The sequence below is a fragment of the Bacteroides sp. AM10-21B genome, assembly GCF_003472565.1.
Taxonomy (GTDB): Bacteria; Bacteroidota; Bacteroidia; order Bacteroidales; family Bacteroidaceae; genus Bacteroides; species Bacteroides propionicigenes.
In genome coordinates this window covers 57,672-173,014 of the sequence record NZ_QRME01000006.1, presented here as the reverse complement: position 1 = coordinate 173,014, position 115,343 = coordinate 57,672, and the positions used below count along the sequence as shown (strand labels likewise).

The window sequence follows — 115,343 nt, the reverse complement described above, 5'->3', positions numbered from 1 at the left end:
ACCATAGAAATATACAGCATCCAACGCATTCGTTGTTAATCGGGGCAACAGTGCCGTTGCTATCTCATTGCTGATTTCCTCTTCCGACTGAAAGAAAGGGTTAGTCCCTTTCGTGAATATCTGCTGGATGAGTTGTCCATTCTCTACAACACACCAATCGGTTTTTGTAGAGCCACTGTCTGCTATTAGAATCATATTTTTAGTTGTTTAGAGTTATTCGATTATAGTTTGATATAAATCTTTCGTTTGTAAAGTTGATAGCCGATGCACCAGTTGATACCGACGAATAACAGCGCATAAGCCAGTGAACCGCCGGTTTCACCAAATACCGGCATCAATAGTATCTTGTATAAGAATCCGTGTATGCTGATGCTGCCTTCTCCCCATGGAAAGCTGATGCTGCCGAAGAGGATGCCAAGCACGCCGCCCAATACATACATGAATAAAGGATTGACACCGAATGACTCAAAGAACAGGCTCCATTTTTTATACCCTTTCACGTCGATAATCCAAATGAGGAGTGCCAAGAAGCTGGAAGCCAGTCCGCAGGTAGTGAGTACAAAGGTAGGCGACCATATCTTCTTGTTGATGGGGCATCCATAACTCAGCAGGAAGCCTGCAAATGTAAGGATAGTGCCCGCTAAAAACAGTTTGATAAGGTGTGAGTTGAGCATATTTTCACGGTCTTCGTTGGCTTTGCCGCCTTCAAGCATCATACGGCCTACGCAGAACCCCAACAACACATGGGCTATGGCAGGAATGGTACTTAACAGACCTTCCGGATCGATACCGTTATCCTTATACATATGTGCGGGGGTGAGGATGGTGCGGTCTACAACGGAAAGGATATTTGTGTCGTTATAGGCAAAGCCATTGCCGCATACCAGCAGGATGAAGTAGCCTGCCAGCAAGGCGGCAATAAGGTAAGGGATGTTCCGATGCTTTATGGTCAGAGCTATGATAGCAGTAGCGCCATAACAGAGTGCCAGACGTTGCATGACACCCAAAATACGGATGTGGTCGAATGTCCATACGGATTCCCATAGTTGTGCGCCGAAGCTGATGCCTTCGGTGGGGGAGGTCCAGTAATAACAGAACTTCGAGAACCAGCCGATGGCCATACCTATGAGGAAGATGAGTATGGTGCGTTTTAGAATCTTCATGCCAGCGGTACGGCTGAATTCAAAGTTATACTTCTTCAAAGAAATGTATGTGGAAATTCCCATGATGAACATGAAGAACGGGAAGACGAGGTCGGTAGGGGTAAGACCGTTCCATTCTGCATGGCGCAAGGGTGCATAAATGTGTGCCCATGTGCCCGGGTTATTGACCATAATCATTCCTGCGATAGTGACACCCCGAAGTATATCGAGGGCAAGAATACGCTTGTTTGTTTTTACCGGATTGCTCATAATTTTATGTGTGTTAAGTTAGTTTTGGGTGATAGGTTCGGTACATTGGTCTACGAGGTAGGCTATGGACACGTATGGAATGCCGGAGTTGGTTGTCAGCCCTATTTCGCAGGTACGGCTGTTGGAATAGCCGATGCTGATGCCGGCCGCTTCTATCTGCGGACGGAGCTTGCGCAGGGCATACGCATTCAGCTCGGGGTATGTAAAGCCCCGGTCGCCGGCAAATCCGCAGCAACCGACTTCCTCCGGCACAATGACCTTTGTGGAACAGAGACGCGCCAGAGCGATAATCGTGTCAGCCAGTCCCATTTTGCGCATGGAACAAGTGATGTGGACTGCTACGGGACGGTCGATAGGCGTGAACACCAGTCTGCCGCGTAAGAACGTATAGATAAATTCTGCCGGTTCATAAAGTTTCATTTTATGAATCTTCTCACGCATCCGGTGCAGGCATGGGCTTTGGTCGCATAGAATAGGGTATTTGCCTTGTTCGCTGGCTTCCCAAAGGGCAGTTTCCAGTTCGGCTGTTTTACGGTCGGCAATGTCAAGCATACCTTTGCTTTCCCAGATTGTACCGCAACAGAGTTTTTCCATATTCTTAGGGAAGATGACCTCATAACCGCCTTTTTGCACTAGCCCAATCATTTTGCTAACCAATGCCTGCTCTACGGGAGATTTCTTGGGTAAACCCATGGTTTGGTTGATACAACTGGGGAAGTAAACAACTTTGGCCGGTTGACCGGAAGTGAGACGTTGAGAGCCGGCTGCATCGAAATGATAGGGCTTTGGCATGGCAGGAGTCCACTGGGGAATACCGAGGACGTTGTGCATACCTTTGGTAATACTGCCCATGACTTTTGTTCCTAATACGGAGTGACCGAAGTTAGCCAATCCCAATACAGGACGCAGGGTACTCTTGATACCGGCAAAGTGATTGGCGGCAAAATTGCCGGCCTTATATCCTAAGCTGCCTTGCGGCATTTCTTCTTGGCGAATAATATGTGTCAAGTCGCCTGTGTTGATTCCCATGGGGCAGGACATGGAGCAAAGCCCGTCACCGGCACAGGTTCGGTTGCCGGGATAGCGGTATTGCTTTTCCAGTAGGGAGAGACGTTCGGGGGCTTCACCATTCTGCCGAAGACGTGCAATCTCTCTTTGCAACACAATGCGTTGCCGTGAAGAAAGGGTGAAACCGCAGGAAAGACAGTTTACTTCGCAGAATCCGCATTCAATGCAACGGTTTACTTTGGCAGCCGGGCTCTCCGCATCCAAAGGTATCAGCGGAAGCGGCTTGAAGTTTTTGATGTGGCATTTCGGGTCGTTATTGAAGATAACTCCGGGATTTAATAGACCTTTCGGGTCGAACAGCTTTTTAACGGCTTTCATTACCTCGTAGGCGGAGTCTCCCCATTCATAACGGACAAAAGGAGCCATATTGCGCCCTGTGCCATGCTCAGCCTTTAGAGAACCGTCGTATTTGTCTACAACCAGTGTCTTGACATCATTCATCAAATCTTCGTAACGTTTCACTTCGGCGTCACTGCCGAAGGATTGGTTGAGGATGAAATGGTAGTTCCCCTCCAGTGCGTGCCCGTATATGCAGGCGTCTTCGTAGCCGTGGCGGGCTATGAGTTGCTGCAATTCGGCGGTTGCCTCGGGTAAATCTTCGATATGGAAGGCTACGTCTTCGATGAGGCACGTTGTTCCCGGTTTCCGCGTTCCGCCTACGGAAGGGAAGATGCCGGATCGGATAGCCCAGTATTGTGAGTATTCTTCCGGTTTGTCGGTGAAGCGGACGGGCGTATAAGTTCGGAAATCAGCGAGACAGCATTCTATGTTGCTGATATTCTGTCTCAGTTCTTCTGCGCTGCGGGCTTTGGTTTCAGTCAGCACGGCGGTCAGTCCGGTTTCGTCTCCCGGTTCTACGCCGGGCAGGAGAGATGAACATACTTCTCCCCTATATTTCAGGAATATAGGGTCGCTGACTGAAGCTAAAGACTTCCAATCCAGAAGTTCCGCTCCCTTTACAATCCACTCGCCGTTGTTGTCGGTGAGTTTCTTCATGGCTACTACGGCACGGCAAGCGTCTTTTATGGTTTTGAAGTAGAGCATGGCGCTTGCCTTGCAAGGATAGTCGTACTCAGTCTGCATGGTTACTTGGGAAAGGAATGCCAATGTTCCTTCCGAACCAACCATGAGGTGGGTTATTATATCGAACGGATCGTCAAAGCGGACGAAGGGAAGCAAATTAAGACCTGTTACATTCTTAATGGAATATTTGTAACGGATGCGTTCCGCCAGCTTTTCGTTGGCACGCACTTCATCGCGAAGGGTGCAAATACGGCGTATAAAATCGCGGTGTGTCACTTCGAATGCGGCACGGCTGACACAGTCTCCGGTGTCAAGCAGTGTTCCGTCCGGCAGGATGATACGGGCGGAGAGAAGCACCTTGTCACTGTTGGCGTGCGTGCCGCAGTTCATGCCGGAAGCATTGTTCATGACAATACCGCCTACCATGGCGCTTTTTACGGAAGCCGGGTCCGGAGCGAATTTTCGTCCGAAAGGAGCTAACAGTTCATTTACCCGTTGCCCGATAATGCCGGGTTGCAGGGTGATTTCCTTGTGGTCGGGAGATATGCTGTATTTCTCCCAATGCTTGCCGGCTACGATAAGTATGGAGTCACTAATGGCTTGTCCGGACAGGCTTGTTCCTGCCGCTCGGAAAGTAACGGGCAGGCTGTAATAATCAGCCAGTTTCAGCAACCGGGAGATTTCCTCTTCTCCCTCCGAACGGATTACGATTTGCGGGATGAGGCGGTAGAATCCTGCGTCAGTTCCCCAAGCCAGCCGGCGGAGTTCGTCGGTATAAATCCTTTCCTGCGGGATGAATTGTCTCGCTTCCTGCAGGAAAGCCATATAGCTACTCTTTTTCATGTCACTTATACAAATAATATTGTTTCGATAGTTTACGGAAATTCTCGACATCCTTATACCAATAGTCCCGGACATCTTCCCAACGGTTCCGCTTACTGAAACGCTCACGTATCTGCTTCGAACCGCTTACTTTATCGAACATGGAGAAACGGCCTTTGTCTGCATGGTCGAATACGGCGCGGTCGGGATAGAGTGCGGCAACTTCTTGCATAACGAGGAATTGTATTTCACTGAGCGGGGCTTTGCCGAAGTCCATGATATGCACTTGTACGCCTTGCAGCAGTTCTCCTTTGCCTACGGAGTAGAAAGGTTTCAGGTACATCGGTCGGAAAATGACACCCGGTACGTTCAGGTTATTCAAGTTCTTGGCAAGCTTGTCAGCCTCTACCCATGGAGCGGCAAACATCTGGAACGGAATCGTGTAACCTACTCCGATGGACATATAGCCCAGCTCGCCTAAAATACCGCTGACGGGATAGAAAAATGCGGAATGCGGATGCGGAATGTGCGGGGAAGAAGGCACCCATTGCAATCCGGTCTGTGTATAGTCCATTTTGCGTTTCCAGCCTTTCATCTTTACAACCTGCAGTTTGCATTGCTTGCCCTCTTTCAGCATCTTCTCTCCATTCAACATTAAAGCCAGCTCACCGCAAGTGAGTCCGTAAAGGTACGGAATTTTAAATTGGCTGACAAAAGAAACGCAGTCATCTTCCGTCAGATTACCTTCAATCTTCAGTCCGCCTACGGGATTGGGGCGGTCCAGTACGATAAGCTCTTTTCCGTTTTCGGCAGCGGCTTCCATGGCAAGTCCCATGGTGCTGATATATGTGAACGAACGACAGCCGATGTCTTGGATATCATATACCAGTACATCGATGTCTTTCAGCATTTCCGGTGTTGCTTTGCGTGTACTTCCGTACAGGGAGTAAACGGGCAGTCCGGTGGAGGCATCTTTCATATCCGTTACGTGGTCGCCGGCATGCACGTCACCGCGTACGCCATGCTCCGGACCATAAAGGGCCACGAGGTTTACGTTCGGTGCTTCGTGCAGAATATCAATCGTGGATTTCATATGGTTGTCTACTCCGGTAGGATTGGTGATTAATCCTACACGTTTACCTTCCAGGCATTTGAAGTTTTGTTCTTTCAGTACTTCAATACCGGTCTTTATTCTTATTTTTTGTGCCTGTACCATGCTTCCGCAAAGGATACAAATCAGGCAGATTGTCATTATCTTCTTCATAGCTGATTATTAATTATTAGTCACTAATTACTTTTTTCCATATTCCGGGTCTATCTTTCTGTCTGCAAAGACGGTAACTATCACAGTGGCGATACAACACACGATTACCATCCAGAAGAAGTTGGTGTATCCGATAGATTCCTGAATGTAACCCGCAAACATACCCGGAATCATCATACTCAATGCCATGAATGCGGTACAAATAGCGTAGTGGGATGTTTTGAACTCTCCTTCGGAGAAGTACATCATATAGAGCATATAAGCTGTGAAACCGAATCCGTAACCGAATTGTTCGATGGCAATGGCAGTGGATATGGCAAACCGGTTTTCGGGTTGGCAAATGGCAAGATAGACGAAGGTCAGGCAAGGTAGTGTCATACATGCCGCCATCCACCAGATGGATTTCTTTAACCCTATGCGTGATGCGAATACCCCGCCGAGGATACCGCCCAACGTGAGGAATATTACTCCGATAGTACCATATACGATGCCTACTTCTGCTGTGGATAGTCCTAAGCCTCCTGCTTCTTTGTTGGCAACAAGAAACGGCATACACATTTTGATGAGGAATGCCTCAGGCAGACGGTAGAGTAGCATGAATACAATGGCAAGCAATACGCCGGGCTTGGTGAAATAGGTAGCGAATGTGCGTCCGAATTCCTTGAAAATAGCTTTTGCGCTGGCTGTTCCCGGTGCCAGGACAGACTTGTCGGAAGTCGGCTTGGGTATTGCAAAAAGATGGTAGAGGCTTACCGCGCTGAACATGACGGCTGTAACCAGCATCGTGATGGTCCATGATAGCGGAATATTGTCGTATTTCAGTTCGATAGCACCGGCAATAGCTACGAGCACTCCTTGACCGAAAATAGATGCAAGACGGTAGAAAGTGCTTCGGATACCGACAAACTCTGCTTGTTCGCCCGATTTTAGCGCCAACATATAGAAACCGTCCGCTGCAATGTCGTGTGTGGCGGAAGCGAATGCCGTGATTATAAATAATACCAGCGTGAGGGTGAACATACTGATGGGTGTGGTTCCGGCTGCCATGGTTGCTTCATCCGGACGCGGTATACTCAGCGTCAGTAAGATAAAGGCTATCGACATCAGAATCTGCATGGAAACAACCCACCATCTTTTGGTTTTGATGATATCGACAAACGGACTCCAGAAGGGTTTGATGGTCCAGGGCAAGTACAGCAAACTGGTAAATAACGCCATGTCTCCATTGGGAACGCCCATCTTGGCAAACATCAGTACGGAGATATTGTTCACGATAAAGTAGGGGATACCTTGTGCAAAATACAAGGTAGGAACCCATGCCCAAGGTGATATTTTCTTGATATTGTTCATTCTATTAATTGTTTTCTGTTATTAGATTAGTCATATAGTTTATCAATGCTCGCACCTATATAGTAGTGCAACAGTATAGCATCATATTCGTATCCCTGTTCGCCCATTACGGCAGCGCCTATCTGGCAAAGCCCTACGCCATGTCCCCAGCCGGCTCCGGTGAGGATAAAACGTCCGGGTACACCTTCTTCCGACACCTCTGTACGGTCCACGACAAAGGCGGAACTGTAAAGGTGTGAGGGAGAGAGTGTCCGACGAATTTCCAACTCTTTTCCGATAGTCAGTGTTTTCTTTGTACCGACAATCTTCAGTTTCCACAGACGTCCGGAAGTGCCGCGAGCAATAGGAATAAGGTCTATAATCTGTCCGTAGTCTATGCCGGAGCGTTTCAAGATGAGGGCAGAGAGTTCGTCTTGGGTGTATTCTACTTTCCAACGGTAGAAATCTGTAGTTTCCTGATCGTAACTGTTGAGTACCTGCGATAGGATTTTCTTATCCGTGGTATTACAAAACGCCTCGGGAGAAGTACGTATCCATCGCTCAGCCTCGGCTTCTTGCGTCAAGTCGGGTAATTTTTCACTATCAACTCTATAGTCGCGTTGTTTGGCAAGATAAGGGTATTTAATATCTTCCCAGCAATATTGAAATTCTTCGAAAGCGCCGCCACAGCATTTGGAGAAACGGGCGTCGCAGATTTTGCCTTCCGAGGTAAGTACCTGTCCGCGAGTGGCGGCTATCGCCTGTCTGACTATATCGGTAGAGGCGCGGGTTATTCCTTGATAGCGTTGGCAATGGTCGTCTGCACATACGTCGAAATGAGTATGGTCTTCACGGTCGTACCAACGGATGAGTTCTTCGTCTGTTTGGGTAAAAGCGGAATAGTCGGTTTGCGCTTCTGCTACTTCTTTGTTTTTCTGTATCTGTGCCAGTAGCCAGCTACGCGAAATGACTGCATGGGCTTTCAGCAGTTCCAAAGAAGCCGTTGCGCTCATTTCACTGGAAATGACACTGGTCAGATAGTCTTCGACATGGATGACATTGATACCCGTCAGTTTGCCGTTTTCCACAATAATCTTTAAGGAGCCCTGAAAGCGTTGGTCTTCTTTCCGTTCCCAATGAAAGTTTATTCCGATAGTTACATCCAGCAATTCGAATGCCGCAGCAGATTCCTGCAGGGGTTCAAATAGTAACTCGTCATATTGACGACCGTTCCAAAGGATTTTTCCTTCGTCATAGGTGACAACTTGCTTGCCGCTGACTTCCTTGCCGGATGTGCGGTAAGGAGCTAACAGGACAAACTCTATCTGCGACTCGAATAATATACCAACTTCTACTTTGGGCTCTTTCATATTCATCTGTTTAAGGAATAACGGATATTATATTTGTTCTTTGATACGTTGCCGTACTTTCTGGAAATCTGTAGGTGAAAGACACACCTCACTTAATATTTGCGCAATGTCCTCTACCGTTATTTTGATAAAGTCTTTTTCAACAGGCGTAATGAATACGCCGCCTAAATCAACGGATGCGGGACTGCTAAGCAAATTGGCATCACCCTCTGCTGTGTAACAAGCTGGGCGATGCTTGGCGCGGGGAAAGATGAAAACAATCCATTTATCGGCTTCGTACATTGCGAGAACGTTCATCATCGGTTCATCTTCATCGGGCTGTATATCCAGGGAATGATAGATGATGTCGAACAGTTTGAGTGCTGTTCTCCGGTCGGCAGACTCAATGACAAGGGTAGTGCGCGGGGAGTCGTTCAAATACCAAAGGGTAGCCTGACCGTAATCCCCTACTTTGCCCGCTATTTGTTCGCGCCAGTCTTGCTCGATGGGCATAAAGCCTTTGTTTCCGGCTTGGAAATGTGCATGATCGGGAGCGGATGCGCCGCATTTAGGTCCGTTATAAAAGATTGTATAATCGGTCAGATGCTGTGCCAGGTCCAGCATATCTCCGAAACGGGGAGCTATGCGTTGGTTGACGTGGGCGGTTTCCGGTACCGTCAGGTGACGGGGAAATATAGGAAACGGATTGACCAATATATTATAATGCCCTTCAAAGGGAATGCCTTTTTGTTCTGCCGGCAGGTTGGCAGGGCAGAGAAAACATCTACGCTCTTTTATGGATTTGGCATCTACCTTGGCTCCGGAAGATACAATACGTGCCGGATTGAACTGCACCTTATAAGGAATACCGTTCACATTCAGCTCTTTCACCTGCACTCCGGAAAGGGCGGCGTAGTTGTTACGCGCCATTTCCCAAGAAGCAAGTTGTTCGGTCAGAAGATTGTGTATTGTCTGGTTCATATATTATTTCTTGTTTTTCTTGTTCATTGCCACGCGTGCCTGCAATTCCCAAGTGCGGATGCGGTCTTTGTATAAGTTGTGTCCGTTCATTTTAACGATGTCTAATGAAGCGTCTGAATTATCATCCCAGCGGCGGCAGTTGTAGACAACATCATAAACACGGCCTATCTGGTATTGGCGTGAGAAATTCAATCCCAAGGCATAGTCTTCGCCGTAGCTTGTGTTAGGTACTTTCACCTCACGCAGTACCGGAGTATAGAATGCACGCGGTGCACCCAAACCATTGATGCGGAGAGCATTGTTCCGTCCGTTATCCGGCGTCCATTCTTTGTGGTCGATGATACCCGGGGCAATCATATTCATATTGAAATCTGTCATCATGTAAGTACCTACTACCATAGCGCAATTCTGCTCATAGAAAGCACGTACCATTGTAGTCAGTGTGTTTTCATTGGCATATACATCGTCACTGTCCAGTTGTACGGCAAATTTGCCGCATTTGGGGTGATGTACACCCATATTCCAGCAGCCGCCAATACCAAGGTCGTTGCGTTCAGGGATAATATGGATGAGGCGTTCGTCATTCTTAAATTCATTAATAGCCTCAGTTGTACCGTCTGTGGAATGATTGTCAATGATGATAAGGTTGAACTTGAAGTCTGTTTTCTGGTTTAAAACGGATTGAATGGCATCGCGAATAGTGCGTATGCGGTTACGTACGGGGATGATAACAGATGCTTCGTACTCAAAGTTTCCGGCAGAAAACTCAATCTGTTTGAATTCCGGTTTCAGATAGCCGCCGATTTCTTTCAGATGCTCTGTACACGCTTCTTCCATTTCAATCTGACGGTTACGGTTCTTCGGGTCAACATAATCAAAAATCTTTTCACCGCTCTTACGCGTATCATTTTCTACTTCACTGTACAGATATTCATTGATATGTACAAGGTCGGCTCTTTGGCTCAACTTCAAGCGTAAGTCGTAGAGGCCGGCAAAGTTGTAATTGGATGTAAGACGGTCGGCGGCTTCTTTCAGTTTGGAAGTTTTGAAAAGGAGCACTGAACCAAAGTTGAAATCATCTCTCAACGAACCGAATTGATAGTCTATGACGGGTGCATTCGTTTGCTTGCCGTTAGCTATCTGGTAATGGTCGGCATAGACCATTCCTGCATCTGAATCTTCTGCAATGTGCATCATGCGTTCCAATGCGAACATACCCAGCTCAAGAGTAGTCTCTTTGGTATAAAGTAATGTATATTCCGCATTGGCTCTTTGAGCTATGGTTTTCATGGTAGTACAGCTGTAGGGCATATCTACCAATAGGACTTCACAACCGGGTAGCGTTTCAAGGGTAGCGTCGGTCGTTACTAAATGGATGTTTCCAACGAGGCCTGCAGCCTGTAATCCTTGTACTGTTTTTTCAGCTTGTTCTTTTCCTGCGTAAGGAATAAAGCAATCAATCTTCTTCATATCTATAAGGTGTTATTTTTTATTTTTTTATTTTCAGCAGTCCGGTTTCTCCACTGGTAGCGGTAAATAGTATCCGGTCATTACTAAGCGGAACCACAGTATTTATAAGTGAATTTCCGATTTTGTGTTTCCATAATACTTTCCCTGTTTTGGCTTCCAATGCGAAGATAAGCCCTTCTTTAGTGCTTCCAAATACGACGCCTTCTTTTTCTACCTGCATGGAGGGTGCGTGTTCGTAGCCGAAGCCGACGTTGGATGCCCATAATTCGCACGGTTGGTTGCCCTTGGCGGAATAACAGACGATACTGTCGTTCATCGTCTTGCTGTAAATACGTTCTCCGTCTTCAGACAAGCCTATCGTTTCCCGTACCATAGACTGGAAAGTGCGCCACACGGTATTACCTGTTTTTAGGTCAATAGCTGTCATGGCACGTTGCGGATCGGTAATGAATACCTTTCCGTCTGTGGCTACCGGCCATACGGCTGCCGGAGAAAAGTGCATACGGGTCAGTCCGCCTGTCCATTTCCATAACTCCTTGCCGTCTGCCTTGTCCAAGGCATATAAGGTGTTGTCCCATGCACCGAAAATCACTTTATTTTCTGTTACCAGAGGCTTAGTCTCAATATAGCCCTTTACGCTTGTAAAGTTCCACTTTACGTCTCCCGTATAGATGTTTATGGCACGGAATGTATGGTCGCTGGCACCGATATAGGCAACTCCATTGTCTATGGTTACTGCCCCTAATACGGGTTCGGCGGCTTTTACTGTCCACAGCAAGTTACCGTTTTGGGCGTTCAGACCATATATTTTACAGTCTGCGGAGCCAAAGACCACAATTCCCTCACTTACGGCAGGCGTTCCGACTATCCTTTTCCCGGATTGGAAGCTCCATAACTTTTTACCGTTTTTAAGAGCGTAGGCTGTCAGATAGCCCATGTCGTCACCAACGAATACTTTATCTTTCTCCACAGCCGGCGAGCAGTAAATACCTGCTCCGGTTTGTACCGTCCATTGTTCTTTTACCTGTGAATACTCCTTGTTTACGGAAAAATCCGGATATTTCTCGGCTTTTCCGTTATGGTCATAGTACGAATCTGTCAGAGAGAAAGCAGCCCATTGTTTTTGGCGCTCTCCGATACGTTGGGTATAGACGAGGATGGAATCTTTGGTTATCTCATAAATGCCATAGCCGGGCTTTTTATCCTTGTCGCGCAGGTTACTGCGCATCAGGATTCCCGGAATGCCGTCATAGCGTAAGTTATGATTACGGTGATAGTGTCCACCGATGAATAGGCGTATATTATACGGGCGTACGGCATCCGTTACTTCGTACCAGTTGTCTACATCCCCTTCTATCATCGGATAGTGGGTGACAAGTATCACGGGCTTATTCAGTTGGAGATTACCGGCATTGTATTGGTCCATTCTCTTTTTCATCCACCGGATGTCTTGAGGTACAACATGACCATAGGCCATACGCATCAGCGGACCGGAGTTGAAGCCTAAGAACAAAAAACCTTTATGCTCGAAATCAAATCGTTCGCCACCGAATATTTCTCCGAAAGCAGTGCAGCCGGAATCGCTCCATTTGGTCTCGTGGTTACCCAGTGCTACGTAATATTTCACTTTCAGCAGGTCAAGGCATGATTTTACTTTTTCCATGGTTGCACGGTCACCTTCTTCAGTGAGGTCACCTGTTACCAATACGAAATCAATACTGTCGGTTGCATTGATTTGTGCTACAGAGCGCAACAGATCTTCCGTCGGATTGGGATTGTTCGGACTCAGATGGAGGTCCGTCAATTGCGCGAAACGGAATGTCCCATGTTGTGCCTGTACCATAAATGGTAACAGGCAAACAAACAGGGCGCTGATGAATAATCTTCGATTCATAAATGATGATTGGTGTTATAAGTTCTTTTTATTTCTTGGCTTTATTGTCGAAGAATGTCAGAATAGCGTTCATCAGACATTCTCTTTCTTCTGCTGTACGCAGTGACTCGAAGGGGAATCCTAAGACGCAAGTCTTATAGTCTCCTTCATAGGCTACTCCGGCGCTTAGGTTATTCTCGGAATAGCGCATTACCGTATAAGCTTCTTTGGTAGCCGGTTCAATGGCGTCAGGAGATTCCACAATGTAAGAATCTGAGCTCAGCTCATTGTTATATGTGTAGTTTCCTGAGAGAACCGGGAAGGGGGAAGCTACACACTTCACTTTGCCCATTGTGGCTGCTTGCCCCACACGCCATTTGTATTTCAGTACTTCCATAGCAAATTTCTTGTCTTCTTCTTTGGCAGGAATAAGACGGTTGTCCCACAGGTCTGTTCCTACGTAGGAACCTGATACGAAGATATTGCCGCCTTGGTTACAATAAGCTGTAATACATTCCTGCATTGGTTGGCTGAATGTTTTGAACTCCAAAGGATTTACTCCGCCCCTGCCCATTTTGGTCTGGCACTCTTTGCCAAGGATAAGGTCGGTATATTTATAATCGTTCAGGGTGATTTGTTTGTTTTCAACTGCTTCGTCACTGCTGGAGACAAAGGAATAGCCGGCTTTTAATATGGCGGCTCCATGCAGAGCTGGATAATCGAATGTGTTTCCGGCGATAACCTGTGTTTCATAATTGCCGTAACTGTCACCGAAGCCGGATGCGTCATCGTCCATCCACGGAATAGAGCGACGGTACTCTTTCATCTTTCCTATATAACTGATGTCCTGTATGTAGGGTACTCCATGATCCAATTCATCTAAAAAACCGGCAAGCAATGTATCTGCCGGTGCGGCAGCTACAAAATCTGCCGGTGCACTGATGCGATCAAATCCGTTGACTATTAATACAATGCCTTTGCTATTGAAGGCTTGTCCGGCTGAAAGTATCTCGGAGGGGAAACTTTCTCCGCCTTTGTTGAGGGCAGTCACTTTATAGCTGCATACGATGCCGGCAGGAAGAGTGGCCCGATAACTGTTTTTGTCTACCACTACACCGTTATCAAAGTCTCCGTCACCGATACGGGTATAGACGACATATCTTTCGGCAACGGCTGTAGGCTCTAAAGAGTCGGCTACCGGTTGCCAAGTCAGTTCAATCTCATTTTCGCCAATCATGCGCAGACTCATATGGTCCACCGGTAAAGGTTGTACTATATAATCCATCTTATATTGCGAACAAAGGAATTGTAGCATTCCCTTATAGATGGCACGGCTCACCGTAAAACGGAAACGCGGGTCGAGTCCATAGCGCATATCAGCAAAATTCTGGTGGGAAAGCAGTTCAAGCAGCATTGTCGGAACTCGCGGAACACGTGCTTCGTAGTAGGATTGATTCCATTTGCCGCGGCGTGTCCATTGAGGCTCGTAAAGTGTGCGGATGTCACGTACGATATTGGACTGAATCAAGTCTGTCAAATCATGTGAGAGATAGCGTGATGCACCGTTGGCAAATACGCCGTTATAGGCATCAGTCTGATAGATGCCGAGTGTTCCGATAATGGAGTCATTCAGCGTAGTACCGGCGTCGGAGTGGAAAGCGAATGCCATATCCACCGGAATATTCAGACCTTTCTCTGCGGGATTGACGGCAGAACCGCCGGCAAGGTAATTCACCCATATGCCACGGCTCTTATAATCATCAGTGTAATCATTTTTACCATTACTGTCGGAATACACGCTGTCCGGGATACCCGCCCATTGCATCCAGTAACGGGCTGCTTCGCAGAAGCGGGGATACCCGCTCTTCTGGTATTCGGCAACATAGGAGGGCTGATGTGTTGCCGGAGCGCTTCCTGTTCCGTTTGATGAATTGACGGCTTTATCGGAACTTTTCAAATTATCTGTTGCGCCTTCTTCGGAGATACGTCGGGCAATGTTTCCCATGCCGCCGCCAATCTTTACGGCATCGGCGGTTACGATTTGTCCGGCTTTGACAGAGCGGTTGCTCAGGGTTACTTTACAGGCATTATTCTTTCCGGCATCGAAACCGAACGTTCCTAAGTAAATCCAAGTGCCACCACCCATTTGCTGGTTCACTTTGAATTGAGATACCCCGCCTTTATGATAAATGGTGTAAAGTGCGTCATTGCTGCTGTTTGAAACAGTCTGATAAGAGACATAAACAGCATAATGTCCGCTTTGGGGAATTTCGGGAATCCATTCGGCAACACTTTCTTTTCCCTTCTTAATGGTCTCTATGGCGCGGAATGTTCCCTCTTTAAAAGGATTCTCAAAATCCGTATATTGAGGGCGAAGATGTGCAAAGCCTTCACCATTGCCTTGTATCCATCTCTTGTCGGCACTGTTTTCTGCATATGTAGAGCGTGTGTCGAGGCAACCGTCATTGTCGATAATGATTTCGGAGGTCTGGCAGTCACGTTCACGTGAAATCAAGACATTAGCTCCTGCGTTTTCCAGCATCGGAACGAGGTAGGGTAGTACATAACTCTGTGTGTACAGGTCTTCTACGGTCTGGAAGATGCGTGCGCGTTGCCATTCCCAACGGTTGAGTTTTGATTCATAGTAGTAACCGTGGCTTTGCCATAAAGCAATGTGACGGTTTTGCAATCCGTTGGTTGGAGTATAGGGTCTGGATACTTTGGTTACTAAAGGGTGCTGCACTTGTTGGCTGAAAGTCAACGCCTTCTTGTCTTTTTTCAGGCGCAATATTTGCGGTATGAGTTCTTCAATACTGTGTTTGTTGGTGCGCAGCTGTAATTTGTATTTCGAGAATTCGGCAGGCAGTAAAGCACTGATTCCTTGATAAATTTCCGCTACATTATTCTCCCGGAAAGGAATATAAGAGCAGTTCATGTTGGCAAAAAGTTTCAGAGTATTTTCCTCTATGGCTACAGAGTCAATAGTGATGCGTCCTACGGATATTTCCTTCCGTGCGGTATTGTCCAGAAACTGTCCTATCTCTTGACGGGTTTCTGCCGGAAGCTCTTGCGCGCCGCCTATCTGGGGGATGAGGGCGGCGGCGAGCATACTAAATAAAAAGTGAAGTCTTACACTCATGATGATGTATTAAGTTAAATGTTCTTTTTGTCTTTCCTTATCAATATGCAGAGTCCGATGAATGTGAACAGTGCGTTGAATATGAGTAGTTCATAACTGAACTGGTAACCATTGAACCATGCTTCCGAATTCTTTTGCAGGATAAAACAAAAAAATGGAGAGGCGACAGCTACGAATGGTATATACTTGTCGCGTACCTGTTGCTTCATGAAAATGCCAAAAGCAAACAAGCCCAAGATAGGACCATACGTGTAACTTGCCAAAATATATACGGCATCAATTACACTGGTATTATTCAGCAGATTGAATACATAAATGGTTATGCCCATTATTATAGCCATTCCTATATGTACCCGTTTCCGGACTTTTACAACTTCTTCTTCTGTTTTTCCTTTCGTACCGAGAATGTCTACGGTGAAAGAAGTGGTGAGGGCCGTCAGTGCAGAACCGGCTGCCGAATAAGCGGAAGAAATGAGACCGATAATAAACAGGATGCTAACAATGGCAGGAAAATAATTCCCTGTGGCGATTACGGGGAAGAGTTCATCACTCTTATTCACCTGTATGCCTTGACTGTCGGCGAATATGTAAAGTAATACACCCAGCATCAGAAATAGCAGAATAACAAAGAATTGTGAAATGATACTGGTAATCATATTCTTCTGTGAATCTTTGAAGTTTTTGCAGCTAAGGTTTCTTTGCATCATATCTTGGTCCAGTCCTGTCATGGCTATCATGGTAAATGCTCCGGCAAAGAACTGCTTGAAGAAGTATTGTTTACTGTTGACATCGTCGAAGAAGAATATACGGGACATATCACTGTCGGCTATCGTGCCAATCATACCGGTGAAGGATAGATGAAGGTCGGATGCTATGTAGTATATGCACAATACAACCGATACCACGAGACAGAATGTCTTTAAGGAATCTGTCCAGATAAGTGATTTAACTCCACCGCGAAAAGTGTACAGCCACACTAATACTACAGTGATGGCTACATTTAGGATAAACGGAAGCCCGAATGGCTCGAACACCAGTAATTGCAATGTTAGGCAAACAAGGAATAAACGTACGGCTGCCCCAAGTATTTTAGAGATAAAAAAGAACCATGCTCCCGTGCGATATGAAGACATCCCGAAACGGTCTTCCAAGTATTCGTAGATAGAAATTAAATTCATCCGGTAGAATAGGGGTGTCAGAATAAACGCAATAATTAGCTGTCCGGCGACAAATCCCAACACCATCTGTAAATAGCCGAAACTGCTTGCGCCAACCATACCGGGCACAGATACATATGTTACTCCCGATATGCTGGAACCAATCATTGCAAAGGCTACCACATACCAAGATGATTTGCGGTTGCCTACAAAGAACCCTGCATTGTCGGCTTTTCTGCCCGCAATATAGGATACTGTAAAAAGTATCGCAAAATAGGCGGCAATAGTAATGATAACGGATAGTGGGCTCATTGTGGTGATTGGATGTTAGTATTTACAAACTGATTCGTAGTTGTTTTTTATAAATGATTATTCTTTATAAAGGAGATAGGGCTTTCGTTGCTTTTTGAACTTTTCCACATCACCTTTCCAACGGCTTTTAATTTCTTCAGCGCTTTTTCCGTCCACTATCATTTTACGGACATAGTCCGTACCTATCAACAGCTCGAAGAACGGACGGAAAAAGTGATTGCCCATATTCAGGTTCTTGTAAGCATCAATGACATAACTCAAATCTACTCCGCGCTTCCATATTTCTTCGTCACTCATATTGCTGAGGTTTACGCCGTGGCATAATTTGTTCAGTTGAGGTGGATTCTTGGCTCCGGGGGTGCTTTTAGGTGTAAAGCTATAGCTGTAGCCCCTCATATTGGGATGACCGTACACTTGAAAGGGAAGTGCAGTGCCTCTGCCCAAGCTGACGGGAGTAGCTTCAAAATAGCAAGTTGCCGGATATAGATAGATGGATTTCATGTTCGGTAAGTTGGGAGACGGCGGAATCGGCAACGTGTATTTCGTTTGGTGCGTGTAGTTCTTGCAAGGTATAACGGTGAGGTCGCATACGCGAGAAGCCGGTAACCACCGTTCGCCGTTTACCATTAATGCCAGTTCGCCCAGCGTCATGCCATGCACAATCGGGATGGGTAGCCAGCCTACTCCGGATTTATATTTCATATCCAGTATGGGTCCGTCCACATAATGTCCGTTGGGGTTAGGGCGATCCAGCAGCAACACCTTGCGGTTATATTCGGCGCAAGCGTCCATTAAGCGGCACATTGTTATATAATAGGTATAGAACCGCAAGCCTACATCTTGTATGTCAATCACCAGTATGTCGAACTTTTTCATAGATGCCTTACTCGGCTTTTTGTCTTTTCCGTCGTAAAGGGAAAGAATAGGGACGCCTGTTTTCTTATCGACTGAGCTGGATACGTGCTCGCCTGCATCTGCATCTCCGCGAAAACCGTGTTCTGGTGAAAATATAGCTGCTACATTGAATTTATTTTCCAGCAGGATGTCCAATAAGTGTTTGTCCCCCACCATTCCTGTATGATTGGAAAAGATTGCAATCCGTTTACCTTTCAGGATTGGAAAATACTCAGAGGTCTGTTCATCGCCTAAAATTATGCGCTCCTTCTGTGCTTGGCACAGCAATGAGCTACATAACAGAATGGTCAATAGTAGCAGTTTCTTCATAATAGTATTATTAAGGAAAGTTCGTATGGACAAAGATACTTTTTATTTTAATATCAAAAACAATTATTTGCGAATATTTAGCATTATAATTATTAATTTGCAATTAAGGAAGTGGTTTAAAAGAATAAAGGTGACAGTTGCAGTCACCTTATATGTTTTTTAAATTTGTCATATAGTTCGTACATATAAAAATAAATTATTCAGTAGGCAGATACGCTTTGTGGCTTATAAGAAGATAAACTTTTTGATGATTTATTCTCGGAATATTAAAAATAACTATATATTTGTATTCAATTCTAAAACTAACTACCTATGAAACTGATTGCGGAGAGTGGTTCTACAAGAACTGAATGGGCCCTGGTTGAGGACAATCACTTGATACAGCGTGTTTTCACCGAGGGGTTGAATCCTTTCTTTCAAACGAGGAGAGAGATTAGTCGGAGTGTGCGCTTAGGTTTACCCGAGATTTTTTTCAAAAGGAAATTAGAGCAAGTATATTATTATGGAGCAGGATGTACCTCTTATGAAAAGAAAAATATATTAGGAGCGTCATTAGTAGCACAATTTAAGACGCCTATCCAAGTGGAGAGCGATCTTCTCGCGGCGGCACGAGGCTTGTTTAAATGTGAGGCGGGTATTGCCTGCATTTTAGGAACAGGCTCTAACTCATGTTTTTATGATGGGAAAATAGTAGTTAAGAATGTAAGGGCAGGTGGTTATATCTTGGGAGATGAAGGCAGTGGAGCCGTACTGGGAAAAATGTTTCTGTCTGATGTCTTAAAGGGATTGACGCCTAAGGATGTGATGACCGATTTTTTTGAAAAGTTTCGTATCAGTCCTAATGAAGTCATGGAGTCGGTGTATAATCGTCCTTTCCCAAACCGTTTCCTCTCTACGATTTCTTATTTCTTGGCCGACTATACCAATGATGATTATGTATTCAATTTGATAACCGGTAATTTAAGGGCTTTCTTTACCCGAAACGTATGTCAGTATGACTATAAGAATTATCCTATTAGATTTGTCGGTTCATTGGCCAATAGTTATGCAGCCATATTAAGGGAAGTGGCCGGTGAATTCGGAATAGGATTGGACGTTATTGAAGAAACTCCTATGAATGGACTGATAGAATTCCATTCTTTAAGTATTGAAGAACCTTAAACTCATATATATAATAAGGTATATATAGTCTGTCTTTGCAAATTTAAAAGTATAAGGTTAAAAAAGTGCAAAGAAATGTTCTTGATATTGAATAATAATATATCTTTGTTACGTGTGAAGTACACAGAATACTTTATCACCTTTGTTAATAACGCGTTTTATCTCTTAAAACAACCAATAAAGTTAATAATTTAACTGAAAATCAATATATAACAAGTTCCTGATGGACTTGGATTGAATTGAAAAAAATAAAGAGATAATATAATAGTTATGAACCTTTAAATTAAAAACGCCTATGGAGTAATCAAGAGCCTATGAGAAGAATAGTTACCCTATTCCTAACCTATTTTCCCTTATCTATTTTGAAAAACATTTTAATTAACAACAAAATCATCAATCATTTATGAATGAAGATCGCATAAAACGAGGATTGGCTAATGGCAAATACCTCACCGCAGTGGCTATCAGTGCCCTGTTTTTAAGTAGCGGTAATGTGATGGCTACTCAAACTGTCTCAAACAGTTCGTTGGAAGTAACAGAACAGATGCAAACTCAGACGGTAACAGGTCTGGTTGTAGATGCTAAAGGCGAAGCCGTCATTGGTGCCAGTGTAGTGGAAAAAGGCACTACGAACGGTATTGTAACTGATCTTGACGGTAAATTTACTTTGAATGTAACCCAGGGAGCAACCTTGCAAATCTCTTTTGTAGGTTATCAGACTCAGGAAGTAAAAGCGAGCAAGAGCATGAGAATCACGCTTAAGGAAGATACTGAGCTTTTGGATGAGGTTGTAGTTGTGGGTTATGGTGTACAGAAGAAAGCCAATCTGACCGGTGCCGTATCTACTGTAGATGTATCCAAGACATTAGAGGCTCGCCCGCAATCGGATGTGACTAAAGCTCTGCAAGGCGTTGTTCCGGGCTTGTCTATCATCAACACAAGCGGTAAACTGAACAGTGAACCCTCCATAACAATCCGTGGTACAGGTACTTTAAGCAACAGTGCCAAAAGTGCTCCGCTTATTGTAGTGGACGGTGTGCCGATGGAAGATATTTCTTTCCTTAATACGCAGGATATTGAAAATATTTCTGTATTGAAGGATGCGGCTTCCACTTCTATTTACGGAACGCGTGCCGCTTTCGGTGTGGTATTGATAACTACCAAAGCAGCTAAGAAAGTGGATAAAGTAAGCGTTAATTATACCAATAATTTTGCATGGGATACCCCCAGCATTTTGCCTAACTATCCGGATGTAGCCACTCAGGCGAGAGCATTGCGTTCTGCCAACTTGCGCGCCGGACTTGACAACGAGTTGTTCGGTATGTACATGAACGATGAATTCATTTCCAAAGCTGAAAGCTGGAAAGAACGTCATGGCGGCAAGAAAGCAGGCTACCGTGAAATGGTTCCCGGTGATGACTTTGATTTGCTTGCCAACGGTAAAGGATTATACTATGCGGATTGGGATGTAGTGGGTATCATGTTCCGCAACTGGAAACCTTCACAAAGCCATAATATTTCGGTACAGGGAACCAGCGGCAAGACAAATTACTTCTTGTCATTCGGTTACAATCACGAAGAGGGCGTCATGACATTTAACCCGGACGACCTGAAGAAATATAACGCCAACATCAACCTTACAACAGACATTACCGATTGGTTGCAACTGGGAGGTCGTTTCAGTTATAGTGACAAGACTTACACCGAACCCAATACCATGCGTGACACTTATACTTATATGTGGCGCTGGGGTAGCTTCTTCGGCCCTTACGGTACTTACAACGGCATGGATATGCGAAATGATATCGCTTATCGCAAACAAGCCGGTGATGACCGCACTAAAGATTCATATACCCGCTTGGGAGCTTTCTTGAAAGCAACTATCGTTAAGGGATTGACTTTGAATGCCGATTATACATTCAATCTGCAAAACACCAATGAAAAGAGTGTAGGTTTGCCCGTAGTAGGTTATAACTCTTGGGGTGGCGATATTACCAACCCGTCTACATTCGTAACCAATAAGAGTACTTATGTATTCCAAGGTTCAGGACGTGACCATTCTTATGCATTGAACGTATATGCCAACTATGCACTGACTGTTGCCAAGAAGCATAATTTCAACGTTATGTTGGGTGCTAATGCCGAAGAAGGAGAATATGAATATCATTCTTCACAGCGTAAGGAGTTATTGGACGGAAACGTGCCGGAATTTAACCTTGCAGTCGGTGACCAAACCGTTAGCGGAAAGCATTCGGAATGGGGAACTGCAGGCTGGTTCGGACGTATCAACTATGACTATAACGGCATTTGGTTGCTGGAATTAAACGGACGTTATGACGGCTCTTCCAAATTCCCCAATGGAGACCGTTGGGCATTCTTCCCCTCAGGTTCGGTAGGTTATCGCTTTAGCGAAGAAAAATACTTTGAACCTCTTAAACGGATTGTAAATAATGCCAAACTGCGCGGCTCTTACGGTGAAATCGGTAATCAGGCTATCGGAGACAATATGTTTATTTCCACACTGAGCAAGTATACCGATGCTAAGACTCATTGGTTGGATGGTAGTGGCACTAAACTGGTTACCTATGGTATGCCGACTCTTGTATCTCCTACCTTAAAATGGGAACGTATTCAGACATTGGACTTGGGTATCGACCTCGGTTTTTTGAATAATGAATTCAATGTTACATTCGATTGGTATCAACGTACAACCCGTGATATGTTGGCTCCGGGACAAACCATGCCGGAAGTATTGGGAGCAAGCGCTCCTAAAATCAACGCAGGAACATTGAGAACACGCGGTTGGGAATTAAGCTTGGATTGGCATCATACTTTCAATGAAGTAAGAGTGTACGCTAATGCCAATATCGGTGACTTTAAGACCGTTATAACCAAATGGGATAATGACAATCCGTTGTTAAGTGAAAATTATAGTGGCAAGGTCTATGGTGATATCTGGGGCTTTGAGACAGACAGGTTGTTTACGGCGGACGACTTCAATGCTGATGGTTCTTATAAAGCCGGTATCGCTTCACAGAAAGGTTTGGAACAGGACGGTTTTGTTTATGGTCCGGGTGACATCAAGTTCAAGAATCTGGATGGCAACGACGTAATTGACGGTGGTGACGGTACGGCCAATAACCATGGTGACTTGAAAGTAATCGGTAATACCACTCCGCGTTATCAATATAGCTTCCGTCTCGGTGGTGAATGGAAAGGTTTCGACATCGATATGTTCTTCCAAGGTGTAGGCAAGCGCGATGTATGGACACAATCCGCTTTTGTAATGCCGATGATGCGTGGCGCAGATGCAATCTATGACAATCAGACGAATTACTGGACGGAAGAGAATCCTAATGCTAACGCAGAATTCCCTCGTTTGTGGCCGGGTAATGCAGGTAAAGGAACCATTTCCGTATTGGAGAAAGGTAACCATAACTTCTACCCTCAATCCAAATACTTGGTCAACATGGCTTACCTGCGTTTTAAGAATCTGACAGTAGGTTATACCCTGCCTAGAAATCTCACTCGTAAAGCCTTTATAGAGAAAGCACGCGTTTACTTTAGCGCTAATAATATCTGTGAACTTATCAATAAAAGCAAAGCTCCGGTTGACCCCGAAATTGATAGCGCTCAGGGTTATAAGTCTGCTGATGACAATGACTATGGAAACGGAACTTGGGGACGTATTGACCCGATGTACCGCACCGTATCATTCGGTCTGCAGGTAACTTTCTAAACACTTTATGTTGAACTTTAGAATAGTAACAATTATGAAGAAAATTAATATATTACTCTTAACATCGCTAATAGCTTTCAGCGGTTGTGACAGCATATTAGATAAGGCTCCATTAGATTCGTTTACAGACGATAATTTCTGGACCAATGAAAGTAACGTGTCAGGTTATGCAAATGCTTTCTATGAAGAATTTACCGGTTACGGGAACGGTGGTGGCGCCGGATTGTTTTACTATAAAACCCTGTCGGACGACCAAGCGGGAAATAGTTTTGCGGATTGGCCTAATTTGAACGTACCTGCCACTGACTCTAACTGGAAGAGTTGTTGGGAAGAAATCCGTCGTGCTTGCATTATGATGGAAAAGATACCTGCAATTACCAGCATGGATGAAGCTACCCAAAATCATTGGATTGGCGTAGCGCGCATGATGAGGGCTTGGGAGTATTATCACCTTGTACGTATGTTCGGTGACGTTCCTTGGATAGACAAATCGTTGAATATCAATGATGGGGACGTACTGTATTCTAAAAGAGAAAACCGTGACATTGTTATGGACAAAGTGTTGGAAGATATTAACTTTGCCTGCACTAACATGATTGCCGGTAAGGGTAGCAAGATTACTTTCTCTGTAGATATGGCGAATGCCATCAAAGCTGAAATATGTTTATATGAAGGAACTTTCCGTAAATATCGTAAGGTGGAAGATAAACAAGCCGCTCCCGATTTGGAAGGTGCTAAGAGATACTTGGCAGAAGCAAAAGCAGCTTGTAAGGTAATTATGGGTAAGGAATATGAGCTGAACGCATCTTATCAGGGAAATTATAACTCAACAGACTTGAGCTCTAACCCTGAAATGATTCTGTACAAAGCTTATAAGCAAAGTTTGCTCACCCATTCTCTGGTTGACTATACTTGTTCTTCTACTCAGATTAGCGGTATGACTAAAGATGCGTTTGAGGCCTATTTGTTCAGAGAAGACGGTAAGCCCTTGTCACTGACATCCGCCAATACAAGTGATTTGCCTACGGAAGTGATGGAAAAGAAAATTATAGATAAAGGTAAAGACACAGAAAAGGAAGTCACTGTCTATCGTTATTCTATCAAGGATATTTTAAAGTTGAGAGACGCGCGTTTGGAACAAACTATTGACACTTGTGTATTCTACAACGGACGTGGATTTACCCGTTTCAATGTGGGTATGGAAATGACTTCATCTACCGGATACGGTGTATCTAAATATGATAATGCAGCCATCCCTGTAAACTTTAGAAATCAGACCAGTTCCAACTACACTCATTGTCCTTTATTCTGGCTGTCTGTTATCTATTTGCAATACGCTGAAGCATCTGCAGAACTATCCGAACTTGGTGGAGAAGCTATAACACAGGCTGATTTGGATATTTCCATCAATCTGTTGAGAGATCGCGCCAAACTGCCTAAGCTGAATAAAGACGTTGATTACAAAGACCCGAAAAATACGATAGGAGTTAGTAATCTCATTTGGGAAATTCGTCGTGAACGTCGTTGCGAACTTATGTTCGACAATTGGACTCGTTATTGGGATTTGATCCGTTGGCATCAATTGGATAAATTGGATTCAACTAAGAATCCTGATATTTTGCTTGGTGCAAACCTGTCTGCCGATAAAGAAATCGCCAAGAATGAAAAGGTGACACTTGTAGGCAACTATATGGATGGCTCAAAAGATAAGACTCGTACGTTTGATGTTAAATATTACCTCTATCCGATTCCATCCGGTCAGATAGACTTGAATCCGAACTTGGCACCTAATAATCCGGGTTGGTAAGGGTTATTCAATGAATAGTCTATTATAAAAAAGTAAAGGATGTGTCCGCAGGACACATCCTTTACTTTTTTAAACTTCTTTTTCCTTAATCAGGTATTCTGCAATTTGGACGGCGTTCAATGCGGCGCCTTTTTTTATTTGGTCTCCTACAATCCAAAATGTCAGTCCGTTCTCGTTGCTGAGGTCTTTACGGATACGTCCTACGTATACAGGGTCTTTTCCGGCAAGGAACAACGGCATCGGGTATTCTTTTTCTGCCGGGTTGTCCATTAATACCAGTCCGTCACCCTTAGCAAACGCTTCGCGCGCTTCCTCGATGGAGACTGGACGTTCTGTTTCTACCCAGATACTTTCCGAGTGGGAACGAAGAGCGGGTACACGAACGCAAGTTGCGCTGACTTTAATGTCGGAATGCATAATCTTGCGTGTTTCGTTGTACATCTTCATCTCTTCTTTGGTATATCCGTTTTCTGTGAACACATCAATCTGAGGAATCAGGTTGAATGCCAACTGATAGGCAAACTTTTCAACAGTGACAGGTTCACCCGCCAAAACTTGGCGGTATTGCTCGTACAATTCATCCATGGCGGCAGCACCTGCACCACTGGCAGCTTGGTACGTAGATACGTGTACGGTCTTTATATGAGAAAGCTGTTCGATGGCTTTCAGCGCCACTACCATTTGGATAGTAGTGCAGTTAGGATTGGCGATAACACCACGCGGACGGTCTTTGGCGTCAGCGGCATTTACCTCGGGTACAACCAAAGGCACATCAGCGTCCATACGGAAAGCGCTGGAGTTGTCAATCATCACCGCACCGTACTTGGTAATGGTTTCGGCGAACTCTTTAGAGGTGCCTGCGCCTGCGGAAGTGAAAGCGATATCAACCCCTTTAAAGTCATCGTTGTGTTGCAAGAGTTTAACCTCGATCTGTTTACCGCGGAAGGTGTATTTAGTGCCGGCACTGCGTTTAGAACCGAACAACACCAACTCATCCAACGGGAAATTCCTTTCATCGAGCACTCGCAGGAACTCTTGTCCCACGGCTCCGCTTGCTCCAACAATAGCTACTTTCATTTTTCTTTTGTTTTAATATAGTTTATAAAATAGTTCTAATCTATCTATAAATGATAGAATTGGGTGCAAATTTATAACAAATTGCTGTATGACACCGCATAAAGTGAAAACTTTTTCGTTATTTTGCAGTTAAAACCTAAAACTCGCTGCGTATGGACTGGTTCAATCTCAGTTTAACACTTCCTATAACAGACCCTACATGGATATTCCTCCTTGTACTTCTTATTATATTGTTTGCGCCTATATTGCTGAATAAATTGCGTATACCTCATATTATCGGTATGATTTTGGCAGGCTTGGTGATTGGAGAACATGGCTTCAATATTTTGGTGCGCGACAGCAGTTTTGAATTGTTCGGTAAGGTCGGGCTCTATTATATCATGTTTCTGGCAGGTCTGGAAATGAATATGGGTGACTTCAAGAAGAATCGCGGAAAGGCTGTGATGCTGGGATTGCTGGCTTTTGTCATTCCGATAGGCATCGGTCTGGTCACCAATATGATGTTGCTGAAGTACAGTCTCGTGACGTCCATATTGTTGGCAAGTATGTATGCTTCGCACACGCTGGTGGCTTATCCGATTGTGATTCGTTACGGTGTATCCCGTCATCGCAGTGTAAGTATTGCTGTGGGAGGGACGGCGGTAACGGATACGCTTACGTTGTTGGTACTGGCAGTGGTGGGCGGTCTGTTCAAGGGAGAGTCCGGCGGGTTGTTCTGGCTGTGGCTGGTGATTAAGGTTGTCTTTCTCGGAGCTCTGATTATGTATTCGTTCCCGCGTATCGGACGTTGGTTTTTCCGCCGCTATGATGATAATGTGATGCAGTTTATTTTTGTGCTTGCCATGGTTTTTCTGGGAGCGGGCCTGATGGAGTTCGTGGGCATGGAAGGCATCTTGGGAGCGTTCTTGGCAGGGTTGGTGCTGAACCGTCTCATACCGCATGTGTCACCGTTGATGAATCATCTGGAGTTTGTGGGCAACGCTCTGTTTATACCTTATTTCCTGATAGGGGTGGGTATGCTGATTGATATTCATGTCATCTTCGGACAGGGAGACGCCTTGAAGGTGGCTACTGTTATGATTGTTGTGGCATTGGTGGGCAAGTGGATTGCTTCCTGGCTGACGCAGAAAATCTATAAAATGGCTCCCATAGAACGTGAGTTGATGTTCGGCTTGAGCAATGCACAGGCTGCGGCTACGCTGGCGGCGGTATTGGTGGGTTATAATATCATCTTGCCGAACGGTGAGCGTTTGCTGAATGAGGATGTGTTGAACGGTACGGTATTGCTGATTCTCGTTACGTGTGTGGTGAGCTCTTTTATTACGGAAAGGGCCGCGCGTAAGATTGCTATGTGCGAAGCACATCTGGAAGAAGAACGTACGGTTGAGGCGGAAAGGATTCTTATTCCGGTGGCGAATCCTGATACGATTGAATATCTGATGAACCTATCCTTGCTAATACGTGATACCAAACAGAAAGATAATCTGTTGGCATTGAACGTAATCAATGACAACAATACTTCCGAGGGCTTGGAACTCCGCGGCAAGAGGTATTTGGAGAAGGCGGCCATGATTACGGCTTCCGCCGATGTGCCGTTGCGCCAGATTACCCGGTATGACTTGAATATTGCTGCGGGCATTATCCATACAGCGAAAGAATACGAGGTGACTGATGTGATTATCGGCTTGCACCGTAAGGTCAATATTGTGGACTCTTTCTTCGGTATGCTTGCCGAGAACTTGCTGAAAGGTTTGCACCGTGAAGTTATGATTGCTAAGTTCCTGATTCCGATTAATACGATACGACGGATTATCATAGCCGTCCCCCCTAAGGCGGAATACGAAGCCGGATTCCAGAAATGGGTGGAGCATTTTTGCCGGATGGGCGGCACGTTGGGCTGCCGGGTACATTTCTTTGCAAATGAGGAAACGACTGTACAGTTGCAGGCATTGGTAAAGAAGAAGCATGGGCAGACCTTGACGGATTTTTCTCGTCTGGATGATTGGGGAGATTTGCTGATATTGACCGGGCAGGTGAATTATGACCACCTGTTGGTAGTGATAAGCGCGCGTAGAGGCTCTATCTCTTACGATAGTTCTTTCGAGAAACTTCCGGCGCAGCTGGGCAAATATTTCTCTAATAATAGTTTGATTGTACTTTATCCCGACCAATTGGGCGAACCTCAGGATGCTGTTTCTTTCTCTAATCCGCGTAATGAGGCGCAACACTATGAGAAAGTAGGGAAGTGGGTTTATAAATGGTTTAAGGAGGATTGAGAGGATAAGTGATTAGTGGTTAATAATTAGCGGTTAGCGATGATGGAGGATTGGAGACAGAGAACCCGGCTTTTGTTGGGCGAGGAGAAAATGGAACGGTTGCGGCAAGCGCACGTGTTGGTGGTCGGTCTTGGAGGAGTAGGCGCTTATGCGGCCGAAATGATATGCCGTGCCGGTGTGGGGCGAATGACGATTGTAGATGCGGACACGGTGCAGCCTACCAATATAAATCGTCAGCTTCCTGCTTTACACTCCACTATGGGAAGGGAGAAAGCCGAAGTTTTGGCGGCACGTTTTAAAGATATCAACCCGGAGGTACAACTGACAGTATTGCCTGTATTCCTGAAAGACGATAATATATCCGAACTGCTTGATGCTGCCTGCTATGACTTTGTGGTAGACGCTATTGATACGCTTGCTCCTAAATGTTATTTGATAGCGGAAACACTGAAGCGGCATATCAAGATTGTGTCGAGCATGGGGGCGGGAGCCAAGAGTGATATTACGCAGATACGTTTTGCCGATATATGGGATACCTATCACTGCGGATTGAGTAAGGCGGTGAGAAAACGCTTGCAAAAATTGGGGATTAAACGTAAACTTCCGGTCGTTTTCAGTACCGAGCAAGCCGACCCAAAGGCGGTGCTGTTGACGGAAGATGAACAGAACAAGAAATCCACTTGCGGAACTGTAAGCTATATGCCGGCAGTGTTTGGATGTTACCTTGCGGAATACGTCATTAAAAGATTGTAACAAGACTATCAAATAGTCAATAGTCAAATAGTAACTAAAACGATGATACGATTAGAAGGAATAACGAAGAGCTTTGGCAATTTGCAGGTATTGCGGGGTATCGATTTGGAAATAGAAAAAGGGGAAATTGTAAGTATTGTCGGTCCCAGTGGTGCGGGAAAGACTACTTTGTTGCAGATTATGGGGACACTGGATATGCCCGATAACGGTTCGGTGGCGATTGACGGTACGTTGGTGAATCTGTTGAATGAAAAAGAACTCTCCGCTTTCCGTAACAGGCATATAGGTTTTGTTTTTCAGTTTCATCAATTACTGCCGGAATTCACTGCTTTGGAGAATGTGATGATACCGGCTTTTATCGCCGGGGTGGGGCAGCAAGAGGCCAGAATTGCAGCTATTGAGATGTTGAATTTTATGGGGTTGGCGGAACGGGCTTCGCACAAGCCTAATGAGTTGTCCGGTGGCGAGAAGCAAAGGGTTGCTGTTGCACGTGCGCTCATTAATCATCCTGCAGTGGTGCTGGCGGATGAACCATCCGGAAGTTTGGACACCCATAACAAAGAAGAACTACATCAGTTGTTCTTTGATTTACGTAACCGCTTGGGACAAACGTTTGTCATTGTAACGCACGATGAAGGATTGGCACAAATTACAGACCGCACTATTCATCTGAAAGATGGGGCGGTATGTAAGGATTAGATTTTGTTCCTATTCAAAACAAACATAGTGGCTCAACTGCTCCAGATCACTCTCGGTGAATTCTTCGTAGAGGACAAATGGCTTGAGATTATGTAGTGTACCTTTCTTTTTGCGGTATTCTACAATGGCTTTTGCTTGGTAAAAGTTTATGTAAGGATGGTGGCGGAGACGTTCTATACCGACGCGGTTCAGGTTGATGCGACTGATTTCAGAGGGCGCAACAATGAACCATGTTTGCAATTGGCGATAGTCCAAATGAATATCCTGCAATTGCTCTATTTGGTAAAAACCGCCCAAACGTTGTCGGTAACCCACTATTAATCGTGCTATGCCGCTGCCTATGCCGGGAATCTTCTTCAACTCGGTGGTATCTGCATGGTTTAAGTTGAGCACTGTGCCTGCCGGATATTTATAAAGACTGTCTTTCTTTGTTTGCGGGAGAGTAAGTAGAGCGGTTGCCTTTCTTATAGTGTCTTCTGCCGTAAAATAGATGTAAGGGGAGAGTGTCCGGTATTGTTCTTCTGTCAATCCGTATACCTTTTTGAAATCTTCTGTTTTGCGGAACTTTCCCCCTTTGCTCCGATAGCGTAAGATGTTCCTTGCTATCCATGCAGGAAGGCCTAAGCGGCAGAAGGTAATGGAATCCGCACGGTTAGGGTCAAAGGGAGCTAATATGACTGTTTCCCTTTTATATCTTCCAGGCTTATTGAAGCGGGCATTCGCCTTTTTTTCTTGTTCCCGTATAGAACTGATAAAGCTATCGTATTCTTTCAGGGCGGCAGCCTGTTCCCGAATTTCTTCATCAGAAAGTTGCCGGTTGTTTTGCAGGAAAGAATAAATATGCCCGGAGAGAAAGATTAGGATAATTCCAATGATAAGAACAAGGATGCCACGTCTTTCTCCCCGGGAGAAGTATAAGAAGTCTTTAAACGGGTTTTTCATGATGGTTTATTTGAGGAAACCCAATTCATTGATGAAAATAAGCCCGATACCTATTGGAGCGATGAATTTTAGAATGAAGATTAATAATTTGTATATATGTATGTTTAAAGTTCCGTTATTGCTGACTTCTTCCCAGACAATCTTTTTGTCTAGATACCAACCGGTAAAGATGGAGATAAAGAAGCCACCCAGCGGTAACATGATTTTGGCGGTTACAAAGTCGAATAAATCGAATAGGTTAAGACCAAAGATTGTGTAATTCTTTCCTACGCCTAACGACAACGAACATAATATCCCCAGTATGATACAACCGGCCGTGACCAATCTCGCCGCCTTACCGCGTGTGAATTTGAATTCTTCATGCAGGTAGGCCGTTACAACTTCGTGTAAAGAAATGGTTGAAGTCAATGCCGCAAGTGCCAGTAAGATATAGAACATGAGTGACAGGGCGATTGCCAACCAAGGTATGCCGCCGAATGCTTGTTGAAACACATTGGGCAGTGTGATGAACAGCAAACTCGGTCCTGCATCCGGCTGGATACCTACCGAAAATGCGGCGGGGAAGATGATGACTCCTGCAAGAATGGCAACTAATGTATCGATAGCGGCTACGTTGAGCGCCGTCTTAGGCAGGTTGGTGTCATTCCTGAAATAAGAAGCGTATGTGCAGAGACACCCCATGCCAAGACTTAGTGAAAAGAATGCCTGCCCCATTGCTCCTAAGAACACGTTGCCATCCACCTTGCTGAAGTCCGGTTTTAACAGGAATTCGATACCTGCGCCTGCACCGGGCAGTGATATGGAACAAATGGCAAGTACTATCAGCAGAATGAATAGCATAGGCATCATTATTTTTGCTGATTTCTCGATACCCTTTTCCACTCCTTTTACGATGATGAAGTGGGTGGCCAACAAGAATAAAATCAACCATAGAATAGGACGCCACGGATTACTGACAAAACCATTGAAGGAAGCGATGAACTCTGCGGCTGATTTGCCGGCAAAGCTGTTGGTGGCGGCTTCTCCTATGAACTCCAAAGTCCATCCCGCCACTACCGAGTAGTAACCCAAGATAAGGAATCCGGCTAATACGCCCATTCGTCCCACCCAGCGCCATTGGGTTCCCGGAGCCAGTTTGTGATATGCTCCGGCTGTGTTGGCGCGCGAACGGCGTCCGATAAGAAATTCCGCCATCATGATAGGGATTCCTAAGATAAGAACACAAACCAAATATATCAGTATGAAGGCTGCACCGCCATGGTTGCCTGTCTCGAAAGGAAACCTCCAGATATTACCCAAACCAACTGCGGAACCGGCTGAGGCAAGTATCACTCCCAGCTTGCTTCCAAAGTTCGCTCTTTCATTTCTTGTCATAAAACGTGGATTTTTCTTACAATTCGTTATTAATAGCTCTTAAAACGTGCAAATATAGAAAATGTTCCCTACTTTTGTGCACAGATTGTTCATTATTTGAGATATGCTATATTATATTAAGAAATATCCGGTATCACTTGCGGTGATACTTACCGTAATTTACTTGTCGTTTTTTAAGCCGCCTGCCACTGAACTGGGCACTATCCCTTATCTTGACAAGGTTGTGCATATCTGTATGTATTTCGGTATGTCGGGTATGCTGTGGCTGGAATTCTTGCGGGCGCATCGCAGAGACCATACCCCTATATGGCACGCGTGGGTGGGAGCATTTGTTTGTCCGGTGTTGTTTAGCGGGGCAGTGGAGTTGTTGCAGGAGTATTGCACTACCTACCGTGGCGGTGATTGGCTGGACTTTGCAGCCAATACCACGGGAGCTGTTCTGTCATCATTGATAGCTTATTTTGTATTGAAGCCGGGGATGATGCGTAAATCTGTGGATTAGAGATAGTCTGTTACGGTGTTCAGTTTGATTCCGTTTGAACCTTTTATTAAGATTGTTTTTCCGCAGGGCTTATTCTTCCGGAGTTCGGCTATTAATGCCGGAGCGTCGGGGTAGGTGGGATAGGTGTGACGGGTTTCGGCAAACAGTTCACCTACCAGCGCTACATCCTTAAAGCCGCATTCTTCCAGATAGTCTACTATCTTTTGGTGTTCCTCGGGGCTGTCTTTCCCCAACTCGCGCATATCTCCCAATATCAGCATTTTTTGTGAGGCTTGCATATTGTGAAAGTTGCTGATGGATGCCAGCATACTTGTCGGGTTGGCATTGTAAGCGTCAATAATCAGTGTGTTGTCCGTTGTCTTTTTCAGCTGCGAACGGTTGTTGTGAGGCTCATATTCATTCAGGGCTTTGTCTATTTTCTCCGGTTCTACTCCGAAGAAACGCCCGATAGTGATGGCTGCCAAGGCATTGGGGAAGTTATATTCGCCAATCAGTTGGGTATGCACTTCATGACGCTCTCCTTCTTTCCCGGCTTTCCATTCAAAAGCAAGATAAGGGGAGTTTCCGGTGACGTGTCCATTGACATATAAATTGTCCGCTTCTCCATAGGTTATCGGATTCAGCCCCCAGGCTATTTCTGTGAGGTGAGGATTGTCCTGATGAAGAAAGATTGTGGAGTTGCTTTGCCGGCGCAGATAGTCGTACAGTTCACCTTTAGTCCGGACAACGCCTTCAAAAGAACCGAATCCTTCTAAATGGGCTTTTCCTACATTGGTGATGATTCCATAATCTGGTTCGGCTATTTCTACCAGTTCCTTGATGTCTCCGGGATGGCTGGCTCCCATTTCCACCACGCCAAGCTCGTGTTCGGCTTTCAGGCGGAGAAGGGTGAGCGGCACACCGATTGGATTGTTCAGGTTTCCCAGTGTGTACAGTATGTTGTACTTTTGCGACAAGACGGCAGATATAAGTTCCTTGGTCGTAGTCTTGCCGTTGGTTCCGGTGATGCCGATGATGCGTGTGCCCAGTTGGCGGCGATGATAGTTGGCAAGTTGCTGCAGGGTATGCAGGCAGTTGTCCACTAATATATAATGTATATCTCCGGCGGGGGCATAGGCGGCTTCGTCCACAACCGCGTAGGCGCTTCCTGCTTCCAGCGCTTTGGAGGCAAAGGCATTGCCGTTGAATGTATCGCCTTTCAGGGCGATAAACAATGAGCCTTTCGGGCAGCTGCGGCTGTCGGTGGTGACGCCGGTGCAGCTAAGGAATATTTGATAAAGAGTGGTTATATCCATGATTTTCTATTCTTTGGTTTTCAATGGTAAGGTTAGCAAGAACCGGCAGCCGTTCGTGTAGTTCGGGTCGAGCGTAAGGTTGCCACCCATCTTTTCTGCGCAAATGCGTCCGATGGACAGTCCCAGTCCGGTGCCTTGCGCAAAGGTATCTATCTTAGTGAAACGTTCGAATACAAACTCTTGTTTGTCCGCGGGGATGCCTATCCCGGTATCTGTCACACTGAAGATGATATGTTGCTGTTCCTTGTCCGTGTGCCAACCAAGAGTAATATTACCGTCTGACGTGAATTTCGAGGCATTCTTCAGCAGGTGAGAGAGTATTTGGCAGATGCGCTTCGGGTTGGTATAAAAGCCAAATTCCTCCTGCTCTGCCTGCAGTCTGAGCGTAACTCCCGGTTTAAGGTCGTTAGTGGCTTTTTCAAGGCACTCCCGGCATAATCTCGTAGCATCTGCCGGAATATCGGTCGGTATCTCTGTGCCACTGTCCAAACTCGAAATATCCAATACGTCTTCTACCAGTTGTAGCAGGTTGTTGCTGCCTTGCTCTATGATACCGGCATATTCTTGCGCTTCCGTACTTTCACCGCTGATACTGCTTAGTATCTGGGAGAAACCCACGATAGAGTTTAGGGGAGTACGGATTTCGTGACTCATGTTCTGTATGAATTCCGTTTTCATTATGCTTGCCTGTTCGGCGCGCTCCTTTGCGATGAGCAGTTCCTGCTCGGAGATAAGCAGCCGTTTGTTTTTCTCGGAAATTGCTTTTTGAGATGTCTTGAGTCTTCCGTTGAGCAGGTGCTCACGGTAGAAGAATATCGAGCCGAGGATTAGCAGTACAATTAGCAGTACAATGATGCGTTGCTTATTTGCCAGATCTTGCTGTTGGGCCTTTTGCTGAAGTTCCGCTTTTTCAATGTTGAGCTTTTCCACTCCTAATATGGCGGAGAATTCTCCGGCGGCAATATCCTCATGAATCCGGTTTATGGAATCGGTCTTCTGGATATATGCACTATAATATTCGACTGCTTTGGCAGTATTTCCCATTTCCCTGTAGATGATTGCTTTGCTCAATAATTCATCTCCCCAAGAGACTTTATTTGCATAATTCCGGGAGATATATTCCTGTACGGATAGCGCTTTGGCAGGTTGGCGGGTAGCCATGTAATAGTTTCTTTCGTTCTGATAATAGTCAGTAGCCATTCGCTGCACTTCTTTTTCCTCATCCAATAGCTTTTTGGCTTTCTGCAGGCATTCTTTTGCTTTGGGATATTCTTTAAGGGCTTGATAGTAATCGGCGTATCTTAAGTAAAAGTAATATTCCTGCTGAGCGCTATATATATACTTTTCGGCTTTGTCCAGACATTCTTTGGCTTTATCCATCTCTCTCAAAGTACAATAGAAAGAGGCCAGCAGGGAGCATGTATTTCCCAGATTATAGGTGTCGATGTTGTACTTCAGGGTAATTTCTATTTCTTTTTCCCGAGCTTCGGCAGCCTGCTTAAAAAGTCTTTTGGTTTGGTAAATGGAACTCAATATATTGTAAGCATTTGCCATTCCGGCGGGATAGTTGTCTTGCTCAGCCTGCTTCATCATTTTATCGGCTTCGTACAAAGCCATATTGTATTGGCGTTGTTTGATGTAATAGTTGATGAGCCTTTTGCTCCATGCAAAATAGTAATACTTAGGCTGGTTTGTCTCTGTAGAGAACTTCTTTACCAGTTCTACGTAGTACAGGATACTGTCTTTGTTTTTGTTTTGAAAGTAATGGTGGTCCAGCTTGTTGGTTAAGGCTACTGCCTGCATACGCAAGTCTTTTTTTTCGCCTGCCATGCGGAATAAAGTATCTGCCATCTGCATGATGGCGGGAGATAAAATCTCTGCCTTGCAGCGCAGATAATAGTCGTATAGAACACTATCCACGTTGTATTCCTTCATTGCGTTCTTTTGTTGTCCTTGCGCAGATGAGCCATAGAGCATAAAAGAGAAGCACAGAACGCAGAATAAGATGGTAAAGAATTGTTTGGAACTTACCTTCATGATAAATACTTGTATATTGTGAACAAAGATACTTTATTTTTTGAACTTGGTGCACCAACAAAGGCTTTTTTGTTTACATTTGCAGTTATCTAATAAAAAAGAACTGTCAATGAAAGCTCTGCAATCCAAATATATAAATGTCAACGGTTTCTTGTTAGACCTTTCTTCTCCTTGTGTCATGGGGATTCTCAATGTCACTCCCGATTCTTTTTATGCCGGTAGCCGTATGCAGACGGAAATCGATATAACGCGCCGCATAGAACAGATAGTGACCGAGGGGGCGGGCATCATCGATGTCGGCGCTTACTCTTCACGTCCTAATGCGGAGAATGTGTCGCCCGATGAAGAAATGGAACGTCTGCGTATGGGACTGGGTATTCTCAGGAAAGTACAGCCCGACGCGGTTGTCTCGGTAGATACTTTCAGGGCGGATGTGGCGAGGATGTGTGTTGAGGAGTATGGAGTGGCAATCATCAATGATATTGCAGCCGGAGAAATGGATGACAATATGTTCCGTACTGTTGCCGACCTGAATGTTCCGTACATCATGATGCATATGCAGGGTACGCCGCAAAATATGCAGCTGCATCCTCATTATGATAATCTGCTGAAAGAGGTATTTATGTATTTTGCCCGTAAAGTGCAGCAACTGCGTGATATGGGCGTCAAAGATATTATTTTGGACCCGGGGTTTGGCTTCGGCAAGACCGTAGAGCATAATTACGAACTGTTGGCTCATTTGGAGGAGTTCCGTATTTTTGAACTTCCTTTGTTGGTCGGTGTCTCACGTAAATCGATGATTTACCGTCTGTTGGGAACTACCCCTCAAGATGCGCTGAATGGTACAACCGTATTGGATACCATTTGTTTGCTGAAGGGGGCTGATATACTTCGTGTGCACGATGTGCGGGAAGCGGTGGAAACGGTGAAAATCGTGGAAGCAATGACTGCTGCCGGTTCTGCATCGGGTGCAAATTATTAATCGCTAACCATTAATCGCTAACGACCGTGTTTTTTGAATTTGGCATAAAAGATTTTATAGACATCCTGCTGGTGGCTTTCCTGCTTTACTATACGTACAAGCTGATGAAAGCCTCCGGGTCTATCAACGTGTTTACGGGTATTCTTGTGTTTATCCTGATTTGGCTGGTGGTCTCCCAAGTGTTGGAGATGAAACTTTTAGGGTCTATCTTCGACAAGTTGGTCAGTGTGGGCGTGCTTGCGCTTATCGTCCTGTTTCAAGACGAGATACGGCGTTTCCTGCTTACGCTCGGTTCACATCAGCATGCCAGTGCGCTGGTGCGTTTCTTCACCGGGAATAAGAAAGAGAGCATGGAGCATGATGAAATAATGCCTGTGGTAATGGCGTGTATCAGTATGGGGAAACAGAAAGTAGGTGCGCTGATTGTCATTGAACACAATGTGCCTTTGGACGATGTGGTGCGGACGGGAGAGGTAATCAACGCCGATATAAACCAGCGTCTGATAGAGAACATCTTCTTCAAGAACAGCCCGTTGCACGACGGGGCTATGGTCATCAGCAAGAAGCGCATCAAGGCTGCGGGATGTATCTTGCCTGTGTCGCACAATCTGGATATTCCGAAGGAACTGGGGCTGCGCCATCGTGCAGCTATGGGCATATCGCAGGTGTCGGATGCTCATGCGATTATTGTGTCGGAAGAGACGGGTTCTATTTCTGTTGCCTATAAGGGGCAGTTCTATTTGCGCTTGAGCGCGGAGGAATTGGAGAGCCTTTTGACAAAAGAAATTTAAATGAAACCGGATGTTTCTATCGGCTTGTAAGTGGTTGATAACCAATGCGGTTTCTGTAGGGTAGTCTCAGTCGTATACTGAGATGCCCTAAGTATACGACTGAGGCTACCTCCATATACGACTTATTTCCCATGATTCTGTGTATGTAAAGATAAGTAACTTATAATTCATAATTTATAACTGAATAGAATGGATAGACGAAACTTCTTACGAACCGGCGGAATGGCCGTCTTGGGTTCACTGGCTATGCCGTCGTTGGCTATGCCGGAGTCTGTGCGCGGAGCGTTGGGCGGGGCGGACAATAAGTCAGCTGTTGCTGCTGCCATCAATCATTTTGGCGTGACGGAAGCCGATTTAAAGAAAGTAATGGCCGTTGCTTTGGAAAAAGGAGGCGATTACGTAGATTTGTATTTTGAGCATACGTTCAACAATGATGTGAGTCTGATGGACGGCAAGGTAAATAACTGCGGTTCCAACATTGATTTTGGTATGGGAGTGCGTGTGCTTGCCGGCGACCAGAGCGGCTATGCATACGTGGAAGGTGTTACTTTGGAAGAGATGTTACGTGCCGCGCGCACTGCCGCCCGCATTGCATCCTCGGGCAAGGCGGGCAAACCGGTAGGGCTGACGGAGAAGACAATAGCCCGAAACCGCTATGTTGTGACCTCTCCTTGGGAAGATGTGAGCGTAAAAGAGAAGATTCCTTATCTGGAAAAACTGAATGAGAAGATTTTCTCTTTGGATAATCGTGTCCGCAAGGTGCAGGCCTATTTGCAGGATAGCACGTCGCACGTGTTGTTCTGTAATTCGGAAGGCGTCAGTTACTACGATTACCGTCCGATGGTGTCTTTCATGGCGGTTTGTATCATGGAAGAAAACGGTAAGATGGAAAACGGTTATGCCGGCAGGTCCTATCGTCGGGGTTTTGAGTTTATGACAGACGATGTTGTAGACGTGATTGCCCGCGAGGTGGTGGACCGGACAGCTATCCTGTTTAAGGCCATCAAACCCAAAGGCGGTGAAATGCCTGTTGTAATGGGTGCAGGCGGTTCCGGCATCTTGTTGCATGAGGCTATCGGTCATGCTTTTGAGGCGGATTTCAACCGTAAGGACATATCCATATTCTCCGGCCAGTTGAATAAGAAAGTGTGCAACGAGCATATTAACGTGGTGGATGACGGTACAATCCCCTTCAACCGCGGTTCTGTGAACTTCGACGATGAGGGTGTGGAGGGACAGAAAACGTATATTGTCCGGGAAGGTGTGCTCACCAGCTATCTGCACGACCGTATCAGCGCCAAACATTATGGCGTGAATCCCACCGGAAACGGTCGCCGCGATACGTTCCGCAACCTGCCTATTCCCCGTATGCGCGCTACGTATATGGAAGCCGGCAATATGAAAGAAGCGGATATTATTTCCACTGTGAAGAACGGTATTTTCGTAGATACGTTTACGAATGGTCAGGTTCAGATTGGAGCCGGTGACTTTACTTTCTTTGTGAAGTCCGGTTACTTGATTGAGGACGGCAAGCTGACGCAGCCCATTAAGGATATCAACATCATAGGCAATGGTCCGAAGGCATTGGCAGACATAACAATGGTTGCCGACAACGACAAGATTGACAATGGTACATGGACTTGCGGCAAAGACGGGCAGTCTTGTCCCGTGACGTGCGGTATGCCGTCGGCATTGGTCAGCAAACTCACTGTAGGAGGAGAAAATTAAATACTAACGGATAATTGATAGCTGATAATGTTTCTCTAATTATCAACTGTCAACTGTTAACTATCAATTAAGAATATGATTACGGACAATAATAAAAAACTGGCACAGTGGGCAATGGATTATGCCCTGAAGAACGGATGCCGGGCAGCAAAGTTGGTGCTGTATTCCAACTCCAACGCTTCATTTGAACTGCGTGATGCCAAAATGGACAAATTGCAGCAAGCTTCGGAAAGCGGGCTTAGCATCAGTCTGTATGTCGATGGCAAGTATGGCTCTTACTCAACCAACCGTTTGGATAAGAAGGAATTGGAGTCGTTTATAAAGAATGGTATCGAGTCCACGCGCTATCTGGCTGTGGACGAAGCGCGTGTATTGCCGGACGCTTCCCGCTATTATAAAGGTGGAAAGCCTGATTTGCAATTGTTCGACAAGCGATTCGAAACTATCAATCCGGATGATAAGGTAGCCGTTGCACGTGCTGCCGCAGAGGAGGTTTTGGGTAAGGATAGTCGTATCATCTCCGTAGGTACTTCGTACAGTGACGGTGAGAATTCTTCTTACCGCTTGACAAGCAACGGTTTTGAGGGAGAGTCCAAATCCACTTGGTTCTCAGTGTCTGCAGATGTAGCGATGCGGGGAGAGGGAGAAGCCCGCCCGTCTTCTTATTGGTATGAGTCGGCTTTGTTCTATGATAAGCTGGTGAAGTCGGGTATAGGCGTGAACGCTCTGGAACGTGTCCTGAAGAAACTCGGACAAAAGAAGGTGGCTTCCGGTAAATACACGATGGTGGTAGACCCTATGAATTCGAGTAATCTGCTCAGTCCGGTATTGAGTGCGTTGTACGGTTCTGCATTACAGCAAAAGAATTCTTTCCTGCTGGACAAACTGAATACAAAAGTAGGTGCGGGATTGCTGAATCTTATGGATGAACCTCATATGATAGGTGCAAGGGGCGCACGCTATTTTGACAGCGAAGGCGTGGCAACAGAACCGCGTTCTGTATTTGAAGACGGAGTGCTGAAAACATACTTCATCGACACTTACAATTCCAAGAAGATGGGAGTGGAACCTACCGTTAATTCTCCTTCCTTATTGATACTCAAACCGGGTAATAAAGATTTGAATGGTCTGGTGGCGGATGTGCAGAAAGGTATCTTGGTTACCGGTTTCAACGGAGGTAACTGCAACAGCAGTTCCGGAGACTTCTCGTACGGCATTGAGGGATTCTTGATTGAGAATGGCAAGCTGACCCAACCAATCAATGAAATGAACGTGACAGGTAATATGATTACCCTTTGGGCTTCTTTATCCGCTGTGGGCAATGATCCCCGTATGTCTTCCTCTTGGCGTATTCCTTCATTGGTATTTGAGGGTGTAGACTTCAGCGGATTGTAGCAAATGCTAATTCAGCATCAGACTCATATAAGGGTATACTGGTGATAATATTTTTTCGGCAAGTTCGCCGATAGTAAGTGCCAAGTGGCTGCCCGGCAGACGCTTGGCACTATTCATACATTTACCGTTGTTCAGATAATAGTAACCGTTGTTGGCACTGATTTGCAGGTCTGTAAGTGCGATGTTCATTTCCTGTTCCGGATGCTTGGCTGCATATTGTTGCAGTATCGTTTTGGCGTTGATGATGCGTGCCATGCCCAGTACTTGTGAGTCTTGCTGTGCCGCAGGCGGAGCAATGACCCGGGCGGACGGGATATTCAGCTGTTCGCAGATACGTTGCAATAATAATGAGTGCATATCGGGTGTTTCCGCAACGACCTCTCCGATTTGCCAACTGCTCTCTGTCGGATATGCGACAGACATAGCCAGAATCTTATCGCCTTGATTTAATGTGTAAATACATCCGTTGCCTAACTGCAAATCAGCGATGATTACCCGAAAGTCCTCTTCCGTGTGCTGGATGCAATAAGAACGTTCCCTCAGCTTTCGGTCTAAATAGCGGTATGTCTCTTCTTGATAGTCATTAATCTGATGTAGGACAACCGTTTCATCAGCGATAATCTTGTCTGAAGCAGTGAAGAGAGTTGAGGCATACTTGAATACAGGTGCGTACCCCACACCGGCATAATAGCCGAACAGCCACGGCTCTGCCGGAATCAATGTAGAGATACACACATCATCCCGTTGCATACGGGCAAATGCTTGTGACAGCAACTCACGCATAGCCCCGCGGTTACGATAATCGGGATGCGTACAGGCGCCTGATATGTAGCCGGTCTTGATTTCTCCTTCTCCGAAGGTCATGGGATAAGGTAATATTTGCAAGGCGGCAATCACTTCTTCACCGCTTTGAATGGCTATGTTGACGTCATTGCTGTAACGCAAGCGGAAATACATATCCGTAAATTCTTCGCTGTCGTTAAAACATAGTTTCCATAAGTTCTTTACTTTTTCCCGCATCGTTTCACCTCCTTATCATAACCTTACCACTTAATGGCTTCCACCGGATGTTCCTTTAAGCAGGCAATGTATTTTTCCAAGATAATGGCGGGTTGGTAGGAGAGTTTGGCTTTTCGCAGTCCCTCAATACCCAAGTCCTCTTCCCGGTTGATGTAGATGTATTGTTCCGGGATATGGTTGGCAAATTCATAATTAATCATGGCATAAGCGCCGTCTATACCGGTGTCGGCCTTTTCTACGTGTACTCCAAAGGTGTCCTGGTTGATAGGCATACCGAACGTAAAAGCCGCAATTTTGCCTTCCACATGAAGAATGCCTCCCGTCAGTCCCAACGCATCAAAATTATGCAGGGCATATATCAATGCGCGGCGTTCGTTGCCTGTGCCTTCATGCTGGTCGCAGTTGTTGACTTTGCACCATTCCGCTTCCAAATCGAGGCATTCCTGAATGCGGTCGGCTGTAATGGGAGTATACTCGTAATTATAAGTCTTCTTGAATTTATTGATATGGTTTCGCTTTGCTTGGAACTTCTTGCCGGACAGGGTTGCGAGGTCAGAGCGCAGATACACATAATCGGCATAGTCCCGATCTGCCGTGAACTGAAATCTGCCGGGCATAAAAGTTTCCAGTTCGGAACACATTCCGGCACAGATACCTAACAGGCAAAAAGGCTCTCCTTCACGGTTGGCATCTTCTATCAGCGCATCCAGTACCTTGTTTAAATCACCGTTGCCGATAGGCATCATATATACAAGTTCTCCGTCTGCCCAGAATTTCAATAACAGGAATCCGTCCATAATGGCAAACTTTGTGTTGTATAAGAACCGCCAACTGCATAAGTTGGAGAATGAAAGATCGCAATTCCGGCGCGGACTGTTCAGCGTGAAAGAGGTAATAACATCTTTGTCTTTTAGTTCGATATCTTTAAATGGAATCATAAATAATTTCTATTGGTTGAGAATATAATAACAAAAATAAGAAGATTTTGTTAGAGCAACCCTAATAATCGCAAAATAGTTGGAGTTAACAGGGCCGTAAAAATTCCATTAAGTGTTAGTCCGAGACTGGCGAACGCACCGTATTTGCTGCTGACGTCCATTGCAGCTGATGTTCCGACTGCGTGTGCGGCCGCTCCCAAAGACAGCCCTTGTGCCATAGGGCTTCCTATGTGGGTAAGTTTCATTGTCTTAAAGCCGAGTATTCCGCCCAGCAGTCCTACGCAAACCACTACGGCGGCTGTTAGTGCGGGAATACCACCTATTGATTTCGTTACTTCCATGGCTATCGGGGTAGTGACGGATTTTGGAGCCAGTGAGTAAATAATCTCATCGGAAGCCCCCATTAGCTTTGCTATCAGGACTACGGAGATAACCCCTACAATACATCCTGCCAACTGTGAGAGCAAGATAGGCAGCAGTTGTTTTTTGATGGTTTCCAATTGCAGGTACAAGGGAACCCCCAGTGCAACTACTGCGGGCTTTAGCCAGAACTCAATCAGATGCCCGCCTTTGTTATAGGTTTCATAGCTGATATTTGTCATTTTCAGGAAGATGATGAGTATGGCAATGGTCAGTAGGATGGGGTTCAGCAGCATGATTCCTGTTTTCTTTTGAAGAATTTTGGCTAAGAAGAATATCCCGAAAGTGATAGCCAACAGGAAGAATTCATTTTCTAAAAAGTTCATTTGATTTTACGTGTTAATTGGTGAACCCAGCCGGTAACTACAAGTACTAACAGGGTACTGACTAATGAGGCGATAACAATAGGCCAGAATTCGGCGGCGATAATGTCGAAATAAAGCATAAGCGCCACACCGGGCGGGATAAAAAAGAATCCCAGATTGGCAACCAAAAAGTCGGACATACCTTGCACCCAGTGCAGTTTTATCCAACCTAACTTAAGGAAAAGGGTGAGCAGCAGCATACCGATGATGCTGGATGGAAGTTTGATACCCGTTAAGAATACAATCAATTCACCCAAAGCTAAACATCCGAAAAGGATGGCGCATTGACGGATCATAATACCTGATTATTAAATAATATCTACCTATTGAATATTCGAAAACGCTGCAAAGTTAGCTATTTGAAATGAGGAACTCTCTTGCAAATCATCTGTTAGTGTTAAATATTATAATAATTCTCGTTTGGTGTAGAAAAAGGCTCGAAATTGCAATGTGTATATTGCAAAATTGTGTACTTTTGCGGCGTGAATAACACGAACTACCGATTCTTATACACAATTAAAATATCATGCAAAGATTAATTAATGAAATTTTAGAGCGTGCGAAAGCCGATCGCCAACGCATTGTTCTTCCTGAAGGTACGGAAGAACGCACATTGAAAGCTGCCAATCAAATTTTGACAGATGGTATTGCAGACCTGATTCTGTTGGGTAATCCAACTGAAATTAACGCTTGCGCAACAGAGTGGGGACTTGGCAATATTTCCAAGGCTACTATTATTGATCCGGAGAACAACCCGAAGCAGGAAGAATATGCACAGTTGCTGTTCGAACTGCGTAAGAAGAAAGGCATGACTATTGAAGAAGCTCGCAAGTTGGCAACCAATCCGCTTTATTTAGGCTGTTTGATTATCAAGAACGGTGATGCGGACGGCCAGTTGGCAGGTGCTCGCAATACTACCGGCGATGTGCTTCGTCCGGCTTTGCAGATTATCAAGACTGCTCCCGGCATTACTTGTGTTTCCGGTGCGATGCTTTTGTTGACACACGCTCCCGAATATGGTAAGAATGGTATTTTGGTGATGGGTGACGTTGCCGTTACTCCGGTTCCCGATGCTTCTCAGTTGGCGCAAATAGCTGTTTGTACTGCACGTACCGCTAAGGCTGTTGCAGGTCTTGACCCGAAAGTGGCTTTGTTGAGCTTCTCTACAAAGGGTTCTGCAAAACATGAAGTGGTGGATAAAGTAGTAGACGCTTTGAAGATTGCTAAAGAAATGGCTCCTGATATTGCTATCGACGGTGAATTGCAGGCTGATGCTGCGTTGGTTCCCGAAGTTGGCGCCAGCAAAGCTCCGGGTTCAGCCATTGCAGGCAACGCAAATGTACTGGTTGTTCCGAGCCTTGAAGTAGGTAATATTTCGTATAAACTGGTACAACGTTTGGGACATGCCGATGCTGTCGGTCCGATTCTGCAAGGTATCGCCCGTCCTGTAAATGACTTGTCACGCGGTTGCTCCATCGAGGATGTTTATCGTATGATTGCAATTACTGCCAATCAGGCTATTGCCGCTAAACACGCTAAATAACTTTAAATCTGATATAATATGAAAGTCTTAGTATTGAACTGCGGTAGCTCGTCCATCAAATACAAATTGTTTGATATGGATCACAAAGAGGTTATCGCTCAAGGTGGTATTGAAAAAATCGGTCTGAAAGGCTCTTTCTTGAAACTGACTTTGCCTAATGGCGAGAAGAAGATTCTTGAAAAAGACATACCGGAACACACAGTGGGTGTAGAGTTTATTCTGAATACGTTGATTAGCCCCGAATATGGCGCCATCAAGTCTTTGGATGAAATCAATGCAGTAGGTCACCGTATGGTGCACGGTGGTGAGAAGTTCAGCGAATCTGTATTGCTGACTCAGGAAGTGCTGGATGCATTTACCGCTTGCAATGACTTGGCTCCGCTTCATAATCCTGCCAACTTAAAGGGTGTGAATGCCGTTTCGGCTATTCTGCCTAATGTTCCGCAGATTGGTGTGTTCGATACTGCTTTCCACCAGACAATGCCTGATTACGCATATATGTATGCCGTTCCTTACGAACTGTATGAGAAATATGGCGTTCGTCGTTATGGTTTCCACGGAACTTCTCACCGCTATGTATCAAAGCGTGTGTGCGAATTCTTGGGAGTGCAGCCGGAAGGAAAGAAAATCATCACTTGCCACATCGGTAACGGCGGTTCTATCTCAGCCATTAAGGATGGCAAATGTATAGATACCAGTATGGGTTTGACTCCGCTGGAAGGTTTGATGATGGGTACTCGCAGCGGTGACATTGATGCCGGAGCCGTTACTTTTATCATGGATAAGGAACATCTGGATGCAAACGGAGTGTCCAATCTGCTGAACAAGAAAAGCGGTGTTATGGGTATCTTCGGTGAGTCAAGTGATATGCGCGATTTGGAAAATGCCGTAGCAGCGGGCAATCCGAAAGCTATTCTTGCAGAGAAGATGTATTTCTACCGCATCAAGAAGTATGTAGGTGCTTATGCTGCCGCTTTGGGTGGCGTGGACATCATCGTATTTACAGGCGGTGTTGGCGAAAATCAATGCAACTGTCGTAGCGAAGTATGCGAAGGTCTCGAATTTATGGGTATCAAGATTGACTTGGAGAAGAACAATATTCGTGGCGAAGAAACTGTAATCTCTACGGAAGACTCTAAAGTGAAGGTGGTAGTAATCCCGACCGATGAGGAGTTGATGATTGCTTCGGATACAATGGCTATCTTGAAGAAATAACAATATTGTTACAAGAGTTTTAATAAAAATGCCGGAGACAGTTGAAGCTGTTTCCGGCATTTTCTTTTTAATAACATCGTCATATGCGAATGACTTAAAATTCTTATCTTTGCTTGTTCGTTGAGAGAAAGTACTGATAATATGATAATTTAAATAGTATAGATTTATGAAGCGATTAATGTATGTATTGCTCTTTGTACTGCTGGCAGGTGCATCCTATGCCCAGCGGGCAAAGTATGTATTCTATTTCATCGGTGATGGAATGGGTGTGAATCAGGTGAACGGGACAGAGATGTATCTGGCGGAACATGAGGGGCGTATCGGAGTAGAGCCGCTTTTATTTACCACATTCCCGGTTGGTACTATGGCTACCACATTTTCCGCCACCAATTCAGTGACCGATTCTTCAGCAGCCGGCACAGCTCTTGCCACCGGTGTAAAGACATATAATGGTGCTATCGGTATGGATGATGATAAAAACGTTCTTCAGACCGTTGCTGAAAAGGCGAAGAAAGCCGGTAAGAAAGTAGGTGTGGCTACCAGTGTCAGTGTAGACCATGCTACTCCGGCGGCATTTTATGCACATCAGCCGAATCGTAGTATGTACTATGAGATTGCGCTCGATCTTCCGAAATCCGGCTTTGACTTTTATGCGGGTGGCGGCTTCCTGAAGCCCACTACAACAGCAGATAAAAAGGAGGCTCCGAGTATTTTTCCGATTATAGAAAGAGCAGGTTATACCATTGCCAGGGGGGTGGATGAATATAAGGCTAAATTAGCAGATGCTAAGAAAATGGTGCTTATTCAGAAAGAAAATGCCGAATCTCCTGTTCTGCCCTATGCCATAGACCATAAAGAGGGAGACTTGACCCTGCCGGAGATAACGGAGAGTGCCATTTCTTTTTTGACGAAAGACAATAACAAAGGCTTTTTCCTTATGGTGGAAGGTGGCAAGATAGACTGGGCATGTCACAGCAATGACCCGGCTACTGTTTTCGAAGAAGTTATTGATATGGACAATGCGGTTAAGGTTGCTTATGAATTCTACAAAGAGCATCCGAAAGAAACTTTGATTGTTGTAACGGCCGACCACGAGACCGGTGGAATGAGTTTGGGAACCGGAAAATATGAAATGTTCTTAAAAGCTCTACTGCATCAGGAGCAATCCCAAGATCTTCTTTCCAAAGCGATTACTGACTTACGGAAAGAAAAGCCCGGTAAAACTTCTTGGGACGAAATCAAGGATTTGCTTGCCAATAAGATGGGCTTCTGGAAAGAATTGCCTTTAACTTGGGAACAGGAAAAGCTGCTTCGTGATGAATATGAAACGTCTTTCGTGAAAAATAAGGTGGTATTCGAAGAGAGTCTTTATTCCAAGACCGAACCTTTGGCTGCCGCTGCCAGAAAGGTGATGAGCCAGATAGCGATGGTGGGGTGGACCGGCTATAGCCACACTGCCGGATATGTCCCTGTTTTTGCAATAGGTGCAGGCTCCAATCTATTTGTCGGAAAGATGGACAATACCGAAATTCCGAAACGCATAGCGAAAGCTGCCGGATATAAATAAAGTGAAAAGAGATGTGTCAAAACAAAATAGCGTTTACTATTTTGTTTTGACACATCTCTTTTCACTTTATCTCTTTTTTGATGATTTCATCCATCTCTTCAATAAGTTTTTTCCGTTCTTTGGCGGATTTTACCTTTTTATCTTTGTAGCCGATACTTGTCCGTTCGGACACATCTTCACTCCATTCTTCAAACTCGTTTTTTGCCGGGCGGCCGTTCGGGTCTATATTCTCTTCGGCAATAGAATCGTTTCTGTAAATCATATCATCCATAATAATGCTGTTTTTAATGGTTATGATGATACTACAAGATTTCGGGCAAAAAGTTCCGGCTTTTCGTCCTTTTTCGTAATCATTTATAAGAATAAACGATTCTTGAAAGTTGTGCTAAATGGTTTATAGCTTGGTTTCTCCCTCGATGAACTCTTCCAAAAACAGGTTTTCGCCGTCAAATACGGCATATGAGAAGTAATTTATCCAGTCTCCGAGGATAAGGACGCGGGCAGTGGTGCTCAACATCAAATCCAGCTCGATGTGCCGGTGTCCGTAGATGAAGAAATTTATATTCGGGTGGCTTTTCAGGTAGTCTTTGGTGTACAGCACCAGATGTTCATTGTTTTCGCCCATGTAGTCTGGTTCTTTCCCGTCTATCCTCTTCAGGCGGCTGTGTTTGGCCCACGTCAGTCCGAGTTCTACGCTCCAGCGGGGATGAAGGGCGGAAAACAGGGTTTGGAGCGTACGGCTGTGAAACATGGTACGTAGTAGCTTGAATTTCTTGTCCGGGTCGCCCAGTCCGTCACCATGGGCAAGGTAGAACTCTTTGCCGTAGATTTCCGTAGTGAGAGGTTTGCGGTGGATGATGACTCCGCATTCTTTAGTCAGGTAGTCTCCGCACCAAATGTCGTGGTTGCCGGTGAAGAAGTGTACTTCCACGCCCATGTCCGTCAGTTCGGACAGCTTGCCGAGAAAGCGGGTGTAGCCCTTGGGCACAACCGTACGGAACTCGTACCAGAAGTCGAACATATCTCCCAGTAAATATACGGCGGATGCCTTATGTTTGATACTGTCCAGAAAGTTGACTAACCGTCGTTCTTGCGTCCGTCCATGTTCAATGGCACGTGAGCCCAGATGTGCGTCTGATAGGAAATATACGTTCTTCATAACCGGTTGATTGTTTAAAGAAATCCCAGTTCCAGTTTGGCTTCTTCACTCATCATATCCTTGTCCCATTCGGGCTCGAATACCAGATTGATGATGGCGGAACTTACTCCGTCTATCGATTCTATTTTCTGGCGGACATCTTCCATAATGAAGTCTGCGGCAGGGCAGTTGGGAGCTGTCAGGGTCATATCGATTGTGGCGTCGCCGTTGTCGGAAACATCTATCTTGTAGATTAGTCCCAAATCGTACACGTTTACCGGAATTTCCGGATCGAATACGGTTTTCAGCATGGCAACTATTTTCTCTTCTATTTCAAATTTGGTCATATACGTAAGGTTTGTTGGTTTAGCGAAGCAAATCTAAAGATTTTAATTGAAACTACAAAGAATGTGTGTACCACATTACAGTATGCCTTCATCATTAAAACTATAATATTTGCCGTCCGTGATTATAACATGGTCAATCAGGCGGATGTTCATGGTCAGTGCGCCTTTCTGTATGAGTTGCGTCAGTTGGCGGTCGTTCGTACTGGGGTGCGGGTTTCCGGAGGGGTGGTTGTGTATCAGTGCAATCTGTGTGGCGCGTTGCAGCAACGCTTCGCGCAGGATGCTTCTTACGTCGGCGCTGGTTTGGTCGATGCCGCCCCGGCTGATGCGTACTTTGTCTATGACGCGGGAGGCTTGGTTGAGGAGGAGCACCCAGAATTCTTCTATGGTGAGGTCGCACAGTAGCGGATGGAAAATTTCATATATGTCGTTGGACGAGCGTACGATGATACGTTCCGGATACTCTTGCCGCTTTCTGCGTTTCCCCAGTTCGAGGGCAGCCATGATGGCGATGCTTTTGGCAGGTCCGAGGCCTTTGAAACGGGAAAAGTCACGCACTTCCCATTTACCCAACTGGTTCAGGTCGTTGTTGCAGCAGGCAAGTGTCCGTTGCATCAGTGTCACGGCACTCTCTTCCGTGTTTCCGGAGCCTATCAGTATTGCCAGCAGTTCCGCGTCGCTTAGGGCTTCTGCGCCTTTCAGCATCATTTTCTCCCGCGGGCGGTCTTCTGCTGCCCACTGATTGATAGTCAATTTCTCCATTTTTTCTTTTGTTTGTCCCGCCAACTCCTGATCACTTATAAAAGTTCTTCTTGAAAGCCTCGAACTCATCTTTGCCAAGTATGCAGCGGTTCCACCAAGCACGCCAGAAACCTGTTCCGTATCCGATAAGCTGGATGAAGGATGCGGCAATGGAAAAGATGCCGATACGCAGGCTTTTGTTCTGAATGGCAGAGTCCGTGCAGACGAGCAGTGCATACAGCGCAATGGGAAGCAGGCTGTACGGGCAGAAAGGTGCGCCTGCCAATAGCATAGCTACTCCTACTGTGAATACGGCAGGCAGCAGATGCACTATCTTCAAGGATTCGGGATATTTCTTGTAGAGGTTGATGCGGGCGATGCCGGAGTTGTGTACTTGCTTGAAGAATTTCTTCAGGTCCGTCCGCCGCTTGTGATATACCCATGCCTCGGGAAACAGCCTGCATCTATATCCGTCTTTGAAGATGCGGATGCTGAAATCAATATCCTCCCCAAAACGCATCCGTGAAAAACCGCCAAGCGTTTCGTAAACCTCACGGCGTACGCCCATATTGAAGCTCCGCGGGTAGAATTTGTCCATTTTCTTTTTTCCGCCACGGATGCCGCCGGTGGTGAAGAAGGAAGTCATGGAGTAGTTGATGGCTTTCTGTATGTCGGTGAAAGATGCGTGTGCCCGGTCCGGTCCGCCAAAGGCGTCGGCAGGAGTTTTTTGCAACTCCTCTTCCACTGCTGCAAAATAGCTTCCAGGAAGAATGCAGTCGGAGTCCAGTATGATGAGGTATTCCCCCCGGCTGCGTTCGGCACCGTAGTTGCGTGTCTGCCCCGGTCCGGAGTTGGGCTTTGTATAATAATGTATGTCCAGACTGTTCCGGTACTTGTCGGTGATGTCTTTGCAAGGAACTGAGGAACCGTCTTCTACAACGATGACTTCAAAGTCCTTGAAGCTCTGCCGGGTGAGGCTCTGTAAAAGCTCGTCCACTTCGTCGGGACGGTTGTACACGGGGATGATAACGGAGTATCGCATATCTGTTCTTTTAGTTCGTTTCCTATGACAAAGATACAGCTATTTATGCAATATGGCTTTAATTCGGGATATTTCTGTTTCGGTTGCTATGAAAAACTTACGGGTTGTACAACCGGTCATGTATGAGTTGTACAACTTGTTATGCTCCAGTTGTACAACCGGCAATTCTTTCGTAGTGAAGAGAAAAAAGGGAGGGCGTATGGGAATAAAAAAAGGGTATCAAAGTTGTTTGATACCCTCTCCGTATGTTTTGAAGAATAACTTTCTTATGCTTTTACGCGGCCTACGTAAGAACCGTCACGAGTGTCGATTTCGATAGTCTCGCCTTCATTGATGAATAACGGTACACGTACTGTTGCGCCCGATTCCACAGTTGCAGGCTTCAGTGTGTTGGTAGCTGTATCGCCTTTCAGTCCCGGTTCGGTGTACGTAATCTTCTGTTGAACTTTCACAGGTACGTCAGCGTACAGAACTGTTTCGGTAGAAGCGTCGGATACTACGTCCACAACCATTCCTTCCAACAGGAAGTCCACGCCGTTAATCAAGTCGTGTGCGATAGGAATTTGGTCGAAAGTTTCCTGGTTCATAAACTGGTAGTTGTCACCATCGTGATAGAGGTATTGGTGAGGACGACGTTCTACGCGTACGTCTTCCAGTTTTTCACCGATGTTGAAGCGACGTTCAAGAACATAGCCGTTGACTACATCTTTCAGCTTGGTACGCATGAAAGTATTACCTTTTCCCGGTTTTACATGCAGGAAGTCAATGCAGAAATACAGCTTGCCGTCCATGCGGATGCAAGTTCCGATTTTAATGTCTTGGGCATTAATCATAATCTTTATAGTCTTTATTATTATTATGTTATTAAGATGTTTCCCTTGATTTGCGAGTGCAAAAGTAATGGAAATCGGTAAAAAACACAAAAAGTTTTGAGATAAAATGAGTTATCTCTTGGTTATTTTAGAAAAAGTCTCTATTTTTGCAGCCCGATTACGTAGAATAATAACATAAAACAAGATACAGTAATGAAAAGAACATTTCAACCTTCTAACAGAAAGAGAAAAAACAAACACGGATTCCGTGAGAGAATGGCTACAGCTAATGGTCGTAGAGTATTAGCCGCACGTCGTGCCAAAGGCAGAAAGAAACTGACTGTTTCTGACGAATACAACGGAGTGAAAGCATAAGTCATTCCTTGATTAATAGAAAAAAGAAAGCCGCAAAGTACTGGTGACAGTGTTTTGCGGCTTTTCTTTTGTGAAACTTTCAAGAAAACATCATTGCAATGCGCCTAAATTACATTATCTTTGTCCCCAAATTGTAGTGATTATGACTATAAAGGAATTTTTTTCTTTTCGGCAGAACAAATACTTTTGGATAAACATCATGGCAATGATTGTTGTGGTGGCGTTGTTGCTGTTCGGAACATTAAAAGGAATAGATATATATACTCACCACGGCGAGGCTGTGGTAGTACCTGATGTGAAAGGCATGACCGTGGGCGAGGCCGGAACGGTGTTTGGAAACAGGGGACTTGCCTGTGTTGTTTCCGATTCTGCGTATGTCAAAGACAAACCCGCGGGCTGTATCTTGGACTATAACCCGGCTGCCGGACAAAAAGTGAAGGAAGGCCGTATCATTTATCTGACAATCAATGCCATTAATATACCTTTGCAAGTAGTTCCCGATGTGGCGGATAACAGTTCGCTGCGTCAGGCGGAAGCGCGTATCTTGGCTTCCGGCTTTAAATTGAATGATATTGAATATGTGGCGGGCGAAAAGGACTGGGTGTACGGCGTGAAGTATCAGGGACGTATGCTTGCCATCGGTGAAAAAGTACCTATGGGCGCAACGCTGACCTTGATGGCGGGTAATGGCAGCAAAGAACTGCTGGAAGGCGATTCTTTGTCAGTGAATGAAGGAACGGAGACTCAGGAGCCTGTCAGTTCCGAAAATTCTGCGGCTGATGAGTCTTGGTTTTGATATGGAGTGTAGGTGTACGGGAATGAAGGTGTCTTTAATTATTAAAAAGGACAAACGATGATCGAAGAGTTACCGGACGACATAGAGAATGATGTACTGGACGATATAGAACCCGTTGGTGATGAGTCGCAGCTTTATGAACACTTCCGCGTGGTGGTGGACAAAGGGCAGGAAATGATGCGTGTGGACAAATATCTGTTTGATCGTCTGACCAATGCCTCGCGTAACCGTATACAGAAGGCTGCCGATGCCGGATTTGTAATGGCCAATGACAAGCCGGTCAAAAGCAGCTACAAAGTGAAGCCTCTGGATGTGATAACGGTCATGATGGACCGCCCCCGCTATGAAAATGAGGTTATCCCCGAAGATATTCCCCTTGATATCGTGTATGAAGACAAGTACCTGATGGTTGTCAACAAACCGGCAGGGCTGGTGGTGCACCCCGGACACGGGAACTATCACGGCACGCTTGTCAATGCCATCGCCTGGCATATGAAAGATATTCCCGATTATGATGCCAACGACCCTCATGTGGGGCTTGTGCACCGTATCGACAAAGATACATCCGGCTTGCTGGTGATTGCCAAGACACCGGACGCCAAGACCAATCTCGGTCTTCAATTTTTCAATAAGACTACCAAACGCCGTTACCGCGCCCTCGTCTGGGGAAATGTAGAACAAGACGAAGGTACAATTGTCGGTAACGTGGGCCGTAATCCTAAAGACCGTATGCAAATGACCGTTCTTCCCGATGACCAGGGCAAGTATGCCGTTACTCATTATCGGGTACTGGAACGTCTGGGTTATGTGACGCTTGTGGAATGTGTTCTCGAAACGGGCCGTACCCACCAAATCCGTGTGCACATGAAGCACATCGGGCATATCCTCTTTAATGATGAGCGCTATGGAGGCCATGAGATTCTGAAAGGAACTCATTTTACCAAATACAAACAGTTTGTAAACAATTGCTTTGATACTTGTCCGCGGCAGGCGCTGCACGCCATGACGCTGGGGTTCGTACATCCCGTAACCGGAAAAGAGATGTACTTCACCTCGGAGCTACCGGACGATATGAGTCGGCTGATTGACAGGTGGAGAGGCTATATTAGTAATAGAGATTTAGAATGAAACGCACAATTGCTATTGTATGCGGAGGTGATACTTCTGAGTTTGAGGTTTCCCTGCGCAGTGCACAAGGAATCTACTCCTTCATCGACAAGGAGAGATACACATTATATATTGTAGAGATGCATGGGCTGGATTGGCACGTGCAGCTTCCTGACGGAACGAAAGCTCCGGTGGACCGTAATGATTTCAGTTTCAGGCTGAATGGCGGGAAGGTGGTGTTTGACTTCGCATATATCACCATTCACGGAACTCCGGGGGAGGACGGACGTTTGCAGGGGTATTTCGATATGCTCCATATTCCTTATTCCTGTTGCGGAGTGCTTGCGGCTGCGCTGACTTATGATAAGTTCGCCTGCAACCAATATCTGAAAACATTCGGTGTGCGTATTGCCGATTCTCTGTTGCTTCGCCAAGGACAGTCTGTTTCCAATGAAGATGTGATTGAAAAGATTGGCTTGCCCTGCTTTATCAAGCCCAGCCTGGGCGGTTCCAGTTTCGGTGTGACAAAGGTCAAGACGAAGGAACAGATACAACCTGCCATTATGAAAGCATTTGAAGAAGCCCGGGAAGTACTGGTGGAGGCTTTCATGGAAGGTACGGAAATTACCTGCGGATGTTACAAAACCAAAGAAAAGTCAGTGGTATTTCCTATTACGGAAGTTGTGTCGCATAATGAATATTTTGACTATAAAGCCAAGTATGACGGCGAGTCGGATGAAATAACTCCGGCGCGTATCTCCGACGGAGTGCGTGATCGTGTGCAAAAACTTACTTCCGCCATTTATGACATCCTCGGTGCCTCCGGAATTATCCGCGTGGATTATATCATCACCGAAGGAGAGAAGATAAATCTGCTGGAGGTAAATACCACGCCGGGTATGACTGCTACCAGTTTCATTCCGCAGCAGGTACGCGCAGCGAACTTGGATATTAAAGATGTAATGACAGATATAATAGAAAACCAATTTTAGATATTAACTATTAGGTATCAACCGACTATTAGATGCCCGTTTATTAGTCTTGAAACCAAATGCTTATTGTTTAAAATTTAAAATTGCATATCATGGAATTTGAAGAAATCCGCCCTTATCATGACGAAGAACTACCTCAGATTTTTGAGGAATTAATTGCTGACCCGGCATTCCAACAAGTGGCTTGCGCCGTTATGCCGGGTGTTCCTTTTGAGGCTATCGCGCAGAAGATGCGTGCAAGCAAGACCAAGCAGGAGTTCCAGGAAAACCTTTGCTACGGCATCTTGCATAAATTGGCCAAAGATACTACAGACGGACTGATACTGGAAAGTATGGCTGTGTTGAACAAACAGTCTGCCTATACCTATGTTTCCAATCACAGGGATATTATTCTCGACTCCGGTTTCTTGTCTGTTCTTCTGGTGGAACAGGGGCTGGATACTGTGGAAATCGCTATCGGTGACAATCTGTTGATTTACCCTTGGATTAAGAAATTGGTCCGTATCAATAAATGTTTCACCGTACAGCGTGCGCTTACCATGCGCCAGATGTTGGAGTCGTCCATTCGTATGTCGCGCTATATGCATTACACCATTGCGGAAAAGAAGCAATCCATTTGGATTGCCCAACGTGAGGGACGCGCCAAAGACTCCAATGACATTACGCAGGACAGCGTTCTGAAGATGCTGGCAATGGGTGGAGACGGAGATATCATTAGCAATCTTCAGGAATTGAATATCGTTCCGCTTTCCATTTCGTACGAGTATGACCCTTGCGACTATCTGAAAGCGCAGGAGTTCCAGTTGAAACGTGATATACCTGACTTTAAGAAAACTACGGATGATGATCTGCTGAATATGCAGACCGGACTTTTGGGATATAAAGGCCGTGTATGCTTCCGTATGGCATCTTGTATTAATGAAGATTTGGGCGAATTAGATAGGACATTGCCTAAACCTGAGTTGTTCGTAGCTATATCCGCTTTGATTGACAAGCGTATTCATGCCAACTATCGTATTTTTGCCAATAACTATGTGGCTCATGACCTGTTATACAATGAGGAAGAGTTTGTAGAGCACTATACGGCAGAGGACAAGAAACGTTTTACGAGTTATATTGACGGTCAGCTGGAGCGTGTTGCCATTCCTAACAAGGACGTGGATTTCTTGCGCGAGAAGTTGTTGCTGATGTACGCCAATCCGTTGACAAACTATCTGGCTGCAACCAAATAGACTTTGCCGGTTTGCAGTAGTGAGGAATCATAATTGTGTGGAGCAAGTGAGTATGAAGAAGTACTGCCGTGGACTGTTTGTAGTCGTTATGTCTTGCCTGTTGTCGTCTTGCGGTGACGATGACTATCATTATCCTTCCGTGAAGCAGGATTTTCTGACTGTGTTTTCCAATGCGGAAGGGCGGCTGGAGTCGGCTTTGGCTGATGGGGGCGAGGCTTTCCGGATTGTTGAGAATCTGTCGGGCTTGCAGCAGGTGAATGCGGATACTGCCATCCGAGTGGTAGCCAATTATGAAACGATGGTGACTGACAACGAAGTTGCGGATGTAAAATTGTATGCTTTATTACAGACAATATCTCCGGTTCCTCTGGCTGCCGATGAATTTAAGGAGGGTGTGAAAACAGAACCTTCGGAAATGCAAAGTGTTTGGTTGGGGCATGATTTTCTGAATGTTATTGTGAAGGTGAAGCAACAAGGAAAGCATCTGTTTCACTTTGTGGAGGAGGGGGGGTCTGTGGATGAAAGTAGCGGGCGTGCCAAAGTGCGGCTGACTTTGTATCACGATGTGACCGGTACCGTACTGGATTATGGTAAACGCGCTTATTTGTCTGTTCCTTTAAAACAATATATGACTGAAGGTGTGCGGGGTGTGGATGTCTGTTTTAGGATTTATACTTACTCCGACTGTTTTAAAACTTATATTTTGGATGCAACGGGACTTCATGTGGAGGAGGATTGATTTTATACATTATAATATATAATATGCAAAACAGGTGTCATAAAAATCTTATGGCACCTGTTCTTTTTTGCTTAGATATTGTTGTGATGGACTGCATCGGCAATGGTAAGTTCGATACCCATTTCTTCGATACGTAAAGCTGTGGAAGGAGGTATCCGGGAGTCGGTGATAATATGGTCGATGTCTTCCATATCGGCAATTTTGCTGAAACCGCGCCGTCCGAATTTGGAAGAGTCCGCCAGTACGATTGTTTTTTGCGCCGTCTGCATCATAACGCGGTTGAGGCTCGCTTCCATCATGTTGGTGGTGGTGATGCCGAAATCAAGGTCAATACCGTCTACGCCAATGAATAACTTGCTGCATGAAAAGTCCGCCAGAATGTTTTCTGCGTATTTCCCTACCACAGAGAGACTGCTGTGCCGCAACACTCCTCCAAGCTGAATGATATATATGTTTTTCTCGCACGCCAGAATATTAGAGACTTCCATGGAGGCGGTGATAACCGTTAGCTCATCTACCGGAACTATGCAGCGAGCCAATGCGTGCATAGTAGTGCCCGATGCTATTAATATAGAATCTTTAGGGGTGATGAGGCTGGCGGCTTTCATCCCTATGATGCGTTTTTCTTCGACATATAGCTTCTCTTTCTCGCTGACATTCCGATTGTCGATATAGGGATCTATCAAGATTGCTTTGCCGTGATTACGATACAGTTTCTTTTCTCTTTCGAGATCGGTTAAATCCTTTCGTATCGTAACTGACGAAACGTTGAGATGCGTAGCTAAATCTGTTACTAACATAGAATTGTGTTGCATCAGTAACTCTAAGATGATGGACTGTCTCTCTTCTTTTGTCATAATAAGCTTGGAAATTGTATTTAATGCGCTAATATACTTGAAAAAAATAGCATAGAAAAACTCTAAATGCTAAGAAATGGTAAAACAATCTGCCGAAAGCATCCCCTTGTGAAACGTAAGCATTCTAAGGGCTTTTTCCATGCAAAACTTCCCGTTTACATTTTTTTTTCTGCTTTTCAGTGAAAAAATAAGGAAAATGTTTCGCTATTATAAAAATAGAACTTATATTTGTTGCGAAATGAAACCTAAGCTGTTTTGGTAAGAAAGTGTAGATGTTACTTGATATACATTTTAAAACTAACGGCGTTAACTAATATTATAGAAACATGGTACTTAATGACGGAATTAACGAATTTGACATCATTATTGTTGGTGGAGGTGCGACCGGAGCAGGTACAGCAAGGGATTGTTCTTTGCGTGGTATGCGTGTTTTACTTGTAGAACGTTTTGATTTTGCTGCCGGCGCCACCGGACGAAACCATGGATTGCTTCATAGCGGAGCCCGTTATGCGGTGACTGATAGAGAATCGGCTGCCGAATGTATCAAAGAGAATATGATTCTTCGAAAGATAGCGCGCCATTGCGTAGAAGAAAACGGTGGTTTGTTTATTTCCCTTCCGGAAGATGACCTTTCGTATCAAAACTTATTTGTAGAATCGTGCCGAGCTGCGGGCATCAATGCAGAAGTGATTGACCCGGCGGAAGCAAGGTTGATAGAACCTTCTGTAAATCCTTTAATAACAGGTGCGGTGAAAGTTCCTGACGGTTCGATAGACCCTTTCAGGCTGACTCTGGCTAATGTTATTGATGCTAAGGCTCATGGAGCGAAAGTGCTGGTTTACCATGAGGTGACGGCGCTGATTCAAGATCAGGGAAATGTTGTTGGAGTTACTGTATTCGATCATAAAACAAAAACCGAACATAATTATTACGCACCTCTGACTATTAATGCGGGAGGTATTTGGGGACATGGCATTGCTGCAAAAGCAGGCGTAAGGGTGGATATGTTCCCAGCAAAAGGCTCATTGTTGATTTTTGGGCATCGAATCAACAATGTTGTGCTTAACCGTTGTCGCAAGCCTGCCAATGCGGATATTCTTGTTCCCGGAGATACAATCTGTCTGATTGGAACAACGTCAAGCCGTGTGGGCTTTGATGAAGTGGATGATGTACGGGTTACATCGGAAGAGGTTGATTTGTTGTTGTCGGAAGGTGAGAAGTTGGCTCCCGCTCTGGCTACAACCCGTATCTTGCGTGCATATGCCGGCGTTCGTCCGCTGGTGGCGGCAGATAACGACCCTTCCGGCCGTAACATTAGCCGGGGTATCGTGTTGCTGGACCATGAGGTGCGTGATGGTGTGGCGGGTTTTGTTACTATCACCGGTGGAAAGTTAATGACTTACCGGCTGATGGCGGAATGGGCTACAGATTTGGCGTGCAAGAAACTTGGTATAGACAAACCTTGTACTACAATGAACGAGCCTCTTCCCGGTTCGCGTCTGGAAGAGGGACAGGGCAATGGCAAGCAAGTGGTGACGGAGCATCCCAAGCGGTCTTCGGTAGGACGTCATGGTGAGATGGCTGCCAAGATTGCATCGGAAAGCAAGTATGACAACAGTTTGGTGTGTGAGTGTGAAGATGTAACGGTGGGTGAAGTGAACTATGCGGTGAATGAGCTGGATGTGCATAATCTGATAGACTTGCGACGCCGTACGCGTGTAGGTATGGGTACATGCCAGGGAGAACTCTGTGCTTGCCGTGCGGCAGGATTACTTGGTGAGGCGCATAACTGTTCGCAAAAGGCAAAGGCTGATTTGGCTTCGTTCCTGAATGAACGCTGGAAGGGACTGTATCCCGTGGCATGGGGTGAGGCATTGCGCGAAAGCGAATATACCCAGTGGATATATAGTGGAGTTTGTGGAATGGAATAAAATGAATAGAGATGAAATTTGATACTTTAATAATAGGTGGGGGACTTGCCGGTTTGACGTGCGGAATCCGTTTGCAGAAGAACGGTATGAAATGCGCTATCGTTTCCACCGGACAAAGTGCATTGCATTTTTCTTCCGGTTCATTCGATTTGCTTAATGAACTTTCCGACGGGACAAAGGTGGATAATCCTGTGGCTGCTGTTGAAAAGATCAACATGAACCATCCTTATGCAAAGTTAGGCAGTAAGTTCGCTTATTACGCAGGTGAAGCAAAACAACTGTTCGCGGATTGTGCTATTGAAGTGAATGGTGATGCTGCACATAACCATCTGCGCATAACCCCGATGGGTACGTTGAAGCCTACTTGGCTTACCTTCTCTGATTTTACACCGCTTTCATCGGCAAGTGACATGGTCGGCAAGAAAATCCTGATAGTCAATATGGCGGGATTCCTTGATTTCAATACAAAATTTGTGGCCGACAGCTTTGAGAAGTATGGCACCGAGTGCCGGATTTCTTCTGTCAACCTCCCTGAACTGGAAAGGTTGCGGATTAGTCCGACGGAGATGCGCTCTACTAATATTGCCAGAGTATTGGATAACGAAAAGACTCTTGAGGCCCTGATTAAGGAACTGACCGGGCAAATATCCGGTTTCGATATCGTTGTTTTGCCGGCTGTGTTCGGATTGTCGTCTGCAGAACCGGTAAGGAAGTTGAAGGGGGCATTGGATATTCCGGTATGGCTGATTCCTACGATGCCGCCGTCTGTTCCCGGCATCCGTGCGCAGCAACAGCTCCGCCGTTCTTTTGAAGAATTGGGAGGTGTCTATATGTTGGGTGATACAGTGGTGAAAGCCGACTTCAAAGATAACAAAGTGCAGGCTGTGTACTCTGTCAATCATGGAGATATTTCTTTTGTGGCGGAAAACTTTATCCTCGCTTCGGGCAGCTATTTCAGCAATGGTTTGGTGGCGCAACAGGACAGTGTTGTTGAGCCGGTTTTCGGCAGTGATGTTGATTTTACTCCCGGGCGTGACGGTTGGTATGACAAATCTTTCTTCAATAAACAGAACTATATGACATTCGGTGTAGCTACCAATGACAAGTTGCAGGTGAAGATTAAGAGTGAAATACAACAGAATCTGTATGCTGTTGGATCGGTTCTAGGCGGTTCCAATACAATACATGAAGGTTGTGGCGCAGGTATTTCTATGCTTACGGCATTATATGTAGCGGATAACTTAATAAATGGATGATGTCATGAATATGCAGCAGAATAATATAAGCGAGAATAATTTTGAGCAATGTATCAAGTGTACGGTTTGTACAGTATATTGTCCGGTTATTCCGGTGAATCCTAAATATCCCGGTCCTAAACAGGCAGGTCCGGACGAGGAACGCCTTCGTCTGAAAAGAGGTGAATACTTTGATGAGGCGCTGAAGTATTGTTTGAATTGCAAACGTTGTGAGGTGGCTTGTCCGTCGAATGTGAAGATTGGTGACATTATCCAACTGGCACGTATCAAATATAGCAAGAAGAAACCGGCATTGCGTGATATTATGCTTGCCAATACGGATTTTGTAGGTACTATGGCATCTGCTTTGGCTCCTGTAGTGAACACTACGCTGTCTTTGAAACCGGTGAAAATGGTAATGGACGGAGTGCTGAAAATAGATCACCATCGTGTTTTTCCGAAATATTCTTCCCAAACGTTTGAGAGTTGGTTCAAAAAGAATGCAATGGTTTCGCAGGAGAACTACAAGAAGCATGTAAGTTTCTTCCATGGCTGTTACATCAATTATAACTTCCCTCAGTTGGGTAAGGATATGGTGAGTGTACTTAATGCGATAGGCTACGGGGTACATTTGCTTGAAAAAGAGAAGTGCTGCGGAGTGGCTTTGATTTCTAACGGCTTGATAAACCAAGCGCGCAAACAGGCTGAAGAAAACCTTCGCTCTGTCCGTAAGTCGATTTTTGCGGACAAGCGTCCGGTTATCGGAGCCTCGTCTACTTGTATCTTTACCATGCGTGATGAATATCCTCATCTGCTTGGGATTGATAATGCGGATGTACGTGACAGTATAGAATTGGCTACCCGTTTCATATTCCGTTTGCTTGAAGAGGGAAATGTGAAACTGAAGTTCCGTGACGATGTGAAGATGAAGATAGCCTATCACACACCTTGTCATATGGAGAAGCTGGGTTGGGCATATTATTCCATCGCTTTGTTGCGCAGTATTCCTAACGTGAATCTCACCGTACTTAACTCTCAATGTTGCGGAATTGCAGGTACGTACGGTTTTAAAAAGGAAAATTACGAAACATCACAGGGAATAGGCGCTTCATTGTTCCGTCAGATTGAAGAAGTGGCGGCCGACTTTGTCGCTACAGATTGCGAAACTTGTAAATGGCAGATTGAAATGTCCACTTCGGCAAAGGTAAAACATCCTATATCGGTACTTGCAGAAGCGTTGGACTTGGAGGCAACCGGGAAGTTAAATAGTAACAAATAATATTACTCTTAAAATCTTAGTACTATGTGGAATTTTTTAGCACCACCTGCCCATAGGCAGGAACTGCCGGCAGAGAAGATTGACTCTACGTATAAGAGTTATCGTTGGCAAGTTTTCTTAGGTATCTTTATCGGTTACGCAGGTTTTTATATCGTGCGTAAGAACTTCTCAATGGCTATTCCGGAGCTTGCCCAGTTTGGCTTTGAAAAAGGAGAGTTAAGTATCGTCCTTTCTATGAACGCTGTGGCTTATGCTCTGTCCAAGTTCTTAATGGGAAGTGTGTCCGACCGTAGTAATGCACGCGTGTTCCTTCCATTGGGTTTAGTTTTGGCTGCTGTTTCCATGATGTTTATGATTGTGCCGGTACAGTTCTTCGGTCCGGAACAGAAATCATTGGCTATCATCGTAATGGCTGCCCTGAACTTCCTTGTGGGTTGGTTTAACGGTATGGGTTGGCCTCCTTGCGGACGTGTCATGACCCACTGGTTCTCTGTGACCGAGCGCGGCACAATGATGTCCATCTGGAACTGTGCCCATAATGTGGGCGGTGCATTGGTAGGTCCGATGGCTGTTTATGGTGCACTGTGGTTCGGCTCTTGGTTCTATGGCGCTGATGCATCCCGTTACTTCCTTATCGGTACGTATGTGTTTCCGGCAGCAGTGGCTATCCTTGTGGCATTGGTGGCATATTGCCTGATTCGCGATACTCCACAATCCTGCGGTCTTCCCACTATTGAGAAATACCGTAATGACTATCCTAAGAATTATAGTGAAAAGCAGGAAGAAGTGCTTACGGCAAAAGAAATTTTCTTTAAGCATGTGTTCAATAATAAGATGCTTTGGTACATCGCTATTGCCAACGCATTTGTGTACATGGTACGTTACGGATGTCTGGACTGGGCTCCTACTTTCCTGAAGGAAGCGCAGGGATATGACATCAAGCAAGCCGGTTGGGCATACTTTGCTTATGAGTTTGCGGCAATACCCGGAACATTGGTTTGCGGCTGGCTCAGTGATAAAGTTTTTAAGGGCGGACGTGCAATGACCACTATCATCTTTATGGCTATTGTTGCACTGTTCATTTTCCTCTATTGGCAATATTCCGATAATTATGTTGTTGTAACCTTGTCTCTGATAGCTATCGGTTTCTTTATCTATGGACCGGTAATGCTGATTGGTGTCCAAGCGCTTGACCTTGCTCCCAAGAATGCCGCAGGTACGGCTGCCGGACTTACCGGTTTCTTCGGATATTTCTTCGGGACAGCTATCCTTGCCAACGTGGTTCTCGGTTATGTAGCTGAGATGGCAGGTTGGGACTGGACTTTCATACTGTTGCTTATAGCGTGCGCCTTGTCCATCTTGCTGATGTCTTTCACTTATAAAGACGAAAAGGCATTACTTGCAGAAAGAAATAAAAAATAATCTTTTTAAGATAATATAGAATGATTTTAAACCAGTATTTACCTTAAAAATTAAACTATGTTGAAGAATCCAATCAAATTAAGTGCAACCTTGTTAGGTATGGCATTAGTAGCTTTCACTTCCTGTGAAGACCAAGATTTTACAGATGTGAATAATGATGCAACACGTGTTGAAGTAAACACAATCTCTCCAGAAATGGCGAAAGTGCGCGACTATGTACCCGATTATGCCGTAATGGCGCATCGCGGTTCTACCTTCTGGGCTCCGGAAGAAACAGAATCTGCATGGCGTTGGGCACGCGAAATGGGTGTAGACTATCTGGAATCGGATTTGCAATGTACAAAGGATGGTGTTATCCTTGCCAATCACGATGATAACTTGAAACGTACCACTAATATTGAGAATGTATATAGTGAGTTAGTACCGGCTACTCGTAAGGCTTTCTATATGCGTCATGGAGTGAGTGAGGCAGATGCTGAGAAGCTTGTTGCGGCTGATAAAGCCAGTTTCCGTCCTTACTATGCAATGTCCTATATGTACGAAGAATTACTGGCGCTTGATGCCGGTAGTTGGTTCAACGAAACAAGTATTGAACAAGCTCGTGAGGAGTTTTCAGAACAACATCAGTATGTATCAGCTCTGGAAGACCAGATTCGTTACGCTGAAGGTAAAATGTTGAAACGTGATAGTAACGGTGAACGCGTATATACTGTTACCGGTACATGGAATCCTGATAAACCTCGTGATTGCCTGACATATAAATTCGAGTATGTGGACGACCCGCAGGATACCGGTCATCGTCCGGGTGTTTACATTGAGTTCAAGGAGTCTTGGCTGAATCCTTCGGATTTTGAGAAACGTGTTTATGATAAACTTGATGAACTTGGCTGGAACATTATCACTAAACCTTGTGACGGAGAACCTTTCTACAAGAATAATAAAGTAAATGTAGGTAACACTAACGGTAAAGTTATCCTTCAAACATTCTCTCTTGAAAGTCTTCGTCGTACTGCAGAAGAATTCAAGGGTAAAATTCCTATGTGTTTCTTGTTGTGGGAAGGCAATGGGGCTACCGACTTGAAGTATGACACTCCTCAGGGTTATGCCTCTTTCATTAATCTCGGTTTGGAATATAAGGCTCATATCATTGGTCCTTGTATTGCAGGTGCTCCTAATAATTATCCGGAAATGAATGCTCCATGGCAGGCTTATCTTATTAAGAAATCCGGTATGCTCAATCATCCGTACTCATTCGACTCTTATGCGCAAATGGGAAAATACTTCGGTCAATACAACTGGGGAAATACTGTACAATATGATGAAGTGCTACATGGTATTTATGGTGACGGTTTGTTTACTAACCGCTCAGAAATGAGTCTGAAGTACTTAATTGACAATGGTCTACGTAAGGCTCCGGCACCTCAGGAAGTTCCTGATGCAGTTAAAACGCTTGAAAGACTTGGTTACTAATTAATTTATTAACACTAATACAGATTATATTATATGAAAAAGTATATTTTAATGCCGGTATTGGCTGCATTGTCACTGTCAGGATCGGTAGTCCAAGCTCAGGACTTTGATAATAAGCCGGTTGTTAATGTTAGCAACGCCAAGGAAAATTTGAACTTTACGATTGGTGCACGTTTTATGATGGACGGTGCATACTATCACTCTGATTTTACTCCTGTTAAATCGGGAGCTGCCATCACTGATGCCCGTATTCGTACTTCAATGAGTTATGAAGATTGGTATTTCTATGCAGATTTTGACTTCTCTAAAGGTAAATTCTCACAGAAGAACATATTCCTGCAATACTCGCTGGAAGGTGCAAAAGGTACCCATCGCTTCAAAGCCGGTTACTACAATAATCCGGCATCAATGGCAAACAATACCAGCCGTGGAAGTTTGCACTTTATTTCCCGTTCGGCTGCAGCCAATGCTTTCTCACCCTCTCGCGAACTCGGTTTGAGTTATATTTTCTACAATGATCATTTCTTTGCTAATCAAGGTGTGTTTGCCGAAAATAAGTACAATGACCAGCCGTCAGGTTATCAAGGAATGTCATTCGGTGGCCGTTGGTTATGGCGTCCTATCAATAATGAAGACAGGACATTCCATGTAGGAGCCGCTTTCCGTTATGCTAATATTGCTACCGGTACAGTAGAAAATAATGTGTTGAAAACAGAGTTGAATATTGGTTCTTCCTTGGAGACTTATGTAGACCCTACTCAAGACTTCTTGTCTGCTAAATTGCCATGGGCGAAAAATGTGTTTGATGTTGGCGCTGAGTTCTTGTACAAAACAGATAACTTCTTTACTCGCGGTGAGTATATGTACAAGCATGTTACTAAAGACCGCGATGATCAGGCTTTGTTTGAGGCCAATTTGGGATCTATCGATTCTTGGGGAACGCTTGAATCATGGCAGAAGGGTAACCCGCTTGGCGAAAACTCTTTCCATGGCGCTTATATTGAGGCAGGTTACAAAATCTTCGGCGATCCGTATCAATACAGCAATTCGGACGGTTTGTTGAAAGGCTTGAACGGCAGAGCACTTGAAGTAGTTGCCCGTTATAGCTATACAGGTCTGAATGACCTCGTTGATGGTGAAAAGTATGTTCCCGGACGTGACCAATACTATCCTAACGGTATATTGGCAGACTATCCTGCAACATCATTAAGCATCGGCGGCGGTAATATGCATTCGGCTACTTTGGGCGTAAACTACTCTTTCAACAAGTTTGCTCAGGTAATGTTGAGTTACACATACAATCGTCTTGACCGTGATAAATTCCAGTACGATAAGAATTTCCACGTGCTTCAAGCTCGTTTGATGTTCCAATTCTGATTGTGTGCATTTGTTTATAATAATGGTTAGTGAGCCTCTGTGGCAGAGGTAACAAAAGAAGAGAGGATGCTGCTTATTGCATCCTCTCTTTTGTTGTACAGTAAAGTCTCTTTGATATTTCTAGATATATATAGTGCCGCAAAAACGAAAAAGTTATAACTTTGGTACATATTCAATTCTGACTAAAATGAGTAAATTAATGAAAGCATTCTTTGCAGGTATTTGCTTGCTTTTCTCCGCGTTTGTTTCCTGCCAGCAAAAAGGGGGAGACTTCAAATCAATTTCAACCGATGAATTTGCAATATTGATAGCCGACCCTGAAATTCAACGGTTGGATGTACGTACGGTTGCCGAATATTCGGAAGAACATATTCCGGGCAGTATCAATGTCAATGTCTTGGACGAACAGTTTGCTGCCATTGCCGATTCGACGCTTCAGAGGGACAAACCGGTAGCTCTTTATTGCCGGAGCGGAAAACGCAGCAAGAAAGCCGCAGATATCCTGAGCCGGAAAGGATATACGGTTTATGAGCTTGATAAAGGCTTCAACGGTTGGAAAGAAGCCGGGAAGGAAACGGAGAAATAATTATCACAACTATATACTTTAGTGTGTCAAGTATTTGTGTATAAAAGCTACTTGCTCGAAAGTATATAGTTGTGAAGTGTTGTTTATAAGTTTTCTATCAGTCGTTTCAATACGACTGTTGCAGAAATCTCACGGTTGGCAGCTTCCGGTATCACGATAGACTGCGGACTTTCAATGACGTCATCTGTTACAATCATGTTGCGGCGTACCGGCAGGCAGTGCATGAAATAGGCATTGTTGGTTACAGCCATTTGGCGGTCGCCTACGGTCCATTCCCGGTCTTTGCTCAGTATTTGCCCGTAGTTGTCGCCGGTGTAGGTGGCCCAGTTCTTGGCATATATGAAGTCTGCGCCTTCAAAGGCTTTCATCTGGTCGTACTCTACGCGGGCATTACCTACAAACTTAGAATCGAGTTCATAGCCTTCGGGATGGGTAATGACGAAATCATAGTCTGTTGCATTCATCCATTCGGCAAAAGAGTTGGGAACAGCCTGTGGCAACGGACGCGGATGCGGCGCCCACGTCATAACGACTTTGGGACGTGCTGTTTTCTTGTATTCTTCAATCGTGATAAGGTCTGCAAAGCTTTGTAGCGGGTGGCGCGTAGCGGCTTCCATTGAGAATACCGGACGACCGGAATATTTAATAAACTGGTTCAGTATTACTTCATTGTAATCATATTCACGGTCTTCAAAACGGGCAAAGGAACGTACACCGATTACATCGCAATAGCATCCCATTACGGGGATGGCCTCCAGCAAATGTTCCGGTTTGTCACCGTCCATGATGACACCGCGTTCAGTTTCCAGTTTCCATGCTCCCTGATTAATGTCCAGTACAATGACGTTCATGCCCAGATTGAGGGCGGCTTTTTGAGTGCTGAGGCGGGTACGCAGACTTGAGTTGAAGAATATCATCATCAGTGTCTTGTTACGTCCCAGCTCCACATATTTGAAACGGTCTTTTTTGATTTCGAATGCCTCGTCCAGTGCAGTCTTCAGGTCACCGATGTCCTGCACGCATGTAAAGTTCTTCATACTTTTTTTAGTGATTAGTGATTATTTTCTTACCTGTCCTTCTCCTTCGACAATCCACTTGTACGTGGTGATTTCCTCTAAAGCCATAGGACCGCGTGCATGCAGCTTCTGGGTGCTGATACCAATTTCCGCACCCAGTCCGAACTGTGCCCCGTCCGTAAAGGAAGTGGGGGCGTTGACATAGACGCAGGCCGCATCCACTTCGCGGCAGAACCATTCGGCGTGTTCTTTATCTTCGGTTACGATACATTCACTGTGTTTGGAACCGTATCGTTGTATGTGCGCCATGGCATCGGTTATACTGTCCACAACTTTCACAGCTATCTTATAGTCCAAGAATTCCGTACCGAAATCTTCTTCCGCAGCTTCCTTCAGCAGTTCGGCGGGATAGTGGCCCTGCAAAGAGGTGTATGCGGATGTATCTGCGTAGATAGTAACGTTGCTTTTCTGCAGCGGTGCGCAGAGTGCGGGCAGGTCTTTTGTGCGGTTGCCGTCTACAAGCAGGCAGTCCAAAGCGTTGCACACACTGACACGGCGTGTTTTGGCATTGTTGATTATGGCGGCTCCTTTTTCTACGTCTCCATAACGGTCGAAGAATGTATGGCATATGCCTGCACCGGTTTCTATCACCGGAATGGTGGCATTCTGTCGGACAAAGTTGATGAGACTGCTGCTGCCGCGCGGGATAATCAGGTCTACATAGCCGTTGGCATGCAGTAATTGTGCGGTGGCTTCACGGTCGGCAGGAAGCAGTTCCACGATGTGCAGGTCTACTTCAAACAGTTTCAGTACATCATGTATTACGCTGATGATGGCACGGTTGGAATAGTCCGCGTCACTTCCGCCTTTCAGTATGCAGGCATTGCCACTCTTGAAGCAGAGTGAAAACACATCAAAACTGACGTTGGGGCGTGCTTCGTAGATGATGCCGATTACTCCGAAAGGTACGCTCACACGTTTTATTTTCAGTCCGTTGGGCATTACATCTTGTTTTTGTATGCGTCCCACGGGTGAGGGGAGTTCGGCGACTTTACGGATGTCGTCTGCGATGCCTTTCAGACGGTCGGTGGTGAGCTTCAAGCGGTCGTACTTCGGATTGGAAATGTCCATACGTTGCAAGTCTTTCCGGTTTTCGGCAAGAATGAAGTCTGTCTTTTCTTCAGCTGCATCTGCAACAGCCAGCAATATTTGGTTAATCTTTTCGTCGTTCAGCGCCAGTAGCTTGCGGCTGGCGTCCTGTACAGCGGAAAAAGTCTTCTGTAAATCCATTTTGTGGTTCCGTTAATTGATTATTTCGCAAATGTAGTGATTATTATTGGCATTAATCGGGCTTACTCTATATAAAGATAATCGTAGTGCACTACGGGTTTTTTACCATGTTTTCCCATAGCTTCGCGCGCTTGTTCCGAGTTGCAATTGGCTTTGCCTACACCTATCGGGTTTCCTTCGAAGTCAATGATGCGTATAATGTCGTCTTTCTCGAATTCACCCCGTACCTCGGTGATGCCTATGGGGAGGATACTGACTGCCTTGTCCGAGGCAAGTACTTTTGTGGCGCAATCGTTGATGTGCAACTCTCCTTTGGCGAATCCTTCGCTGTGGGCTATCCATTTTTTTACGCTGGATACGGGCTGGGGGGCGGGGATGAAGCGGGTGTATTTCAATGAAGAATTAAGAATTAAGAATGAAGAATTGGGCTGCGCTGTCATATCGGATGAAGATTCTTCATTCTTCATTCTTAGTTCTTCATTCCTCAGGATATTGACAAGGATGTTGTCACATTTGCCGTTGGCTATGATAACAGTGATTCCTTCATCGGCTACTTTACGGGCGATGTTGGTCTTGGTGAGCATTCCGCCGCGTCCGAAGCTGGATTTGGAAGTCTGTATGTAAGAAGACAAATCCTTGCCGTGCTCTATTTCACGAATGACTTCTGATGCAGGGTCGGAGGGGGGGCCGTTGTAGATGCCGTCGATGTTGCTGAGGATAATCAGGGCCTGTGCGTCCATCATGGAGGCTATCAGCCCGGAAAGTTCGTCATTGTCGGTAAACATCAGTTCGCTGACTGAAATGGTGTCGTTCTCGTTGACAATGGGGATTACTCCGTTTTCCAGCATCACGGTCATGCAGTTCTTCTGGTTGAGGTAGTGGCGGCGGGTGGCGAAGTTCTCTTTCATGGTGAGTACTTGCCCCACGGGGATGCCATGCTCGCGGAATAGTTCGTAATAGCGGTTGATAAGCTTGGCTTGCCCCACAGCGGAGAATAGCTGGCGCTGGTCTACACTGTCCAGTTTCTTGGCGGGGTGTATCTCGCTTCGTCCTGATGCAACGGCTCCGGAAGAAACGAGGATGATTTCTACGCCTGCTTTGTGCAGTTCGGCTACTTGGTCTACGAGGGCGGACATACGGGTCACGTCCAATGTGCCGTCATGGCGTGTCAATACATTGCTGCCTATTTTGACAGCAATTCTCGTTAGTTGTTGTTCCATATTTGTGAATTTCCCGTTTCGGGAGGGTTTTAATCTCCGTCTTTATTCTTTTCGTATTCGCGGACAACCTCCATGGCGGCCTCGTAGTTGGCTTCATTGACGAGGACAGCTATATCCACTGCCGTTTCGGGCAAGACGATATTTACTACCATCCCGTCTTTCAAGGTTGATTCGATGTCGTTGTTCTCCAGCAAACTTTTTACAAGTTGTGCTTCCCAAAGTGATCCTTGAAACACTTCGATGAGTTTGCTTTTATCTTCTTCTTTCATAGCGGTATGAATTTAGAGTTCCTGTTCTACAAATATAACAAGTTTTTTTGATTTATTGTTTAAACTCCGGCAATTTGTGCCTATAACTCAATACGCTGTACCGTTACCGCTTCGTTCAGGAAGATGGATGCCGATTCGATGAATTTTTCTTCCGCTTCTGTGGTGTAGTAGGTGCATTTACCGCTTTGGGTACACTTGGCATCTATTTCGGGATGGCGGTGGAGATACTCTTTCAAACTGTCCGCCACTAATTTTCCTTGTGCCACTATGGTGATACCGGCGGGCATATATTGTTGAATCTTAGGCAGCAGTATCGGATAGTGTGTACAGCCCAATATGGCGGTATCTATCTCAGGGTCTTTGGCAAGGAGTTCGTTTATGTATTTACGAATGAAGTAATCTGTTCCATCGCCTTGCGCTTCGTTGTTCTCTACAAGTGACACCCATAGAGGGCAGGCTTCTCCGCTTACTTTGATGTCGGGAAAGAGCTTGCGGATTTCCAGCGGATAGGAGTCGGACTTGATGGTGCCTCCTGTGGCAAGCACTCCCACGTGGCGGCTGCGGGTGATATTGCCGATACATTCTACGGTAGGGCGGATGACACCCAGTACGCGGCGTGCCGGGTCAAGGTGTGGCAGGTCGTTTATCTGTATGCTGCGCAGTGCTTTGGCGGATGCCGTGTTACAGGCAAGGATTACAAGGTGGCAGCCCATCTCAAACAGCTTGGTGACCGCCTGTAATGTGAATTCATAGACAATTTCAAACGAACGTGTTCCGTAAGGCGCACGGGCGTTGTCGCCCAGATAGATATAATCGTATTCAGGTAGGGCTTCCCGTATCTTACTCAAGATGGTAAGTCCGCCGTATCCGGAATCGAATACACCGATGGGACCGGGAGTGGATGGTAGTTTTTGTTTCATAGGACTGCATCATGATAAAAAAACACGAATTACACGAATATTACGGATGAAAAAGTGGATATCCGTATAACCTCGTGTAATTCGTGCCCGAAATTTCTATTATCTATCGGCTCTTGCTATTATTTGATGCCGAGTTGTGTCTTGACTTTAGCTGTTACATCTACACTTTGTGCACCTACATAAGGTATCGGAGTACGGGCCAGGTCGAAGATATATACAACACCTTCAGCTTTACCTACAGCTTGAATAGCTTCGTCCAGCTTCTTATAGATAGGAGTCATGGCATCTTGCTGTGCTTTTTGCATGGATTGGTAAGCTTCCTGTTGGAATTGCTCTTGGCGTTGTGCCATGTCCTGCAATTCTTTCTGACGTCTTTCTGCGATGTTTTTCGGCAGTGAGTCAGCTTGTGCTAAGAATTCTTGATACTTCTTATTGAACTCTTCCTGAGTGCGTTGCATTTCTGTTTGATACTCTTTAGACATAGCATCCAAGTCGGCCTGAGCTTTTGTGTATTCCGGCATGGTGACAATGACTTCTTGAGAGTTCATGTGAGCGAATTTAGTTTGCGCCATGGCTCCCAGAGGGAGGGCAAACATAACTACGAGCAGTGCGATTTTTTTAAGCATAATGTTTATTATTTATTTGAATGATTATTCGTTGTATAGGGTGCAAATGTATGAAATTAATTTGAATATCCTAATTTTGTGAGCACTTCATTACTTATATCGATGCTTGGAGAAGCAAAGATAATGCTTGATGCAGATGCCCGGTCTACTACTGCTGCATAACCTTTCTGTGTGGAAATTTCCTTTACGGCTTCGTAGATTTCATCTTGGATGGGTTGCATCAGTGCTTCACGCTTTTTGAAAAGTTCGCCTTCCGGACCGAAGTATTTACGGCGTAATTCTGCCGCGGACTTTTCTTTGGCGACTATCTCTTCTTCTTTCTTGGACTTTTGTGCTTCGGAAAGGGTTTTAACGGACGATTGGTAGCTGTCGTACAAACTCTTGGCTTCCTTGCCCAGCTTTTCAACTTCGCTTTGCCATTGTTGAGAGGCTTGGTTCAGTTCATCGGTTGCACTCTGGTAAGCCGGGATATTTTTTAAGATATATTCCATGTCAATCAGGGCAAACTTCTGTGCATTGGCTGTCATACCTGCGGCAAACAGCAGAAACATGATTAATAAACTCTTTCTCATAACGTTCTGGTTTTAGTTAAACAAATTAGAACTCTTGTCCTAAGATGAAGTGGAACTGGCTGCCGCCGTAGTCACTTCTTCCGAATACTTTGTCGAAACCGTAAGCCCAGTCAATACCCATCATACCAATCATCGGAAGGAAGATGCGGACACCGACACCGGCAGAACGTTTCAAATCAAACGGGTTGAACTTGTTAACATCTTGCCAAGCGTTACCGGCTTCAACGAAAGTTAACGCATAAATACTGGTACTTGTTTCCAGCATCAGCGGATATCTTAATTCCAGGCCGAGGCGTGCGTATGCATAGCCTTCATATCCATAAGGAGTAAGAGAACTGTTTTCATATCCGCGCAGGGCAACGCTTTCGGTTGCATAGCTGGAATATCCTGTCATACCGTCACCACCCACGTCAAAGGTTTCAAACGGAGATTTCTTGTACTTGTTATAGTGCCCTAACAAACCGAACTCTACGCGTCCCATTAATACCGGAGTACGTTTTACGGTTATGGGGTCCATCAACGGGATGTATACTTTGGATTTGAATTTCCACTTGTGGTACTCTATCCATTTATGCATTTTGTTCATGTCGTCTTGGTTGCTGGTACTGTACTTGCTGTAGTCTGTGCCGTCAAATAAAGAGTAGGGCGGTGTCAACTGTGCCGACAGTGAGAACTCGGAGCCTTGACGCGGATAGATAGGATTGTCGATAGAGCTACGTGACAAAGTCAGGTTTATACTCAAGTTGTTACATTTACCGTTGGTAACGGGGAAATACTGCCAGTCGCTCAGGATATAGCGCTGATAGGACAACTCTGCCGTGAACTGGAAGTAGTCATCCGGCCATTTCAGACGTTTACCGAACATTACTGCCAATCCCCACATTTGGATGGACTTGTCAGGGTCGTAATAGTTTTCGTAATTGTTGTAGTTACCGTAGTTGTACATACCATAACCGTACATACCGCTGTAATAGCTGTTGTAGTAGCTATTCATGTATGCGTCGTTATAGTAACGGCTACTGATGTCCGTCTGGCGGGAGTAGAATGCAGATACGGAGAATGCATTCGGACGCTTGCCCCCAAACCACGGGTCGTAGAATGACACACTGTATGATTGGTAATATTTGGCATTGGTCTGTCCGCTGATTGTCAATGTCTGTCCGTCACCTTGCGGCAGGATACCGCGATAGTTTTCGCCCGGATGCAGGAGGTTGGCAACGGAGAAGTTGGTGAATTTCAAACTCAGCTTACCGATGATACCTGTCTGCCCCCAACCGGCGGAGAACTCAACTTGGTCATTTGCTTTGGAGATGAGGTCATAACCGATGTCTACCGTACCGTCTTCCGGTTTCGGCTGGATATCCGGTTGGATTTGTTCAGGGTCGAAGTGTCCCATTTGCTGGATTTCACGCATGGAACGCATCAGGTCTTCACGGCTGAACAATTGTCCCGGACGGGTACGCAACTCGCGACGGACTACATTTTCATACAGGCGGTCGTTACCATTGATGCTAATCTTGTTGATAGTAGCCTGGCGACCCTCGAAAATGCGCATCTCCAAGTCAATAGAGTCACCTACGATGTTTACTTCCACGGGGTCAAGTGAGTAGAACAGGTAACCGTTGTTGTAATAGAGGTTACCGATTGCGTCTTCATCTGTGCTGGTACGTTCTTCCAATAACTTCTGATTGTAAACGTCACCTTTCTTCATACGTAGCAGGAAGTTCAACTGTTCGGAAGGATAGAGAGTGTTACCAACCCACGTCACATTACGCAAGTAGTACTTTTGGCCTTCTTCAATTTCCATTGAGATATCTACCGTACGTTCGTCATAAGGCTTGATGCTGTCCGTTACAATGATAGCATCACGATAACCCAATTCATTATATTTGTCGATAATCAGTTGCTTGTCGGCTTCATAGTTCTCTTCTACGAATTTCTTGGTACGGAAAAGGTTGAGGAGCTTGCCTTTTTCGTTCGTCTTCTTCATCACACGTTTAAGTTTCTTGGTGGTGATGGCTTGGTTACCGGTAATGGTAATCTTGTGTACTTTTACTTTCTCCTTTTTGTCGATATTGATGTCAACCAAAACTTGATTGGCATTGTTGGGGTCGTCTTTCTGGGTAATGATGACATCGGCATTCTTGAAACCTTTGTCGTCAAAGTAACGTTTAATCAGGGTTTTGGCGCGGTCTATCAAGTTGGGAGTAACCTGATTGCCTTTTATCAAACCTACTCTGGCCTCCAAGTCCTCACGCTCTGACTTCTTTACGCCATGATAGCGGATATCGGAAACGCGGGGGCGCATTGTCAGATGGATTGTAAGCCAAATCTTATCGCCTTCAATCTTGTCTGCAGTAACTTGTACGTCGGAGAACAGGCCGTGACGCCAGTAACGTTTACAAGCTTGCGTTATTTCATCACCGGGTACGGTAATTGTCTGGCCTTTTGATAATCCGGATAAACCGATGATTACATAATCTTCATAATTCTTGGCTCCTACCACTTTTATATCTGCAATTTCATACTTTTTGGGCGTTCCCGAATAAAGAATAACCGGTTTTTCGGCTTCATCGGTGTTGCTTGTGTCCTGTGCCGCGCTGGTCAGTACACAGCTAAAGAGGCAGATAAACGTTACGAGTATGGAGAAAATACGATAGTACATCTTTTTATTTACTATTTTACAATTTACTATTTACTATTTGTGTCTGTCCGGTCAGCTGATTTGTTCACTGGTTTTTCCGAACCTGCGCTCACGCTGCTGGTAGTCATATATGGCTTTGTGAAGTTCCTCTTCACGAAAGTCGGGCCAATAGGTGTCGCAAAAATAAAGTTCCGAATAAGCACATTGCCACAGTAGGTAATTGCTTAGACGGATTTCACCGCCCGTACGAATCAATAAATCCGGGTCGGGCATAAAGTTGGTAGCAAGATGCCGGGACAACAGGCAGCTGTCAATCTCTTCGGGATTTAGTTCGCCTTTTTGCACTAAAGTCGCAATCCGGCGGGCGGCTTCCGTTATCTCCCAACGGGATGAGTAGCTTATAGCCAGCACCAAAGCCATGCCCGTATTGTTGGCAGTATGTGCTACGCAGGTTTCCAAGCGCTCCCGTACGTTGGCGGGTAACTTGGCTAAGTCCCCGATAATCCGGAAACTGATGTTGTTCTTCATGAATGTTTCTTCTTCGATAGAGTCGAAAAGGAGTGCCATTAATGCGGCGACTTCATTGGAAGGACGGTTCCAGTTTTCGGTGGAGAACGTATATAAAGTCAGATATTTGATGCCTAAATTAGACGCTTCTTCTGCAATGATGTGCACAGTCTCGGCACCGGCTTGATGACCGTAACTGCGTTCTTGTCCGCGCAGCTTAGCCCAACGTCCGTTGCCGTCCATGATAATTGCCACGTGTTGTGGAATTCGGCTTAAATCAAGTTTTTCTGTATTTAGCATCTTTACTTATACTTACATCTCTTGTCTTTTTTTCTTCTCTTATACCTTATTATATAGGAAACGGTTCTATTGTATTGCAAACAACAGCTTATTTTGATGTCCGCGCCAAACCTCATTGGCTTTTCCGTCGCCACCGAATATTACCCATATATAAGGAGTGTTCACAACAATAGAGTAGGGAGCGTTTATGCCTGTTATGTCTTTGCTTAATAAGAATTTGCTTTTTGTCTGACGCCATGATATGCCGTCCGGTGAAGAGTAGATAACATTGAGTTTGTTGTCTTCTTTACTGCCGAAGATGTAATACTTTTCACCATAGTATGTCACAACGGGATTCTTTAACGCCGGGCAGAAAGCTTCATACGACGTGTTGTCAAACTCAACCCAATAATTGCCGTTTTCGGACACCCACGGAATGGTTTGCTTTAGTTCGCTGTTGGGAGCGCCTACTACCATTACCCGTTCTTGGTTGTTATTCTTAAAGTTGGTGAAGTATATGTGTTCGGCAGGGAAGCCTGTGTAGGTATCCGTTCCTCCTGCAATGTTCCATTCGTTGTCGTTATAATCCCATTCGGCGGAATAAATTTTGTTTTCGGTAGTGATGATGGTAAGCGTATTGGTGAAGCTTGGTATTACGCTGCGGATATTGCTTATTCCGTTCCAAGCGGTTGCTGCCCATTGAACCCCATCGCCGGAAGTATAGACATTATTGTCTTCCGTCACGATATAGAGCCGCTCCTTGGCGTTTTCGGCTGTAGACGACTCTTGGTATTTAAAGCTGACGAGTGTCGATAATTCGGCATTGGCTGGGAAGTCAATATAGGCTTCGGTTTCCTGCCAACCGTATTCGCCCGGTTTTGTAGAGGTCTTATAAGCTTTGCTTTGTGTGAATACCCATAAATCGTTATTGAAAAGTACGGCTTTTTGTCCTTGCGCAGAAGGAACTGCAGGAAGAGCCGGTTCCATAAGATTCCAAACCAAAGAGTCCGGATCTTGTTTGTGCATTCTAATTTTAAGGGTATATTTATTCACGTTAACACCATCCGGCGCATGTACTTTAAAATTCATCCCCTCATTACTATTGATTGCTCCGGTCAAATCTACCGAGTCGGTATTGACAAATATTGTATCGTCGATTCCCGCAGTAATCCAGCCGCTTACAAGAAAAGTATCAATTAATATACGGTCAAGGATTGTATCAGAGCCGACAGGCAATGAATCTTGGTTATAAATTTCCCTCTTTAGTTGGTCTATCGTGAATTTATAGTACTTGCCATATATTGTGTCAATGCCAAAAGCGTGTACCGTTGCGTCAGAACTGAGTTCTATTGTATTGTCATCAGAGTCAAGGCACGAACTTATTGCGATTGATACAAAAATGAAACTCGCGATTATTGCTAAAAACTTTATTCTCATTTTAAAAGATAGTGTTTATTTACAAGTTGCAAAAATAGGAACATTTTTTTCTATAAACAGCTTTATCGGCAAGTTTTATATAAAATTATAGATAATATGGCTGTTTTTCTCGATTAAAATGCCCTTGAATAAGGCTGTTAGCCTAATCTTGCAGCGGTGTAATGCCGAAAACTTCGCCCGAAATGCCGCTCGCAGACATAAGGCGTTTCGTGGCTCATTTCGGGTGCCGGGACACCGGAAAACAACATCGCGGGACTTTCTTCGATAAATGCTTCATCCCATAACTCTGCATCAATGAAAGATTGTAATAAGATGCTGCCGCCTTCTACTAAAAGCGATTGTAATCCTTGTGCATACAAGTAGCCCGTGATTTGTGGCAGTATGTTCTGTTGATAGTCGATAGGGATGTATTCTACATTGGGGCGTGCCGGATGTGGCTTTTCTGTAAAAACAAGCGTACGGACATCGCCGTCAAACAGATGTAACTCAGGAGAGAGCAGCTGTTGTCTGTCCAAAACTATTCGCACAGGAGGCCGCCCCTGCCAGTTGCGTACGGTCAGGCTGGGGTTGTCCAGTTTGGCAGTGCGTGTACCTACCATAATTGCGCTGTACTCTGCCCGCTTTTTGTGTACAAGCATGGAAGTCAACGGGCCAGATAGGATGACCGGCTTTCCGCTTTCCCGATGCTTGTCGATGTATTTATCGGCGGATTCAGCCCATTTCAGTGTGATGTACGGGCGGTGCAGGGAGTGGAATGTGATAAAACGCCGGATTAAATTTCTGCACTCCTCTTCCAAAACTCCTACAATAACTTCCCGCCCTGCGTCTTTCAGCTTTTGAATGCCACGTCCGGCTACTTTGGCAAAGGGGTCTTGGCAACCGATGACAATGCGGGGAATTTGTTTTTCTATGATAAGGTCGGCGCAAGGCGGTGTCTTGCCATAATGGGAGCAAGGTTCCAGACTGACGTAGATTGTGGAGCGTTTCAGCAAAGAAGAGTCTTTTACGGAGCGGATGGCATTGACTTCGGCATGTGCTTCGCCACAACGTATATGATACCCTTCGCCGATAATTTTCCCATCACATACGATTACCGCGCCTACCATCGGATTGGGAGCTGTGTTGCATAAACCGTTTTGTGCCAGTTGAATGCAGCGGCGCATATATTTTTCTTCTTCCATACTTTGTATTACTCTTAAACTTCCACTATTTTTGCAGCTCGAAATGCCGAATGTTATGAATATCTCTGTATCTCATATTCGCCGTGCTTTGCAGGAGAGTTACTCTGCACAAGAAGCTGCCAACTTATCCCGCATCGTCTGTTGTGAAATGCTGGGACAGACCGCGGTTGATTATTATTTGGGCAAAGATATAATTTTATCCCCAAAAGAGATGCAGAATTTAGATAGCATTCTTACCCGTTTGCATAATTTTGAGCCGATACAATATATACAAGGTACCGCCCGCTTTTTGGAGCGCACTTATCATGTAGCTCCCGGCGTACTGATTCCCCGGCCTGAAACGGAGGAGTTAGTGGAGGTAATGCTAAAGGAAGTCCCGTCCGACGCACGCATTCTTGATATTGGGACGGGAAGCGGGTGTATTGCCGTTTCTCTTTCCAAAGCGTTTCCGGATGCGGAAGTGGAAGCATGGGATATTTCGGATGAAGCTTTGACTATTGCCCGGCGGAATAATGATATGCTTGGGGGGAATGTCCGTTTTCTCCGGCAAAATATATTGACTTATGCACCGGATGGCAAGGAACATTATGACGTGATTGTCAGTAATCCGCCATATGTCACGGAATCGGAGAAACAGGCTATGGAACGCAATGTGTTGGATTGGGAACCTTTTTCGGCATTGTTTGTTCCGGATAATGATCCGTTGCTTTTTTATCGTCGGATTGCAGAATCGGGCAAGACGATGCTTGTGCCCGGCGGCCGTCTCTATTTTGAAATCAACCGGGCTTACGGAGAAGCTACGGCGGCCATGCTTCGTGAACAGGGGTATGCCGGCCTGAGGGTTCTAAAAGATATTTCCGGAAATGATAGAATTGTAATCGCAGAACGATGATAGAAATTACAGAAACAGATGCTTTAGGCCGTTTGGCGGCTTATTGTTCCACAGCAGAGCATTGCCGGGCGGAAGTCACGGAGAAAATGCAGCGCTGGGGTATTCCTTATGATGCCATAGACCGTATAATCCATCGTTTGGAGCAGGAGAAATACATTGACGAAGAGCGCTTTTGCCGTGCCTTTATCCATGATAAGTACCGCTTTGCCAAATGGGGAAAAATAAAGATAGGTCAGGCGCTTCTGTTAAAGAAAATCCCTCAACGGGTTTTCTCTCAGTATTTGAATGAGATTGATAAAGATGAATATCTGGCCGTTTTGAATGATTTGTTGGCGGCGAAACGTAAGAGTGTTCATGCGGAGAATGAATTTGAGCTGAATAACAAATTAGTGCGTTTTGCATTGAGCCGGGGATTCGAAATGAAAGATATTCGTCATTGCATTACGCTTTCTGATGAAAATGACGATTTGGAGTAAAAAATATCCGTATTCTTTTTTTTATTCTCGTTAGCTTTCTGTATTTTTGCAGCATATTTATCATAATAGTTAGTTTAGCTATGAAAACTTTAGAAAGATTGTTTGCAGAGAAGTTGCTGAAGATTAAAGCGATTAAACTACAACCCGCTAACCCGTTTACTTGGGCATCAGGATGGAAATCTCCGTTTTACTGTGATAACCGTAAGACTCTTTCATATCCTTCTCTCCGTAATTTCGTAAAGCTGGAAATTACGCGTCTGATTCTGGAACGTTTCGGTCAGGTTGATGCGATAGCCGGTGTTGCTACGGGAGCTATTCCTCAGGGAGCATTGGTGGCTGATGCATTGAATCTGCCGTTTGTATATGTACGCTCTACTCCGAAAGACCACGGTTTGGAGAACTTGATAGAAGGTGAACTTCGTCCGGGCATGAAAGTGGTAGTGGTGGAAGACTTGATCTCTACCGGTGGAAGCAGCTTGAAAGCCGTTGAAGCTATCCGTCGTGACGGATGCGAAGTAATCGGTATGGTTGCCGCTTACACTTATGGATTCCCCATTGCAGAAAAGGCATTCAAAGAGGCTAAAGTTCCTTTGGTGACATTGACTAATTATGAAGCTGTTATGGAAGTTGCCCTTCGCACCGGATACATTGAGGAGGAAGATGTAGCTACATTGAATGAGTGGCGTAAAGACCCTGCGCATTGGGAAGCCGGAAAATAAGAATTATTTTATATAATGATAGATTATGACGAAAGAGCCATTCGGATAGATACTGTCCGGATAGTTCTTTTTGTCTTTTAAAGACCATTGGATTATGACTAAATTTGAGAGTGCGGTGAAGGTGATACCTGCTTCGCAAAATGCTGTTTATGAGAAACTTTCAGACCTTAGCAATTTAGATAAGGTAAAGGATCGTTTGCCGCAGGACAAGGTGAAGAATTTGAGTTTTGATGCGGAAACACTGTCGATAGAAGTACCGCCGGTTGGGAAAATCGTATTGCAGATTGTGGAGAAAGAACCTTGTAAGTGTATCAAGTTTGCAACAACAACCTCACCTCTGCCGTTCAATCTGTGGATACAGATTGTACCCGTTACGGAAACGGAATGTAAAATGAAACTCACAATCGGAATGGAGTTAAATCCGTTTATGAAAACGATGGTGCAGAAACCCTTGCAGGAGGGGTTGGAGAAAATGGCGGAGACTTTGGCAATCATTAATTATTAATGGTGTATCTCATTAATTACTAATCACTATTTTATTATGGCTCAGAAACTTTGGGAAAAATCCGTTCAGGTGAATAAGGATATAGAACGTTTTACGGTAGGACGCGACCGTGAGATGGATCTTTATCTGGCAAAGCATGATGTGTTGGGTTCCATGGCACATATCACGATGCTGGAAAGCATCGGCCTGCTGACAAGAGAAGAACTGTCTCTGCTGCTTGCAGAACTGAAGAATATCTATGAGGCGGCCGAGAAAGGGGAGTTTGTGATAGAAGAGGGCGTAGAAGATGTACACTCCCAGGTAGAACTGATGTTGACTCGCAAACTGGGAGATGTAGGAAAGAAAATTCATAGCGGACGTTCACGTAATGACCAGGTATTATTGGACTTGAAACTTTTTACTCGTACGGAGATAAAGGAAATAGCCGAAGCGGTGGAACAGCTTTTCCATGTGCTTGTTATGCAGAGCGAGCGTTATAAAAATGTATTGATGCCGGGATATACCCACTTGCAGATAGCGATGCCATCGTCTTTCGGACTGTGGTTTGGTGCATATGCCGAGAGTCTGGTGGATGATATGCTGTTCTTGCAGGCAGCTTTCAAGATGTGCAACCGTAACCCGTTGGGGTCTGCAGCCGGGTATGGCTCATCTTTTCCGTTGAACCGTACTATGACTACCCGATTGCTGGGTTTTGATTCGCTGAATTATAATGTGGTATATGCCCAGATGGGTCGCGGCAAGATGGAGCGTAATGTAGCTTTTGCTTTGGCAAGCATTGCGGGAACAATTTCCAAACTTGCATTTGATGCCTGTATGTTCAATAGCCAGAACTTCGGATTTGTGAAGTTGCCGGATGATTGTACTACTGGTTCGAGTATCATGCCGCATAAGAAGAACCCGGACGTGTTTGAACTGACACGCGCCAAATGCAATAAACTGCAATCATTGCCTCAACAGATAATGATGATAGCCAATAACCTGCCTTCCGGTTATTTCCGCGATTTGCAGATTATAAAGGAAGTCTTCTTGCCTGCTTTCCAAGAGTTGAAAGACTGCTTGCGGATGACAACTTATATTATGAATGAAATTAAGGTGAATGAACATATTCTTGACGACGATAAATACCTGCTCATCTTTAGTGTAGAAGAGGTAAACCGTTTGGCACGTGAAGGTATGCCTTTCCGTGATGCGTACAAGAAAGTAGGCTTGGATATTGAAGCCGGCAATTTCTCCCATAGCAAGGAGGTGCACCATACGCACGAAGGCAGTATTGGTAATTTGTGTAATGATGAAATTTCCGCTTTGATGCAGAAAGTCGTGGATGGCTTTAATTTTGAAACAATGGAGCAGGCTGAAAAAGCATTGCTCGATCGGTAATCATAGTAAATTAACTTCCTGCGGTGTACGATGTTAACTTCCTCTGTTTAGGATGTTAACTGATTAATAACAGTTCAGTTAACATCGTATGCGCTACTTAGTTAACTTTTTTCCGGTAAAAAGTTTGGCTGTAACGGGGAAACTGTTTATCTTTGCACCCGTTCTCCGGAAACCTGCGGAAATAGCTCAGTTGGTAGAGCATAACCTTGCCAAGGTTAGGGTCGCGAGTTCGAGTCTCGTTTTCCGCTCTCTTTGAAAGGATGCTCGAATGGTGGAATGGTAGACACGAAGGACTTAAAATCCTTTGGCCATTGCGGCTGTGCGGGTTCAAGTCCCGCTTCGAGTACTCTAAGGGACGAATCGTGTTTTCCACGGTTCGTCTCTTTCTTTTTATCTCCGTTACTTGTTGGATATGAATACTTTAGAAGAAAGAATTGGTTCACTCTTTTAGGTTCAATATGCTCGTTATTTTTGTCGTAAATAAATCCGTCAGGAAACACGAGTTTTTGTAGTCTTCTTCTTCCTTCTAATCCTTGCAACTCCCACAATTCAAATAAGTTAGAGCGCATTTTAAAAGCAAAATCAATGAATTTATCGAGGTTCAATATTTCTGTGTTCACTTTTGAAAGTTCGGTCTTTAAATCTCTGACTTCTTTCTCTAATTTCGTCATAACCTTTTCGCAAATGCTTTGTTTTTTCGCATCGGTACAGAGTGCATAATTTGTTTCTACTTGTTCCAACTCTTTTTCTTTAGCTTTGATGTTCGCTTTGATAGATTTGGCTCGTTCTCTGTTTTCTTGATTCATATATTCAAATGTGATGGTAAGTTGCATTTTTAAGAGTTCACTTACTTTGTCTGATAGGGCATACCTGTTTACTTCTTCTTCAAAGGCTTCATGTACCTTTTTAGTAGAACTGTTGTACTTGCATCCTTTTCGGCTGCAAACGTAATAGCCTATATCAGTGCGTCCGAATCTCTTTCGCATTTTGGTTGATATGCTGGCAGATAGATTTTTTCCGCAACATGGGCACTTGATACTACCTAATAATGGGGCATATTCCTTGTCTATCTTTTGTTCGTACCCACTATGATTTTTGGATAACTCTCCATTTACTTTCAAGAAGATTTCTTTTGGTATCAATGGAGGGTGATTTCCTAGTATGATGTCCCCCTGCAAGAATTTGTGTGCCATATAGCCACAATAAAAAGGGTTCTTGAATAGTTCTGATAGCTTCTGTTTACAGATATGGAAACCTTCTGCTGCCAGTCTATGCCTAATTTCTTCATTGGATAACTTGTTGTTTGCCTTCCAAAGAAATGCTTTCCGAATCAGTTTGCCTTCTTCGTTAATAGTTATAATTTGTTCCTTTTTGGTTGTTTTTTGGTCATATCCTCTAGGGGCTTTTCCAATCCATCTTCCTTTTAATAACGCTTTTACACTGTTTTCAATGGTAGTTGCCCGTTTTTCGTCATTCTGAAACCTTGCATTTGCAAGTTCCATGAGTTGCAGATACTTTCCTACTGGAGTACGTGGGTCATAGTTGGAGGTTGCAGATACTACGTATGCTCCTCTAGCCTCAACTTCTTCAATGATAGTTGTACTTCCCGTTCTGCTGAAACGGGAGGTACTAAACACTATTACTGTTTTTACGGGTTGGCTGCTGCCTTTCTTATTACTTTGTTTGATGAAAGCAAGCATACGGTTAAACTCCTTACGTTCTTTGTCGCTTTTGGCACTTTCATACGTGCCACCAAATTCACCAATGACAGTGTATGAACGTACTTTGGCATACTTTCTGCATTTGTCAATTTGTACTTCAAGGCTTTGCCCATCAACTTGCTCGCTTGAACTAACACGAGTATAAATGATGGCATTACCGCCTATTTGCTCTTTTTGTTGCTTTTTGCCTTTGGCAAAACCTTTTAAATCAAAATTCTCCATGTTGTGTATCTTTTTTAGTATATGCTTCATAGCTTAGAATTGAAAAAGCATATAGTGTATCAATTAATTCTTTGGTGTCTTCTTGGGTTATTCCTTTGAAGTTACGGTTTTCTCTGATTGTATCTATGTTTAAATGCTGTGCATCCATATTGTACTTTATTACAAAATTGATTATTATTAGAATAAAGAGAAAAAGTAAGTGAATGTCAGATTGTTTATTAGCAATATTTTGCATTTTACTACTCCGCACTCCGCATTTCCGCACTTTCTATCTCATTGCTTCCATTTGCTTGCTCGTTGATGGCTTTTGGCTCTGTATGATATTCTTCATATTCATCTACCCATTTTTTTATGGTCTTATCGCTGATGCCCGTCATTTTGGCAACCTTTCTATAACTCTTATGCTCTTTGTAGAGTTGATATACCTTTTCTTTTTCGGGGGTAATATTACCTGTTCCTTTAATCAAATCTTTTTCTCTTGCATATCCTTCTTCATTGAAGTATAGAAAGTTATCTTCTCCTTTTTCAATAGAGCAAACCAATACGTGTTCTTCGTTTAATATGATTTGGCTACTTCTGTTCTTTAACTGTTTTATGTATCGTTTTTCGTCACCGTCTGTTTTTGCTTGCCCTATGCAAAAACAACTGTCAATGAAGTTTCCAACATTCTTAGACCCTGCTAAATTGTCTAAAGTAATAGGAGAATTATCTTTTTTCTTGGGTGAATGTCCCAGTAGCAAGAAACTTGCTCCTAAGCTGTTCATGAATGTGCGTAGTTCGAGAATGAAGGTAGCCGCTTCATTTGCTTTGGATAGATTGGGGTGCAAACAAGTGATATTGTCTATAATGAATAATTTGATTCCTTTTTTTGTTACCGCTTCTTCGATTCTCATTCTTAGGTAGGCTCTGCGTTCTTTGAAATTTTTAGCCATATCAAAATCAAGATTAGGGCGATAGATATTTTGAGGGAATTTGCAGGGGATTGTGCCATCTTCGTTTGTATATCTATCACAGATTTGTTGAATATTCAATTCATAATCAAAATATAGAATTGGTTGTTTCTGAGCTACATGTTTGGCTATCTGCATTGCATAAATGCTCTTTCCACAATTACTTGCACCAAATAAAACACATAGTTCATTTTCGTACCAAAGGTTTTTGTATAGTGGCTCTCGCTTTGGCTGCTTCATACCTTCGGCTATAATATCATTCATTGTGGTGTATTCAAAACTATCTTCATTGAAAGTATTTTTTAAATTCATCATAATCATAATTTTTTTTAATGGTTATACATAGTGTCTTTGGTACCTTTTGACATTGCAAAGGTATAGTGATATGATGAATTGGGGATAGGACTTTTTTATACCTCACTTGTATTTTGTTGTTTCTTAGCGAGTTATATTTTGAAAGGGGATTTTGTGGGGGATTTGTAGGGGAAAATGAGGGGATTATGATAGATTGACTTATGAATTGTCACTATCAAAGCGATTGATTATGTTTCTGATGTCTTGGAATGAAGTGATTTTGAAGATTTCATTTCCGATTTCTATATATCCGTTGATATTCTCTTTTTGTTTTTTTTCAAAAAGTTCTTGAATTGGTACTTCTAGGGCTGCTGCAATTTTTTCGAGAACTGCGACAGAGGGATTACCGTTGATATGATTACTTAATCCAACACGGTTTATTCCCATCTTGTCCGCTAAAGTTTGGACGGTCATACCTTTTTCTTTAATAACTTCTTTGATTCGTAGTCCCATACCTATTTATTCTTGTTATATATGCAAATATACGTTTATTCTTAAAATGTATATTGATGGCGGTACATAAAATAAGTTAATGTAATGCTAATAATATACACTCCTGTTTGTTTATGTCTATTGAAAACACTACATTTGCGGTATAATAATAAATCAATAACACTACAATAAGATGAAGCGATATAATAAACAACAGGTGATGAAGGATGCTCACAGGCTTTACAAGAATGACTTTCAACGTAGGGGGCGTTCATGGTCGGAGTGTTTAAAAGCTGCTTGGAGTTGGGAACGAGATGCTGTTAAAACACGAGAAGAAAAAGCCGCAAAACTCGATGCGATGATTGCAGCAAGTTGGGCAGCGCATAATGCACGTAAAAATGAGAGTGTTCATAAGAATGAGTTTGAAGGTTTATCTGCTGATGCGGTTTCCTGGGCAATGGGATATAATCGTGGTAATGGATTTTATTGTGGGGATTAAGTATTCATTATTATAACTTTTGAATATAAGTTGATTATCAATGCTTTAATAATAAATGGGTTCGTGTTAGATTCAAAAACAATAGATTTCAATTAAAAAAGAATATTATGAGCTTAAAAAATAGTTATGTTACTTCGGATTATATTGAATGGGATACAATGCTCTCATTGGTTAGAAAGTTATATCGTGACAAGGAATACCGTTTGTCTTTGCTTATTGGTTGTGGCTCTTTCTTTGGGTTGCGTATATCAGACCTTTTAACTTTAACTTGGTCAATGTTGCTAGACAGTCACTCTTTTGTTATTATCGAAAAGAAAACGGGAAAACGCAGGGAAATTAAAGTGAATACTAACTTTCAGAAGCATATTGCAGACTGCTATGCGGCTTTGAAGATAATGGATAAAAATGAAAGTTGCTTCATTAGTCGCAAAAGGACGGTATATAGTACGCAGAGAATCAATGTTTTGTTTAAATCAATAAAAAGTAAATATGGATTGAAGATAGAACACTTTTCTACTCACTCAATGCGAAAAACATTTGGAAGGAGAGTTGTTGAGGCTGCTGGAGAAAATTCAGAATTTGCTCTTATCAAATTGTCAGAATTGTTTAATCATGCTGATGTAATGACTACACGTAGATATTTAGGATTGCGGACGGAGGAATTACTTGAAACCTATGATATGTTGTCTTTTTGATTAGAAAATAGTTCTTTTACATTAAAATAAGCCGTTCACAAATAACGTTTTCGCTGAACTTTTACTATTTTTGTACCGTTGCAAATTGCAACTGCATAATTTAGGAAGCGTTTAGCTATTCTGCATTAGTGAATCTCGACAACTCACCATGTGGCAGGAATAACGGAAAACGTTCTCCTTAGGTGTGTTATATATGTTTCCAACAACATATACTGCCTAAGGTGTGAGCGGCTTTTTCTTATTCGTCACAGGGCAGTCGAGAGCCTACTAATGGAATAAGTTAAGTTGGCTCACACTTCTTTTTATAATCTTCCCTTTAGAGCCTACGGGAAACCTTTTAATAATCAGATATGGCTTTTATAAAATGCTTTTCCAAAATCATGGAAAAATCCACATGTTTACATGGTATTTATCTTCTATTATCAATCTTATTGGTAACACTCTTTATTGGATGTGATTCTAATAAAAAAATAGAAAAGGGGAATATTGAGGGTATTTCACAAAACATTCAAAATTGTGAAGAAGTATATCCATTTAAAGAAGGGTTAGCACTAGTCTGTCAAAATGGTAAATATGGATTTATCTCTAAAAAGGGAGAAATGGTAATTCCTTGCCAATATGAAGATGCTCTATTTTTCTCAGATGGTATTGCAATAGTTTGTCAAGAAGGCAAATATGGAGCTATTAATAAAATAGGTGAAATGATAATTCCATTTCAATATGATTATAGTCTGAAAACATTAGATTGTTTAGTCATATTAAATCAGAATGGAGGATATGAATTAGTTGATAGTCAACGTTCAGCAGGGGTGTTTTCCTTTAATAATTCAGGTATTGCCAGCTTTTCAGAAGGATTGGCTAAAATCTTTTCAGATGGCAATTATGGTTTTATTGATACCAAAGGGAATAGGGTAATAGCTTGTCAATATGCTGATGCAGGTACTTTTGCTGATGGTTTGGCAATAGTCAAACAAAATGGTAAATGTGAACTAATTGATAAGAAGGGAGATTTAGTATTATCAAGTCAATATGATTTCCCATATCTAAACTACTCAGAAGGCTTGATTCATATCATACAAGAAGGTAAATATGGTTTTATGAATACCAAAGGAAATGTGGTTATTTCATGCCAATATGATAATGCTTTTATATTCTCGGAAGGATTTGCTGTAGTATGCCAAAATGGTAAATACGGTTTCGTAAACACTAAAGGAGATTTGGTTATTTCATGCCAATATGATAATGCGTTAAGTTTTACAGATGGCTTGGCTCGGGTTTGTATGGATGGTAAATATGGTTTTATAAACACTAAGGGACGTTTGATTATTCCTTATCAATATGATGCCGTTGGCATGTTTTCAAATGATTTGGCTGTAGTTGTGCAAAATGGTAAGTATGGATTTATAAACACTAAAGGAGAAATCGTAGTTCCTTGCAAATATGAATTAGCCACTGATTTTTCAGAAGGATTAGCAGTTGTAAAATTGGATGGAAAATACGGTTATGTAGATGGAGAAGGAAATGATACATTTCTAAAGGGTAATTCTGATGAACTTGAATATTCTGCGATAAATAATGCGATAACGAATCTTTCTTCTGAAAGATATGATTTAGTAAGTTGTAATGGTAAATATGGAATTTATGACACGGATAAAGCTGAAATATTGCCACTATATTATGATATGATACGGAACACGATAGAAGATGGGAATAATGATTTTTTTATAGTGGAATTAGATGGGAAAAAGGGAGTGGTTTTGAAAACGGGAACTACATTAATACCAATAGAATTTGATAATATTGATTATTCAGACGGAATATATCATGGCTTTTTTGAAGTTGAAAAGAATGGTAAATTAGGGCTATTTGATAAAAACGGTAATAATATAGTTCCTTGTCAATATGACAATGTACAATTGAATAGAACTGGGTATCCGTTTGGGATTTTTGTTGTACGACAAGATGATAAATATGGTTGTGTCGTTAATGGCGAAGAAAGAATACCTTGTAATTATTATAGTGTTATTGTTACAGAGGATTATATAATAACAAGCCTTGACGGGGAATTAAATCCTCGGAGAGCTATGGATATCACAAATAAACATCAAGTGTATGATAATGGCTATAGAATTTCAGAAGATGGATATTTCATTGATGATGAAATAACAAGAAATATGGATGATGAATATTTTTCCTCTGATGGTAATCGCGAAGATGATAATTTAACGAATAGATTGTTGCAAAAAGAAAAAGAAATAAGGTCTGCTGTTGATGAACTTGCACGTTTAGAAGAATCTCCGTCACTTTCAGCAAATGAAATATTAAAAATTCAGTTGTTAAAACAAACTATTGCACGTAATTGCGATGAAGCTCTTAATATAGCCAAACAATCAGGAGACAAAGATTTGGCTCGCGAATATGAAAGACGAAGGGATAATACTGTTAGAGCTTTACAAATAATGAAAAGATAGATTATAATATGAAAAAGAATATATTATTGTTCGTTCTTTTTGTTGTTCTTATATTAATAATAGGAGAATGTGGTAATAGAAGCAAAATAGCAACCGAGCAAGTAGACAATTCGAAAATCGTTAAAAAGCAAAAAGATGATTTAAGTTGGTTAGTTGGTACTTGGGTTGGACATGATAATTATATGAATCAAGACTGTGCTATTGTTTTAAAAGCTAATGAAGATGGTTCCTTTCTTAAAAAAGGTGGTGGGTATGATACGTTTTATATTTTAGGCAGTTGGTATATTTCTGATAATGGCAGACTGTGTGTCTCGTCAGGTGAAAGAAAGGTGTATTTTGATATAGATAGAGAAAATATATCCTTAATTAGTAATAATGGTACGACTTTCAGGAAGAAGTGAACAATGTTAAGCGGTGGTATTTTCCACCGCTTTTTTATAAGATGATATTCGCAAATCTTGAAAGTGAATTTATACTTTCATCTTGTTTTAGTCTTCTTGTATTAATTTTAAAATAGTTTCTGGGATTTCTTGGACAACATCACTTGTTACTATGGAAGAATGATTTTTCTTAGGGTTATATTTCCAGTGGATGGAAGTCACATTACAATTTCCAACCACTTTGAATAGATTTATAACTTCATTTATGTCGATTTTATATAAATAATCTTTTTTGGAATCCGATGTAAATAGTAAAGCCATAAGTATATATTTGCGTCTTGGCTTCTCATTTTTGACATCTATTATAGGGCAGAATATGAAACTATGAATAAATTGATTTATTAAAAAATCAAGAGCAAAAGTTGCATCTAAAGGATTTTCTAAGTCATAAAATTCATCCAAATGGTAATTGTTAAAATGATGAATTCCAGCTTTTATTAGTTTGAATTTTGTTCCACGAATATTAGTTGAAGCTATTTTGTTGGTTAATTTATGAGACTCTATTAATTTTCTAATGATATAAAATCCTATCATAACATTTTTTTCTAGATTCCCATATTGTACGCTAGTCCATCTTTTTTTGTTACATTGACTTTTCTCTATAAAAGTAGCGTATTTTATCAATTCGCTTTTCCAATAATAGCTTTCTGAAATCATAATACTTCAATATTATATAAAATGTAAGAAACAACCATTATCTCTCTATAAGTTTTGCTTTGGGATGATGTGTAGAACAAATCTCTTTAATTTCTTTTTTATGCTCGTCAGTCATATTCTTTCCAAGAATAACTTCAACGATAGTATTCTGTGGTAATTTTATATTTCTAACGTCATTAGAAACTTTTGTACTCCACATTTTTGTTAATCGATATTCTTCTTCAAACTCCCATTTCGACTCTTTGTATACAATTTTTTTTATAATTTTCTCATCATTATTATCCCTAATAAAATCGACAATAGGAAGTTTGTCTACATATATACACGGAACACCACCCCCCACAACGCTTGAAAGCAAATCTGTATCAAAACCAATACACAGTCCTTTATGGTTGTCTGCGTATTTTTCCCACATTTCTTCTCGATTAGAATTCGCTGTTGTGCTTAATACTCCAAATACATCATTAAATTTCTCATTATATTCCTTTACTAGTTCTTCTAATTGTTTAGGATTAGCTAGTGGAGAATTTACTGACCAATGTTTTGCAAAATATTGATGCTGTTGTGGTGTATAGTGAATATTCTTTGTTTTAGAAATAGACAGAAAATAGCTAAAAAGTTCTTCTCTTGAAGGAAATACTTCGGGAACATTGCAATCTAAGTTATCCTCAAAATCTCTAGGTGAAGATAAGTAAACTTTATTTTCTGTTAGAATAGTTTTGTGATATTCATTACTCCATGTTCGATATTTATATAATACTTTGGGGATAGTATGTTTTATATCCTCATAATTTACATATTTCAAATCCATAGTCTATTAATTATTAAATATATAAAGTACAAAGAAAATAATAATTAATGGAATACGCTAGAAAATGGCTTAAATATAGATATCCTAAATACTAATTTTATAGTTACAATATTCACTAAGAATAGAAGTGAATATTAGAAATGGATTTATATTATTGATTATGAGTGTTTTATGTGAATTGGCAAGAAGTGCGTTAAAACTAATATTCACTTTTAGCTAATAAGCTGTCTTTTTGAACGTTTTATATCAATATGAGCCAATATCCATGAAAGCCAATTTTGTAGGCTTACAATGAAATTTGTATCTTTACGGCAGTTTAAATGCTGTTGATATGATACTATCACAAGAAGAAAGAGAATATATTCAATTATTCAAAGATATGACTGTGGTTCTATATGCGGATAGCGATATAGAGCCACTTTTAACTTTTTGCAATCAGTGCATAACAAAAGAAGCTGAAATCTTTTCAAGTATGTCAAGACACTTGGAAATGATGCGTAAAAAGAATAATGACATTCAGAATGCCCAGTATCTCAAAAACGTGATAAATGGTGTTATAGCCATGCTTGGCAATGAAAATGTAATTTTATATGATAATATTGAACAATTGGATGTACTGTTTAGAAAGCAAATAAAAATCACTCTTGCAATCTTTAATAGTTTAGATAAGGAGTATATAAGTAGTCATTCATTGGAGGAAATTAGCCAATATATATGCGATAATTCATTTATTAAGAACTTGGATATTAGGTTAATATCTTTTTTAAAGAAGTTGTACGCTAAGAATAATACCATTGATGAAAGTGATAAAGATATTCTGATTGCACTAATTAAGTACTTTTTGTATGACATGCAGCATAAGATTAAATATAACTATATCAATATGCTGATTATAGAAAATCAAGAACAGCCAATCATAGAAGATAAAGCCAAAACATTGCAGTCATTTCTGTTTTATGCCCAAAGAATAGCGGGGATTCGTTATCAGAAAATAGTTGTGAATGAAGCTGTTTTACTTAATGATGATACTATTATGGAAATCGAGAAAGAGGCTTCTGTGGATAGTATCTTATCTAAAGATTCTTCTCAGACTTTAACAGAAAAAGAAGGTCTTTCAAATAAAGCCGTTCAACCGCTGGCGAATGAAAAGAAAAATAGTAGTACAATATTGGATAAAGAAAAGTTATTGGAAAAATTATGCCCTTCTTTACATAATCGGGAACAAGTCAGAAAGATACTTGAAAAAGTTGATGAAAGGTTTGAAATATCCAATGGTGAATGTTCTAAATTGGATATTGCTACGCTTTGTCTTATATTGAAAGAAAAATGCACCTTGTTCAATAAGAATATTAGGAATTTCTCGGACTTTAAAGGATATATTTGCTCGTATTATGGTGTTGCTAATCCTTCATATAAGAAGAATGATTGCCTTGTTTGTGATGGAATGTCCCCATCTCGTTTTGATGAACTGTATAATGATAATGGGGCTTTTTGGAACTTATGTTTACGTAAAAATAACCAATATTGATAGATTATATGCGGAAGTGCGGAGGTGCGGAGTGAAATATAGTAATTGCTATTTCTGATTCCGCACTCCGCATATCCGAAGTTAATGTTTAATTTTCGCTATATTGTTTTTTTGAACTACGTTTTTTAAAGAGGCTTTTCTCTGTATTTGAATTAGTTACCCTAGAAAACTGCCGTTGGCAGGGGTGGTTGTTATACCCTTCTGATAAGAGGTCTGTCCAATCTATTGCTTTTCCGTCTTTTTCAAATCTGATAAGGCTGTTTAAAGTGTAACCAAAAAGTTTTGCTAGGAATTTTTCATCAGCTAAAGAATAAAATGATAATTCATACCTGGTTTTCGCTATATAATCTTTGATTTCTTCATTGTTGAGATGAACTTCTAAACGGTGCAGTTTTGCAGGATTGTTATAGTGGTTATTTATGTATGTTTTATCCGAACTATTGGTTATTTCAGCACCCTTATTATATGCTATAAGGGTGCTACCTTTGCTCTTATCTTTTATAGCTTTTTTCTGTTTAATGTTGACGGTTAAGTATTTATCTTTATCCATATTTCCACTGAAAGTATATGTGATTTCGGGGCGGTCTTCTTTACGATTGGTGATTCTTTTTCCGTTCAGAAGCGTTGTTATTTGTGGGTTTCGGATAAGTTTTCGTATCAGTCGGGCTATGTCGTTTGACATATCAAGACATAGGTCTAGGGTTGTTATATTGTGTAATTCTAAGCCTAAGTTGTCTTCAATAAAATCTAAATAGTATATCTCATTACTGTATAATACACGATTGGAAATACTAATCCATGCTTTTTTATATCCGTTTTGGTGGGTATTGCTTTCTTCTTGATTGTCATTGATGCCTAAACGTAGTTCTCCAAACAATTTATCTTTTCCCATGTCATTATAACGTATTTCATAAACAAATTTGAAGTGCTTTCCTTCTATTCGTCTTAGGTAGAAATACAGAAAATCAATTTCTTCTCCAATCTCTTTGTCTTTTATGACATTGATATTGTTGGGTTCTGTCACTTCGTAACAGAGCCTCAACGCATCTATATTTAAACCGTATATTTTATTCATGTTCTTCATTCTTATTTTCATTATTAGGTTGGTTGGGTACTGTTGCCCAATACTTTTTCAGTCCGTTAGATATAGCTTGGGTGTGAGTGGCTGATTTTGTTCTACCTCTTAGACTTTGGCTAATCTTTTGTTTGGTTGTATCATTCAGTTGTCGATACTGTCTTTTGTAGTTGTTATCCATACTTTATTTATTTAATGTATATATAAATATGTAGTTTGGTAAAAAAGTAAAGTCTAATAAGCTGATTTCTCAAAAAAAATATCTGGAATTTTTTTAGTATGGCTAACAGTTTGCTCTTTATCACACCTACTGAAATAACGGTGTTTCAGTCGTGGGTTACCTCTGCAATCAATTGATTAATAATGTATTAATAAGGATATTATATACTTTCTTCCTTGATTGTCATATATTACCGTACTTGCTAAAACTTTCTATAATTTTGTAGATTTGTGGTGTCGGTTGTGGATAATCTGCTGTTTCTAAAAGGGTATTAATTTATATTGTTAAGAATCTAAGTGCTTTTCTTTACATAAGTGTCTTGCTGATGACAATATGTTTAAAATTGTTTGAATTAAAATTTGTAATAGTCAGTCAAATTTACTTCCTTTATGTGCTTAAATATCAAATCTGAATAAAAAAAAGAAATATATTATGTTTGATAAAGAAAGATATAAGATTAAAGCTTTGCAGATATTGTCACCGATAAAACCTGTAGATAAAAACACTATTGCCACTAAAGACTTTTTATTACGTGCGAGAAGAAGTCGTGCAAGTTACGATTTGCCACTATATTATTTAGTCTATTTTTTATTTGCAGAATTATTAGATTTTGAAAATCTTGGTCAATTTGAGAAAGTTGCATGGTCATTTCCGATTGATTATAAAGGGAGGGCTTTTTTAATTGAGTTTCGTAAATTCGGTATAGGTGTTTTTGTACAAGATATTGAGAGAGATGAAGATGATGCAGCTCAAATAGTAAAAAGGATAAATGGGGCAGTTAAGTGCGCAAGACCTTTTTTTGATAATATTGCAGAAGAAGCGGTAAAAGCATCTTTATTGAATGTTACAAATAAAAATAGAGAATTATATCAAAGATATGAATATTTGTTGGGACTGTATGAGGCTGAATATGAGAAGTATTTGAGTTATAAAGAAGAATATTCTACTATAGAATCAGGTTCAGTGACTACATATAAATCTTTGGGCTTTGAATATAGGAAAAGAAGTGATTGGTTGGCAATTTCATGTATTGAAGCTTTTTTTAGTTGGACAGAGCATCTTTTTGTTCATTTAGCAATTGTTGCTCAAGGTCTATCAGACGGAGAAGAACTGTCAAAATTGATAGACTCTGAGTGGAAGGTCAAATACAAAAAAGCTATACCAGATGATACTGTTGAAGCTAATAAGTTTTATGATGAGTTGTTAATTGTAAGACAGCAACTACGTAATTTTGTCGCACATGGTGCATTTGGAAAGGATGGCAATGCTTTTGCATTTCATTCTCACACAGGAGCTGTACCTGTAATGATGAGCTATAAAAGACGGAAAAATAGATTTTCACTTTATGGAAGTTTGTCTTTTATAGAAAAAGATGTTATCGCTTTTGTACAGGAGTTTATAGATTTTCTATGGAAAAATTTTCCAGCTGCAATGTATTATACGCAAGAGTTATGTTTGCCAACAATATTAACTTTGGCGGCTGATGGGACCTATAATGATGCATCTAAAGATATGGAAAGTATGAAATTGTTTTCTGATAGATTAATGTCTATGATGGATGATTCGGCAAATATGGACTGGTAGTGTTTTCACTTTACTCTTCTATAATGATTCGATTAGTTTAAGTATTTGTGGTGTCGTTTGCAAATAATCCACTATCTTTAGAAAATGATTCCAAAGGTTCAATATTTCATCCGTTAAGGGTACAGGAGTAATCCTTTAATCGCCTGCAAATCAATGTTTGCGGGCGATTTTCTTTTTATTGCTGAAACATTTCTGAAACTTTTTTTTTTGCTGAATACGGCGAGAGTTAAAGTCGGATATTGGGAGAGTAGGGCGAAGTGAGGCTGTTTACAATCACCCAATCATATTATTACGAGGGTTACAAGCCGGAATAAACTGTTTATCAAGCACATCAAACAGAATTATCAAGCGCGTCAATTTTTTTTTCAAGTATATCAAACGGATTCATCATCGTAGGAAAACAGATTATCTGTTTCATTAGAACGCATGGTCTGTTTCATTGAAATACATTATCTGTTTCATTGAAATACATAGTCTGTTTTATCAATACACATTATCCGTCCTGTCATTCAGAGGAGCTTGCGACGAAGAATCTCTTCTCTTATCCCCCTTCCACCCTCCACAAGTCCCTATCCATGGGGAATAGCGGGTGGAAGGGGGTGATGCCGCACATCATCTCCCCAAATGACGTACGTTACTTCCCCAAATGCCTGTGGTTTGCCTTACTGAGATGCGTGGTTTCGGGTACTGAGATGCGTCATTTGGGGAGACAACGTGCGTCATTTGAAACGCTATAATATACTGTTTTGAAAAGTATATGGAAAGTGGGTTCCACCCTCTATCTCTCATGGGCAGGGATATGCAGAGGGTGGAAGCGGGGGCGTTTATTATTAAACCGATAACCTATGCCCAACATCAGATAGTTGGGTTCATGGAAATCTTTGAGATTGTAGCCGATATGTAGAAAAGTGTCATGTGGCATATCTATTTTGAGCGCCAATATCTGGTAGAAAGATTGCAAATCGCCCCCGCCATGCAGAACATTGGCTCCAAAACCTATGCCGACGGTAAAATAGGGCATCACCCATTCTCCACGTGCGGAAACACCTAAAGAGAGCTGTTTGCGCAGTGGCGGAGTACCGAATGCTTCTTCCTCATTGCCACCGTCGAGCGGAGTAATGTAATCTTTGGCATAAATATTGGCGCCGGCATCGTACACACCGTCTAAAGATACTCCTGCACGGAATTTATAGCCAAGATTGTACATAGGGGCAAAACTGAATCCGGCTACGGCATACTTGCCGGGTGCAGGAATCTGTCCGCCCGAAACATCGACGGCTTTCCGCCGCCATGAACCGAATAAGGTAAGGTCGTAGCTGACGTGTTTGTGAAATATCGGGACAGGAACCTGTTGTGACGGTTGCAGCACTTCGTTTATGTTCCGGTTGAAATTATACACCACTCCGATTTTAAAATCTATTGTGTTCAGTCCCGTATTGGGATACCGGGTGTTACCGTTGGAGAAATGTACTGCCGTTGTACCGATATTAAGGTCGAACTGTGGAGAGAGTATCCAGTTCAGATGAATTCCGGCGCTGATATATGCATTGATTTTACTTCCTATGACGGTATTATTGGGATTGTTGTAATAATCGTAAGGTTTCCAACCGAAAGATGCCCCGAATCCCCATTCGTAGTTGAGCGACAGGCGGGGAGTGAACTTGGCGATACGTGCTCCCTGAAATGCGTAGAGGGCAACCGGTGTTCCTGTTTCTCTGTGGTTGCCGAAATCAAAATAACCGAGTCCTATTCCTTGGTAAGAGCTTCCATATATAAGGTCGGCAGCAGTGCCCGGCTGTAGTTGGAATGAGTATTTCAGATGGGCGGAGTAGGCGGAACTCAATCTTTTGCGCATATCGTTTTCTCCCCGCAGGAAAGAACTGGTGGGAAATATATATCCCGGTCGGCCTTCGATGCCGAGGCGGTGGATATAATTGTCTTGCGCAGATATATTGTCGGACAGGAAGAGGATAATCATTAAGAGAAGTATGCCTCTTCCGGTCCGTTTTTCATTACTCATGATGTCGTGCTGTTATGCCTTTTCTTATTTCGAAGCGGTTATTTCGCATCGTTCTTCCGGATTTCCACACGGCGTATCTTACCGCTAATGGTTTTGGGAAGTTCGTCTACAAACTCTATGACGCGCGGGTATTTGTAAGGGGCAGTCACTTTCTTTACGTGGTTCTGCAGTTCCTTAATCAGTTCTTCGCCGGCGCGGTTCTTATAATCCTTAGACAGTACAATGGTAGCTTTCACCACTTGTCCCCGGATTTCATCGGGAACTCCGGTAATGGCACATTCTATCACTGCGGGATGCGTCATCAGGGCGCTTTCCACCTCGAACGGGCCGATGCGGTAACCGCTACTCTTGATAACGTCGTCGGCACGTCCTACAAACCAGAGGTAACCGTCCTCATCTTTCCAAGCAACGTCTCCGGTATAGTAGATGTTGTCGTGCCATGCTTCGTGGGTGCGGTTGGCGTCGCGATAGTACTCTTTGAACAGACCGAGCGGTTTGCCTTTGTCGGTACGGATTACAATCTGTCCTTGTTCGCCGGCTTCTACCGAACGGCCGTCATAGTCTATCAGGTCTACATCGTATTGCGGGTTCGGCAATCCCATGCTGCCCGGTTTGGGCTGCATCCACGGCATGGTGGCTACGGTAAGGGTGGTCTCGGTCTGTCCGAAGCCCTCCATCAGTTTGATGCCTGTCAATTTCTTGAATGTATCGAATACGGCGGGGTTCAACGCTTCGCCGGCAATGGTGCAATACTGCAATGAAGAGAGGTCGTACTTCGTCAGGTCTTCGTGAATCAGGAACCGGAAGATGGTAGGCGGCGCACAAAGCGAGGTGACGTGGTAGTCCTGTATCTTTGTCAGAATATCGGCGGGAGTGAATTTTTCGTGGTCGTATACAAAGATGTTGGCTCCGGCTATCCATTGTCCGTATAGCTTGCCCCATACGGCTTTTCCCCAACCGGTATCGGCAATGGTGAGATGCAGGCTGTTTTCGTGCAGATTATGCCAGAAGCATCCGGTGACGATATGTCCCAAAGGATAAGTGAAATCGTGGGCAACCATTTTCGGTTCGCCGGTTGTTCCGCTGGTGAAGTACATCAAAGAGATGTCGTCGTTGCTGTTGGCGTGTTCCGGTCTTACGAAAGGAGCGGCATCGGCTATGCCTTTGTGGAAGTCTTCAAATCCTTCGGCTATCTCCGGGCCTACGCTCACCAGTCTCTTCACACTCGGAGAGTCCGGCATGGCGGCGGTGATGTGGTCGGTAATGACGCTTTCGCCTGCACAGACAATCATTTTGATGTCTGCGGCATTGCAGCGGTATACAATATCTTTCTTGGTGAGCAAATGTGTGGCGGGAATAACGACAGCGCCCAGCTTGTGCAGTGCGATGATGCTGAACCAGAATTCATAACGGCGTTTCAGAATCAGCATTACCATATCCCCGTGCCCTATGCCGAGACTCCGGAAATAGGAAGCAGTCATATCCGTATAGCGTTTCATGTCGGCAAATGAGAACTGGATTTGTTCGCCCTTGTCGTTGGTCCAGAGCAATGCGGGCTTGTCGGGTTGTTCGGCAGCCCAGGCATCCACTACATCATAGCCGAAGTTGAAATTCTCCGGTACGTTAATCTTTAAATTCTTGATAAAGTCCTCTTGAGATGTAAAGGACGTTTGCGATAAAAATCTTTCCTTCATTCTTCGTTTATGTTGTTACATGATTACGGCAAGGAAACGTACTTTCTTTCCGTCCAGTGCTTTCATGCCGTGCGGCAGTTTGGAGTTGAAATATAAACTGTCTCCTTCGTTTAAAATTAAATCTTTACCGTCGATGCTCAGCATCATGCGGCCTTCCAGAACGAGATTGAATTCCTGTCCCGAGTGGCTGTTGTAGTGTATCGGTTCGTTCTCCGGTTTGGGCTCTACGGTAACGATGAACGGGTCGGCGTTGCGGTTCATGAAGCCGGCGGCCAGTGATTGGTATTTATAGGCTTTGGTACGCTCAATACTGGTTCCTTTCCCTGCACGGGTAAGGAAGTAGCTGCTCATTTTCGGTTCTTCGCCGAACATCAATGCGTCCAGTGCAATACCGTAGCGGCGGGCTATCTTTTGCAGCATACTTACGGAGATGTCAAATTCTCCTGTTTCTGCAAGCCGGTATTCTTCTGCCGAGATATCGCAATCGCGGGCGATGTCTTCGGTAGTCAATTCCAATACGTCGCGCAATCCGCGCAGGCGCTCGGCGATTTGTTTAATCTGTTCGTCCATGTGGTTCTTATTAAGTGGATTAGTTTTATTATTTGCTTGCTTTTATGGCGTTGATAATGGCGGAAGAGAACCCCTGATGTTCCAGTTCATTGATGCCCTTGATTGTAATTCCGCCGGGAGTGCATACTTTGTCAATCTCCACACCGGGATGCGTGTCGTTGTTCAGTATCAATTCGGCAGCGCCTTTTACCGATTGGGCTATCATACGCATTCCGTCTTTGGGGTAAATGCCCATCTCTATTCCGGCTTGCATGGCTGCTTGGATATATTTCAATACATAAGCAATGCCGCAGGAAGTCATGGCGGTGGCAGCGGCTATTTTCTCCTCGGGAATCAGCATGGCAAGTCCCATCTGATTGAAGATGTCGAGCAGCAGTTGCTCCTGTTCTTTGCTTGCATTCCGGCTCGAGATAAGCGTCATGCTCTCCATTTCGCTGATAGCGGTGTTGGGGATGAGGCGGAACATAGTCATTTCCTTATCTGCCACATAGTGTGCCAATTCCTCAAAAGGTATGCCGGCTGCCACGGAGATAAGTATCTGCTTGCTTTTCAGCTTGAGTTCGCTTACTACGGGCTTTATCAGCCACGGTTTAACGGCGAGTATGATAAGCTCGGCTCCGGTCACGGCTTCCTGATTGTCGCGTGTGGTTTGCAACGCCGGAAACTCTGCCTTCAGTACATCCAATTTACTTTGCGTAGGATTAGAAACAATGATATCATTGGCCGGGATGATAGTTCCTTTAGCCAAACCGCGGGCAATAGACCCGCCCATATTTCCTGCACCGATAATTGCTGTTTTCATATCATCTTGTAATTTGAATTGTTGTCTTCTGGCAAAGGTATAGATTTTCTATAAAAAACGACCGAAACAGGAAGGTATTCTTCTTTCGGTCGTCTCTTTTGTTGGCTGATTATTCTTCAAATAAGTAAATTAATTCTCAACATTTACTTATCAAAGTACTTTCTTAAAACGTTCCAAGAAAAGCTTCGCTTCGTCCATGCTGAGGCACAGAGGCGGCAACAGGCGGAGTACGTTCGTGCCGCTCACACCCGTAAACACGTGCTGTTCTTTCAGTAGCTTCAGACGCAGTTCTTTGATAGGTTCTTCAAATTCAAGACCAATCATCAACCCGCGTCCGCGCACTTCTTTGATTTGCGGGAATTTCTTCAGTTCTTCCAGCAGGTATGCGCCTACTTTGGCGGCATTGGCTACGAGTTCTTCCTGCTCGATGACATCCAGTACGGCAAGCGCTGCGCTACAAGCCAGGTGGTTACCGCCGAAAGTCGTTCCAAGCTGTCCGTAGACAGGGGTGAATATCGGACTGATAAGTACGCCTGCCATCGGGAAGCCGTTTCCTATACCTTTGGCTACGGTGATGATGTCGGCTTTGATACCGTTGTGCTGGTGGGCAAAGAACTTGCCGCTACGTCCGTAACCGCTCTGAATTTCATCCAGAACCAATATGGTGTTGTGTTTGGTACAGGTTTCGCGCAGGGCTTGCATAAACTCATCGGTCGGTAGCTGTATGCCGCCCACTCCCTGAATACCTTCGATAATTACAGCGCATACATCGCCTTTTGCCAGTTCGGCTTTCATTGCCTCTATATCATTCAGCGGGAGATAGGTCACGTGTCCGCAGTCGTTGATAGGAGCGATGATTTTGGGGTTGTTGGTTACTTCTACTGCCAATGAAGTCCGTCCGTGAAAAGCTTTTGAGAAAGATACCACGCGCGTCCGTCCGTTATAGAACGAAGCGAGTTTCAACGCATTCTCGTTGGCTTCGGCTCCGCTGTTGATAAGGAACAGGGAGTAATCGTCGTATCCGCAGACCTTTCCCAACCGTTCTGCCAGTTGTTGTTGCAGTTTGTTGATAACGGAGTTGGAATAGAATCCGAGTGTGGCTACTTGTTTGCTGATAGTCTCTACGTAGTGCGGATGTGCATGTCCGATAGAGATTACTGCATGACCGCCGTAGAGGTCGAGGTATTCCGTACCTTTGTCGTCCCATACATGGCAGCCCTTTCCTTTGACAACATTAATGTCAAAAAGAGGATATACATCGAATAGTTTCATTTCAATGAAGAATTAAGAATGAGGAATGAAGAATTGGGGGAGAGTACAATCCTTCTATCCTGCATTCATGTTATTTTTAACTGTTTTGATTGAGGAGATGAGCAAAGCTATCAGTTCTCCGCAATCGCTATCTATACTGTCGAACGAATTATTGGCGATGTAATCTGAGTCTTTTAGCAGATTCAGCCAATAATCCGTTTCGTTGGCTTCTTTCAGTGCAACACTTAACTTGTTAATGAAATCGGGGCGGCTTTGGGGAAACTCGGACTCTCGAACTAACGCTCCTATTGCCGTGCCTGAACGAAGAATTTGCTTACTCAAAATGAATTCTTGTTTATTCTCTCGCAAGAATTTTGTCATGCGTATTATCCTTAATGCAAATATATAGCTTTTGGAATGTAGCAGTGAGTCTGTTCTGTTACGTGAATTCTTCATTCTTCATTTTTCGTTCTTCATTAAAAAGCGCTGGGTTTCAGCTTGAGTCCGACCGTTTCTTCCAAATTGAACATCAGGTTCATGTTGTGTACGGCTTGGCCGCTGGCCCCTTTCAGCAAGTTGTCTATGCAGGAGATGATAAGAAGCTTGTCACCATGCTTTTCCAAATGTATAAGGCATTTGTTGGTGTTGACAACTTGCTTCAAATCTATGTTCTTCTCGACGATATGCGTGAAGGAGTCTTTGGCGTAATACTCTTCGTACATACGGACAATCTCTTCCAGCGCCACTTTGGTCTTTATCACGATAGTGGTAAAGATGCCGCGGGGAAAATCGCCGCGGTAGGGGATGAAATCAATATCCGAATCAAAGCTGTTCTGAAGCTGTTTGAGCGATTGCTTGATTTCGGGCACGTGCTGGTGCTCGAAAGCTTTGTACACACTCATGTTGTTGTTGCGCCAGCTGAAGTGGCTCGTCGCTCCCGGCTTGACGCCCGCACCGGTACTGCCGGTGATGGCATTCACCATAATGTCATCGTTCAGCATCAGATGCTTGGCAAGCGGAAGCAATCCCAGCTGGATGCAGGTTGCGAAGCATCCGGGGTTGGCAACATGCTTTGCCGTGCAGGTGGCGCGGCGGTTCAATTCGGGCAGTCCGTAAATAAAGTCATGGTCATCGCTTTTGATGCGATAGTCCATGGAGAGGTCGATTATCTTCAAGTCCTCCGGCAGGTTATGGCTTTCCATGAATTTCTTGGTGTCGCCATGTGCCGTGCAGAAAAAAAGCACATCAATCTCGTCCAACGGAAGCTCGTCGGTGAATACTAAATCTGTTTCTCCGTACAGTCCTTCGTGTACGTCGGTAATTTTGTTGCCGGCATTACTTGAGCTGTTGATGAATACGATTTCCGCTTCGGGATGGTTCAGCAACAGGCGTATCAGTTCGCCTGCCGTGTATCCGGCTCCGCCGATGATTCCTACTTTAATCATATTGCAGTGTCTTTAGGTATGATGATACAGGCCAAGATGTAGAGCACGATTCCGGGAAACCCGGCAGTGAATATCGAGAGAAAGGCATATCCCAAGCGTACCAGCGTAGGGTCCAGACCGAAGTATTTGGCGAGGCCGCTACATACACCGCCAAGCATTTTGTCGTTGACGGAACGTGTCAGTTTCTTTTCCATATCAGATGTTTTCTTTTTCGTCTTTGTGGTTTGAGTAATAGGCGCGCAGTGCGGTAGAGGTTACTTTGATGAAGCCTTTGGCATCTTCCGCAGTCCAGCCTTTCTGCATTTCGCCGTATTCGCCGAATTTGTTCTTTACGAGGTCATCTTCACTCTCCACACCTACGGTAAAGAAGCTGAGCGGACGGAGTTCGAGAATGGCAGTACCGTTTACGTTGCGTTGAGAAGACTCCAGCATGGCTTCAATATCGCGCATTACCGGCTCCAGATATTGGCTTTCGTGCAGGAACATGCCGTACCAGTTGGCTACCTGGTCTTTCCAGTATTGCTGCCATTTGCTCAATGTGTATTTTTCAAGGAACTTGTGCGCACCGATAATAAGCATGGGAGCGGCAGCTTCAAAACCTACACGACCTTTGATGCCGATAATCGTATCGCCCACGTGCATATCACGGCCGATGCCGTAAGCCGCGCCGATTTCCTCTACCTTCTGAATGGCTTTGATGGGGTCGTCAAACTTTTCATCGTTGACTGCTTTAAGTTCACCCTTTTCAAAGGTCAGGCGCAACTGCTCGCTGCCTTCTTTGGTGCAATGTTTCAGGTAAGCGCTTTCAGGAAGTCCCTGTGCGGAGTCCAGAATTTCACCGCCGCAGATGGAAGTACCCCACAAGCCTACGTTATAGGAATATTTCAGTTTGGCGAAGTCGGCTGCAAAACCGTGTTTGTTCAGATAGTCTATCTCTTCCTGGCGGCTCAATGCCATGTCGCGTGTCAGGGTGATGATTTCCACGCCCGGAGCCATTACAAGGAAAGTCATGTCGAAGCGTATTTGGTCGTTGCCTGCACCGGTAGACCCATGTGCAATGGCATCTGCACCTATTTCGTTGGCATAGCGTGCAATGGCCAATGCCTGGAAGATACGTTCGGAACTTACGGATATGGGATAAGTGCCGTTACGCAATACGTTGCCGAATACCATGTATTTCAAACTCTTTTCGTAATATTCCTGCGTTACGTCCAAAGTGATATATTTTACAGCACCCAGTTTGTAGGCATTCTCTTCGTTAGTCTTCAATTGCTCGGGGCTGAAACCACCGGTGTTGGCGCAAGCCGCATATACTTCGTATCCTTTCTCTTTGGCCAGATACATAACTGTGAATGAAGTGTCCAGACCGCCGCTGAATGCGACCACTACTTTTTTCTTCTTTGCTTCCATAAGTTTTAAATTAAGAGTGAAGAATTAAGAATGAAGAATTTGGCTGCGCTTTATGCTGCATAGTAATTCTTCATTCTTCATTCTTCATTTATTTATATTTTATCTTCTTCGTGTAATTTCGGGTCGTAGAGCATTGCCGTGCAAATGCAGAACTTCCGGTTTTTGGCTACTAATATATCGTGGTTGATGCAGCCTTCGCAACCTTTCCAAAAAGACTCGTCGTCTGTCAGTTCATTGAAAGTAACCGGTACATAGCCCAGTTCGGTATTCATCTTCATGACAGCCGCTCCGCTGGTCAGACTGAAAATCTTGGCTTTGGGCCATCGCAGGCGTGCCAGGCGGAAGGAAGCCGTCTTAATGCGCTTTGCCAGCCCCAAGCCGCGGTAGTCGGGATGTACGATAAGTCCCGATGTAGCCACATATTGCTTGTTTCCCCAACTCTCGATGTAAGTGAAACCGGCAAATTCATCTCCACACAGAGCTATAATAGCTTTTCCTTCTTTCATTTTAGTCGCTACGTATTCATGCGTGCGTTCTGCGATGCCCGTTCCGCGTACCTTGGCAGCTTCTCGGATGGTATCCAAAATCTTATCCACGTAAACTTCATGTGAGGCATCAGCTACCATCACATCAATTTGTTTCGAATCCATTTCTTTTATTTCGTTATATTATAGTTATACTAACTTACTTCATGTTAGGAATGATTTGTGACAGAAAAACACGTACTTCCTCATGGGATGCAGCCTCGTGCAGAACCAGCATAATCGTATCGTCTCCCGCAATAGTGCCCAGTACGGCGGGGCATTCGCGGTTGTCGATGTCGTAGGCCATACTGCTGGCATAGCCCGGACGCGTGCGGATGACGGCAATATTCTTGGAGAAATGGAGTGAAACGAACCCGCTGGTCATCAGCATCTCGCTGGCGCTTTGGTCGTTGCTGCGTTTGTACATGATGTTGTTAGGCAGTACATATACATATTTCCCGTTCATATTGGCGGCTTTGGCTACTTTCAGTTGTTTTAAGTCGCGTGACAAGGTGGCTTGCGTCAGTTCAAAGCCCTCTTTTCCCAAAGCCTGCAACAATTCTTCCTGAGAACTGATGTCTTTGCTTGAGATAATCATCTTGATGGCATCTAACCGATTGGCTTTCTTTTTCATGTTTCTGTATAATTATTCTTAGAACGGCGCAAAAATAGGGAATATTTTGGAAAGAATATACAGAATTGAGATTTTTTTTATTCTTTATATGCAATAAATGTAAAAGTATCAGTATATGTATGCATATGTGGAACCTGTGAAATCCGGAGATTGGTTTAACGGAAATCGAACATCAGATTCAGATGCAGCCCTTCATCTCCGGATTTGATTCGGATATTGCCCGGCTGGCTGTTAGGTCCTTGCTGCTCAATGGGTTTGAAAGAACAGATAGCCGGAATGTCGAGCAGGAAGGAGATGTCACCTTCCGGGAATTTAGGCATGGTGTCTTTGACGCGTCCGGCAGGTTCTTCGGGCGTAAAAATGTGATAGAAGATTCCGTCGCTGCGGGAATAGACTGTGAAAGGTGCGGTGTCGCTTTCCAGTGTAGCCCAGTACATATTGGCGTGATAGCCTTTGAATTCGGGATAAACCAAGTTCTCGTAGCTTTCGCCGGTAATAGTATTGTTATACTCTTTTTGCCAAATGCCGTAGGTGGTTCCTGCAATGCGGTTTTTCCATACGCGATAAGGACCTCGTCCCATCCATCTCATTCCGGTACAAGCTTGTTCGGGATAGGAGAAGGTCAGTCCGAGATTATAGACTTGGGTATCCATAAAAGCATCGTCAAAACCGCCACCGCCCGAAGCGCGGTTCAGCAGGATGGCGTCCATATAGAGTAATCCGTTGCCGGTGAGTTTCCAGACGATAGAGTCTGCGCCTCCCCGATACTTGGCGCAGAATATGGCTCCGTCCTCAGCCGTACGTATATAGCTTGAAGAAGGCTGATATTGCATCTTCATACCTATGGGGCGCGGACCGTTCTTGAAAGGAATCTCCTTGTCGCCCGCTTTCACCCTGCGGAGCAGACCGGTCGTGGCGTCGAAGGTGACGCATACGCTTGTGCTGTTCAAGATTACTTCATCTGTGGTTTGTGTGGCTGTAGCCTGTTCTGTAAGATTCAAAGACATGGGGGGCTGCGACAGTTTCTGTTCAAAATACTGTTTGGCCAAATGGATGGGGTAAGACCACTCGCAGATGCTTTTTCCTTCTTTGTCGAAAGCTTCAAGATGCAGGACATCGCCATTGTGGAAACCTTCGGGAACGATGAAACGGGCGGTTCCTGTCTCTCCCGGACTGATAGCGGGAAGACGGACTTCGCCTTCGGCAAGTATTGTCGTTTCGCCTTTGTCCTGCAAGGGAGTGCTGCATGACAGTACCTTATATATCATCCGGCACTGCGACAGGCTAGTATAGGTATATTCGTTTGTCAGCAGGAAGCTGCCGTTAAAGTGGGTGGTGATGAGCAACGGTTTCAATTGTATAGGCGACCATTGGGCGCGAATAGCATAGAAGCTGCCTTCCTTTTCGCGGCGGGGACCGACAATGCCGTCGGGGGCGTTGGATTTGTCGGAATCGAGGATGCCACCCTTGTCTGTACGCTTGGGAGCTTCATCGCAATATACCCAGATAAAGCCTCCGGCAAACATGGGGTTAGTGAGCCAACGGTTCCAAAAATCGCGCAGACCCGCTCCGCCGCCTTGGTCGTACATGGCGTGCATGAATTCGGTGGGCATAAAAACCTTGTAGCCGTTGGTGAGGCGTGCCACTCCGGTCAAGTAAGCCGGATAGTGGTGAGTGTCAAGTTCGTTAAAGTCGGCCCACGGGTGTACCACATGACGCTTTTGTAACTTGTCGTATTTGGCAAACAAAGAGTCGAGGGCGTAGTTCCAACCACCTTCGTTGCCATTGCTCCAAATAATAATACAAGGATGATTGACGTCACGCTCTATCATCTCCTTTACAAGTCCCGGTCCTACTTTGGAGTCATAACCATTCTGCCAACCGGCAAGTTCGTCCATGTAGACAATGCCCAGAGAGTCGCACATATCGAGAAAGTGCTCATCGGGAGGATAATGAGAACGGACTGCATTCATGTTCATTTCCTTTATGAGCAATGCATCATGGCGGCTCATGGCAGCACTTGTGGTACGTCCTCCGTCTACGGAGAAAGAATGGCGATTGATTCCTTTTACTACTAATTTAACACCGTTCAGGTAGATTCCGTCTTGGGGGAAGAACTCAACGGTACGGAAACCGATGCGGGTTTCACGGGTTTGAATTGCTTTGCCGGACGGGTCTTTCAGCGTGAGGCTGGCAAGGTAGAGTTGAGGGTTTTCGGTATTCCAAGGCTTCACGGACTTATAGACGCCTTTTAGTTGCTGCTCGCTGTCAGAGTTTGTAATCCGGTGGGTAAGGAGGGGCTGGTTATCCTTTGTGAGAATTTCCTTCCCGTCGTTCAACTCTCGAATGGCAACGGACAATTCATAGCCTTGCGCATCTCCCTCCATTTCCACAGCCGCGCTGAAAGTTCCGTCGTGGCGGGCATCAAGGATGAAATGTCTCATATTGATTTTCGGAACTACCTCTAACCATACGGGGCGGTAGATACCGCCGAAAAGCCACCAGTCCGCCTTGCGTTCAGCAGCGTTTATCGACTTGTTGGAAGATTCTTTGGCTATCTTCACTTCAAGGGTATTCCGCTTGCCGAATTCAATGAGTTCTGTAATGTCGTAACTGAAGCGGTAGAACCCGCCTTGGTGAATGGCTCCGGCACTTTGACCGTTTATCAGTACTTCAACATCGGTCATTACACCGTCAAAGTAGATTTTTATCCGCTTATCTTTCCAATGTTTAGGAGCTTCAAATTTATGCCGGTAAGTTCCGATTTCGTCACTCGGCTTTTCGCCCGGAACTTTGTACCAGCGGCCATAGGTATATTCTCCAAAGCCTTGAAGTTCCCAGTTGCAGGGAACTTCTATCTTTTTCCATTTACCACTGTTCTGCCCCTTAGTACAGAAAAACTCCCAAGTTTTCGTATCGTCAATACCGGTCCCCGAAAGGTATATTCTTTCCGGATGTGGGGCTTGGGCGTACACGCCATGTTTATGTATTTGGTTATAGTGTTTTTCCAGCCTTTCATATTCCTCTTTGGTGAGTCGCATGAATGAGCCATGCTGCGGAGCATCCACTCCTTTGATGTCTTGAGGGGAATGAAAATTTCGCAGATATTTGTCGGCCTGGCAGATGCGATACCGTTTAGGATTGGAAGAGTATTCTATATAGCCCACACGCCAAGTGGAGTCACCCGCTAATTGAAAGGCTGACACACCTTCGCATTTCTTGTTACCTTCAAAGTCCACGTAGTCTTCTTCTACGGGCTCGCTCCATGGACCGGTCAATGCAGGGGCAGTGGCTGTGAAGAGTCCCGGTTTGCCGCCTTCCTTCTTTATCATCAGGTGGAACAGCCCGTCCGACTCTAAATAGTTGATATCAGCATCAATAGTAGCATATCCCCAGTCGAACAGCAGGCGGGGTTTAGTGAGGGTGGTAAAAGTCTCATCGGCATATGAATAATACATTCGGTCGTACTTTTCTTCGGCACTGTTCCAAAGTGAGTAATAGACGAAATAACCGCCTTTCCGTCCGTCAGTCCATTGATAATCGGCATCCCAGATGATTTGAGGTGCCCAAACACGGTTTATGGTGGAGTAGTTGGTATAGCTATCGGGTGAGCCTGGGTCGGAGAAGAGGGCGGATCCTTTGCGGAAATCGAAGGTGGTAGATTCCCAATGAATGAGGTCGTCACTGGTGAGGAGATTTATGCCGTAGTTGTTCCATACCTTGCTCTTGCGTACACACATATCAGTAGTGGCCATCAGGTATCCGCTGCCATCGTGTTTGCGGCAGATGTAAGCATCGCGTGTTCCGCCTTCGATGGCTGCCTTTTCGGTGGAACTGAATATAGAGTCACCGTTGAGGAGGTCGTGGTAGTTCAGTCCGTCACGGCTCAGAGCGTAAGCTGTCCATTCGCCACGTCCGCTCATATGGCAATATAGATAGCCGTATTCTCCTTTTTGCAGATTTTGTGCTTGAAGGGAGGCTGTTGCCCACAGACAGCAGAAGAAGAGTAGAAAGTTCAATGTCTTGTTCATGGTTTATATTGTTATTGGAGACAAAAATAGGAAATTATCCGTGAATATTATCTCTTGTCCGAGCACATAGTGCCTGAAACAACAAAAACAATAAGAGAACTGCCAAAAGACTCAGAATCTGTTTGCTTGGAAACTCTTATATTTGCCACACAGAAAAATATTTGTTTCTTAATACTATAAAACTATTAAAGACACATGAATAGACTACTTGGATTAATTTCCTTTCTTTTAGTGTTGGCGGGTTCTGTTTCTGCCAAGGTGGTACTTCCGGCTATCTTTTCCGATAATATGGTTTTGCAGCAAAACGCACAAGTCAATCTGTGGGGAAAGGCAACACCCGGCGAGCGTATTTCGGTAAAAGCATCATGGGCGGATAAGGCTGTAGCTGCCAAAACGAATGCTGACGGTAAATGGACTGTAAAACTAAAAACTCCTACGGCAACAAAGGGACAGACTGTTACGGTGAGTGGTGAAAACACCATTGTTGTTAATAATGTATTAATAGGGGAAGTCTGGCTTTGTACCGGACAATCTAATATGGAATATCCGGTTTCTAAACATCCTGACAAAAAATGGATGACCGGCATGACCACGGAAGCCGAAGAGATGAAAGATGCCGATTATCCGGAATACCGTTTGTTCCGGGTTGAACATCAACTGGCTCCTGATGGGGAAAAAGATGATTGTCAAGGCCGTTGGCTGGTTTGTACTCCGGAGAATTTATATGATTTCTCGGCGGTAGGTTTCGTTTTTGGACGCAGGTTGCATAAGGAATTGGGAGTACCGGTAGGCATGATACAGTCTACATGGGGAGGTACGCATGCCGAATCGTGGACAAAGATGAGTGTCATGAAGAATAATCCGCTTTATGCAGATGTTCTTGAAGATTTTGCGCTGAAGAATGTGAAACAGGAAAAGGGGTATTGCAAAGTCCCTTCTACACTTTGGAATGGAATGATTCATCCCATTTTGGGATATACAATAAGAGGAAACATCTGGTATCAGGGAGAGTCTAATGCCATTCGTTATGAAAAATATCAGCAGGTATTTACGAATATGATTAATAGTTGGCGGAAAGAATGGAAGCAACCTGATATGCCTTTCTATTTCATGCAGATTGCTCCACATAAAGGGCAGCCGGCAGGTATTCGTGAGGCACAGCTCAAAACGTGGCAAAGCGGTCTGAAGAATGTGGGTATGGCAGTTGTTACCGATGCGGCAGACTCTACGGATATTCATCCGCGTAATAAGCGTGTAGCCGGTGAACGTATGGCTTTATGGGCACTTGCCAAGCAATATGATAAAAATGTGGCTTATTCAGGTCCGCTCTTTAAGTCGATGAAGGTTAGTGGCAGTAAGGCTGTGCTGAGCTTTGAATATGCCGGAGACGGATTAATGACACCGGAGAACGCTCCAGTAAAGGGTTTCTTGGTAGCGGGTGCCGATAGGCGTTTCTATCCGGCAGAGGCTGTGATAAAAGGTGCTCAATTGGAAGTTTCCGCTTCGCAGGTGGCTGTTCCGGTTGCCGTACGCTACGGATTCTGTAATTTCTTTCGTGTAAACCTGTATAATAAAGCCGGTTTGCCGGCAGTACCTTTCCGTACGGATACATGGGAGCAGGGTTCATATGCCCGTTGGTTTGCAGATTCTGAAATGATGCGTTTTCCGCAGGCTTATCAGTTGGATCATGGTAAGCGTTTGTTTTTCGGTTATGCTCAAGGAGTAGGTTGTTGTGCTATGTTGCAAATGTGGAAGGCTACGGGAGAGCGCCGCTACTATGATTATGTGAAACAATGGGCTGATTCTCTGATTAATGAGAAAGGGGAAATTCATTTGTATGATATGTCCACCTATAATCTGGATTTCATTAATTCGGGAAAGGTGTTGTTTGACCTCTATCGTGAAACCGGCGATCGGAGATATAAGTCGGCGATGGATATTCTTATCAAGCAACTGAAGAATCAGCCGCGTACTTTGGAAGGCGGTTTCTGGCATAAGCTGATTTATCAGCATCAGATGTGGCTGGATGGACTGTATATGGCTTCACCGTTTATGGCACAATATGGTGCGGAATTCAACAAGCCGGAATGGGTTGATGAGGCGGTGAAGCAGTTTCGTCTCTGTCATAAGCATACTTATGATGCCAAAACAGGACTTTATCATCATGCTTGGGACGAAAGTAAAAGTCAGCGTTGGGCTAATCCGGAAACAGGACATTCTCCTAACTTTTGGGGACGTAGCATAGGTTGGTGGTTCATGGCATTGGTAGATGCTTTGGACTTTGTACCGGAAAATCATCCGGGACGTGCCGACATGATTGGATATATTCGCGGATTAGCGGAGACGTTACCGAAATATCAGGATAAAGCAGGACTTTGGTATCAGGTTATTGACCAGCCTAAGCGTAAAGGTAACTTTCCGGAGGCATCTGTGACTACCCAGTGTATGTATGCTTATGCGAAAGCTGTGAATAAAGGATATATTGATGCCAAATATCGTGCAGTGGCAGAAAAGGCCCTGCAAGGACTGAAAGACAAATTGTTGATAGAAAAGCAGGATGGAACTTTAACTTTGACCCGTTGTTGCCAAGTTGGCGGTTTAGGCGGTCATCCGTATCGTGACGGAAGTTTTGAATATTATATAGGTGAAAAAATGAGAGATAATGATTCCAAGGCAACAGGTCCGTTTATTATGGGATGTTTGGAGTTAGAAAAATAAGATGGGTATGAATCGACTGTGTAGTATTGCCATGATTGTGTTTTGCGCAGGAACTTTGTCTGCACAAAATCTTGCGTGGCCGGAAATTAGTTTGGAGGCCAAACCTGCTGCCCGTTGGTGGTGGATGGGAAGTGCGGTAGATAGAGATAATCTGACCCATAATTTGGAAACGTATGCTGCAGCGGGAATGGGAACCATGGAAATTACTCCAATCTATGGCGTGCAAGGAAATGACGCGAATGATATTCCGTTTCTTTCTCCTCGTTGGATGCAGATGCTGCAATACACGGAAGATGAAGCTTCACGTCTGGGTATGCAGATTGACATGAATACCGGTACCGGCTGGCCTTTTGGCGGTCCTGAAGTAGGTGTGGAAGACGCTGCCTGCAAACTGCTGATTGCGGAGTATCGGGTAGAAGGAGGAAATACGTTTGATAAGAAAATAGAAGTCGCTGATAGAAAGCAGCAGCCTTATGCCAAGTTAGAACGTCTGATGGCTTTTTCTGATGCAGGGAAGTGTATGGACTTGACGGCTAAGGTAAAAGACGGAGTATTGCGTTGGAAGGCTCCGAAAGGTTGTTGGCGCTTGATTGCCGCTTTTTGCGGCAAGACTTTTCAGAAAGTGAAGCGTGCTGCTCCCGGTGGTGAGGGGTATGTGATGAATCATTTTTCCGCCCGTGCCGTGAAAAACTATCTTGGACGTTTTGAACGTGCTTTTAGCGGAGAGTTTAGGAATACCAATGGTACTGTCACTGCTTATCCTCATAATTTTTTCAATGATTCCTATGAAGTTTATGGGGCAGACTGGTCAGAAGGTCTTTTTGATGATTTCCGGATACGTCGCGGTTATAAATTGGAAGAACACTTGCCGGAATTTCTTGCAGAAGGAGAACGCTCTGACGAAACCCGACGCATTGTTTCCGATTATCGTGAAACTCTCAGTGAATTATTACAGGAGAATTTTACCCGTCAGTGGACGGAGTGGGCGCACCTGCACGGTTCTAAAACAAGGAACCAGGCTCATGGTTCACCGGGAAATCTGATAGACCTTTATGCTACGGTAGATATTCCGGAGTGTGAGGGGTTCGGCTTGTCTGATTTTGGCATACAGGGACTGCGCAAAGACTC

The 115,343-nt window shown here is 44.0% G+C and carries 98 protein-coding genes, 2 tRNA genes and 1 pseudogene (2 of these 101 cut by a window edge); 42 read left to right on the top strand and 59 right to left on the bottom strand.

The window, feature by feature from the left end; all coding sequences use genetic code 11:
* The 12 genes in view from DW121_RS09635 to DW121_RS09580 are tightly spaced (at most 57 nt apart) and all read right to left on the bottom strand, a layout consistent with a single transcriptional unit that may run on beyond the window.
* Positions 1–195, bottom strand: partial view of a BadF/BadG/BcrA/BcrD ATPase family protein gene (locus DW121_RS09635; protein ID WP_118323661.1) — the start only. The gene continues 648 nt to the left of window position 1, outside the view; 195 of the gene's 843 nt are visible here — the first part of the coding sequence; the start codon lies at positions 193–195; its stop codon lies off the left edge, out of view.
* A gap of 26 nt (positions 196–221) precedes the next feature.
* The gene (locus tag DW121_RS09630; RefSeq protein WP_118323660.1) at positions 222–1,412 is read right to left on the bottom strand and encodes an acyltransferase family protein; all 1,191 of its coding nucleotides are present in this window, start codon (positions 1,410–1,412) and stop codon (positions 222–224) included.
* 18 nt (positions 1,413–1,430) lie between these two features.
* On the bottom strand, positions 1,431–4,346 hold the full coding sequence (locus DW121_RS09625) for an FAD-binding and (Fe-S)-binding domain-containing protein (protein WP_118323659.1): 2,916 nt from the start codon (positions 4,344–4,346) through the stop codon (positions 1,431–1,433).
* A 1-nt stretch (position 4,347) separates the two neighbouring features.
* Entirely contained in the window at positions 4,348–5,589 is a 1,242-nt protein-coding gene (locus DW121_RS09620) for an exo-beta-N-acetylmuramidase NamZ domain-containing protein (RefSeq protein ID WP_117711632.1), read from the bottom strand.
* A 27-nt stretch (positions 5,590–5,616) separates the two neighbouring features.
* Positions 5,617–6,939, bottom strand: a complete 1,323-nt coding sequence (locus DW121_RS09615) for an MFS transporter (RefSeq protein ID WP_118323658.1) — start codon at positions 6,937–6,939, stop codon at positions 5,617–5,619.
* Between the two features lie 26 nt (positions 6,940–6,965).
* Complete coding sequence (locus tag DW121_RS09610; RefSeq protein WP_118323701.1) at positions 6,966–8,288, bottom strand: SpoIID/LytB domain-containing protein; 1,323 nt, start codon at positions 8,286–8,288, stop codon at positions 6,966–6,968.
* Between the two features lie 27 nt (positions 8,289–8,315).
* The gene (locus DW121_RS09605; RefSeq protein ID WP_118323657.1) at positions 8,316–9,248 is read right to left on the bottom strand and encodes a DUF4922 domain-containing protein; all 933 of its coding nucleotides are present in this window, start codon (positions 9,246–9,248) and stop codon (positions 8,316–8,318) included.
* A gap of 3 nt (positions 9,249–9,251) precedes the next feature.
* Positions 9,252–10,718, bottom strand: coding sequence for a glycosyltransferase family 2 protein (locus tag DW121_RS09600; protein ID WP_118323656.1), 1,467 nt, complete (start codon positions 10,716–10,718; stop codon positions 9,252–9,254).
* Between the two features lie 19 nt (positions 10,719–10,737).
* On the bottom strand, positions 10,738–12,612 hold the full coding sequence (locus tag DW121_RS09595; RefSeq protein WP_118323655.1) for a PQQ-binding-like beta-propeller repeat protein: 1,875 nt from the start codon (positions 12,610–12,612) through the stop codon (positions 10,738–10,740).
* A gap of 28 nt (positions 12,613–12,640) precedes the next feature.
* Positions 12,641–15,730 carry a xanthan lyase gene (locus DW121_RS09590; RefSeq protein ID WP_118323654.1) on the bottom strand — a complete coding sequence of 1,030 codons (3,090 nt, stop codon included), beginning with the start codon at positions 15,728–15,730 and terminating at the stop codon, positions 12,641–12,643.
* Between the two features lie 14 nt (positions 15,731–15,744).
* Positions 15,745–17,199: a sodium:solute symporter gene (locus DW121_RS09585; RefSeq protein WP_117711626.1), complete on the bottom strand. Its 1,455-nt coding sequence runs from the start codon at positions 17,197–17,199 to the stop codon at positions 15,745–15,747.
* A 57-nt stretch (positions 17,200–17,256) separates the two neighbouring features.
* The gene (locus DW121_RS09580; protein WP_117711625.1) at positions 17,257–18,423 is read right to left on the bottom strand and encodes an exo-beta-N-acetylmuramidase NamZ domain-containing protein; all 1,167 of its coding nucleotides are present in this window, start codon (positions 18,421–18,423) and stop codon (positions 17,257–17,259) included.
* Between the two features lie 312 nt (positions 18,424–18,735).
* On the opposite strand from DW121_RS09580, the gene DW121_RS09570 reads away from it, so the two are divergent.
* The 3 genes from DW121_RS09570 to DW121_RS09560 all read left to right on the top strand — a co-directional run bounded on the left by DW121_RS09570 (position 18,736) and on the right by DW121_RS09560 (position 25,130).
* Positions 18,736–19,584, top strand: coding sequence for a hypothetical protein (locus tag DW121_RS09570; protein WP_118323653.1), 849 nt, complete (start codon positions 18,736–18,738; stop codon positions 19,582–19,584).
* A gap of 403 nt (positions 19,585–19,987) precedes the next feature.
* Positions 19,988–23,323, top strand: a complete 3,336-nt coding sequence (locus tag DW121_RS09565; protein ID WP_118323652.1) for a SusC/RagA family TonB-linked outer membrane protein — start codon at positions 19,988–19,990, stop codon at positions 23,321–23,323.
* A gap of 34 nt (positions 23,324–23,357) precedes the next feature.
* On the top strand, positions 23,358–25,130 hold the full coding sequence (locus tag DW121_RS09560) for a RagB/SusD family nutrient uptake outer membrane protein (RefSeq protein ID WP_118323651.1): 1,773 nt from the start codon (positions 23,358–23,360) through the stop codon (positions 25,128–25,130).
* A gap of 69 nt (positions 25,131–25,199) precedes the next feature.
* Here DW121_RS09560 and DW121_RS09555 read toward each other — a convergent pair whose 3' ends face one another.
* Entirely contained in the window at positions 25,200–26,207 is a 1,008-nt protein-coding gene (locus tag DW121_RS09555; RefSeq protein ID WP_118323650.1) for an aspartate-semialdehyde dehydrogenase, read from the bottom strand.
* Between the two features lie 152 nt (positions 26,208–26,359).
* Between DW121_RS09555 and DW121_RS09550 the strand changes: the two genes are divergently transcribed.
* The 3 genes from DW121_RS09550 to DW121_RS09540 are packed head-to-tail and all read left to right on the top strand — an operon-like array spanning position 26,360 to position 29,935.
* Positions 26,360–28,483 (top strand): cation:proton antiporter, encoded by a 2,124-nt coding sequence (locus tag DW121_RS09550; protein ID WP_117711619.1) that lies wholly within the window; start codon positions 26,360–26,362, stop codon positions 28,481–28,483.
* Between the two features lie 42 nt (positions 28,484–28,525).
* On the top strand, positions 28,526–29,236 hold the full coding sequence (locus tag DW121_RS09545; RefSeq protein ID WP_117711702.1) for a ThiF family adenylyltransferase: 711 nt from the start codon (positions 28,526–28,528) through the stop codon (positions 29,234–29,236).
* Between the two features lie 42 nt (positions 29,237–29,278).
* The gene (locus DW121_RS09540) at positions 29,279–29,935 is read left to right on the top strand and encodes an ABC transporter ATP-binding protein (protein WP_117711618.1); all 657 of its coding nucleotides are present in this window, start codon (positions 29,279–29,281) and stop codon (positions 29,933–29,935) included.
* A gap of 9 nt (positions 29,936–29,944) precedes the next feature.
* Here DW121_RS09540 and DW121_RS09535 read toward each other — a convergent pair whose 3' ends face one another.
* Complete coding sequence (locus DW121_RS09535; RefSeq protein WP_117711617.1) at positions 29,945–30,877, bottom strand: ComEA family DNA-binding protein; 933 nt, start codon at positions 30,875–30,877, stop codon at positions 29,945–29,947.
* A gap of 6 nt (positions 30,878–30,883) precedes the next feature.
* Positions 30,884–32,251, bottom strand: coding sequence for a sodium-dependent transporter (locus DW121_RS09530; protein WP_118323649.1), 1,368 nt, complete (start codon positions 32,249–32,251; stop codon positions 30,884–30,886).
* Positions 32,252–32,354: 103 nt separating this feature from the next.
* Here DW121_RS09530 and DW121_RS09525 point away from each other — a divergent pair, with 103 nt between their 5' ends.
* A complete protein-coding gene (locus DW121_RS09525; protein ID WP_118323648.1) occupies positions 32,355–32,753 on the top strand; it encodes a VanZ family protein in 399 nt (132 codons plus the stop codon).
* Here the strand turns inward: DW121_RS09525 and DW121_RS09520 are convergent.
* Positions 32,750–34,048, bottom strand: a complete 1,299-nt coding sequence (locus DW121_RS09520) for a UDP-N-acetylmuramoyl-tripeptide--D-alanyl-D-alanine ligase (RefSeq protein ID WP_118323647.1) — start codon at positions 34,046–34,048, stop codon at positions 32,750–32,752. The genes DW121_RS09525 and DW121_RS09520 overlap by 4 nt on opposite strands.
* 6 nt (positions 34,049–34,054) lie before the next feature.
* The gene (locus tag DW121_RS09515; RefSeq protein WP_117711613.1) at positions 34,055–36,085 is read right to left on the bottom strand and encodes an ATP-binding protein; all 2,031 of its coding nucleotides are present in this window, start codon (positions 36,083–36,085) and stop codon (positions 34,055–34,057) included.
* 109 nt (positions 36,086–36,194) lie between these two features.
* On the opposite strand from DW121_RS09515, the gene folP reads away from it, so the two are divergent.
* The 4 genes from folP to DW121_RS09495 all read left to right on the top strand — a co-directional run bounded on the left by folP (position 36,195) and on the right by DW121_RS09495 (position 40,981).
* Positions 36,195–37,067: a dihydropteroate synthase gene (gene folP / locus DW121_RS09510; protein ID WP_118323646.1), complete on the top strand. Its 873-nt coding sequence runs from the start codon at positions 36,195–36,197 to the stop codon at positions 37,065–37,067.
* Positions 37,068–37,093: 26 nt separating this feature from the next.
* On the top strand, positions 37,094–37,858 hold the full coding sequence (cdaA, locus tag DW121_RS09505) for a diadenylate cyclase CdaA (RefSeq protein WP_117711611.1): 765 nt from the start codon (positions 37,094–37,096) through the stop codon (positions 37,856–37,858).
* Between the two features lie 189 nt (positions 37,859–38,047).
* Entirely contained in the window at positions 38,048–39,586 is a 1,539-nt protein-coding gene (locus tag DW121_RS09500) for a TldD/PmbA family protein (RefSeq protein ID WP_118323645.1), read from the top strand.
* A 75-nt stretch (positions 39,587–39,661) separates the two neighbouring features.
* Positions 39,662–40,981 carry a TldD/PmbA family protein gene (locus DW121_RS09495; protein ID WP_118323644.1) on the top strand — a complete coding sequence of 440 codons (1,320 nt, stop codon included), beginning with the start codon at positions 39,662–39,664 and terminating at the stop codon, positions 40,979–40,981.
* A gap of 6 nt (positions 40,982–40,987) precedes the next feature.
* Here DW121_RS09495 and DW121_RS09490 read toward each other — a convergent pair whose 3' ends face one another.
* The 4 genes from DW121_RS09490 to DW121_RS09475 are packed head-to-tail and all read right to left on the bottom strand — an operon-like array spanning position 40,988 to position 44,020.
* Positions 40,988–42,001: a GNAT family N-acetyltransferase gene (locus DW121_RS09490; RefSeq protein WP_117711608.1), complete on the bottom strand. Its 1,014-nt coding sequence runs from the start codon at positions 41,999–42,001 to the stop codon at positions 40,988–40,990.
* Positions 42,002–42,024: 23 nt separating this feature from the next.
* The gene (locus DW121_RS09485; RefSeq protein WP_117711607.1) at positions 42,025–42,939 is read right to left on the bottom strand and encodes a DUF2156 domain-containing protein; all 915 of its coding nucleotides are present in this window, start codon (positions 42,937–42,939) and stop codon (positions 42,025–42,027) included.
* Between the two features lie 50 nt (positions 42,940–42,989).
* The gene (locus tag DW121_RS09480; RefSeq protein WP_118323643.1) at positions 42,990–43,685 is read right to left on the bottom strand and encodes an LrgB family protein; all 696 of its coding nucleotides are present in this window, start codon (positions 43,683–43,685) and stop codon (positions 42,990–42,992) included.
* Entirely contained in the window at positions 43,682–44,020 is a 339-nt protein-coding gene (locus DW121_RS09475) for a CidA/LrgA family protein (protein ID WP_009121833.1), read from the bottom strand. The genes DW121_RS09480 and DW121_RS09475 overlap by 4 nt, the downstream gene beginning before the upstream one ends.
* A 230-nt stretch (positions 44,021–44,250) precedes the next feature.
* On the opposite strand from DW121_RS09475, the gene pta reads away from it, so the two are divergent.
* The 3 genes from pta to DW121_RS09460 all read left to right on the top strand — a co-directional run bounded on the left by pta (position 44,251) and on the right by DW121_RS09460 (position 48,049).
* A complete protein-coding gene (pta, locus tag DW121_RS09470; RefSeq protein WP_117711605.1) occupies positions 44,251–45,267 on the top strand; it encodes a phosphate acetyltransferase in 1,017 nt (338 codons plus the stop codon).
* A gap of 18 nt (positions 45,268–45,285) precedes the next feature.
* Positions 45,286–46,482, top strand: coding sequence for an acetate kinase (locus tag DW121_RS09465; protein ID WP_117711604.1), 1,197 nt, complete (start codon positions 45,286–45,288; stop codon positions 46,480–46,482).
* Positions 46,483–46,648: 166 nt separating this feature from the next.
* Entirely contained in the window at positions 46,649–48,049 is a 1,401-nt protein-coding gene (locus DW121_RS09460) for an alkaline phosphatase (RefSeq protein ID WP_118323642.1), read from the top strand.
* A 61-nt stretch (positions 48,050–48,110) separates the two neighbouring features.
* Here DW121_RS09460 and DW121_RS09455 read toward each other — a convergent pair whose 3' ends face one another.
* The 6 genes from DW121_RS09455 to efp form a co-directional block, all read right to left on the bottom strand.
* The gene (locus tag DW121_RS09455; RefSeq protein WP_117711602.1) at positions 48,111–48,320 is read right to left on the bottom strand and encodes a hypothetical protein; all 210 of its coding nucleotides are present in this window, start codon (positions 48,318–48,320) and stop codon (positions 48,111–48,113) included.
* Between the two features lie 123 nt (positions 48,321–48,443).
* Positions 48,444–49,208: a UDP-2,3-diacylglucosamine diphosphatase gene (locus tag DW121_RS09450; protein WP_118323641.1), complete on the bottom strand. Its 765-nt coding sequence runs from the start codon at positions 49,206–49,208 to the stop codon at positions 48,444–48,446.
* Between the two features lie 14 nt (positions 49,209–49,222).
* Entirely contained in the window at positions 49,223–49,534 is a 312-nt protein-coding gene (locus tag DW121_RS09445) for a metal-sulfur cluster assembly factor (protein ID WP_118323640.1), read from the bottom strand.
* Positions 49,535–49,609: 75 nt separating this feature from the next.
* Positions 49,610–50,296, bottom strand: a complete 687-nt coding sequence (gene radC / locus DW121_RS09440; RefSeq protein ID WP_118323700.1) for a RadC family protein — start codon at positions 50,294–50,296, stop codon at positions 49,610–49,612.
* 31 nt (positions 50,297–50,327) lie between these two features.
* Positions 50,328–51,317, bottom strand: coding sequence for a glycosyltransferase (locus DW121_RS09435; protein WP_118323639.1), 990 nt, complete (start codon positions 51,315–51,317; stop codon positions 50,328–50,330).
* Positions 51,318–51,583: 266 nt separating this feature from the next.
* Positions 51,584–52,150 carry an elongation factor P gene (gene efp, locus DW121_RS09430; RefSeq protein WP_117711598.1) on the bottom strand — a complete coding sequence of 189 codons (567 nt, stop codon included), beginning with the start codon at positions 52,148–52,150 and terminating at the stop codon, positions 51,584–51,586.
* A gap of 192 nt (positions 52,151–52,342) precedes the next feature.
* Between efp and rpmH the strand changes: the two genes are divergently transcribed.
* The 6 genes from rpmH (at position 52,343) to DW121_RS09400 (ending at position 57,370) form a co-directional block, all read left to right on the top strand.
* Positions 52,343–52,504 (top strand): 50S ribosomal protein L34, encoded by a 162-nt coding sequence (rpmH, locus tag DW121_RS09425; RefSeq protein WP_004292199.1) that lies wholly within the window; start codon positions 52,343–52,345, stop codon positions 52,502–52,504.
* Between the two features lie 142 nt (positions 52,505–52,646).
* Entirely contained in the window at positions 52,647–53,300 is a 654-nt protein-coding gene (locus tag DW121_RS09420) for a PASTA domain-containing protein (RefSeq protein WP_117711597.1), read from the top strand.
* 57 nt (positions 53,301–53,357) lie between these two features.
* A complete protein-coding gene (locus tag DW121_RS09415; RefSeq protein WP_117711596.1) occupies positions 53,358–54,428 on the top strand; it encodes an RluA family pseudouridine synthase in 1,071 nt (356 codons plus the stop codon).
* Positions 54,425–55,399 (top strand): D-alanine--D-alanine ligase, encoded by a 975-nt coding sequence (locus DW121_RS09410; protein ID WP_117711595.1) that lies wholly within the window; start codon positions 54,425–54,427, stop codon positions 55,397–55,399. Before DW121_RS09415 ends, DW121_RS09410 begins: the two co-directional genes overlap by 4 nt.
* 92 nt (positions 55,400–55,491) lie before the next feature.
* Positions 55,492–56,631 (top strand): 1-acyl-sn-glycerol-3-phosphate acyltransferase, encoded by a 1,140-nt coding sequence (locus tag DW121_RS09405; protein WP_117711594.1) that lies wholly within the window; start codon positions 55,492–55,494, stop codon positions 56,629–56,631.
* A 52-nt stretch (positions 56,632–56,683) separates the two neighbouring features.
* Positions 56,684–57,370, top strand: coding sequence for a hypothetical protein (locus tag DW121_RS09400; protein WP_118323699.1), 687 nt, complete (start codon positions 56,684–56,686; stop codon positions 57,368–57,370).
* 71 nt (positions 57,371–57,441) lie between these two features.
* Here the strand turns inward: DW121_RS09400 and DW121_RS09395 are convergent, their stop codons facing one another.
* Positions 57,442–58,227, bottom strand: a complete 786-nt coding sequence (locus DW121_RS09395; RefSeq protein ID WP_117711593.1) for a DeoR/GlpR family DNA-binding transcription regulator — start codon at positions 58,225–58,227, stop codon at positions 57,442–57,444.
* 326 nt (positions 58,228–58,553) lie between these two features.
* On the opposite strand from DW121_RS09395, the gene glpA reads away from it, so the two are divergent.
* From glpA to DW121_RS09360, 7 genes are all read left to right on the top strand, one after another.
* Positions 58,554–60,158: an anaerobic glycerol-3-phosphate dehydrogenase subunit A gene (glpA, locus tag DW121_RS09390; RefSeq protein WP_117711592.1), complete on the top strand. Its 1,605-nt coding sequence runs from the start codon at positions 58,554–58,556 to the stop codon at positions 60,156–60,158.
* A gap of 11 nt (positions 60,159–60,169) precedes the next feature.
* Positions 60,170–61,414, top strand: a complete 1,245-nt coding sequence (glpB, locus tag DW121_RS09385) for a glycerol-3-phosphate dehydrogenase subunit GlpB (RefSeq protein ID WP_118323638.1) — start codon at positions 60,170–60,172, stop codon at positions 61,412–61,414.
* Between the two features lie 4 nt (positions 61,415–61,418).
* Positions 61,419–62,672, top strand: coding sequence for an anaerobic glycerol-3-phosphate dehydrogenase subunit GlpC (gene glpC, locus DW121_RS09380; RefSeq protein ID WP_118323698.1), 1,254 nt, complete (start codon positions 61,419–61,421; stop codon positions 62,670–62,672).
* Between the two features lie 24 nt (positions 62,673–62,696).
* Complete coding sequence (gene pgtP, locus DW121_RS09375; RefSeq protein WP_117711590.1) at positions 62,697–64,094, top strand: phosphoglycerate transporter protein PgtP; 1,398 nt, start codon at positions 62,697–62,699, stop codon at positions 64,092–64,094.
* A 57-nt stretch (positions 64,095–64,151) separates the two neighbouring features.
* Complete coding sequence (locus tag DW121_RS09370) at positions 64,152–65,564, top strand: glycerophosphodiester phosphodiesterase family protein (protein WP_117711589.1); 1,413 nt, start codon at positions 64,152–64,154, stop codon at positions 65,562–65,564.
* Positions 65,565–65,597: 33 nt separating this feature from the next.
* Entirely contained in the window at positions 65,598–66,941 is a 1,344-nt protein-coding gene (locus tag DW121_RS09365; RefSeq protein ID WP_117711588.1) for a porin, read from the top strand.
* 199 nt (positions 66,942–67,140) lie between these two features.
* A complete protein-coding gene (locus DW121_RS09360; RefSeq protein WP_118323637.1) occupies positions 67,141–67,527 on the top strand; it encodes a rhodanese-like domain-containing protein in 387 nt (128 codons plus the stop codon).
* Between the two features lie 83 nt (positions 67,528–67,610).
* On the opposite strand, the gene DW121_RS09355 is transcribed toward DW121_RS09360, so the two are convergent.
* The 11 genes from DW121_RS09355 to ribD all read right to left on the bottom strand — a co-directional run bounded on the left by DW121_RS09355 (position 67,611) and on the right by ribD (position 79,488).
* On the bottom strand, positions 67,611–68,564 hold the full coding sequence (locus DW121_RS09355) for an acetylornithine carbamoyltransferase (protein ID WP_118323636.1): 954 nt from the start codon (positions 68,562–68,564) through the stop codon (positions 67,611–67,613).
* A gap of 21 nt (positions 68,565–68,585) precedes the next feature.
* On the bottom strand, positions 68,586–69,833 hold the full coding sequence (locus tag DW121_RS09350; RefSeq protein ID WP_118323635.1) for a glutamate-5-semialdehyde dehydrogenase: 1,248 nt from the start codon (positions 69,831–69,833) through the stop codon (positions 68,586–68,588).
* Positions 69,834–69,895: 62 nt separating this feature from the next.
* Positions 69,896–71,053, bottom strand: coding sequence for a glutamate 5-kinase (gene proB, locus DW121_RS09345; protein ID WP_117711584.1), 1,158 nt, complete (start codon positions 71,051–71,053; stop codon positions 69,896–69,898).
* Between the two features lie 29 nt (positions 71,054–71,082).
* On the bottom strand, positions 71,083–71,322 hold the full coding sequence (locus tag DW121_RS09340; RefSeq protein WP_117711583.1) for a DUF2007-related protein: 240 nt from the start codon (positions 71,320–71,322) through the stop codon (positions 71,083–71,085).
* Positions 71,323–71,402: 80 nt separating this feature from the next.
* Positions 71,403–72,242, bottom strand: a complete 840-nt coding sequence (gene murI / locus DW121_RS09335; RefSeq protein WP_118323634.1) for a glutamate racemase — start codon at positions 72,240–72,242, stop codon at positions 71,403–71,405.
* A gap of 119 nt (positions 72,243–72,361) precedes the next feature.
* The gene (locus tag DW121_RS09330; RefSeq protein ID WP_005652863.1) at positions 72,362–72,868 is read right to left on the bottom strand and encodes an OmpH family outer membrane protein; all 507 of its coding nucleotides are present in this window, start codon (positions 72,866–72,868) and stop codon (positions 72,362–72,364) included.
* A gap of 56 nt (positions 72,869–72,924) precedes the next feature.
* Positions 72,925–73,440 (bottom strand): OmpH family outer membrane protein, encoded by a 516-nt coding sequence (locus DW121_RS09325; protein ID WP_117711581.1) that lies wholly within the window; start codon positions 73,438–73,440, stop codon positions 72,925–72,927.
* A gap of 25 nt (positions 73,441–73,465) precedes the next feature.
* Positions 73,466–76,105 carry an outer membrane protein assembly factor BamA gene (gene bamA / locus DW121_RS09320; protein ID WP_117711580.1) on the bottom strand — a complete coding sequence of 880 codons (2,640 nt, stop codon included), beginning with the start codon at positions 76,103–76,105 and terminating at the stop codon, positions 73,466–73,468.
* Positions 76,106–76,156: 51 nt separating this feature from the next.
* Positions 76,157–76,891 (bottom strand): isoprenyl transferase, encoded by a 735-nt coding sequence (locus DW121_RS09315; protein WP_117711579.1) that lies wholly within the window; start codon positions 76,889–76,891, stop codon positions 76,157–76,159.
* 66 nt (positions 76,892–76,957) lie between these two features.
* Positions 76,958–78,307, bottom strand: a complete 1,350-nt coding sequence (locus tag DW121_RS09310; RefSeq protein ID WP_118323633.1) for a DUF6242 domain-containing protein — start codon at positions 78,305–78,307, stop codon at positions 76,958–76,960.
* Positions 78,308–78,444: 137 nt separating this feature from the next.
* Complete coding sequence (gene ribD / locus DW121_RS09305) at positions 78,445–79,488, bottom strand: bifunctional diaminohydroxyphosphoribosylaminopyrimidine deaminase/5-amino-6-(5-phosphoribosylamino)uracil reductase RibD (RefSeq protein ID WP_118323632.1); 1,044 nt, start codon at positions 79,486–79,488, stop codon at positions 78,445–78,447.
* A 55-nt stretch (positions 79,489–79,543) separates the two neighbouring features.
* Between ribD and prmC the strand changes: the two genes are divergently transcribed.
* From prmC to DW121_RS09270, 7 genes are all read left to right on the top strand, one after another.
* Positions 79,544–80,380, top strand: coding sequence for a peptide chain release factor N(5)-glutamine methyltransferase (gene prmC, locus DW121_RS09300; RefSeq protein ID WP_117711698.1), 837 nt, complete (start codon positions 79,544–79,546; stop codon positions 80,378–80,380).
* Positions 80,377–80,856, top strand: coding sequence for a regulatory protein RecX (locus tag DW121_RS09295; protein ID WP_117711576.1), 480 nt, complete (start codon positions 80,377–80,379; stop codon positions 80,854–80,856). Before prmC ends, DW121_RS09295 begins: the two co-directional genes overlap by 4 nt.
* A gap of 80 nt (positions 80,857–80,936) precedes the next feature.
* Entirely contained in the window at positions 80,937–81,575 is a 639-nt protein-coding gene (pyrE, locus tag DW121_RS09290; protein WP_117711575.1) for an orotate phosphoribosyltransferase, read from the top strand.
* A 94-nt stretch (positions 81,576–81,669) separates the two neighbouring features.
* A complete protein-coding gene (locus tag DW121_RS09285) occupies positions 81,670–82,080 on the top strand; it encodes an SRPBCC family protein (protein ID WP_118323631.1) in 411 nt (136 codons plus the stop codon).
* Positions 82,081–82,116: 36 nt separating this feature from the next.
* Positions 82,117–83,457, top strand: a complete 1,341-nt coding sequence (gene argH / locus DW121_RS09280; RefSeq protein ID WP_118323630.1) for an argininosuccinate lyase — start codon at positions 82,117–82,119, stop codon at positions 83,455–83,457.
* Between the two features lie 175 nt (positions 83,458–83,632).
* Positions 83,633–83,705 (top strand) — tRNA-Gly (locus DW121_RS09275).
* A gap of 14 nt (positions 83,706–83,719) precedes the next feature.
* Positions 83,720–83,803: transfer RNA gene (locus tag DW121_RS09270), tRNA-Leu, on the top strand.
* Positions 83,804–84,560: 757 nt separating this feature from the next.
* On the opposite strand, the pseudogene DW121_RS15930 reads toward DW121_RS09270, so the two are convergent.
* The 4 genes and pseudogenes from DW121_RS15930 to DW121_RS09250 form a co-directional block, all read right to left on the bottom strand.
* Positions 84,561–85,400, bottom strand: a pseudogene (locus DW121_RS15930) (recombinase family protein); the annotation flags it as partial.
* Positions 85,387–85,548, bottom strand: coding sequence for a hypothetical protein (locus DW121_RS15715; protein ID WP_187120022.1), 162 nt, complete (start codon positions 85,546–85,548; stop codon positions 85,387–85,389). The gene DW121_RS15715 and the pseudogene DW121_RS15930, both read right to left, overlap by 14 nt.
* 91 nt (positions 85,549–85,639) lie before the next feature.
* Positions 85,640–86,671: an AAA family ATPase gene (locus tag DW121_RS09255; RefSeq protein WP_233555795.1), complete on the bottom strand. Its 1,032-nt coding sequence runs from the start codon at positions 86,669–86,671 to the stop codon at positions 85,640–85,642.
* A 192-nt stretch (positions 86,672–86,863) separates the two neighbouring features.
* Positions 86,864–87,157 (bottom strand): helix-turn-helix domain-containing protein, encoded by a 294-nt coding sequence (locus tag DW121_RS09250; RefSeq protein ID WP_118323628.1) that lies wholly within the window; start codon positions 87,155–87,157, stop codon positions 86,864–86,866.
* Between the two features lie 172 nt (positions 87,158–87,329).
* Between DW121_RS09250 and DW121_RS09245 the strand changes: the two genes are divergently transcribed.
* The 4 genes from DW121_RS09245 (at position 87,330) to DW121_RS09230 (ending at position 91,202) form a co-directional block, all read left to right on the top strand.
* Entirely contained in the window at positions 87,330–87,635 is a 306-nt protein-coding gene (locus tag DW121_RS09245; RefSeq protein WP_181993222.1) for a hypothetical protein, read from the top strand.
* Between the two features lie 107 nt (positions 87,636–87,742).
* Entirely contained in the window at positions 87,743–88,330 is a 588-nt protein-coding gene (locus tag DW121_RS09240; RefSeq protein WP_118323627.1) for a tyrosine-type recombinase/integrase, read from the top strand.
* A gap of 380 nt (positions 88,331–88,710) precedes the next feature.
* Positions 88,711–90,801 carry a WG repeat-containing protein gene (locus DW121_RS09235; protein WP_233555794.1) on the top strand — a complete coding sequence of 697 codons (2,091 nt, stop codon included), beginning with the start codon at positions 88,711–88,713 and terminating at the stop codon, positions 90,799–90,801.
* 8 nt (positions 90,802–90,809) lie between these two features.
* Entirely contained in the window at positions 90,810–91,202 is a 393-nt protein-coding gene (locus DW121_RS09230) for a hypothetical protein (protein ID WP_118323626.1), read from the top strand.
* A gap of 87 nt (positions 91,203–91,289) precedes the next feature.
* Here the strand turns inward: DW121_RS09230 and DW121_RS09225 are convergent, their stop codons facing one another.
* On the bottom strand, positions 91,290–91,898 hold the full coding sequence (locus DW121_RS09225; RefSeq protein ID WP_118323625.1) for a hypothetical protein: 609 nt from the start codon (positions 91,896–91,898) through the stop codon (positions 91,290–91,292).
* 37 nt (positions 91,899–91,935) lie between these two features.
* Positions 91,936–92,709 (bottom strand): DUF2971 domain-containing protein, encoded by a 774-nt coding sequence (locus DW121_RS09220; protein WP_118323624.1) that lies wholly within the window; start codon positions 92,707–92,709, stop codon positions 91,936–91,938.
* A gap of 331 nt (positions 92,710–93,040) precedes the next feature.
* Here DW121_RS09220 and DW121_RS09215 point away from each other — a divergent pair, with 331 nt between their 5' ends.
* Positions 93,041–94,237 carry a hypothetical protein gene (locus DW121_RS09215; RefSeq protein ID WP_118323623.1) on the top strand — a complete coding sequence of 399 codons (1,197 nt, stop codon included), beginning with the start codon at positions 93,041–93,043 and terminating at the stop codon, positions 94,235–94,237.
* An 88-nt stretch (positions 94,238–94,325) separates the two neighbouring features.
* Here the strand turns inward: DW121_RS09215 and DW121_RS09210 are convergent, their stop codons facing one another.
* Both DW121_RS09210 and DW121_RS09205 read right to left on the bottom strand, forming a co-directional pair.
* Positions 94,326–95,312, bottom strand: coding sequence for a hypothetical protein (locus DW121_RS09210; protein ID WP_187120025.1), 987 nt, complete (start codon positions 95,310–95,312; stop codon positions 94,326–94,328).
* Positions 95,305–95,493 carry a hypothetical protein gene (locus tag DW121_RS09205; protein WP_118323622.1) on the bottom strand — a complete coding sequence of 63 codons (189 nt, stop codon included), beginning with the start codon at positions 95,491–95,493 and terminating at the stop codon, positions 95,305–95,307. Before DW121_RS09205 ends, DW121_RS09210 begins: the two co-directional genes overlap by 8 nt.
* A 471-nt stretch (positions 95,494–95,964) precedes the next feature.
* Between DW121_RS09205 and DW121_RS09200 the strand changes: the two genes are divergently transcribed.
* Entirely contained in the window at positions 95,965–97,116 is a 1,152-nt protein-coding gene (locus DW121_RS09200; protein WP_118323621.1) for a hypothetical protein, read from the top strand.
* A gap of 778 nt (positions 97,117–97,894) precedes the next feature.
* Here DW121_RS09200 and DW121_RS09195 read toward each other — a convergent pair.
* The 12 genes from DW121_RS09195 to DW121_RS09140 all read right to left on the bottom strand — a co-directional run bounded on the left by DW121_RS09195 (position 97,895) and on the right by DW121_RS09140 (position 110,507).
* A complete protein-coding gene (locus DW121_RS09195; RefSeq protein ID WP_118323620.1) occupies positions 97,895–99,136 on the bottom strand; it encodes an acyloxyacyl hydrolase in 1,242 nt (413 codons plus the stop codon).
* 38 nt (positions 99,137–99,174) lie between these two features.
* Positions 99,175–100,830, bottom strand: coding sequence for an AMP-binding protein (locus DW121_RS09190; RefSeq protein WP_118323619.1), 1,656 nt, complete (start codon positions 100,828–100,830; stop codon positions 99,175–99,177).
* 15 nt (positions 100,831–100,845) lie between these two features.
* Complete coding sequence (locus tag DW121_RS09185) at positions 100,846–101,400, bottom strand: helix-turn-helix domain-containing protein (protein WP_022218464.1); 555 nt, start codon at positions 101,398–101,400, stop codon at positions 100,846–100,848.
* Positions 101,401–101,428: 28 nt separating this feature from the next.
* The gene (proC, locus tag DW121_RS09180) at positions 101,429–102,202 is read right to left on the bottom strand and encodes a pyrroline-5-carboxylate reductase (protein WP_117711570.1); all 774 of its coding nucleotides are present in this window, start codon (positions 102,200–102,202) and stop codon (positions 101,429–101,431) included.
* Positions 102,203–102,352: 150 nt separating this feature from the next.
* On the bottom strand, positions 102,353–103,474 hold the full coding sequence (locus DW121_RS09175; RefSeq protein WP_118323618.1) for an aspartate aminotransferase family protein: 1,122 nt from the start codon (positions 103,472–103,474) through the stop codon (positions 102,353–102,355).
* A 54-nt stretch (positions 103,475–103,528) separates the two neighbouring features.
* Entirely contained in the window at positions 103,529–103,909 is a 381-nt protein-coding gene (locus DW121_RS09170) for a four helix bundle protein (protein ID WP_117711568.1), read from the bottom strand.
* A 20-nt stretch (positions 103,910–103,929) separates the two neighbouring features.
* On the bottom strand, positions 103,930–104,898 hold the full coding sequence (gene argC / locus DW121_RS09165) for an N-acetyl-gamma-glutamyl-phosphate reductase (protein WP_117711567.1): 969 nt from the start codon (positions 104,896–104,898) through the stop codon (positions 103,930–103,932).
* On the bottom strand, positions 104,895–105,092 hold the full coding sequence (locus DW121_RS09160; RefSeq protein ID WP_009121883.1) for a PspC domain-containing protein: 198 nt from the start codon (positions 105,090–105,092) through the stop codon (positions 104,895–104,897). The genes argC and DW121_RS09160 overlap by 4 nt, the downstream gene beginning before the upstream one ends.
* A 1-nt stretch (position 105,093) precedes the next feature.
* Positions 105,094–106,308 (bottom strand): argininosuccinate synthase, encoded by a 1,215-nt coding sequence (locus DW121_RS09155; protein WP_022219208.1) that lies wholly within the window; start codon positions 106,306–106,308, stop codon positions 105,094–105,096.
* 92 nt (positions 106,309–106,400) lie between these two features.
* The gene (locus DW121_RS09150; RefSeq protein WP_117711565.1) at positions 106,401–106,958 is read right to left on the bottom strand and encodes a GNAT family N-acetyltransferase; all 558 of its coding nucleotides are present in this window, start codon (positions 106,956–106,958) and stop codon (positions 106,401–106,403) included.
* A gap of 34 nt (positions 106,959–106,992) precedes the next feature.
* The gene (locus DW121_RS09145; RefSeq protein WP_117711564.1) at positions 106,993–107,466 is read right to left on the bottom strand and encodes an arginine repressor; all 474 of its coding nucleotides are present in this window, start codon (positions 107,464–107,466) and stop codon (positions 106,993–106,995) included.
* A 155-nt stretch (positions 107,467–107,621) separates the two neighbouring features.
* Positions 107,622–110,507: a glycoside hydrolase family 2 protein gene (locus DW121_RS09140; protein ID WP_118323694.1), complete on the bottom strand. Its 2,886-nt coding sequence runs from the start codon at positions 110,505–110,507 to the stop codon at positions 107,622–107,624.
* 1,185 nt (positions 110,508–111,692) lie between these two features.
* Between DW121_RS09140 and DW121_RS09135 the strand changes: the two genes are divergently transcribed.
* Together DW121_RS09135 and DW121_RS09130 are read left to right on the top strand one after the other, a co-directional pair.
* Complete coding sequence (locus DW121_RS09135) at positions 111,693–114,215, top strand: glycoside hydrolase family 88 protein (protein ID WP_118323617.1); 2,523 nt, start codon at positions 111,693–111,695, stop codon at positions 114,213–114,215.
* A gap of 7 nt (positions 114,216–114,222) precedes the next feature.
* Positions 114,223–115,343, top strand: partial view of a glycosyl hydrolase gene (locus DW121_RS09130; protein WP_118323693.1) — the start only. Its footprint extends 1,669 nt past the window's final position; the window shows 1,121 of its 2,790 coding nt (coding positions 1–1,121); it begins with the start codon at positions 114,223–114,225; its stop codon lies beyond the right edge, outside the window.

What these genes read in the sequence shown, in the direction of transcription:
- DW121_RS09630 (WP_118323660.1), bottom strand. Translation starts at nt 1,412, where the DNA reads ATGAGCAATCCGGTAAAAACAAACAAGCGTATTCTTGCCCTCGATATA.
- DW121_RS09625 (WP_118323659.1), bottom strand. Translation starts at nt 4,346, where the DNA reads ATGAAAAAGAGTAGCTATATGGCTTTCCTGCAGGAAGCGAGACAATTC.
- DW121_RS09620 (WP_117711632.1), bottom strand. Translation starts at nt 5,589, where the DNA reads ATGAAGAAGATAATGACAATCTGCCTGATTTGTATCCTTTGCGGAAGC.
- DW121_RS09615 (WP_118323658.1), bottom strand. Translation starts at nt 6,939, where the DNA reads ATGAACAATATCAAGAAAATATCACCTTGGGCATGGGTTCCTACCTTG.
- DW121_RS09610 (WP_118323701.1), bottom strand. Translation starts at nt 8,288, where the DNA reads ATGAAAGAGCCCAAAGTAGAAGTTGGTATATTATTCGAGTCGCAGATA.
- DW121_RS09605 (WP_118323657.1), bottom strand. Translation starts at nt 9,248, where the DNA reads ATGAACCAGACAATACACAATCTTCTGACCGAACAACTTGCTTCTTGG.
- DW121_RS09600 (WP_118323656.1), bottom strand. Translation starts at nt 10,718, where the DNA reads ATGAAGAAGATTGATTGCTTTATTCCTTACGCAGGAAAAGAACAAGCT.
- DW121_RS09595 (WP_118323655.1), bottom strand. Translation starts at nt 12,612, where the DNA reads ATGAATCGAAGATTATTCATCAGCGCCCTGTTTGTTTGCCTGTTACCA.
- DW121_RS09590 (WP_118323654.1), bottom strand. Translation starts at nt 15,730, where the DNA reads ATGAGTGTAAGACTTCACTTTTTATTTAGTATGCTCGCCGCCGCCCTC.
- DW121_RS09585 (WP_117711626.1), bottom strand. Translation starts at nt 17,199, where the DNA reads ATGAGCCCACTATCCGTTATCATTACTATTGCCGCCTATTTTGCGATA.
- DW121_RS09580 (WP_117711625.1), bottom strand. Translation starts at nt 18,423, where the DNA reads ATGAAGAAACTGCTACTATTGACCATTCTGTTATGTAGCTCATTGCTG.
- DW121_RS09570 (WP_118323653.1), top strand. Translation starts at nt 18,736, where the DNA reads ATGAAACTGATTGCGGAGAGTGGTTCTACAAGAACTGAATGGGCCCTG.
- DW121_RS09565 (WP_118323652.1), top strand. Translation starts at nt 19,988, where the DNA reads ATGAATGAAGATCGCATAAAACGAGGATTGGCTAATGGCAAATACCTC.
- DW121_RS09560 (WP_118323651.1), top strand. Translation starts at nt 23,358, where the DNA reads ATGAAGAAAATTAATATATTACTCTTAACATCGCTAATAGCTTTCAGC.
- DW121_RS09555 (WP_118323650.1), bottom strand. Translation starts at nt 26,207, where the DNA reads ATGAAAGTAGCTATTGTTGGAGCAAGCGGAGCCGTGGGACAAGAGTTC.
- DW121_RS09550 (WP_117711619.1), top strand. Translation starts at nt 26,360, where the DNA reads ATGGACTGGTTCAATCTCAGTTTAACACTTCCTATAACAGACCCTACA.
- DW121_RS09545 (WP_117711702.1), top strand. Translation starts at nt 28,526, where the DNA reads ATGGAGGATTGGAGACAGAGAACCCGGCTTTTGTTGGGCGAGGAGAAA.
- DW121_RS09540 (WP_117711618.1), top strand. Translation starts at nt 29,279, where the DNA reads ATGATACGATTAGAAGGAATAACGAAGAGCTTTGGCAATTTGCAGGTA.
- DW121_RS09535 (WP_117711617.1), bottom strand. Translation starts at nt 30,877, where the DNA reads ATGAAAAACCCGTTTAAAGACTTCTTATACTTCTCCCGGGGAGAAAGA.
- DW121_RS09530 (WP_118323649.1), bottom strand. Translation starts at nt 32,251, where the DNA reads ATGACAAGAAATGAAAGAGCGAACTTTGGAAGCAAGCTGGGAGTGATA.
- DW121_RS09525 (WP_118323648.1), top strand. Translation starts at nt 32,355, where the DNA reads ATGCTATATTATATTAAGAAATATCCGGTATCACTTGCGGTGATACTT.
- DW121_RS09520 (WP_118323647.1), bottom strand. Translation starts at nt 34,048, where the DNA reads ATGGATATAACCACTCTTTATCAAATATTCCTTAGCTGCACCGGCGTC.
- DW121_RS09515 (WP_117711613.1), bottom strand. Translation starts at nt 36,085, where the DNA reads ATGAAGGTAAGTTCCAAACAATTCTTTACCATCTTATTCTGCGTTCTG.
- folP (WP_118323646.1), top strand. Translation starts at nt 36,195, where the DNA reads ATGAAAGCTCTGCAATCCAAATATATAAATGTCAACGGTTTCTTGTTA.
- DW121_RS09500 (WP_118323645.1), top strand. Translation starts at nt 38,048, where the DNA reads ATGGATAGACGAAACTTCTTACGAACCGGCGGAATGGCCGTCTTGGGT.
- DW121_RS09495 (WP_118323644.1), top strand. Translation starts at nt 39,662, where the DNA reads ATGATTACGGACAATAATAAAAAACTGGCACAGTGGGCAATGGATTAT.
- DW121_RS09490 (WP_117711608.1), bottom strand. Translation starts at nt 42,001, where the DNA reads ATGCGGGAAAAAGTAAAGAACTTATGGAAACTATGTTTTAACGACAGC.
- DW121_RS09485 (WP_117711607.1), bottom strand. Translation starts at nt 42,939, where the DNA reads ATGATTCCATTTAAAGATATCGAACTAAAAGACAAAGATGTTATTACC.
- DW121_RS09480 (WP_118323643.1), bottom strand. Translation starts at nt 43,685, where the DNA reads ATGAACTTTTTAGAAAATGAATTCTTCCTGTTGGCTATCACTTTCGGG.
- DW121_RS09475 (WP_009121833.1), bottom strand. Translation starts at nt 44,020, where the DNA reads ATGATCCGTCAATGCGCCATCCTTTTCGGATGTTTAGCTTTGGGTGAA.
- pta (WP_117711605.1), top strand. Translation starts at nt 44,251, where the DNA reads ATGCAAAGATTAATTAATGAAATTTTAGAGCGTGCGAAAGCCGATCGC.
- DW121_RS09465 (WP_117711604.1), top strand. Translation starts at nt 45,286, where the DNA reads ATGAAAGTCTTAGTATTGAACTGCGGTAGCTCGTCCATCAAATACAAA.
- DW121_RS09460 (WP_118323642.1), top strand. Translation starts at nt 46,649, where the DNA reads ATGAAGCGATTAATGTATGTATTGCTCTTTGTACTGCTGGCAGGTGCA.
- DW121_RS09455 (WP_117711602.1), bottom strand. Translation starts at nt 48,320, where the DNA reads ATGGATGATATGATTTACAGAAACGATTCTATTGCCGAAGAGAATATA.
- DW121_RS09450 (WP_118323641.1), bottom strand. Translation starts at nt 49,208, where the DNA reads ATGAAGAACGTATATTTCCTATCAGACGCACATCTGGGCTCACGTGCC.
- DW121_RS09445 (WP_118323640.1), bottom strand. Translation starts at nt 49,534, where the DNA reads ATGACCAAATTTGAAATAGAAGAGAAAATAGTTGCCATGCTGAAAACC.
- radC (WP_118323700.1), bottom strand. Translation starts at nt 50,296, where the DNA reads ATGGAGAAATTGACTATCAATCAGTGGGCAGCAGAAGACCGCCCGCGG.
- DW121_RS09435 (WP_118323639.1), bottom strand. Translation starts at nt 51,317, where the DNA reads ATGCGATACTCCGTTATCATCCCCGTGTACAACCGTCCCGACGAAGTG.
- efp (WP_117711598.1), bottom strand. Translation starts at nt 52,150, where the DNA reads ATGATTAATGCCCAAGACATTAAAATCGGAACTTGCATCCGCATGGAC.
- rpmH (WP_004292199.1), top strand. Translation starts at nt 52,343, where the DNA reads ATGAAAAGAACATTTCAACCTTCTAACAGAAAGAGAAAAAACAAACAC.
- DW121_RS09420 (WP_117711597.1), top strand. Translation starts at nt 52,647, where the DNA reads ATGACTATAAAGGAATTTTTTTCTTTTCGGCAGAACAAATACTTTTGG.
- DW121_RS09415 (WP_117711596.1), top strand. Translation starts at nt 53,358, where the DNA reads ATGATCGAAGAGTTACCGGACGACATAGAGAATGATGTACTGGACGAT.
- DW121_RS09410 (WP_117711595.1), top strand. Translation starts at nt 54,425, where the DNA reads ATGAAACGCACAATTGCTATTGTATGCGGAGGTGATACTTCTGAGTTT.
- DW121_RS09405 (WP_117711594.1), top strand. Translation starts at nt 55,492, where the DNA reads ATGGAATTTGAAGAAATCCGCCCTTATCATGACGAAGAACTACCTCAG.
- DW121_RS09400 (WP_118323699.1), top strand. Translation starts at nt 56,684, where the DNA reads ATGAAGAAGTACTGCCGTGGACTGTTTGTAGTCGTTATGTCTTGCCTG.
- DW121_RS09395 (WP_117711593.1), bottom strand. Translation starts at nt 58,227, where the DNA reads ATGACAAAAGAAGAGAGACAGTCCATCATCTTAGAGTTACTGATGCAA.
- glpA (WP_117711592.1), top strand. Translation starts at nt 58,554, where the DNA reads ATGGTACTTAATGACGGAATTAACGAATTTGACATCATTATTGTTGGT.
- glpB (WP_118323638.1), top strand. Translation starts at nt 60,170, where the DNA reads ATGAAATTTGATACTTTAATAATAGGTGGGGGACTTGCCGGTTTGACG.
- glpC (WP_118323698.1), top strand. Translation starts at nt 61,419, where the DNA reads ATGAATATGCAGCAGAATAATATAAGCGAGAATAATTTTGAGCAATGT.
- pgtP (WP_117711590.1), top strand. Translation starts at nt 62,697, where the DNA reads ATGTGGAATTTTTTAGCACCACCTGCCCATAGGCAGGAACTGCCGGCA.
- DW121_RS09370 (WP_117711589.1), top strand. Translation starts at nt 64,152, where the DNA reads ATGTTGAAGAATCCAATCAAATTAAGTGCAACCTTGTTAGGTATGGCA.
- DW121_RS09365 (WP_117711588.1), top strand. Translation starts at nt 65,598, where the DNA reads ATGAAAAAGTATATTTTAATGCCGGTATTGGCTGCATTGTCACTGTCA.
- DW121_RS09360 (WP_118323637.1), top strand. Translation starts at nt 67,141, where the DNA reads ATGAAAGCATTCTTTGCAGGTATTTGCTTGCTTTTCTCCGCGTTTGTT.
- DW121_RS09355 (WP_118323636.1), bottom strand. Translation starts at nt 68,564, where the DNA reads ATGAAGAACTTTACATGCGTGCAGGACATCGGTGACCTGAAGACTGCA.
- DW121_RS09350 (WP_118323635.1), bottom strand. Translation starts at nt 69,833, where the DNA reads ATGGATTTACAGAAGACTTTTTCCGCTGTACAGGACGCCAGCCGCAAG.
- proB (WP_117711584.1), bottom strand. Translation starts at nt 71,053, where the DNA reads ATGGAACAACAACTAACGAGAATTGCTGTCAAAATAGGCAGCAATGTA.
- DW121_RS09340 (WP_117711583.1), bottom strand. Translation starts at nt 71,322, where the DNA reads ATGAAAGAAGAAGATAAAAGCAAACTCATCGAAGTGTTTCAAGGATCA.
- murI (WP_118323634.1), bottom strand. Translation starts at nt 72,242, where the DNA reads ATGAAACAAAAACTACCATCCACTCCCGGTCCCATCGGTGTATTCGAT.
- DW121_RS09330 (WP_005652863.1), bottom strand. Translation starts at nt 72,868, where the DNA reads ATGCTTAAAAAAATCGCACTGCTCGTAGTTATGTTTGCCCTCCCTCTG.
- DW121_RS09325 (WP_117711581.1), bottom strand. Translation starts at nt 73,440, where the DNA reads ATGAGAAAGAGTTTATTAATCATGTTTCTGCTGTTTGCCGCAGGTATG.
- bamA (WP_117711580.1), bottom strand. Translation starts at nt 76,105, where the DNA reads ATGTACTATCGTATTTTCTCCATACTCGTAACGTTTATCTGCCTCTTT.
- DW121_RS09315 (WP_117711579.1), bottom strand. Translation starts at nt 76,891, where the DNA reads ATGCTAAATACAGAAAAACTTGATTTAAGCCGAATTCCACAACACGTG.
- DW121_RS09310 (WP_118323633.1), bottom strand. Translation starts at nt 78,307, where the DNA reads ATGAGAATAAAGTTTTTAGCAATAATCGCGAGTTTCATTTTTGTATCA.
- ribD (WP_118323632.1), bottom strand. Translation starts at nt 79,488, where the DNA reads ATGGAAGAAGAAAAATATATGCGCCGCTGCATTCAACTGGCACAAAAC.
- prmC (WP_117711698.1), top strand. Translation starts at nt 79,544, where the DNA reads ATGAATATCTCTGTATCTCATATTCGCCGTGCTTTGCAGGAGAGTTAC.
- DW121_RS09295 (WP_117711576.1), top strand. Translation starts at nt 80,377, where the DNA reads ATGATAGAAATTACAGAAACAGATGCTTTAGGCCGTTTGGCGGCTTAT.
- pyrE (WP_117711575.1), top strand. Translation starts at nt 80,937, where the DNA reads ATGAAAACTTTAGAAAGATTGTTTGCAGAGAAGTTGCTGAAGATTAAA.
- DW121_RS09285 (WP_118323631.1), top strand. Translation starts at nt 81,670, where the DNA reads ATGACTAAATTTGAGAGTGCGGTGAAGGTGATACCTGCTTCGCAAAAT.
- argH (WP_118323630.1), top strand. Translation starts at nt 82,117, where the DNA reads ATGGCTCAGAAACTTTGGGAAAAATCCGTTCAGGTGAATAAGGATATA.
- DW121_RS15715 (WP_187120022.1), bottom strand. Translation starts at nt 85,548, where the DNA reads ATGGATGCACAGCATTTAAACATAGATACAATCAGAGAAAACCGTAAC.
- DW121_RS09255 (WP_233555795.1), bottom strand. Translation starts at nt 86,671, where the DNA reads ATGATTATGATGAATTTAAAAAATACTTTCAATGAAGATAGTTTTGAA.
- DW121_RS09250 (WP_118323628.1), bottom strand. Translation starts at nt 87,157, where the DNA reads ATGGGACTACGAATCAAAGAAGTTATTAAAGAAAAAGGTATGACCGTC.
- DW121_RS09245 (WP_181993222.1), top strand. Translation starts at nt 87,330, where the DNA reads ATGAAGCGATATAATAAACAACAGGTGATGAAGGATGCTCACAGGCTT.
- DW121_RS09240 (WP_118323627.1), top strand. Translation starts at nt 87,743, where the DNA reads ATGAGCTTAAAAAATAGTTATGTTACTTCGGATTATATTGAATGGGAT.
- DW121_RS09235 (WP_233555794.1), top strand. Translation starts at nt 88,711, where the DNA reads ATGGAAAAATCCACATGTTTACATGGTATTTATCTTCTATTATCAATC.
- DW121_RS09230 (WP_118323626.1), top strand. Translation starts at nt 90,810, where the DNA reads ATGAAAAAGAATATATTATTGTTCGTTCTTTTTGTTGTTCTTATATTA.
- DW121_RS09225 (WP_118323625.1), bottom strand. Translation starts at nt 91,898, where the DNA reads ATGATTTCAGAAAGCTATTATTGGAAAAGCGAATTGATAAAATACGCT.
- DW121_RS09220 (WP_118323624.1), bottom strand. Translation starts at nt 92,709, where the DNA reads ATGGATTTGAAATATGTAAATTATGAGGATATAAAACATACTATCCCC.
- DW121_RS09215 (WP_118323623.1), top strand. Translation starts at nt 93,041, where the DNA reads ATGATACTATCACAAGAAGAAAGAGAATATATTCAATTATTCAAAGAT.
- DW121_RS09210 (WP_187120025.1), bottom strand. Translation starts at nt 95,312, where the DNA reads ATGAATAAAATATACGGTTTAAATATAGATGCGTTGAGGCTCTGTTAC.
- DW121_RS09205 (WP_118323622.1), bottom strand. Translation starts at nt 95,493, where the DNA reads ATGGATAACAACTACAAAAGACAGTATCGACAACTGAATGATACAACC.
- DW121_RS09200 (WP_118323621.1), top strand. Translation starts at nt 95,965, where the DNA reads ATGTTTGATAAAGAAAGATATAAGATTAAAGCTTTGCAGATATTGTCA.
- DW121_RS09195 (WP_118323620.1), bottom strand. Translation starts at nt 99,136, where the DNA reads ATGAGTAATGAAAAACGGACCGGAAGAGGCATACTTCTCTTAATGATT.
- DW121_RS09190 (WP_118323619.1), bottom strand. Translation starts at nt 100,830, where the DNA reads ATGAAGGAAAGATTTTTATCGCAAACGTCCTTTACATCTCAAGAGGAC.
- DW121_RS09185 (WP_022218464.1), bottom strand. Translation starts at nt 101,400, where the DNA reads ATGGACGAACAGATTAAACAAATCGCCGAGCGCCTGCGCGGATTGCGC.
- proC (WP_117711570.1), bottom strand. Translation starts at nt 102,202, where the DNA reads ATGAAAACAGCAATTATCGGTGCAGGAAATATGGGCGGGTCTATTGCC.
- DW121_RS09175 (WP_118323618.1), bottom strand. Translation starts at nt 103,474, where the DNA reads ATGAAACTATTCGATGTATATCCTCTTTTTGACATTAATGTTGTCAAA.
- DW121_RS09170 (WP_117711568.1), bottom strand. Translation starts at nt 103,909, where the DNA reads ATGAAGAATTCACGTAACAGAACAGACTCACTGCTACATTCCAAAAGC.
- argC (WP_117711567.1), bottom strand. Translation starts at nt 104,898, where the DNA reads ATGATTAAAGTAGGAATCATCGGCGGAGCCGGATACACGGCAGGCGAA.
- DW121_RS09160 (WP_009121883.1), bottom strand. Translation starts at nt 105,092, where the DNA reads ATGGAAAAGAAACTGACACGTTCCGTCAACGACAAAATGCTTGGCGGT.
- DW121_RS09155 (WP_022219208.1), bottom strand. Translation starts at nt 106,308, where the DNA reads ATGGAAGCAAAGAAGAAAAAAGTAGTGGTCGCATTCAGCGGCGGTCTG.
- DW121_RS09150 (WP_117711565.1), bottom strand. Translation starts at nt 106,958, where the DNA reads ATGGATTCGAAACAAATTGATGTGATGGTAGCTGATGCCTCACATGAA.
- DW121_RS09145 (WP_117711564.1), bottom strand. Translation starts at nt 107,466, where the DNA reads ATGAAAAAGAAAGCCAATCGGTTAGATGCCATCAAGATGATTATCTCA.
- DW121_RS09140 (WP_118323694.1), bottom strand. Translation starts at nt 110,507, where the DNA reads ATGCGACTCACCAAAGAGGAATATGAAAGGCTGGAAAAACACTATAAC.
- DW121_RS09135 (WP_118323617.1), top strand. Translation starts at nt 111,693, where the DNA reads ATGAATAGACTACTTGGATTAATTTCCTTTCTTTTAGTGTTGGCGGGT.